98 protein-coding genes, 1 tRNA gene, 1 other RNA gene and 1 pseudogene (2 of these 101 only partly in view) are annotated in these 115343 nt (G+C 51.5%); 46 read left to right on the forward strand and 55 right to left on the reverse strand.

The genetic code is table 11. The annotated features are described in order from the left end of the window. Both yhjD and QUE34_RS21300 read left to right on the forward strand, forming a co-directional pair. Positions 1–784, forward strand: partial view of an inner membrane protein YhjD gene (gene yhjD, locus QUE34_RS21295; RefSeq protein ID WP_000191271.1) — the 3' portion only. Its footprint begins 230 nt before the window's first position; 784 of the gene's 1014 nt are visible here — the last part of the coding sequence; its start codon lies off the left edge, out of view; it ends in the stop codon at positions 782–784. Between the two features lie 407 nt (positions 785–1191). Beyond that, positions 1192–2514: an MFS transporter gene (locus QUE34_RS21300; RefSeq protein WP_001149003.1), complete on the forward strand. Its 1323-nt coding sequence runs from the start codon at positions 1192–1194 to the stop codon at positions 2512–2514. Between the two features lie 117 nt (positions 2515–2631). Here QUE34_RS21300 and QUE34_RS21305 read toward each other — a convergent pair whose 3' ends face one another. Next, complete coding sequence (locus tag QUE34_RS21305) at positions 2632–4692, reverse strand: AsmA family protein (protein WP_032303994.1); 2061 nt, start codon at positions 4690–4692, stop codon at positions 2632–2634. Positions 4693–4762: 70 nt separating this feature from the next. Beyond that, a complete protein-coding gene (gene pdeH / locus QUE34_RS21310; protein WP_032303996.1) occupies positions 4763–5530 on the reverse strand; it encodes a cyclic-guanylate-specific phosphodiesterase in 768 nt (255 codons plus the stop codon). A 231-nt stretch (positions 5531–5761) separates the two neighbouring features. On the opposite strand from pdeH, the gene kdgK reads away from it, so the two are divergent. After that, positions 5762–6691, forward strand: a complete 930-nt coding sequence (kdgK, locus tag QUE34_RS21315) for a 2-dehydro-3-deoxygluconokinase (protein WP_032304004.1) — start codon at positions 5762–5764, stop codon at positions 6689–6691. Between the two features lie 95 nt (positions 6692–6786). Here kdgK and QUE34_RS21320 read toward each other — a convergent pair whose 3' ends face one another. The 9 genes and pseudogenes from QUE34_RS21320 to bcsR all read right to left on the reverse strand — a co-directional run bounded on the left by QUE34_RS21320 (position 6787) and on the right by bcsR (position 22528). After that, on the reverse strand, positions 6787–8283 hold the full coding sequence (locus QUE34_RS21320; protein ID WP_001163147.1) for a M16 family metallopeptidase: 1497 nt from the start codon (positions 8281–8283) through the stop codon (positions 6787–6789). A gap of 219 nt (positions 8284–8502) precedes the next feature. Continuing rightward, positions 8503–9789, reverse strand: a complete 1287-nt coding sequence (dctA, locus tag QUE34_RS21325; RefSeq protein ID WP_000858214.1) for a C4-dicarboxylate transporter DctC — start codon at positions 9787–9789, stop codon at positions 8503–8505. Positions 9790–9971: 182 nt separating this feature from the next. Beyond that, on the reverse strand, positions 9972–11960 hold the full coding sequence (hmsP, locus tag QUE34_RS21330; protein WP_001266333.1) for a biofilm formation regulator HmsP: 1989 nt from the start codon (positions 11958–11960) through the stop codon (positions 9972–9974). Positions 11961–12041: 81 nt separating this feature from the next. Continuing rightward, positions 12042–15515, reverse strand: a complete 3474-nt coding sequence (bcsC, locus tag QUE34_RS21335; RefSeq protein WP_032303997.1) for a cellulose synthase complex outer membrane protein BcsC — start codon at positions 15513–15515, stop codon at positions 12042–12044. After that, positions 15497–16603, reverse strand: a complete 1107-nt coding sequence (gene bcsZ, locus QUE34_RS21340; RefSeq protein ID WP_032303998.1) for a cellulose synthase complex periplasmic endoglucanase BcsZ — start codon at positions 16601–16603, stop codon at positions 15497–15499. The genes bcsC and bcsZ overlap by 19 nt, the downstream gene beginning before the upstream one ends. 6 nt (positions 16604–16609) lie before the next feature. Continuing rightward, positions 16610–18949, reverse strand: coding sequence for a cellulose biosynthesis cyclic di-GMP-binding regulatory protein BcsB (gene bcsB, locus QUE34_RS21345; RefSeq protein WP_001355017.1), 2340 nt, complete (start codon positions 18947–18949; stop codon positions 16610–16612). 10 nt (positions 18950–18959) lie between these two features. Next, on the reverse strand, positions 18960–21578 hold the full coding sequence (gene bcsA, locus QUE34_RS21350; protein WP_286338877.1) for a UDP-forming cellulose synthase catalytic subunit: 2619 nt from the start codon (positions 21576–21578) through the stop codon (positions 18960–18962). After that, positions 21575–22328: pseudogene (gene bcsQ, locus QUE34_RS21355) on the reverse strand (cellulose biosynthesis protein BcsQ). The gene bcsA and the pseudogene bcsQ overlap by 4 nt, the downstream one beginning before the upstream one ends. 11 nt (positions 22329–22339) lie before the next feature. Beyond that, entirely contained in the window at positions 22340–22528 is a 189-nt protein-coding gene (gene bcsR, locus QUE34_RS21360) for a cellulose biosynthesis protein BcsR (RefSeq protein ID WP_001063314.1), read from the reverse strand. A 271-nt stretch (positions 22529–22799) separates the two neighbouring features. On the opposite strand from bcsR, the gene bcsE reads away from it, so the two are divergent. The 3 genes from bcsE to bcsG are packed head-to-tail and all read left to right on the forward strand — an operon-like array spanning position 22800 to position 26235. Then, positions 22800–24371 carry a cellulose biosynthesis c-di-GMP-binding protein BcsE gene (gene bcsE, locus QUE34_RS21365; RefSeq protein ID WP_077757021.1) on the forward strand — a complete coding sequence of 524 codons (1572 nt, stop codon included), beginning with the start codon at positions 22800–22802 and terminating at the stop codon, positions 24369–24371. Next, entirely contained in the window at positions 24368–24559 is a 192-nt protein-coding gene (gene bcsF / locus QUE34_RS21370) for a cellulose biosynthesis protein BcsF (protein ID WP_000988308.1), read from the forward strand. The genes bcsE and bcsF overlap by 4 nt, the downstream gene beginning before the upstream one ends. Beyond that, entirely contained in the window at positions 24556–26235 is a 1680-nt protein-coding gene (bcsG, locus tag QUE34_RS21375; RefSeq protein WP_000191596.1) for a cellulose biosynthesis protein BcsG, read from the forward strand. Before bcsF ends, bcsG begins: the two co-directional genes overlap by 4 nt. 86 nt (positions 26236–26321) lie before the next feature. On the opposite strand, the gene QUE34_RS21380 is transcribed toward bcsG, so the two are convergent. After that, the gene (locus tag QUE34_RS21380; RefSeq protein ID WP_103253593.1) at positions 26322–26429 is read right to left on the reverse strand and encodes a type I toxin-antitoxin system toxin Ldr family protein; all 108 of its coding nucleotides are present in this window, start codon (positions 26427–26429) and stop codon (positions 26322–26324) included. 375 nt (positions 26430–26804) lie between these two features. Further along, entirely contained in the window at positions 26805–26912 is a 108-nt protein-coding gene (locus tag QUE34_RS21385) for a type I toxin-antitoxin system toxin Ldr family protein (RefSeq protein WP_001295224.1), read from the reverse strand. A 475-nt stretch (positions 26913–27387) separates the two neighbouring features. Here QUE34_RS21385 and QUE34_RS21390 point away from each other — a divergent pair, with 475 nt between their 5' ends. Next, on the forward strand, positions 27388–28659 hold the full coding sequence (locus QUE34_RS21390) for an aromatic amino acid transport family protein (protein WP_001353583.1): 1272 nt from the start codon (positions 27388–27390) through the stop codon (positions 28657–28659). 29 nt (positions 28660–28688) lie between these two features. On the opposite strand, the gene dppF is transcribed toward QUE34_RS21390, so the two are convergent. The 10 genes from dppF to QUE34_RS21440 all read right to left on the reverse strand — a co-directional run bounded on the left by dppF (position 28689) and on the right by QUE34_RS21440 (position 39680). Then, complete coding sequence (dppF, locus tag QUE34_RS21395; RefSeq protein ID WP_000107019.1) at positions 28689–29693, reverse strand: dipeptide ABC transporter ATP-binding subunit DppF; 1005 nt, start codon at positions 29691–29693, stop codon at positions 28689–28691. Beyond that, entirely contained in the window at positions 29690–30673 is a 984-nt protein-coding gene (gene dppD, locus QUE34_RS21400; protein ID WP_001196486.1) for a dipeptide ABC transporter ATP-binding protein, read from the reverse strand. The genes dppF and dppD overlap by 4 nt, the downstream gene beginning before the upstream one ends. Before the next feature lie 10 nt (positions 30674–30683). After that, on the reverse strand, positions 30684–31586 hold the full coding sequence (gene dppC, locus QUE34_RS21405) for a dipeptide ABC transporter permease DppC (protein WP_000084677.1): 903 nt from the start codon (positions 31584–31586) through the stop codon (positions 30684–30686). 9 nt (positions 31587–31595) lie between these two features. Continuing rightward, on the reverse strand, positions 31596–32615 hold the full coding sequence (dppB, locus tag QUE34_RS21410; protein ID WP_000938853.1) for a dipeptide ABC transporter permease DppB: 1020 nt from the start codon (positions 32613–32615) through the stop codon (positions 31596–31598). A gap of 307 nt (positions 32616–32922) precedes the next feature. Continuing rightward, positions 32923–34530: a dipeptide ABC transporter substrate-binding protein DppA gene (dppA, locus tag QUE34_RS21415; RefSeq protein ID WP_032304013.1), complete on the reverse strand. Its 1608-nt coding sequence runs from the start codon at positions 34528–34530 to the stop codon at positions 32923–32925. A 663-nt stretch (positions 34531–35193) separates the two neighbouring features. Beyond that, positions 35194–35328: non-coding RNA, RtT sRNA (locus QUE34_RS21420), on the reverse strand. Positions 35329–35361: 33 nt separating this feature from the next. Next, a tRNA-Pro gene (locus QUE34_RS21425) sits at positions 35362–35438 on the reverse strand. A gap of 91 nt (positions 35439–35529) precedes the next feature. Next, positions 35530–37221, reverse strand: a complete 1692-nt coding sequence (gene eptB / locus QUE34_RS21430) for a kdo(2)-lipid A phosphoethanolamine 7''-transferase (protein WP_032304014.1) — start codon at positions 37219–37221, stop codon at positions 35530–35532. A gap of 323 nt (positions 37222–37544) precedes the next feature. Beyond that, positions 37545–38753, reverse strand: a complete 1209-nt coding sequence (locus QUE34_RS21435; RefSeq protein ID WP_032185395.1) for an L-lactate MFS transporter — start codon at positions 38751–38753, stop codon at positions 37545–37547. Positions 38754–38981: 228 nt separating this feature from the next. Beyond that, entirely contained in the window at positions 38982–39680 is a 699-nt protein-coding gene (locus QUE34_RS21440) for an autotransporter outer membrane beta-barrel domain-containing protein (RefSeq protein ID WP_000584470.1), read from the reverse strand. A gap of 157 nt (positions 39681–39837) precedes the next feature. On the opposite strand from QUE34_RS21440, the gene tag reads away from it, so the two are divergent. Together tag and QUE34_RS21450 are read left to right on the forward strand one after the other, a co-directional pair. Next, entirely contained in the window at positions 39838–40401 is a 564-nt protein-coding gene (tag, locus tag QUE34_RS21445) for a DNA-3-methyladenine glycosylase I (RefSeq protein ID WP_000438948.1), read from the forward strand. After that, the gene (locus tag QUE34_RS21450; RefSeq protein ID WP_000617470.1) at positions 40398–40838 is read left to right on the forward strand and encodes an N-acetyltransferase; all 441 of its coding nucleotides are present in this window, start codon (positions 40398–40400) and stop codon (positions 40836–40838) included. The genes tag and QUE34_RS21450 overlap by 4 nt, the downstream gene beginning before the upstream one ends. Here the strand turns inward: QUE34_RS21450 and bisC are convergent. Then, entirely contained in the window at positions 40807–43140 is a 2334-nt protein-coding gene (gene bisC / locus QUE34_RS21455; RefSeq protein ID WP_032304017.1) for a biotin sulfoxide reductase, read from the reverse strand. The genes QUE34_RS21450 and bisC overlap by 32 nt on opposite strands. A gap of 152 nt (positions 43141–43292) precedes the next feature. Here bisC and QUE34_RS21460 point away from each other — a divergent pair, with 152 nt between their 5' ends. Together QUE34_RS21460 and ghrB are read left to right on the forward strand one after the other, a co-directional pair. After that, positions 43293–43952, forward strand: a complete 660-nt coding sequence (locus QUE34_RS21460) for an OmpA family lipoprotein (RefSeq protein WP_000747625.1) — start codon at positions 43293–43295, stop codon at positions 43950–43952. A 103-nt stretch (positions 43953–44055) separates the two neighbouring features. Further along, a complete protein-coding gene (ghrB, locus tag QUE34_RS21465; RefSeq protein WP_032304018.1) occupies positions 44056–45030 on the forward strand; it encodes a glyoxylate/hydroxypyruvate reductase GhrB in 975 nt (324 codons plus the stop codon). Positions 45031–45078: 48 nt separating this feature from the next. On the opposite strand, the gene QUE34_RS21470 is transcribed toward ghrB, so the two are convergent. Further along, on the reverse strand, positions 45079–45789 hold the full coding sequence (locus tag QUE34_RS21470; protein ID WP_000190516.1) for a DUF3053 domain-containing protein: 711 nt from the start codon (positions 45787–45789) through the stop codon (positions 45079–45081). Between the two features lie 433 nt (positions 45790–46222). Here QUE34_RS21470 and QUE34_RS21475 point away from each other — a divergent pair, with 433 nt between their 5' ends. From QUE34_RS21475 to QUE34_RS21485, 3 genes are all read left to right on the forward strand, one after another. Then, entirely contained in the window at positions 46223–46513 is a 291-nt protein-coding gene (locus tag QUE34_RS21475; RefSeq protein ID WP_000455798.1) for an HTH-type transcriptional regulator, read from the forward strand. 280 nt (positions 46514–46793) lie between these two features. After that, positions 46794–47006 carry a transcription antiterminator/RNA stability regulator CspE gene (gene cspE / locus QUE34_RS21480; RefSeq protein WP_000014594.1) on the forward strand — a complete coding sequence of 71 codons (213 nt, stop codon included), beginning with the start codon at positions 46794–46796 and terminating at the stop codon, positions 47004–47006. Positions 47007–47145: 139 nt separating this feature from the next. Next, positions 47146–47217 (forward strand): hypothetical protein, encoded by a 72-nt coding sequence (locus QUE34_RS21485; RefSeq protein ID WP_212734940.1) that lies wholly within the window; start codon positions 47146–47148, stop codon positions 47215–47217. Here the strand turns inward: QUE34_RS21485 and hokA are convergent. From hokA to QUE34_RS21505, 4 genes are all read right to left on the reverse strand, one after another. Next, the gene (gene hokA, locus QUE34_RS21490) at positions 47194–47346 is read right to left on the reverse strand and encodes a type I toxin-antitoxin system toxin HokA (protein WP_001135727.1); all 153 of its coding nucleotides are present in this window, start codon (positions 47344–47346) and stop codon (positions 47194–47196) included. The genes QUE34_RS21485 and hokA overlap by 24 nt on opposite strands. 321 nt (positions 47347–47667) lie before the next feature. Next, positions 47668–49737 (reverse strand): glycine--tRNA ligase subunit beta, encoded by a 2070-nt coding sequence (glyS, locus tag QUE34_RS21495; protein WP_001291786.1) that lies wholly within the window; start codon positions 49735–49737, stop codon positions 47668–47670. Between the two features lie 9 nt (positions 49738–49746). After that, a complete protein-coding gene (glyQ, locus tag QUE34_RS21500; RefSeq protein WP_001168544.1) occupies positions 49747–50658 on the reverse strand; it encodes a glycine--tRNA ligase subunit alpha in 912 nt (303 codons plus the stop codon). Positions 50659–50752: 94 nt separating this feature from the next. After that, positions 50753–51052, reverse strand: coding sequence for a YsaB family lipoprotein (locus QUE34_RS21505; RefSeq protein ID WP_000980156.1), 300 nt, complete (start codon positions 51050–51052; stop codon positions 50753–50755). Positions 51053–51226: 174 nt separating this feature from the next. On the opposite strand from QUE34_RS21505, the gene wecH reads away from it, so the two are divergent. Beyond that, positions 51227–52222 carry an O-acetyltransferase WecH gene (gene wecH, locus QUE34_RS21510; RefSeq protein WP_032185402.1) on the forward strand — a complete coding sequence of 332 codons (996 nt, stop codon included), beginning with the start codon at positions 51227–51229 and terminating at the stop codon, positions 52220–52222. Between the two features lie 41 nt (positions 52223–52263). Here the strand turns inward: wecH and yiaA are convergent, their stop codons facing one another. The 4 genes from yiaA to xylA form a co-directional block, all read right to left on the reverse strand. Beyond that, positions 52264–52701: an inner membrane protein YiaA gene (gene yiaA, locus QUE34_RS21515; RefSeq protein ID WP_001296808.1), complete on the reverse strand. Its 438-nt coding sequence runs from the start codon at positions 52699–52701 to the stop codon at positions 52264–52266. A 45-nt stretch (positions 52702–52746) separates the two neighbouring features. Beyond that, entirely contained in the window at positions 52747–53088 is a 342-nt protein-coding gene (gene yiaB / locus QUE34_RS21520) for an inner membrane protein YiaB (protein WP_010360977.1), read from the reverse strand. 167 nt (positions 53089–53255) lie between these two features. Beyond that, a complete protein-coding gene (xylB, locus tag QUE34_RS21525) occupies positions 53256–54710 on the reverse strand; it encodes a xylulokinase (RefSeq protein ID WP_032304020.1) in 1455 nt (484 codons plus the stop codon). Between the two features lie 71 nt (positions 54711–54781). Beyond that, on the reverse strand, positions 54782–56104 hold the full coding sequence (xylA, locus tag QUE34_RS21530; protein WP_032304021.1) for a xylose isomerase: 1323 nt from the start codon (positions 56102–56104) through the stop codon (positions 54782–54784). Between the two features lie 365 nt (positions 56105–56469). On the opposite strand from xylA, the gene xylF reads away from it, so the two are divergent. The 4 genes from xylF (at position 56470) to xylR (ending at position 61496) form a co-directional block, all read left to right on the forward strand. After that, a complete protein-coding gene (gene xylF / locus QUE34_RS21535; protein ID WP_001296518.1) occupies positions 56470–57462 on the forward strand; it encodes a D-xylose ABC transporter substrate-binding protein in 993 nt (330 codons plus the stop codon). 77 nt (positions 57463–57539) lie between these two features. Then, a complete protein-coding gene (gene xylG, locus QUE34_RS21540) occupies positions 57540–59081 on the forward strand; it encodes a D-xylose ABC transporter ATP-binding protein (RefSeq protein ID WP_001146509.1) in 1542 nt (513 codons plus the stop codon). Further along, positions 59059–60240 (forward strand): xylose ABC transporter permease XylH, encoded by a 1182-nt coding sequence (gene xylH, locus QUE34_RS21545; protein WP_286338878.1) that lies wholly within the window; start codon positions 59059–59061, stop codon positions 60238–60240. The genes xylG and xylH overlap by 23 nt, the downstream gene beginning before the upstream one ends. Before the next feature lie 77 nt (positions 60241–60317). After that, positions 60318–61496 (forward strand): D-xylose utilization transcriptional activator XylR, encoded by a 1179-nt coding sequence (gene xylR / locus QUE34_RS21550; protein WP_000494484.1) that lies wholly within the window; start codon positions 60318–60320, stop codon positions 61494–61496. A 107-nt stretch (positions 61497–61603) separates the two neighbouring features. On the opposite strand, the gene QUE34_RS21555 is transcribed toward xylR, so the two are convergent. After that, positions 61604–62428 carry a protein bax gene (locus QUE34_RS21555; protein WP_021581139.1) on the reverse strand — a complete coding sequence of 275 codons (825 nt, stop codon included), beginning with the start codon at positions 62426–62428 and terminating at the stop codon, positions 61604–61606. 319 nt (positions 62429–62747) lie between these two features. Between QUE34_RS21555 and malS the strand changes: the two genes are divergently transcribed. Further along, positions 62748–64778 (forward strand): alpha-amylase, encoded by a 2031-nt coding sequence (gene malS, locus QUE34_RS21560; RefSeq protein ID WP_105268604.1) that lies wholly within the window; start codon positions 62748–62750, stop codon positions 64776–64778. A 177-nt stretch (positions 64779–64955) separates the two neighbouring features. Next, complete coding sequence (avtA, locus tag QUE34_RS21565; protein ID WP_000144351.1) at positions 64956–66209, forward strand: valine--pyruvate transaminase; 1254 nt, start codon at positions 64956–64958, stop codon at positions 66207–66209. A 151-nt stretch (positions 66210–66360) separates the two neighbouring features. On the opposite strand, the gene QUE34_RS21570 is transcribed toward avtA, so the two are convergent. Then, the gene (locus QUE34_RS21570) at positions 66361–66834 is read right to left on the reverse strand and encodes a 4Fe-4S binding protein (protein ID WP_001353579.1); all 474 of its coding nucleotides are present in this window, start codon (positions 66832–66834) and stop codon (positions 66361–66363) included. Positions 66835–66935: 101 nt separating this feature from the next. Beyond that, positions 66936–67784, reverse strand: a complete 849-nt coding sequence (gene yiaJ / locus QUE34_RS21575) for an IclR family transcriptional regulator YiaJ (protein ID WP_000514241.1) — start codon at positions 67782–67784, stop codon at positions 66936–66938. A 200-nt stretch (positions 67785–67984) separates the two neighbouring features. On the opposite strand from yiaJ, the gene yiaK reads away from it, so the two are divergent. From yiaK to araD, 9 genes are all read left to right on the forward strand, one after another. Then, positions 67985–68983, forward strand: a complete 999-nt coding sequence (gene yiaK, locus QUE34_RS21580) for a 3-dehydro-L-gulonate 2-dehydrogenase (protein ID WP_000869042.1) — start codon at positions 67985–67987, stop codon at positions 68981–68983. A gap of 11 nt (positions 68984–68994) precedes the next feature. Further along, on the forward strand, positions 68995–69462 hold the full coding sequence (locus tag QUE34_RS21585) for a NanQ anomerase/TabA/YiaL family protein (RefSeq protein WP_105268603.1): 468 nt from the start codon (positions 68995–68997) through the stop codon (positions 69460–69462). A gap of 117 nt (positions 69463–69579) precedes the next feature. Continuing rightward, entirely contained in the window at positions 69580–70053 is a 474-nt protein-coding gene (yiaM, locus tag QUE34_RS21590) for a 2,3-diketo-L-gulonate TRAP transporter small permease YiaM (RefSeq protein ID WP_105268602.1), read from the forward strand. Between the two features lie 2 nt (positions 70054–70055). After that, on the forward strand, positions 70056–71333 hold the full coding sequence (gene yiaN, locus QUE34_RS21595) for a 2,3-diketo-L-gulonate TRAP transporter large permease YiaN (protein WP_103253777.1): 1278 nt from the start codon (positions 70056–70058) through the stop codon (positions 71331–71333). A gap of 12 nt (positions 71334–71345) precedes the next feature. Beyond that, positions 71346–72332 carry a 2,3-diketo-L-gulonate TRAP transporter substrate-binding protein YiaO gene (yiaO, locus tag QUE34_RS21600; protein ID WP_103253776.1) on the forward strand — a complete coding sequence of 329 codons (987 nt, stop codon included), beginning with the start codon at positions 71346–71348 and terminating at the stop codon, positions 72330–72332. 3 nt (positions 72333–72335) lie between these two features. Continuing rightward, positions 72336–73832, forward strand: coding sequence for an L-xylulokinase (gene lyxK, locus QUE34_RS21605; protein ID WP_103253775.1), 1497 nt, complete (start codon positions 72336–72338; stop codon positions 73830–73832). Continuing rightward, complete coding sequence (ulaD, locus tag QUE34_RS21610; RefSeq protein ID WP_000089465.1) at positions 73829–74491, forward strand: 3-keto-L-gulonate-6-phosphate decarboxylase UlaD; 663 nt, start codon at positions 73829–73831, stop codon at positions 74489–74491. Before lyxK ends, ulaD begins: the two co-directional genes overlap by 4 nt. Continuing rightward, a complete protein-coding gene (locus tag QUE34_RS21615) occupies positions 74484–75344 on the forward strand; it encodes an L-ribulose-5-phosphate 3-epimerase (RefSeq protein WP_103253774.1) in 861 nt (286 codons plus the stop codon). The genes ulaD and QUE34_RS21615 overlap by 8 nt, the downstream gene beginning before the upstream one ends. Beyond that, positions 75338–76033: an L-ribulose-5-phosphate 4-epimerase gene (gene araD / locus QUE34_RS21620; protein ID WP_103253773.1), complete on the forward strand. Its 696-nt coding sequence runs from the start codon at positions 75338–75340 to the stop codon at positions 76031–76033. The genes QUE34_RS21615 and araD overlap by 7 nt, the downstream gene beginning before the upstream one ends. A gap of 31 nt (positions 76034–76064) precedes the next feature. On the opposite strand, the gene QUE34_RS21625 is transcribed toward araD, so the two are convergent. Continuing rightward, positions 76065–76880, reverse strand: coding sequence for a helix-turn-helix domain-containing protein (locus QUE34_RS21625; RefSeq protein WP_000891822.1), 816 nt, complete (start codon positions 76878–76880; stop codon positions 76065–76067). A gap of 225 nt (positions 76881–77105) precedes the next feature. Between QUE34_RS21625 and QUE34_RS21630 the strand changes: the two genes are divergently transcribed. After that, positions 77106–78506 carry an MFS transporter gene (locus QUE34_RS21630; RefSeq protein WP_103253772.1) on the forward strand — a complete coding sequence of 467 codons (1401 nt, stop codon included), beginning with the start codon at positions 77106–77108 and terminating at the stop codon, positions 78504–78506. A 10-nt stretch (positions 78507–78516) separates the two neighbouring features. Then, positions 78517–80487 (forward strand): glycoside hydrolase family 127 protein, encoded by a 1971-nt coding sequence (locus QUE34_RS21635; protein ID WP_103253771.1) that lies wholly within the window; start codon positions 78517–78519, stop codon positions 80485–80487. Positions 80488–80616: 129 nt separating this feature from the next. Here the strand turns inward: QUE34_RS21635 and QUE34_RS21640 are convergent, their stop codons facing one another. Then, positions 80617–81357, reverse strand: coding sequence for a MipA/OmpV family protein (locus QUE34_RS21640; RefSeq protein WP_000906829.1), 741 nt, complete (start codon positions 81355–81357; stop codon positions 80617–80619). 123 nt (positions 81358–81480) lie between these two features. Here QUE34_RS21640 and QUE34_RS21645 point away from each other — a divergent pair, with 123 nt between their 5' ends. Next, a complete protein-coding gene (locus QUE34_RS21645; RefSeq protein ID WP_105268600.1) occupies positions 81481–82455 on the forward strand; it encodes a LysR family transcriptional regulator in 975 nt (324 codons plus the stop codon). Here the strand turns inward: QUE34_RS21645 and QUE34_RS21650 are convergent. Further along, a complete protein-coding gene (locus tag QUE34_RS21650) occupies positions 82452–83588 on the reverse strand; it encodes an HlyD family secretion protein (protein WP_000364885.1) in 1137 nt (378 codons plus the stop codon). The two genes, QUE34_RS21645 and QUE34_RS21650, sit on opposite strands and share 4 nt — an antisense overlap. A gap of 5 nt (positions 83589–83593) precedes the next feature. Beyond that, entirely contained in the window at positions 83594–83917 is a 324-nt protein-coding gene (locus QUE34_RS21655) for a DUF3302 domain-containing protein (RefSeq protein WP_000478193.1), read from the reverse strand. 182 nt (positions 83918–84099) lie between these two features. On the opposite strand from QUE34_RS21655, the gene QUE34_RS21660 reads away from it, so the two are divergent. After that, complete coding sequence (locus QUE34_RS21660) at positions 84100–84414, forward strand: hypothetical protein (RefSeq protein ID WP_001064341.1); 315 nt, start codon at positions 84100–84102, stop codon at positions 84412–84414. Here the strand turns inward: QUE34_RS21660 and QUE34_RS21665 are convergent. The 9 genes from QUE34_RS21665 to QUE34_RS21705 all read right to left on the reverse strand — a co-directional run bounded on the left by QUE34_RS21665 (position 84411) and on the right by QUE34_RS21705 (position 93891). Further along, positions 84411–84821 carry a type II toxin-antitoxin system HicB family antitoxin gene (locus QUE34_RS21665; RefSeq protein ID WP_000499744.1) on the reverse strand — a complete coding sequence of 137 codons (411 nt, stop codon included), beginning with the start codon at positions 84819–84821 and terminating at the stop codon, positions 84411–84413. The genes QUE34_RS21660 and QUE34_RS21665 overlap by 4 nt on opposite strands. Positions 84822–84837: 16 nt before the next feature. Beyond that, on the reverse strand, positions 84838–85023 hold the full coding sequence (locus QUE34_RS21670) for a type II toxin-antitoxin system HicA family toxin (RefSeq protein ID WP_000833473.1): 186 nt from the start codon (positions 85021–85023) through the stop codon (positions 84838–84840). Positions 85024–85300: 277 nt separating this feature from the next. Further along, entirely contained in the window at positions 85301–86839 is a 1539-nt protein-coding gene (gene aldB, locus QUE34_RS21675) for an aldehyde dehydrogenase AldB (protein WP_000183976.1), read from the reverse strand. Positions 86840–87039: 200 nt separating this feature from the next. Continuing rightward, positions 87040–88191: an L-threonine dehydrogenase gene (gene yiaY / locus QUE34_RS21680; RefSeq protein WP_000741504.1), complete on the reverse strand. Its 1152-nt coding sequence runs from the start codon at positions 88189–88191 to the stop codon at positions 87040–87042. A gap of 189 nt (positions 88192–88380) precedes the next feature. Further along, on the reverse strand, positions 88381–90225 hold the full coding sequence (gene selB / locus QUE34_RS21685; RefSeq protein WP_103253770.1) for a selenocysteine-specific translation elongation factor: 1845 nt from the start codon (positions 90223–90225) through the stop codon (positions 88381–88383). After that, positions 90222–91613 carry an L-seryl-tRNA(Sec) selenium transferase gene (gene selA, locus QUE34_RS21690; protein WP_103253769.1) on the reverse strand — a complete coding sequence of 464 codons (1392 nt, stop codon included), beginning with the start codon at positions 91611–91613 and terminating at the stop codon, positions 90222–90224. Before selA ends, selB begins: the two co-directional genes overlap by 4 nt. 97 nt (positions 91614–91710) lie before the next feature. Further along, the gene (locus QUE34_RS21695; RefSeq protein ID WP_000779792.1) at positions 91711–92319 is read right to left on the reverse strand and encodes a glutathione S-transferase; all 609 of its coding nucleotides are present in this window, start codon (positions 92317–92319) and stop codon (positions 91711–91713) included. A 70-nt stretch (positions 92320–92389) separates the two neighbouring features. Then, complete coding sequence (locus tag QUE34_RS21700; protein WP_000364939.1) at positions 92390–93526, reverse strand: HlyD family secretion protein; 1137 nt, start codon at positions 93524–93526, stop codon at positions 92390–92392. Between the two features lie 2 nt (positions 93527–93528). Next, positions 93529–93891: a DUF3302 domain-containing protein gene (locus QUE34_RS21705; RefSeq protein ID WP_103253768.1), complete on the reverse strand. Its 363-nt coding sequence runs from the start codon at positions 93889–93891 to the stop codon at positions 93529–93531. A gap of 536 nt (positions 93892–94427) precedes the next feature. On the opposite strand from QUE34_RS21705, the gene mtlA reads away from it, so the two are divergent. The 3 genes from mtlA to mtlR all read left to right on the forward strand — a co-directional run bounded on the left by mtlA (position 94428) and on the right by mtlR (position 98575). Continuing rightward, on the forward strand, positions 94428–96341 hold the full coding sequence (gene mtlA, locus QUE34_RS21710; RefSeq protein ID WP_000093252.1) for a PTS mannitol transporter subunit IICBA: 1914 nt from the start codon (positions 94428–94430) through the stop codon (positions 96339–96341). A gap of 498 nt (positions 96342–96839) precedes the next feature. Then, positions 96840–97988 carry a mannitol-1-phosphate 5-dehydrogenase gene (gene mtlD / locus QUE34_RS21715; RefSeq protein WP_000645420.1) on the forward strand — a complete coding sequence of 383 codons (1149 nt, stop codon included), beginning with the start codon at positions 96840–96842 and terminating at the stop codon, positions 97986–97988. Beyond that, entirely contained in the window at positions 97988–98575 is a 588-nt protein-coding gene (gene mtlR, locus QUE34_RS21720) for a mannitol operon repressor MtlR (protein WP_000228261.1), read from the forward strand. Before mtlD ends, mtlR begins: the two co-directional genes overlap by 1 nt. 10 nt (positions 98576–98585) lie before the next feature. On the opposite strand, the gene yibT is transcribed toward mtlR, so the two are convergent. Then, a complete protein-coding gene (gene yibT, locus QUE34_RS21725; protein WP_000517099.1) occupies positions 98586–98795 on the reverse strand; it encodes a protein YibT in 210 nt (69 codons plus the stop codon). 283 nt (positions 98796–99078) lie between these two features. Here yibT and QUE34_RS21730 point away from each other — a divergent pair, with 283 nt between their 5' ends. The 7 genes from QUE34_RS21730 (at position 99079) to trmL (ending at position 109682) form a co-directional block, all read left to right on the forward strand. Further along, entirely contained in the window at positions 99079–99441 is a 363-nt protein-coding gene (locus QUE34_RS21730; protein ID WP_000665680.1) for a YibL family ribosome-associated protein, read from the forward strand. Positions 99442–100013: 572 nt separating this feature from the next. Beyond that, positions 100014–100697 (forward strand): SadB/YajI family lipoprotein, encoded by a 684-nt coding sequence (locus tag QUE34_RS21735; RefSeq protein WP_103253767.1) that lies wholly within the window; start codon positions 100014–100016, stop codon positions 100695–100697. A 43-nt stretch (positions 100698–100740) separates the two neighbouring features. Then, on the forward strand, positions 100741–105126 hold the full coding sequence (locus QUE34_RS21740) for a YadA-like family protein (protein ID WP_286338879.1): 4386 nt from the start codon (positions 100741–100743) through the stop codon (positions 105124–105126). A 416-nt stretch (positions 105127–105542) separates the two neighbouring features. Further along, a complete protein-coding gene (lldP, locus tag QUE34_RS21745) occupies positions 105543–107198 on the forward strand; it encodes an L-lactate permease (RefSeq protein ID WP_001297977.1) in 1656 nt (551 codons plus the stop codon). Next, a complete protein-coding gene (lldR, locus tag QUE34_RS21750) occupies positions 107198–107974 on the forward strand; it encodes a transcriptional regulator LldR (protein WP_001353574.1) in 777 nt (258 codons plus the stop codon). Before lldP ends, lldR begins: the two co-directional genes overlap by 1 nt. Further along, positions 107971–109161: a quinone-dependent L-lactate dehydrogenase gene (gene lldD, locus QUE34_RS21755; RefSeq protein WP_032304041.1), complete on the forward strand. Its 1191-nt coding sequence runs from the start codon at positions 107971–107973 to the stop codon at positions 109159–109161. Before lldR ends, lldD begins: the two co-directional genes overlap by 4 nt. A gap of 47 nt (positions 109162–109208) precedes the next feature. After that, positions 109209–109682, forward strand: a complete 474-nt coding sequence (gene trmL, locus QUE34_RS21760) for a tRNA (uridine(34)/cytosine(34)/5-carboxymethylaminomethyluridine(34)-2'-O)-methyltransferase TrmL (protein ID WP_000932361.1) — start codon at positions 109209–109211, stop codon at positions 109680–109682. Between the two features lie 52 nt (positions 109683–109734). On the opposite strand, the gene cysE is transcribed toward trmL, so the two are convergent. From cysE to QUE34_RS21785, 5 genes are all read right to left on the reverse strand, one after another. Beyond that, complete coding sequence (cysE, locus tag QUE34_RS21765) at positions 109735–110556, reverse strand: serine O-acetyltransferase (protein WP_001277561.1); 822 nt, start codon at positions 110554–110556, stop codon at positions 109735–109737. A gap of 79 nt (positions 110557–110635) precedes the next feature. Beyond that, positions 110636–111655: an NAD(P)H-dependent glycerol-3-phosphate dehydrogenase gene (gpsA, locus tag QUE34_RS21770; RefSeq protein WP_001076194.1), complete on the reverse strand. Its 1020-nt coding sequence runs from the start codon at positions 111653–111655 to the stop codon at positions 110636–110638. Continuing rightward, a complete protein-coding gene (gene secB, locus QUE34_RS21775; RefSeq protein WP_000003377.1) occupies positions 111655–112122 on the reverse strand; it encodes a protein-export chaperone SecB in 468 nt (155 codons plus the stop codon). The genes gpsA and secB overlap by 1 nt, the downstream gene beginning before the upstream one ends. Positions 112123–112184: 62 nt before the next feature. Next, complete coding sequence (gene grxC / locus QUE34_RS21780; RefSeq protein WP_000024392.1) at positions 112185–112436, reverse strand: glutaredoxin 3; 252 nt, start codon at positions 112434–112436, stop codon at positions 112185–112187. 141 nt (positions 112437–112577) lie between these two features. Next, the gene (locus tag QUE34_RS21785) at positions 112578–113009 is read right to left on the reverse strand and encodes a rhodanese-like domain-containing protein (protein ID WP_001156181.1); all 432 of its coding nucleotides are present in this window, start codon (positions 113007–113009) and stop codon (positions 112578–112580) included. Between the two features lie 244 nt (positions 113010–113253). Between QUE34_RS21785 and gpmM the strand changes: the two genes are divergently transcribed. Then, a complete protein-coding gene (gene gpmM, locus QUE34_RS21790) occupies positions 113254–114798 on the forward strand; it encodes a 2,3-bisphosphoglycerate-independent phosphoglycerate mutase (protein WP_001353573.1) in 1545 nt (514 codons plus the stop codon). Positions 114799–114831: 33 nt separating this feature from the next. Continuing rightward, a protein-coding gene (envC, locus tag QUE34_RS21795) for a murein hydrolase activator EnvC (protein ID WP_230146813.1) crosses the window boundary here: on the forward strand, positions 114832–115343 show its start. The gene runs 748 nt beyond the window's last position; only the first 512 of its 1260 coding nucleotides appear in the window; the start codon lies at positions 114832–114834; its stop codon lies beyond the right edge, outside the window.

The raw sequence follows: 115343 nt of genomic DNA on the forward strand, positions 1-115343 counted from the left end.
ATTTTTGTCGATGATTCCGATTTTGATGGTGTCGTTTGCCGCCGCTGGTTTCGTTCTGGCCTCCCATCCGATGCTGCTGCAGGATATCTTCGACAAAATTCTGCAAAATATTAGCGATCCGACGCTGGCAGCTACATTGAAAAACACCATCAATACCGCCGTTCAACAGCGTACGACGGTAGGGCTTGTCGGCCTGGCGGTGGCGCTTTATTCCGGCATCAACTGGATGGGTAACCTGCGTGAAGCGATTCGCGCTCAATCGCGCGATGTCTGGGAACGTTCGCCACAGGATCAGGAAAAATTTTGGGTTAAATATCTGCGTGATTTTATTTCGCTGATAGGTTTGTTGATTGCGCTCATTGTGACGCTTTCGATCACCTCGGTTGCCGGTTCGGCGCAGCAAATGATTATTAGCGCCCTGCACCTGAACAGCATTGAGTGGCTGAAGCCAACGTGGCGGTTGATTGGTCTTGCGATTTCCATCTTCGCCAACTATCTGCTTTTCTTCTGGATCTTTTGGCGATTGCCGCGCCACCGTCCGCGCAAAAAAGCGCTAATTCGCGGAACATTTCTTGCTGCTATAGGTTTTGAAGTGATTAAAATCGTGATGACCTACACACTGCCATCGCTGATGAAATCTCCGTCTGGCGCAGCATTTGGCTCCGTGCTGGGACTGATGGCGTTTTTCTACTTCTTCGCTCGTCTGACGCTGTTTTGCGCGGCGTGGATTGCCACCGCCGAATACAAAGACGACCCGAGAATGCCGGGGAAAACGCAGTCTTAAAATATGCCGGATGCAGCGTAACGCCTTATCCGGCCTACGAATTTATTCGGCCTGGCTCCCCGTAGGCCGGATAAAATGCGCCAGCATCGCATCCGGCTATCATGCGCACATAACCACTTAAACTCTTCCCCAGAGCCTTTTCTGTCATCTCTTAGGAGCAAACAATTTCATTCCAACTCATTACTCCAGCATATAAATCCAGTTGGTAACTTTTATTTAACCTAAAACCAGTTTTATCCACCATTTATGAAATTATGTGAAGCATTTCATAGAAGAAAAATCACCAGCTTAAACATTATTCCCTTTTTGGCTGATTTTCGACCAACTCCGCGATTTGTTACACATTGAAATATCACTTTTGCTGTGCGTAATATGGCTATTCGTTAGCCAAAAAATAAGAAAAGATTATGCAAGCAACAGCCACAACACTCGACCACGAGCAAGAATACACGCCGATCAACTCGCGTAATAAAGTCCTTGTCGCCTCTCTCATTGGCACGGCCATTGAGTTCTTCGACTTTTATATTTACGCCACTGCGGCCGTTATTGTGTTTCCGCATATCTTCTTCCCGCAGGGCGATCCTACGGCAGCAACGCTACAGTCGCTTGCCACCTTCGCCATCGCCTTCGTCGCGCGCCCTATTGGCTCTGCCGTCTTTGGTCATTTTGGCGATCGCGTTGGGCGTAAAGCGACGCTGGTCGCCTCGTTGCTAACGATGGGGATTTCGACCGTGGTGATTGGTCTGCTGCCAGGTTACGCCACGATTGGTATTTTCGCCCCGCTGCTGCTGGCACTGGCTCGATTTGGTCAGGGTCTGGGCTTAGGCGGCGAATGGGGCGGAGCGGCGCTGCTGGCAACCGAGAACGCACCACCGCGCAAACGTGCACTGTATGGCTCCTTCCCGCAACTGGGCGCACCGATTGGCTTCTTCTTTGCCAACGGCACTTTCTTACTGCTTTCCTGGCTACTGACCGACGAGCAGTTTATGAGCTGGGGCTGGCGGGTGCCGTTTATCTTCTCGGCGGTGCTGGTCATTATCGGCCTGTATGTTCGCGTGTCGCTGCATGAGTCACCGGTGTTTGAGAAAGTCGCTAAAGCGAAAAAACAGGTGAAGATCCCGCTGGGTACGCTGCTGACCAAACATGTTCGCGTAACCGTACTGGGTACGTTCATTATGCTGGCAACCTATACGCTGTTTTACATCATGACGGTCTACTCAATGACCTTTAGTACCGCCGCCGCGCCAGTTGGGCTTGGCCTGCCGCGTAACGAAGTATTGTGGATGCTGATGATGGCAGTGATTGGTTTTGGCGTGATGGTGCCAGTCGCCGGATTACTGGCTGATGCCTTTGGTCGCCGTAAAAGCATGGTAATCATCACCACGCTGATCATCCTGTTCGCGCTGTTCGCCTTTAACCCGCTGCTCGGTTCTGGCAACCCGATTCTGGTTTTTGCCTTCCTGCTGCTGGGGTTAAGTCTGATGGGACTGACCTTCGGGCCGATGGGCGCGCTGTTACCAGAGCTGTTCCCGACAGAAGTGCGTTACACCGGAGCATCGTTCTCTTACAACGTAGCGTCGATTCTCGGGGCTTCCGTTGCACCATATATCGCAGCCTGGTTGCAGACTAACTACGGGTTAGGTGCGGTGGGGTTATATCTGGCGGCGATGGCTGGCTTGACCTTAATCGCCCTGCTGCTGACCCATGAGACGCGACATCAATCGTTGTAATAAGAGTGAAAAGCCTGATGCGCTACGCTTATCAGGCCTGAATTTCCATAAAATATATTGAATTCGCAAGGATTTGTAGGCCGGATAAGGCGTTCACGCCGCATCCGGCAGTTTCCATCACTTCTTCATCTGCGACAAAATCGTCCGACACTGATTAGCCTCCCCTTCGGAAGGAGAGATCAGCGCCAGTAACGCCGCCGCCGGTGTTACCAGCGTTGCCAGTGCCGCCGCGACGGCTCCGCGAGCAATCAACGGTCCGGCTTTTACCCCAGCCTGCGGATTTTTAAATGTCCCACGCACATACAGCGGCGAACGCAGTGTGATAATCCGAATCCCTTTACTTTCTGGATCGATAGTTAAATCCAGCTGTTCCGAAGCAAAACTTGCCGTGCCGGTAACATTGATCAACGCATTCTCAGTATCAAAAGCAAAAATCTGCGGACGCGCCACACCGTTGGCAATATCCAGATTCGCTGCCGCGCAGTTCACCCGCACCTCATCGTCACCAAATATCGCACCGACAATGTAGTTACCAACATTCAGGCCGACAATCTCCATCAGGTTGCGGCTCACCAGCCCGTCATTCATCAACAGTTTCAGGTTGCCGTTACTGTTGCCTAAAAGCGCCGCCACCGAGTTACCGCTACCGCGTAGTTCCGCGTCACCGTTCATTTCCCCCAGCGTCTTCTGCATCAGCTCCACATCCGGCATCAGTTCTTTCAGTTTCAGCCGACGAGCCTGAATATCTGCCCGCCCCTGCATCGGTTTTTTATCACCTTCCAGATGAATATTCGCCGCAATGCTGCCGCCTGCCATGCCAAATTTCAGCGGTTGCAGGCGCAGGTCAGCATTTTTGAGGATGATATGAGTAGAAAGATCGCTAATCGGCAAGCTACTACCATGTTCAATGCGCCGACCTTTGAAGCGGACATCGGCATCCATGACGTCCCATTTTTCGGTTTCGAAGCGGTCATAAGGCAGCACTTTGCCCGCAGGCTGAACGCTTTTTTCGCCTTTCTTCTGCTCAGACCGTTTCGACTTTTCTGCACCTTTTCCAGAATCAACGCCAATCAATGGCCCTAAATCTGCCAGCCGCAATTGCCGCGATTCGACATCACCTTCCAGTTTTGGCCGTGGCTTGCCGGTGGTGTAGATCAGAGAACCGTGGATATCACTATCGCCAATGCGCCCATTAAAGCCTCGATAATCAAATACCGACGATTTTTCAGTGTCGATTTTCGCGACCAGCCGACCATCGGTTTCAAACGGCGGGGTATCGGGCAGCAGAACGCCCGTCAGTTCATAGAGATCACCCAGCGAATCGCCAGAAAATTTAAGCCGTAAATCGACACCGCCCATCTTCATTGGGTCATTCACGACGCCATCAAAAGCGACGCGAGTATTCCCGGAGCGGAAATCAGCCTGTACCGGAAACGGTGTACCTTCGCCGCGTAGTGCCAGCATACCGCCGATTTTACCTTTGCCCGTGAGCGGTTCACCGTTATAACGTCCCTGCGCCTTCAGACCAAAAACGTAATCGCCCACCTTTTCTTTGTCCGCTTTACCTTTCGATCCGGTAACTTCACTGAACGGCAGCGGCTTGCCTAACGGATCGACAAAAATTTCCAGATCCGCTTTGCTTACTTTGTCATCAATAGCGATCCGCCCTTGATCGAACAGAATATTATCCAGTCGAAACGACCACGCCGACGGCTTTGCATTCATGTCTTTGTTGTCATCATTGGCGAGATTAAAGGTCCAGTTATTGTTCTTTTCAGAGAGACGAATCAGACGCGCGTCGGGCTTCTCCAGTTTTATCCACGGCAGCCAGACCGTTTTGGTCAGCAACGCCAGCGGGGCCAGTGTTGCCTCTACGCGTGGCAAATGCACCATTGTGACTTCGGGAATATCCGGCGGATTGCCAAGAATGATGTCTTCTGCATGCACATGAGGCCACGGCACCCAGCTGCGCCAGCCGGTTTCTTGTTTTTGCCGCTCCCACACCACGCCCAGATCGCCACGGATAGCGAATGGACGATTCAACTCCGCAGAGACTTTCTGGTTGATGGTCGGTTTGAGTCGATTCCAGTCAAATGTTGCAATCAAAATGATCGCCACGACAATCAACAACAAGAAAGTCCCTGAAATCGCAGCGGTTATTTTGCCTGCCTTGCTCATCATTCGCTTCCTCATATTTCTTCCTGTGCCAGTCCTAAAGATAGTCCAGCCAGGCAGAAAATGAGGCAGCTTATAGCGCCAGAACTGCCGAATTCAGCGTTTCTATCGGTGCCGGGCGTGAAAGAAACCAGCCTTGTGCGGCGAATGCGGGCGAGTTCTGAACATCACGCCACTCTTCCGGCGTTTCTACGCCCTCAACAATCACCCCGCGACAATAGCGATTCATGAGATGTAAAAGCTGAGAAAAGAGTGTGCGTCCTTCCGGTGACTGACGCAGCATCACAAACAGTTCTCGCGCGATTTTGATGTAGTCATAACGCACTTCACTTAGCGCAGAGAAATTTGCCATCCCGGTGCCAAAATCATCCAGCCACAGCGGGCCAAATTCACACATCGAGGCAAAGGTTGAATCTTTCGGCAGACGGATGTGTTCCACCAGTTCGAAACGCAGCCAGGGAAGACGCTCAATCTGGCGCAGGATTTTTGGTTGCTGACGCAGGGCGATGAGCGTAGGACCATCAATATTGACCGATGCCAGCAGGTCGTGCTCTACAAAGAAGTCGGCTTTTTGCGCCAGCAAATCAATCTGCTCTTTCACAACCTCCATCCGATGGCTGACGGTGATTTCAGTAAAATAGCGATCCGGTGGCAGGCGTTGCGAAGGGTTCAAGGGATGCGTGACCACCGTTAATAGCTCCACGGCCATTAACCGTCCGCAGGTTTGATAGATCGGCTGCCAGGTGTAAGCACGCTCACACTGCAACCAAAAACGCCGTTCCTGCAAGCTCTCGATGCTTGCTTCAGGGTTGCTTATTCGCTGGATAACCTGCCTTATCATCAAAGATGTCCTGTGTTTAAAAGTGATGCTGCCCGGACTCGACAAAGATTATCGGCGCGCAAAGGCAGAACTTTACCGCCTGGCCGGGGTAAATTTCCCCACGCCACAACGGAATCTTTCAGGAATACGTTCTGGCTCAAAAAAATAATGGAACACTGTTTTAATATGGTTGACCAGCAAACCACCACAGCGCAAACTAACGCTAATTTTTTACAGATCAGGTTCACGACTATGTCCAAAAAGATTGCCGTGATTGGCGAATGCATGATTGAGCTTTCCGAGAAAGGCGCGGACGTTAAGCGCGGTTTCGGCGGCGATACCCTGAACACTTCCGTCTATATCGCCCGTCAGGTCGATCCTGCGGCATTAACCGTTCATTACGTAACGGCGCTGGGAACGGACAGTTTTAGCCAGCAGATGCTGGACGCCTGGCACGGCGAGAACGTTGATACTTCCCTGACCCAACGGATGGAAAACCGTCTGCCGGGCCTTTACTACATTGAAACCGACAGCACCGGCGAACGTACGTTCTACTACTGGCGTAACGAAGCCGCCGCCAAATTCTGGCTGGAGAGTGAGCAATCCGCGGCGATTTGCGAAGAGCTGGCGAGTTTCGATTATCTCTACCTGAGCGGGATTAGCCTGGCGATCTTAAGCCCGACCAGCCGCGAAAAGCTGCTTTCCCTGCTGCGCGAATGCCGCGCCAACGGCGGAAAAGTAATTTTCGACAATAACTATCGTCCGCGCCTGTGGGCCAGCAAAGAAGAGACACAGCAGGTGTACCAGCAAATGCTGGAATGCACGGATATCGCCTTCCTGACGCTGGACGATGAAGACGCGCTGTGGGGTCAACAGCCGGTGGAAGACGTCATTGCGCGCACCCATAACGCGGGCGTGAAAGAAGTGGTGGTGAAACGCGGGGCGGATTCTTGCCTGGTGTCCATTGCTGGCGAAGGGTTAGTGGATGTTCCGGCGGTGAAACTGCCGAAAGAAAAAGTGATCGATACCACCGCAGCTGGCGACTCTTTCAGTGCCGGTTATCTGGCGGTACGTTTGACGGGCGGCAGTGCGGAAAATGCGGCGAAACGCGGGCACCTGACCGCAAGTACCGTTATTCAGTATCGCGGCGCGATTATCCCGCGTGAGGCGATGCCGGCGTAAAAGCAGCATATGCAAAAGGCTGGATAAAGTGTTACCCCTCTATCCAGCTCATCCATAAATACCTGATGGTTGTGCTAACTCATCACCATCAGGCATTACTGTGCGGGTGGAATATCCGTCACTTCAGGATGTACGTCATCCGTGGCAACAGAGGTTGTGGCAGCAGTAGTAGATGGGGCCATGATTTGATCCCAGGCCGCCTGCAACGCTTTCATGTTAAATTCTGGCTCGCCTTTCGGCTGCAGAAGAATTAACGCCATATCGTTCGACAACTGCTGGCGCAGATCCTGATTTAACATCTCTACCGTCAGACTATTAAGGAAATCCTGCCGCAGTTTCTGATATTGCTCCGGCGCGATATCAACGACCTGATTTTGCAACGAACGCATCCGCTGCCCCATCAAAATATCGGTATCAGCTCGCGCATAGGCGGCAAACAGTTTCTGCAGCTCCAGTTTCTTTTGCGCCACTAACGCATTGAACTCTTCTTCCGGCAGACCTTTATCGCGAACCTTTGCCAGCTCACGCGCTACCAAATTAAGGTTGCTGTTCAGCTTGTCGTTTGGTGACTCGATGTTGATGGCACACTGCGCACGCAGATACAGCACACGGCAGTCAAATCCAAGACCGATGTCTTTGCTGTTACTGGTGCTTAACGCTTGCTGAACGTGCCAGAACAGCGCCTCACGGGCCAGGTCCGCACGCCAGTAGCGCAGCAGTGCGGCTGATTCACGAATTGGCTGCCACGGCGTATCCCACATGATAGATAACCGGTCCTGACGTACCGCATCGGTCATAATACTCACCGCTTCAGGACGCAGCGGAGAAAGCGTCGGCACCGGGGCCGGTGTTTCACGTTTGCCTTTCAGTTCGCCAAACGTTTTGTTGATTTGGTCGACAACCGAGCGCGCATCCACGTTTCCCACCACCAGCAGCGTCATTGCATCCGGGGTGTACCATTTCTGATAGAAATCTTTAATCTTTTCCGCTTCAACGGGTTGTTTCAGCGGATCGGCAGGATCGTGACCTAACAAGGTTGATCCTTTCAGACGATAGCGCCACCAGCCCTCTTTAGTATCGGCAGGCCAGGTTGCCACCATGTCCTGACTTTGCAACGCGTGGTTGATGGTTTCTGGCGTGATAGTCAGTTTGCCAGTGGCATTTGCCAGATAAGAGAGCGCTTCTTTCAGCAAGTCGTTACGGTTATTGGGCAAACTCAGATTAAACAGCGTGGTGTCATAAGAGACAATTACCGGCGGCATCGGGCGTTTAGGGTCGATCCCCTGCTGCCACAATGAACGCGCCTGTGCTGCGTCAAGGCCACCGCTTTGCGTTAACGCAATACGAGGGATGGCGTGGCTGTAACCGCTCTGTTGTGTACTTTCGGCGAGCGAACCGGTATTAACCAGCAGGCGAATTTCAACACGATCGCTGGGACGCTGGGGCGTGGTCAGCACTTGCCACTGTAAACCGTTGGAAAGCGTCCCCTGTTGCCATGCTGGATCAGGCTGGAGCGCATCTGCCTGCACATAGCCAGCAGTGGCCATCATCAGCAAACCGCCCGCTAAAAGTCGAATTTTTGTGCCCTGCATGTGAACCCCTGATCAACTATCCTGGTAATAAAAAACTGCCCGTTGTCGGTCAGTCTAAATGACATTAAAAACACTTCGTGTTAGACCGCAAGAACATGAAAATGTCACGGAAGAAGTGAAATAAACCTGAACTCACCCAGGTGGTAAGTTCAGGCACAGGGGTCAATTATGCGCAAACACCCGCACTCGGGGAAGGGAGTGCGGGCATAAGTGGTGAGATTAAGAGGATAATTCGTGCGTTTTGCCATCCGGCGCACGATTATTCAGCACATCGTCCAGTTTTTTGTGGTCCAGTTCTTTCACCCACTTAGCAACAACAATGGTCGCTACGCCGTTACCGACCAGGTTAGTCAGCGCACGAGCTTCTGACATAAAGCGGTCGATACCAAGAATTAGCGCCAGACCCGCTACCGGCAAATGGCCCACCGCAGAGAGCGTCGCTGCCAGCACGATAAAGCCACTACCCGTTACCCCTGCCGCCCCTTTAGAAGAAAGCAGCAACACGATTAACAGCGTGATTTGGTGGACGATATCCATCTGACTGTTAGTGGCCTGGGCGATAAACACCGCCGCCATTGTCAGGTATATCGATGTGCCATCAAGGTTAAACGAGTAGCCTGTCGGGATGACCAGCCCCACCACCGATTTGCGGCAGCCGAGTTTCTCCATCTTGTCGAGCATACGCGGCAGCGCCGACTCGGAAGATGAAGTCCCCAGTACAATCAGCAATTCTTCACGGATGTAGCGAATAAATTTGAAGATACTGAAACCGGTCGCTTTGGCGATTGAACCCAATACCAGCACCACAAACAGGATACAGGTGATATAGAAGCAGATAATCAGCTGCCCCAGTTGCACCAGTGTGCCGACGCCGTATTTACCGATGGTAAACGCCATTGCCCCGAACGCACCAATAGGTGCCAGACGCATGATCATATTGATGATGCCGAAGATGACCTGCGAGAAACTTTCGATCACGTTAAAAATCAGTTGGCCTTTGCTGCCCAGACGGTGGAGCGCAAAACCAAACAGTACGGCAAACAGCAGCACCTGCAGAATGTTACCGCTGGCAAAGGCGCCAATGACGCTCGCCGGGATGACATCCATAATGAAGGCGACAATGCCCTGGTCTTTCGCCTGATCGGCGTAAACCGCTACCGCTTTCGCATCAAGCGTTGCCGGATCGACGTTCATTCCGGCACCAGGCTGCACGACGTTAACGATGATAAGACCAATAATCAGCGCGATGGTACTGACAATTTCAAAGTAAAGCAGTGCGACTGCGCCGGTACGACCGACCGCCTTCATGCTTTCCATGCCCGCAATGCCCGTTACGACGGTACAAAAGATGACAGGAGCGATGATCATCTTAATGAGCTTAACGAACCCGTCGCCAAGCGGTTTCATTTGCTCGCCTATTTCAGGGTAGAAATGGCCAAGGAGAATACCAATGGCTATCGCTGTCAGGACCTGAAAGTAAAGGCTTTTAAACAGAGAGGTTTTCATAGGGTGTCCTTTAGTAAAACCACAGGTCTTGTAAGGTTATGGGGTACCTGCGGCCTTAAAATAACACCCAGACAACATCACAGAAATGTACCTGGATCATAATTGAAACAAAAAGGTTAAAAAGTTTGAGCTGGCTCGCACAAACCAGCACTTTTTAAAGTTTTGTAATCAGTTTGGGGTAGCTACTTTTCTTCCAGGTAACTCTCTTCGAAGATTTCAATAGGGAGTGGGCGAGCAAAAAGGAAGCCCTGGGCAATACCAACGCCCGCTTTTGCCAGCCAGTCGCGTTGTGCTTCAGTCTCCACGCCTTCGGCAATCATTTGTAAGTTCAGGCTTTGCGCCAACATGATAATTGCAGCAATCATGCTGCTATCTTCCGGCAAGCCTTCAACAAACATTTTGTCGATTTTTAACACGTCGATTGGCAACGATTTCATATGCTGCAGCTGACGCAGCCCTGCGTAGCCCATGCCGAAATCATCCAGCGCCACCCGAACGCCGGCATTACGCAACGGACGGAGGATTGCCACCGCTGCATGAGGGTCGTCAATACGTCGGCTTTCTGTCACTTCCAGAATCAGCGTTCCCGGCTGAATGCGATAGCGGGTTAACAGCTCCAGCATATCCGCCACCATATTCGGGTGCATCAGTTGCAGCGCTGAGAGGTTTACCGACAAGGGCAACATAATGCCGCGCTCTTGCCAGGCAGCCAGCAGTCGACAGGACTCTTCCAGCACCCAGTGACCGACGGTAACCATCAGCCCACAGCACTCAATGCGATCGATTAAGCCATCCGGCAGATCCCAACTGCCATCCGGTTGCTGGATACGCAGTAACACTTCCGCACTGACCAGTTTACCGCTGGTCATCTCGACCTGTGGCTGTAACCAAATCGCAAACTGATGATTTTCCAGTGCATTAAGGATATCGCTCTCTTCCGTCAACCGCTGTTGGGCGGCTTCCATCTGCTGCGGATCAAAGAACTGAATCTGATTCTTACCTTTATGGCGAGCGGTAAATGCCGCAGAAATAGCGCGACTGTAAAGCTGTTCGGCGGTGAGATCGCCGTAGAACATCGCCACGCCAATGCTACAGTGCGGACGGAGTTGAATACGTTCAATCGGCAGGCGCTCGCTCATGATAGTGAGCACTTGCTGACCTAAAGTAATAGCATGCCACGGCTCCTGTACACCGTTGGCAATGACAGCAAAGTCATAACCACTAATCTGCGCGAGGATCATACGTGGCGACAGTACCGATTTGAGTTTTTCCACCAGCGTCAGCAGCAGAATTTCTCGTTGCGCCTCTTTCAGCACGCCCGCAGTATCACGCAGGGTTTCACAGGTGATAATCATCAGCGCGGTGGTTTGTTTACGCGCGACAACCTGCTCCAGCATCTCCATCAGCAAGGCTTTGTTCGGCAAATCCGACACCGGGAAGCGCATCGCATTTTCGTTCTGTTCTTCATAATGGCGCTGCAGCAATTGCTGGTTGAGGTTGTAACTGCGCACCAGCATACCGATTTCATCGTCCTGATGCAGACGTGGTAATGCCAGTTGGTGACCAACAAGCTCCTGGGCTGGGATGGCGTTAAGTTCACGAGCAATATTGCGTAACGGATGCAAAATCAGGCGGTTAATGCACCAGCTAATCGCCACCGTCAATATTAACGACAAAAGTAAGTAAATGGTCACTAACGTCGAGAGGGTGCTCATCACGAACTTATACATGCGGAAGGAATCCGCCTGTAGCACCAGATAGGCAATTGGCTGCGGGTTTGCCGGACGTTCCAGCGAGTAAACGCCCAGCGAGATTTGCACCGGTAGCTCAAACATGCGAGTAACCATTACCGGCACCGGACGCTCTGGAATAAAACTTTTACGCAGCGCCTGGAACTGGTTAGGCAGCACCACATCGGCACGGCTGACCACGCCTGCCGGTTTAATGCTGGCAAGAATAGCTTCCGCTTCGGGAATATCGCCTTTCAAAATGGCAGAAGATAAGGGTTCGCGGACAGAGCGAGCAATGCTTTCCAGTTGCGTAGCCGTGTTATAGCGATTCTGCTGGACCAGATGGAACAGCAAAACGGTGCAAAAAATAAAAACGAACACCAGGACAACGGCTGCCACCATTGCCATCTGCTTGATTGTTAACGAGCGACTTACGCGCAAATTGTCTCCCCCCGGAAATCCCAGATTGCCGCCCGAGTATACCCGATCGCAGCGGCATTAAGAGAGGCGCTATCTGAAAACTTACCAGTCGGCGTAAGGTATCAGCGGCTGCGGCGGTAAATCCATGTCACCCTGCCATCCGGCGGCGGAATAACGTACGTAGAGCAGGAAATGGCTGGGCGCGTAATCCTTCGCTTGCTGGATATCAATTGCCGTACCGACAAACCAGTTGGATGTGACGCGACGCTCAAGTAATGCCCGCGCCGTATAGCCAAAGCCCTGACTGCTGCCGCCATCGTTGGATTGCCGCGCAGCTTCTTCCTGCCAGTCAGTCGGGATCAGATTCATCAGCGGATACCGCGGCATGGTTTTGGTGCGCGAATGCGACCACGAACCAGACGCCCCCAGCTCCCACGACCAGTTTTCTGTCCGTTCACGCCACATCACCGGAATGGCAAACGACAGGTATTCCTGCGGGCTGTAGTAACCGCCCTGACCGAGTGAGTACCCACTCAGGTCTTTGTCGTAATGCCAGATCATGTTGTTCAGGCCGATTGTCACGCGGCGATTGTTCTGGTTGATGACCTTATAGTAATAGCCCGTCATCCAGCGCACGCGCCAGTTATCTTCAACATTTTTACCGGTTAACTGGTCGCCGCTAAGCGATGCCCAGACGCCGTTTGCTTCACCTTTATCGTAGCTCAGGCTTAGCCCCACGCCGTCGGCACGCACGCCACCCCATTTTTTCCCGGTATTGCTCGGGGAGTCTTTTTGCCCGCCAAAGGCCAGCAAAGAACTGGAAATGGGCCGACGATGGGCGTTAACGGTGTAACCCAGCGGCCCCATATCATCACTGTAACTGATGCCGCCGACCACATCCACCACGTTGAAGCCCATCGGCGTGGTGCCGATATCCCAGCTCCAGACGTCATTTCGCCAGCCGACCGCCACGCTGGCACCGGAATCCGACTGGCTGCGGTTGCCGCTACAGTCCTGTAATGTACAGGTGCCCCAGTTGTCATCCCATTTGCCATCGGCATTCGTGGAGAAACTGCCGACGTTCATATTGACGAAATCACTGCGAAAGAACATCCGCCCGTCAGAATACGGCGCATCCACCTGCAACATGGTAGTGTGCGCTTTCAGATCGGAGTAACCACCGGTGCCGCTCGACCCCCAGTAATCGTGCTCGAGGGTGACGTTAAGATCCTGCTGGCGGTAGAGATCTGCCGCATCGCTGCGCACGCCGCGTTTCAGCCAGTCATCTTTCTCGTCGTTACGAGTCAGCCGGGTAAAGGTGTCGTTATCCTGCGGACGCGTCGTGGTCACACCGGATGCAACCATCGCGTCTTTGTAGGTTTCCAGCGCCTGCGTTGGATCGCCCGCCTGTGCTTCAAACTTCGCACCGTCGCGCAGTACCATCGCGCTTTCCATCGACGGTGGCTGAGATTTTGCCTGCGGGATCAGCTTGTTAAACGTCTTCTGCGCCGCTGCGGTATCGCCAAGCTGCGCCTGCGCCAGCGCCACGCGCCGCTGTGTGTTCAGAGAGGCGTTATCGGTAGCAGGCAGTTTCGCCAGCTGGCTACGTGCCGCCGCTTTGTCACCGGCAGCAATATCCACTTCCGTCAGACCAAGAATGGCATCGGCGTTAGTTGGCTCCCGCGTCAGGACATTCTGATATGCAGTGCGGGCGGCGGTGTAATCACGTCGTTGTTGCGCCCAGTCAGCCAGCGTCAGATCAATACGCGAGGAAGGCGGTTGCTGGCGCAGCATCGCTTCCGCTTCTGCCTCTTTGCCGTTTTCTCGCAGGCGATTAGCGGTTTCCAGCACCTGATCGCTTTGCAGGCGATTAACCAACTCCTGAATATTGCTGTTCCACTGCGTGCGCGGCAGGCTGTTGATATGCGCCAGTGCCGCTCTGTCCTGGTCGTGACCTGAGAGGTACAGCCCGTAAGCGTAAACCTGCTCCGGGTCGTTCGGCTTCTGCTGCGCGAGATTGCGCATTAACGTATCGGCCTGGCTGCGTTGTCCGGCCTGCCAGAGATCCTGCGAAAGTCGGTAAGTAATCCATACACTGCCGGGGTCCAGTGCCAGTCGTTGCCGCTGAAGTGCTGCTGCCTGCGCCCATTTGCCCTGGTTTTCCAGTGCCTCTGCCTGCTGTGCCAGACGATCGTTTTGCAGGCTACGTTCGATATCATCAATGCTGCGCCGCTGGCTGGCAGAGAGCGAGGCGATAAACGCTTCTGCTTTTTCTGGCGATTGCTGGCGGTAAATATTCGCCAGCCCGCGCACGGCGTTAGTGTTGCCGCTGTCCATACGCAAGGTCTGCTGATAATAACGTTCGGCGGCGGAATAATCTTTTCGCGCCATCGCCACATCGCCCAGCCCCAACACCGCATAGCTGTCGGTGTTATCGACACTGCGCGCCTGCTGGAACAGGCGTTCTGCCCGGTCAGGATTATTGGCTTTCAGCGCGGCATCACCCTGCTGGATCGCCAGCCAGTAGCGGTTTACTTTCAGCAGACTGTTCCATTTGTCGTTGTTGCTGCTGTGCGGGTCCAGTGCGAGGGCTTTTTCCAGATTCGCCACCGCATTGGCGCGATCGCCTTTCTGAGAATACGCCTGGCCCAGCGCCCCCAGAGCCTCACTGTCTTTCGGGTTCGCCCGCACTGCCTGTTGTAGTTCGGGAATGGCTTTACCCGCCATGCCAGAGTCCACTGCCGCTAAACCTTGCGCACGAGCGCGGAAAGCAGGGTCGGCCAGCTGTTTTTGCTGTTCTGCCAGTTGCGATTGCGCAGCAGCTACGCTATCGCCATCGCTAAAGATCGAGAGATATTTTTTCAGCGCCTGCACACTGGCATCGCTGACGGGCATGTCTTTAATCTGCCCGTACCAGATTTTAGAGGCCCCTTCGCGTCCGGCGTTCGATTTCGCCATCTGTTCCAGGACGGCAAAGCCTTCGTCACGCCGATCGCTACTAAACAGCAATAGCGCCAGATTGTTTTGCAGGCCCGTATTGCCCGGCGTATCCGCATTAATGCGTTTTAGCTGATTAATCGCTTCGCCACGGCGAGCCGGAATTTTCGCCACCGTACTCCAGTACTCGACGGCAATGTCACCTTCCGGCGGCGCACCGTTGAACAGCTTGTTGTAACTCGCCACAGCTTCTTCTGCATGACCGGTAGTCGCCTGCAATCTTGCCTGTTGCAGTGCCTGACGACCATCCGGCGTAGAAAGTAACATTGTGGTCCGCGACGATTTATACGCATTTGAACTCGGCGCTAACTGCGACAGCCGATCGAGCTGTTTTTGCGCGCCATCAATATCGCCCTGACGTAACAGAGAACGGAAACGGGCGGCAACGACGTCCGGGTTATTCGGATCAATAAGTTCCAGCCGATACAACGACTGTTGCACCAGATCTTCACGATGGGTCGCTTCGCCTAACCGAACTTGCTCCAGCAACTGTTGCTGAGCGGTTGGTGCTGCCTCGACCATCGGCATGACGGCCAGACCGAGGGAAAGCGTGAATATGTTTAGTGTGAATTTGCGCATTCCTGGCCCCAGTCAGGTAATAACTCACCTTTTGTCGAGAAGCGGAAACGGTGTTGATCCCAGCCTTGTCCAAACAGGGTCAGCACATAGTTGTAATAGGCATCGCTGCCGGGAAAGTTATCGGCCACGCGCTGGCGCTGAACGGCCTGTGCATCGCGGTTTTGTAAAAAGGGCAACATGGCGGCAGAAAAACCGACCGGTCCTTTACCCTGCGCTTTCCCCGTAGCCACATCGACTTTTTCCGGCGGATAGCCGTTTTTCTCGGTGAATGTCGCCATCGGTTTAAACCGGTTGAGCATCCGCGCTTTTTGCGGATCGCTGTCAGGCATCATGCCTACCCACATGTAAACACGGATAGCGTCGTAGCTGCTGATCAATGTTTTTTCGGCTTTTAGCTGCCAGCCTTTGTCTTTCTCATAGCGCACCCAGTCTGGCGAAAAGCCTTTCGGGGCGGTTTCCAGCAATAAACGTTGATTGGTTTCGCGCAGCGTAGTCCACGGCGCGCCAAAGCGGGTGAAATACTGCGCCAGCGTCGGCGGCAGGTAGCTGGGGTTAAAACGCCAGCTGTTATCCTCAGCAAATCCCACTTTGCCCGGCAACAACATGGAACCCAGCCCAGGCACCGTCACCACTTCCTCCCGCGCAATACGTTTTAACAACGCGCTGCCGATGTCGGTATAACGCTGCTCTTTCCACAAACGCCCCGCCTCCAGCAACGACCAGGCCATCCAGACATCACCATCAGAGGCCGAATTGCTGTCCAGCACTTCCCACTTACTGTTCTCTTTCTTGCCCCACAGCCAGGCGGGCAAATGTTCTTTTAAAGAACCCTGAGCGAGATTGTTCTGCGTCCAGTCGAGAATATTATCGAAAGCTGCACGGTCGTTAGCCGCCAGGGCAAAGAACATGCCGTAACTTTGCCCTTCGGAGGTGGTGATTTTGCGCGCGTCGCTGGGGTCGATGACGCGCCCTTCCTGACTGATGTAATCCTTTTTGAACTGCTCCCAGGCAGGCCAGTTGCAGGCTGCCTGAACACTAAAGGCAGCCAGCAGCAGTATCGTCACGAGTCCACTACGCAACACATTCATCTTCAATTACTCGTTATCCGGGTTAAGACGACGACGGCTGATAATACGCAGCAAACGCCACAGTACCCAGGCCAGCAGCACGACGCTGATTGCCGCCAGCACCGCCAGCAGAATCGGATGGTTTGCCAGCGCATACCATAAGCGTTCGAACCACGGCAGATGGCCAACGTAATAGACGTCGCCAACACGCAGGCTATTGATACCGGACTCGCGGATCACCGCGACCGAGCCGAACATGGTGGCGCGTTTGCCGCTATCGTTCACCGCATCGTTAAGCATTTCATAACCGCGTGGGCTATCTGCCAGCAGCGCAATCACGCTACGCTGGTCGTTATACGGCGACTGGAAGCCAATCACCGCTGCCATCGCACCGGAAGAGGTCAGCGTTGATTGAGTTTCTGCCGCGCGATCGCTCTCGTCCGGCACAATGCCGGGGAACGGGGTCTGGCGCATCGGCGTTTTCACCCAGCTTTCGGTCGCCTGCACCAACAGGTCGATCTGCTTGTCGTCTTTCAGTTTGTCCGGGATACCACCGATGATCATGATGTCGGCATCTTTGCCCTGAATGGTGCTGCCATCATCGGTCACCGTCAGGTTAATCGCCGGGAAGCCCGTCTGCGCACCGATAAAGCCAACGGTATTCAGCAAGGTTTCCATCTGTGCTTCGTTAGGCGCTTTCGGCATCACGGTGATGGTTTGTGACAGATCCGCCATCCGGCTGAACGGGAAGCCCGCGTTAGCAAAGGCGCGTAGATCCGGCATCGGGATGAAGTGGTAATACTTCGAGAAGTCGATGGTGGAGTCGTCACCAATCACCACATGATTCTGCACCGGCTGGAAGGTAATGCAGTTATCCACCGAACCGCCCGGCATCGGGTTCATATACTCAAAGTCGAAGCGCAGCTGGTTGGTCGCGCCCAGTTTCAGCGCCGGAATAGAGACATCCGTTTTGCCATCCAGCAGACCTTGTAATACCGGAATACGCAGCAGCAGGCGGTTCGCCTCCTGTTTACTGCTCAGGTTGAAGGATTGCAGGAACTGGTTATTCAGGCTGATATCCATCCGCGAACTGTCTTTCACCGGCGGCATGGTGTAGCGATAGTTGATATCCATATCAATGCCGGTACTGCGCATCAGGTAGAGATCCGGCGGCAGGTTTAGCGAAACGTTAATCGCTGCTGGCTCAAGACCGCTGGATTGTAACTGTTCTTCATAGGTTTTCAGTTCACCAAAGGTGACCGGACGATCGGTACGCACCCAGTTCGGCGCATCGTACGGCTTACGCGGTAGCAGCGGTTTCACTTCATTCACTACCACGCTTTCACCACGGAACAGAATGTTACCCTGAGCGATACCTTTCGCTGCCTGCAACAGGTCTTTGTCGTCACGACCAAAGACCACCAGCAGTTTGACGTAAGGATTCTGTGGATGGTTGATCATCTCAATCACCGGGGCTTTTACCGCCGGATGATCGCGCAGGAAGTCCGGGCGTTTGTCATTAGTGGCAAAAACGATGGCATTGCGATCCGGCAGTTGGTTATAGAGCACCGGGAAGTTCTGCCCACGCCAGCCAGAACGCGAACCAAACCACGAGGCGACAATGGCAGATGCTTGTTGCAGCCCAACATCCGGCGCACCCGCAAAGACCATCGGCAAGGTGTTGGTGCGGTTATCACGCGGGTCAAAGAATGGTACCGGGAAGTGTGACAGATCATTCTTCACATTCAGGGTCTGATAGGTCAGATCCAGTCCACTGCTCCGCCCAACATCCAGCCAAAGCGTGGTGCTGGCCGGGTTTTCGCACACGTCCTGATAATGACCGACAAACTCCAGCCGCACACGGTTGAAGTCGGTAATAAACAGTGGGTTAATTGGCATTTGTGCCAGCGTTTTTTTACCCAACTGTTCTTTGGTCACTGGCAGCACGCCCATCAGTTCATCATTGAGATAAACCTTTAACTGCGACTGGACAGGCAGTAACGATGGCGATGGCGTGTATTCGAGGTTGAGCATCGCCTTCGTCACCACTTCATCGCTGCGCATACCAAACTCAATGCTGCCGTTCGGGTTAATGCCACGTAGCACCATGCTGCCCGGCGGTGGCGCAATTTGCGCAAAGGTCAGCTTCACATCACGCGAAGGACCGTTCTGCGCCACGATGGGGGCATCAGCGCCCTGCACGCCCGGCATCACTTGCCCCACCTGCGGATTTTGTTCCGTCTGGGCGGCTACAGCTGGCTCAGCATTGATCAGTGGTTGCGTTGCTGGCGTCGCCTGCGTCATGAAAGAGGGGAACGCACTCATCCCCATAGCCACTGCACAAATCCAGAATAGTTTTCTTTTCATCGCGTTATCATCATTGTTGAGCCAAAGCCTGATCCGATGGTTGTGCCGTTTCGCTCCACGCCGGGCGGCGCGGAATAAACGATACAACCCAGGAAACCAGAGAAGTCAGCACACGGAAAATGCCCTTCACCGAAGAAGGCGCAAACTCCGCCAGATGGCGGTAGCCACGGAAGCCGAGCTTCAGAATATCCAGCAGACTTTCCAGCGGCTTATCTTCCGGGTAACTGTCCTGCCAGAGCGCCCATGTATCCGCACGGGCAAACGTACACTGCACAAAATCGATATGTTGCTGGGTGGTGAGCGGCATTAATTTCAGCCCAACTTCATTACCCATCACGCGCGCCACCTGGGCCGGGAAGACGTATTCTTGCTGACCGCGTTTAAGCAACAGATTCACTTTCTGCCCTTCCAGAATCTGTGCCTGACCGTTGATCTTGATCCCCAAACCACCGTCGGAGAAATCCTGAACGGTACACGAGAAGAGGTGACCATCTTCGCGGGCAATTGCCGCGGGCATCGTCATCTCCACGCGGTGCGATCGGCGAACCTGTTTGCTTTCTACCGATACCGCTACCGCACCACCGAGAATAATCAGGTTGTAGAACACCCACACCATACTGACGATGACAGTGAGCATCTCGGTTGGCGGGCCGTAGAAGTAACGCCAGATACCGACCGCAATACCGACCAGGTTGAGCAATACCAGGAAAATGTAGGGCCGTGAGATCACCCAGTCGACGTACTCTTCTTCCACCAGTCCACCTTTGGCGGTGACGTTAAATTTGCCTTTATGTGGGTTAATCAGCGCTACCAACGTCGGTGGCGCGATATACCACGCCAGTACCGTTTCGTAGATTTCACTCCAGAAGGAGTGGCGATATTTGCCCTGAATCTTCGAGTTGGTCAGGCTGGCGTGAATCATATGCGGCAGCACAAACAGAGCGATCATCAACGCTGGCGCGTAGATGATGTAGGCATGAAGTAGCAGGAAAGCCAGCGGCGCAGTCAGGAAGATCAGCCGTGGAATGCCCGACAAGAAATGGAACATGGCGTTGACGTAGCAGAGCCGTTGCGCGAACTTCAGTCCTTTTCCGGTGAGCGGGTTATCAAGACGGAAGATTTGCACCATCCCACGTGCCCAGCGAATACGTTGGCCGATATGCGCCGACAGACTTTCGGTCGCCAGCCCCGCCGCCTGCGGAATACGCATATATGCAGAGGTGTAGCCACGACGGTGCAAACGCAGAGAAGTATGCGCATCTTCGGTTACCGTTTCGACAGCAATGCCGCCAATCTCATCCAGCGGCTTACGGCGAATCACCGCACATGAACCGCAGAAGAAGGTGGCGTCCCACATATCGTTGCCATCCTGCACCAGACCATAAAACAGCGTGCCTTCGTTCGGCGTTTTACGAAAACGCCCCAGGTTACGTTCAAACGGGTCCGGTGAGAAGAAGTGATGCGGCGTCTGCATCATCGCCAGTTGTTTTTCTTTCAGGAACCAGCCCATGGTCATTTGCAGGAATGAGCGCGTCGGCACGTGGTCGCAGTCGAAAATCGACACGAACTCGCCTTTGGCATATTTCAGCGCATTGTTGATGTTGCCTGCTTTCGCATGTTCATGAGTGGTACGGGCGATATATTTCACCCCCACGTTTTGTGCAAACTGGCGAAACTCTTCCCTGCCGCCGTCATCGAGGATCCAGATGTTCAGCTTGTCTTTCGGCCAGTCGATACCCAGCGAGGCGTAAATCGTATTTTTCACCACGTTGAGATCTTCATTGTAAGTCGGGACAAAGATATCCACCGACGGCCACAGCGACATATCTTTCGGCAATGGCACCGGCTGACGATTCAGCGGCCATACCACCTGGAAGTAGCCGAGCACCAGCACAATCCACGCGTACGTTTCAGCGAACAGCAGTATAAGCCCGCACACCAGACTGACCGGATCGTCCCAGTTCAGCGTAGAGGTGTAGCGCCACCAGATATAACGGCAAGAAACGGTCAGCGACAGCACAATCAACATTAGCGCCGAGAAGCGCCCCGGCATCCGCCGTACGATCAGCGCTACACCCCACAGCAGCATCAGGAAGATAAACTGCGCCAGCGGGTTAAACGGCTGGGTAACGCAGATTAACGCCAGAATCAGCGAGAAGGTGACGATGATACCGAGGATCAACCGCCGCGCCCCGGCGCTCAAATGGCCGAGTTCTTTTTTCTCATCGAGATGCTGTGTTTTATGGCTAACGCGCTCAGGCAGCTCGTTCATCCATTGATGGTAACGTCCACGAATATTCTGCAGACCTGAAAATGTCCGCCTGCGCGGTTTCGGCGTTTCTTTGCGCGATGTACCGATCAGTAACCAGCAGGTTTGAATGAGATAACGGACCGGGTCCAGCGGACGCGGACGCGAGGCGTTGATATGCGGATACAGGTTTTTATGTTCTGCGCGAATACGCTGCCAGCGCGGGTGCTCCAGCGGAATAAAAATCCAGGCCAGGATCAACCAAAAACAGCCGAGCGTCGCGCTGAAAGCCGACGCGCCGTGACGACGATAATCGCGATAACGCCCGATAAGCCGCGCGTTGACCGGCGGGATAAGCAACCACCGGGTCAGGATACTCATGATGCACTCCCGACTGGCGTTTTCAGCCCGGAATAGTTCAACAGGCACCAGTTAGCCAGCGTCAGTATCTCTTCAGCCGCCAGCGCATCACTGCGGTATTCACCGACTGGTTGCTTAGCCGCCAGGCATTGAGCCATCGCTTCATCACGATGAATGAGCATTGGCAGTAATCGGCGCTGGCTTTGCAACCAAAGCTGGTAAATATCGTCCTGAACCTGACTGCCGATACGGAAGTCATTGAATCAAAATATGCGCGCCATCCGGCAGCGCCTGCTGATGCAGCCGGATATGGCAGTTGGCATCCACATTGACGATTGCCAGCGAGTGATCGCACAAACTCAGCAGCTGGTGGGTTATCTGCGAGGCATCACGCGGTAAGTCGATTAAAATCCACTGGTAACGCCCGCTGGCTTTTAGTTGCTGTAAGCCGGAGCAAATATCGCTCAGCCGGGTTTGCCAGTGCTGTGGATTTTCTTGTTCTTCAATGGATAACTGACCAAAAGGCAGCAAATCGAGTTGCGAGGTATAGCGCAACCCGGCGTCACGCCAGTCCTGACCGTCCAGCATGGCTCTGGCCCAGCCCTGACGGTGGGTAAAATCAACGTTAAATGACAGGCGCAACAAGTTGTCCGGGCAGGCATCGACCACCAGGACATCTTCTCCCAACATTTGTAATGACCAGGCTAATGCGGCAGTGATGGTTGTTGTTCCCACGCCTCCCCGCACCCCCTGCAATCCCAGTACGGCCATTCACCAATCCCCTACTTTTGTTGCGCAAACTCTGCCAGCAACGGCCAGCGTTTTAATGCCGCGGCCAACTGTTCGCGTTGGGAAATATCGGCATAATCAATATCAGGCAGTGAAAATGCCTGCTTTAACGCCAAAATATCATTCTGGAAGATATAGCCTATCGCGGGATCAGGCAGAGTATCTGGTTCATTGTTATTCATTTGCTTGATCCCTATGAAATAACCGTACCGTTCATGAGACAATTCTAACCGTGAGCATTTCGCCGGTTTATTGTTTACGGCGAGACGGGAATTTGCTCACTTTTTGACTTTCCGTTACGCAACAAAAAAAGTTAAAAACGAAAAGACTAAAATCACACGTCTTGTGACCTGCTAAATTGATTCACATGCTAAATCTGATAAGTTTTAATTTCAATGGTAGGTTTATTTCTTAGCTTTCGCTAGTAAACTGATAATCAGACAAAATGGTGACATGAGGGACATTGTGGACCCTGTATTCTCTATCGGTATCTCATCATTATGGGATGAGCTGCGACATATGCCAGCAGGCGGCGTCTGGTGGTTTAACGTCGATCGCCATGAAGATGCTATCAGTCTGGCGAATCAAACAATTGCATCCCAGGCTGAAACCGCACACGTCGCGGTCATTAGCATGGACAGCGATCCGGCGAAAATCTTTCAATTAGATGATTCTCAAGGGCCGGAAAAAATAAAATTATTTTCAATGCTAAATCATGAAAAAGGTCTATACTATTTGGCCCGTGATTTGCAGTGTTCTATTGATCCCAATAATTACCTTTTTATTCTTGTTTGCGCAAATAACGCATGGCAAAACATTCCTGCCGAGCGGCTTCGCTCATGGTTGGATAAAATGAATAAATGGAGCAGGTTAAACCATTGTTCGCTTTTGGTAATTAATCCCGGAAATAATAACGATAAACAATTTTCATTGTTGCTTGAGGAATACCGTTCACTTTTTGGTCTTGCCAGTTTGCGTTTTCAGGGCGACCAACATTTGCTGGATATTGCCTTCTGGTGCAACGAAAAAGGGGTCAGCGCCCGTCAGCAGCTTAGCGTTCAGCAACAAAAAGGTATCTGGACATTAGTTCAAAGCGAAGAGGCGGAGATCCAACCACGCAGCGACGAAAAACGCATTCTGAGTAATGTTGCTGTACTGGAAGGTGCGCCGCCGCTATCGGAACACTGGCAACTGTTCAACAATAACGAAGTTCTGTTCAATGAAGCCCGTACCGCTCAGGCGGCGACGGTGGTCTTTTCTTTACAGCAAAATGCGCAAATCGAGCCACTGGCCCGCAGCATTCATACTCTGCGTCGCCAGCGCGGTAGTGCGATGAAAATCCTCGTACGGGAAAATACCGCAAGCCTGCGCGCCACCGATGAACGTTTGTTATTGGCCTGCGGTGCAAATATGGTTATCCCGTGGAATGCGCCACTCTCCCGCTGTCTGACGATGATAGAAAGCGTGCAAGGGCAGAAGTTTAGTCGCTATGTGCCGGAAGATATCACTACCTTGCTGTCAATGACCCAGCCGCTCAAACTACGTGGTTTCCAGAAGTGGGATGTGTTCTGTAATGCCGTTAACAACATGATGAATAACCCTCTCTTGCCTGCACATGGTAAAGGCGTTCTGGTTGCCCTACGTCCGGTACCGGGTATCCGCGTTGAGCAAGCCCTGACGCTGTGTCGCCCTAACCGTACCGGCGATATCATGACCATTGGCGGTAATCGGCTGGTGCTGTTTCTCTCATTCTGTCGGATTAACGATCTGGATACCGCGTTGAATCATATTTTCCCATTGCCGACTGGCGACATTTTCTCAAACCGTATGGTCTGGTTTGAAGATGATCAAATCAGTGCCGAGCTGGTGCAGATGCGCCTGCTTGCCCCAGAACAATGGGGCATGCCGCTGCCTTTAACGCAAAGTTCTAAACCGGTCATCAATGCCGAGCACGATGGTCGCCACTGGCGAAGAATACCAGAACCAATGCGACTGTTAGATGATGCTGTGGAGCGCTCATCATGATGACCATCAGCGATATCATTGAAATTATTGTCGTTTGCGCACTGATATTTTTCCCGCTGGGCTATCTGGCGCGGCACTCTTTGCGACGCATTCGCGACACCTTACGTTTGTTCTTTGCTAAACCTCGTTATGTTAAACCGGCCGGGACGTTACGCCGCACGGAAAAAGCCAGGGCAACCAAAAAATGACTCAATTTACGCAAAATACCGCCATGCCTTCTTCCCTCTGGCAATACTGGCGCGGCCTTTCCGGCTGGAACTTCTATTTTCTGGTTAAGTTCGGCCTGTTGTGGGCGGGATATCTTAACTTCCATCCGCTCCTCAATCTGGTGTTTGCCGCGTTTCTGCTGATGCCCATTCCGCGCTACAGCCTGCATCGCTTACGCCACTGGATTGCCCTGCCGATCGGCTTTGCTTTGTTCTGGCATGACACCTGGTTGCCTGGCCCGGAAAGCATAATGAGCCAGGGTTCGCAGGTGGCGGGGTTCAGTACCGATTATTTAATCGACCTTGTCACACGCTTTATTAACTGGCAGATGATTGGGGCCATTTTTGTTTTATTAGTGGCCTGGTTATTCCTGTCACAATGGATTCGCATTACCGTTTTTGTGGTTGCCATTCTGCTATGGCTGAACGTACTTACCCTGGCGGGACCAAGTTTCTCCTTGTGGCCTGCCGGTCAACCGACGACCACTGTAACAACGACGGGTGGTAACGCAGCGGCAACCGTTGCGGCGACGGGTGGCGCACCGGTAGTGGGTGATATGCCCGCACAAACTGCACCGCCCACAACGGCGAACCTTAACGCCTGGCTGAATAATTTCTATAACGCGGAGGCGAAACGTAAATCGACCTTCCCGTCTTCGCTGCCCGCTGATGCTCAGCCATTTGAACTACTGGTGATTAATATCTGTTCGCTTTCCTGGTCGGATATTGAAGCCGCCGGGTTGATGTCGCATCCGCTGTGGTCGCATTTCGATATTGAGTTCAAGAACTTTAACTCCGCCACCTCCTACAGTGGCCCGGCGGCGATCCGTTTACTGCGCGCCAGCTGCGGGCAGACTTCGCACACTAATCTGTATCAACCGGCAAATAACGACTGCTATCTGTTTGATAACCTGTCGAAACTGGGCTTTACCCAGCACCTGATGATGGGACATAACGGCCAGTTCGGCGGTTTTTTGAAAGAAGTTCGCGAAAATGGCGGCATGCAGACCGAATTGATGGATCAAACAAATCTGCCGGTTATTTTGCTGGGCTTTGATGGTTCGCCGGTTTATGACGATACCGCCGTGCTTAACCGCTGGCTGGACGTTACCGAAAAAGATAAAAACAGCCGTAGTGCCACGTTCTATAACACGCTTCCACTGCATGACGGCAACCATTATCCGGGCGTCAGCAAAACAGCGGATTACAAAGCGCGAGCGCAGAAATTCTTTGATGAGCTGGACGCCTTCTTTACTGAACTGGAGAAATCGGGTCGTAAAGTGATGGTGGTAGTGGTGCCGGAACACGGTGGCGCGCTGAAGGGCGACAGAATGCAGGTATCTGGCCTACGTGATATCCCTAGCCCGTCTATCACAGACGTCCCCGTTGGGGTGAAATTCTTCGGCATGAAGGCACCACATCAGGGGGCACCGATTGTCATCGACCAACCGAGCAGCTTCCTGGCTATCTCCGATCTGGTGGTTCGCGTTCTTGATGGTAAGATTTTCACCGAAGACAATGTTGACTGGAAAAAACTCACCAGTGGGTTGCCACAAACAGCACCGGTCTCCGAGAACTCAAATGCAGTAGTTATTCAATACCAGGATAAACCGTACGTTCGCCTGAACGGCGGCGACTGGGTGCCTTACCCGCAATAAGAACGAAAAAGGCCGCAGAGTTTCACCCCTGCGGCCTGATCCGGGCGCAAATTGCCATTACGGCAGCCTGACGCCCGCATGACACGTTACTTCCGCTTATTCAGCGAGTTCACGATCAGACTGGCAAGAATGCCAGCAATGACCGGAGCCGCTAAATCATGCCAGAAGGACATGCCCAGTTCTGCGAGCGTCATATAGCCGCCTCTGTTGTAGTGACAACGTTTCGCGGCTATTCTTGAGTTGTTTGGGTTCAAGATTAGCCCCCGTGATGTTGTCAGGTGCATACCTGCAACGTGCGGGGGTTTTCTCTCTCCAGCAACCAATGCCACCAGGGATTAAGCCCCCGCAACATTGCGCCTCACCGGAACCCTTCCGGCTTGCCGCTGATTCTACGACTGTTTTTCTGTTCCGGAATCCGTCACTTCTTCACTCTGTGCTGCGCATTCCGCAGAATATTATCCGCTTGCAACCGTTGCATTTTTCTTACGAAAAAGGCCGCAGAGTTTTATCCCTGCGGCCTGGTCCGGGCGCAAATTGCCATTACGGCAGCCTGACGCCCGTCTGACACGTTACTTCCGCTTATTCAGCCAGTTCACGATCATGCTGGCAAGAATGCCAGCGATGACCGGAGCCGCTAAATCATGCCAGAAGGCCATGCCCAGTTCTGCGAGCGTCATATAGCCGCCTGTGTTGTAATGACAACGTTTCGCGGCTATTCTTGAGTGGTCTAGGTTCAAGATTAGCCCCCGTGATGTTGTCAGGTGAATATCTGCAACGTGCGGGGGTTTTCTCTCTCCAGCAACCAATGCCACCAGGGATTAAGCCCCCGCAACATTGCGCCTCACCGGAACCTTTCCGGCTTGCCGCTGATTTTACGATTGCTTTTTACCGTCAGCACCCGGCAACCTTCCTCATTGCGTGATACCTTCCAGCTTAATTTCTTTATTTGCAATAGTTGCAGTTCATATCCGGGCTGACTCCAGACTGGTAGTGAAATGCGCAATTTTGTAGAATTGCGCCTCCTCGCGACCTCCCCAGTGAATCTATTGCCTCATTTTTTACATACTGCGTATTCGACTTCTCCACCTGTTGCGCAAGAGAAACTGGGTTTATTCATTTTTGCGAGGCCGACTTCTTTCTGGACAGGACTTTATGCAGCACAACACACTACCGAAACACGATCAGAAAATGCCGTTTACACGCTACGACTTCGGCTGGGTTTTATTATGCATAGGCATGGCGATTGGTGCCGGAACCGTGCTGATGCCAGTACAAATTGGCTTGAAGGGAATTTGGGTATTTATTACCGCAGCGATCATTGCTTATCCTGCCACCTGGGTAGTGCAGGACATTTATTTAAAAACCCTTTCTGAAAGCGATTCCTGTAATGACTACACCGATATTATCAGTCATTACCTGGGGAAGAACTGGGGAATTTTCCTCGGGGTTATCTACTTTTTGATGATTATCCACGGGATTTTTATCTACTCTCTCTCCGTGGTTTTCGACAGCGCCTCGTACCTGAAAACCTTCGGTTTAACCGATGCCGATCTTTCACAATCTCTACTTTATAAAGTCGCCATTTTCGCCGTACTGGTGGCAATTGCGTCTGGTGGTGAACGATTACTGTTTAAGATTTCCGGGCCAATGGTGGTGGTCAAAGTAGGGATTATCGTCGTGTTCGGTTTTGCGATGATCCCGCACTGGAATTTCGCCAATATAACCGCCTTCCCGCAAGCCTCCGTCTTTTTCCGCGATGTCCTGCTTACCATTCCCTTTTGCTTCTTTTCTGCGGTATTTATTCAGGTACTTAACCCAATGAATATTGCCTATCGTAAACGGGAAGCGGATAAAGTACTGGCAACCCGGCTCGCGCTGCGTACCCACCGAATTAGTTATGTCACGCTCATCGCGGTGATCCTGTTTTTTGCCTTTTCGTTTACCTTCTCAATTAGCCACGAAGAAGCCGTTTCTGCCTTTGAACAAAATATCTCGGCACTGGCACTGGCCGCGCAGGTGATCCCTGGGCATATCATTCATATCACCTCTACGGTGCTGAATATCTTTGCCGTACTGACCGCATTCTTTGGCATTTATCTCGGTTTCCACGAGGCCATTAAAGGCATTATTCTCAATCTGTTAAGCCGAATTATTGATACCAAGAAAATTAACTCACGCATGCTGACTCTGGCGATCTGCGCTTTTATCGTCATTACGTTGACGATTTGGGTTTCGTTTCGTGTATCGGTGCTGGTGTTCTTTCAGTTGGGAAGCCCGTTATATGGCATTGTGTCGTGCCTCATTCCATTTTTCCTGATCTATAAAGTCTCACAACTGGAAAAACTTCGCGGGTTTAAAGCCTGGATGATTCTGCTGTACGGCATTTTGTTATGCTTGTCGCCACTGTTGAAGCTGATTGAGTAAACCGGAGCGCATGGCCCCGGTTTTGTGAGTTACCGCTGCGGATTTTCATCCTGATCAACAGCAAAACAAGCTACCAGTTGACCGCCGTAGTCTTTTAGCTGCGGCTGTAACTGAGTGCAGGGGCCGAAGCGCCGACGACAGCGGGCGTTGAAGGCGCAACCCGGCGGTGGATTCAGCGGGCTTGGCAGTTCACCGGTGAGCTTAATGCGCTCGCGACGATCGTCCGGATTCAGACGCGGTGTTGCTGAAAGCAGCGCCTGGGTGTACGGATGACGCGGATTATTGAAGATTTGGTCTTTCGTACCTTTCTCCACGCAGCGGCCCAGGTACATCACCATCACTTCATCAGCAATGTGTTCCACCACCGACAGGTCGTGCGAGATAAAGACATAAGACAGCCCCAGTTCCTGCTGCAAATCCATCATCAGATTCAGCACCTGCGCACGTACCGAGACGTCCAGCGCGGAAACCGGTTCATCGGCAATCACCACATCCGGGTCGAGCATCAGACCACGGGCAATGGCGATACGCTGACGCTGACCGCCGGAGAACATGTGCGGATAGCGATCGTAATGCTCGGTTTTCAGGCCGACTTTCGCCATCATCGACAACGCTTTTTCCCGACGCTGTTCTTTGCTTAAACTGGTGTTGATCAGCAGCGGCTCTTCAAGAATTTGCCCAACTTTTTTACGCGGATTCAGCGAGCCATAGGGATTCTGGAAGACGATCTGGATTTTCTGCCGACGCAACTTCTGCGCCTGCGGATCGTGCTTGAGCAGATCCTGCCCCTGGTAATACAGTTCGCCGCCGGTAGGTGTTTCGATCATCGTCAGCAGCCGACCGAGGGTCGATTTACCGCAGCCAGATTCACCCACTACCGCCAGCGTTTTGCCACGTTCAAGGTTGAACGAAACTCCGTCCAGCGCTTTAACCAGACGTTCCGGCGCGAACATGCCTTTCTTCACCGGATAATGTTTTTTCAGGTCGATAGCCTGCAACAGCGGTTGTTGCAGGGTGGCCTCTTGCGTACTCATAGTGTGGGCCTCCCGGCATCATCAAGTGGGTAGTGGCATTTGGACTGACGCCCGTCAGCGAGCATATTCAACGCCGGTTCTTCAGCGCGGCATCTGTCAGTGGCATAGGGACAACGCGGGTTAAGCAGGCAGCCATTCGGACGGTCGTATTTGCCAGGAACGACGCCAGGCAATGACGCCAGACGTTCTTTGTCCTGGGCAAATTCCGGCAGCGCGCGCAGCAATGCCTGAGTATACGGATGACGCGGTGCATGGAAGATGGCGTGGGCATCGCCCGTTTCCACCACCTGGCCTGCATACATGACGATGATTTTATGCGCCGCTTCCGCCACCAGCGCCAGGTCATGGGTAATCAACACCAGCGCCATGTTCTCTTTCTGCTGCAGCTCCAGCAGCAGTTCGATGATTTGTGCCTGAATGGTCACGTCCAGCGCGGTGGTCGGCTCATCAGCAATCAGCAGTTTTGGCCGACAGGCAATCGCCATGGCGATCATCACACGCTGGCTCATGCCGCCAGAAAGCTGATGCGGGTAAACATCCAGACGCGATGCCGGATCGGGAATACCGACCTGATTCAGCAGATCAATCGCCCGCTGACGGCGAGTGCTCTTATTACCGCCCTGATGTACCTTAATTGCTTCCATAATCTGGAAACCTACGGTGTAACACGGGTTGAGGCTGGTCATCGGGTCCTGGAAGATCATCGCCACTTCGGCGCCCACCAGGTTGCGGCGCTCTTTTTCTGAGATACGCTGCAAATCCTGGCCGTTAAACTCCAGCTTTTCTGCCATCACGCGGCCCGGATAATCAATCAGCCCCATAATCGCCAGTGAACTGACCGACTTACCGGAGCCAGACTCACCCACAATTCCGACCACTTCGCCTTGTTTCACGCTGTAGCTGATGCGGTCTACGGCGCGGAACGGTGCGCTTTCGTCGCCGAAATGCACCGATAATTTATCTACATTTAATAACGCCATCTCGAACCTCTTACTGCTTCAGTTTGGGATCGAGCGCGTCACGCAGACCGTCACCCATCAGGTTAAATGCCAGCACCGTCAGCAGGATCGCCAGACCGGGGAAGGTTACGACCCACCAGGCGCTTTGCGCGAACTGCAATACGTCGGAGAGCATGGTGCCCCACTCCGGTGTTGGCGGCTGCGCCCCCATACCGAGGAAACCAAGAGCAGCCATATCGAGAATGGCGTTAGAGAAACCGAGCGACGCCTGAACAATCAGCGGCGCAAGGCAGTTCGGGAAGATGTTAATAAACATCTGGCGCATCGCCCCGGCCCCCGCCACGCGAGACGCGGTGACGTAATCTCGATTCACCTCCACCAGCACGGCGGCGCGGGTTAAGCGCACATAGTGCGGCAGCGCAACAAAGGTCAGTGCCAGCGCGGCGTTACCAATCGACGGGCCGAAGATAGCCACCAACACAAGCGCCAGCAGCAGACTTGGCAGCGCCAGCATGATATCGACCACGCGCATGATGATGTTATCAACCAGACCGCCAAAGTAACCGGCGATCAGGCCGAGAATAACGCCCATAATCAGCGACAACACCACCACCAGACAACCAACCAGCAGCGACAAGCGCGCGCCGTACATCAGCCGCGACAGCACATCACGGCCTACGTCATCGGTGCCAAGCAAGTGCGCCATGCTGCCGCCTTCCTGCCAGGCTGGCGGGGCGAGCAGTGCATCGCGGAACTGTTCCGCCGGGTTATACGGCGCAATCCAGTTGGCAAAGATCGCGATAAACAACACGATGACGACGTAAACCAGCCCGACGACCGCGCCTTTGTTGCGTTTAAAATAGTGCCAGAACTCCTGTAACGGGGTCATCGGCACCGGTGCGCTAATCACTTTATTTTCAGTAACCTGTGACATGATGCCCCCTTACTTCTTATGACGAATACGCGGGTTCACCACGCCGTACAGCAGATCGACCAGCAGGTTGACGAGGATAATCATCGTCGCCACCAGTAATACACCTCCCTGCACTACCGGATAATCGCGGCGTTGCAGCGCGTCAATCAACCAGCGCCCCAGACCTGGCCACGAGAAGATGGTTTCGGTCAGAATCGCGCCTGCCAGCAATGTTCCCACCTGCAGGCCGATAACGGTCACCACCGGCAGCATGGCATTACGCAGCGCATGGACGATAATCACCCTAAGGCGGGTCAGCCCTTTGGCACGCGCGGTGCGGATGTAATCCTCGCCCAGCACTTCCAGCATCGAGGAGCGCGTCATACGTACAATGACCGCCAGCGGGATAGTACCCAGCACAATGGCGGGCAGGATCATATGGGCGACGGCATCGATAAAGTTACCGTCTTCACCCCAGATGGCGGTGTCGATCAGCATAAAACCGGTTAACGGATTGGAATCATCGAGGAATACCATGTCGCTCACGCGACCGGAGACAGGCGTCAGGTTCCAGTGCACCGAAACCAGCATGATCAGCATCATGCCCCACCAGAAGATCGGCATCGAGTAGCCGGTCAGCGCCAGGCCAACGGCTGTATGATCGAAAATAGAACCGCGTTTAACCGCAGCCAGCACACCAACCGGAATGCCGACCGCGGTCGCAAAAATCATTGCGCAGACGCCAAGTTCCAGCGTGGCCTGGAAGCGCGGCACGAACTCTTCCCATACCGGAATTCGGCTTTTCATCGAAATGCCTAAATCACCGTGCATTACGCCCCAAATGTAATGGAGATACTGCTGCCACATCGGTTTATCCAAGCCGAGTTCTGCCAGCAATTGCGCGTGACGCTCTGGGGAGATCCCACGTTCACCCGCCATGATCATCACCGGATCGCCAGGGATCATGTGGACAAAGGCAAATGTGAGAAGGGTAATACCGATAAACGTGGGGATGACGAGCCCCAAACGTCGGAGAATAAACTGCAACATAACCCGGATTCTCTGTAGTGACCCGCAGCCTGGAACTGCGAGTCTGTATTGCTCACAAATCAATTCCCGCCCTTATAGGACAGGGAATTAAGTATTGCTGCCGGATGGCGCTGCACTTAAAGGCACAGCACCACCGGGTATGCAGATTGTTGACAAAGTACGCTTTGGTCATGCCGGATGCGGCGTGAACGCCTTATCCGGCCTACAAAATCGTGCAAACTCAATACATTGCAGAACTCTCGTAGGCCTGATAAGCGGAGCGCATCCGGCAGTTTTGCGTTTGCCATCAACCTTGTATGGCTTTTAATTATTCGATAGAGACGTTTTCGAAGTGATGTTTGCCTAATGGATCAACCACATAGCCTTTAACTTCTTTGCGTACCGGTTCAAACACGGTGGAGTGAGCGATGATCAGTGCCGGAGCCTGATCGTGCATCACGACCTGTGCTTGTTTGTACAGTTCAACACGCTTGTTGTGGTCGTCGGTAGCACGCGCCGGTTGAATCAGATCTTCAAACGGTTTGTAGCACCATTTTGAGTAGTTGGAGCCTTGTTCAGAGGCAGCGCAGCTGAACAGGGTAGCGAAGAAGTTATCCGGATCCCCGTTATCGCCAGTCCAGCCCATCATTACCGTCTGGTGCTCGCCATCTTTCGCACGCTTGAGGTACTCACCCCATTCATACGTAACGATTTTGGCCTGTACGCCCACTTTCGCCCAGTCAGCCTGGATCATCTCCGCCATGCGGCGAGCGTTCGGGTTATACGGACGCTGTACCGGCATCGCCCACAGGTCGATGGAGAAGCCTTTTTCCAGGCCCGCTTCTTTCAGCAAGGCTTTCGCTTTTTCAGGATCGTAGGTGTAGTCCTGAACGTCGTCGTTATAGCCCCACATGGTTGGTGGGATCAGGTTTTTCGCTGCTACGCCCGCGCCCTGATAAACTGCTTTGATGATGGCGTCTTTGTTCACCGCGTAGGTCAGAGCCTGGCGAACTTTCACGTCATCCAGTGGTTTTTTCTGCACGTTATACGAGAGATAGCCGACGTTCAGCCCCGGCATTTCCATCAGGTTGATGGATTTATCCTGCTTCATGCGGGCGATATCTGCCGGGTTCGGGTACGGCATCACCTGGCATTCATTTTTCTGCAATTTAGCGTAACGCACGGAAGCGTCAGGGGTAATAGAGAAGACCAGCGTATCGATCTGTGGTTTGGTGCCCCAGTAGCCATCAAACGCTTTGTAGCGGATACGGGAATCTTTTTGATACTGCTGTAACTGGAACGGGCCGGTGCCGATTGGGTTGAGGTCCAGTTTTTCCGGCGTACCGGCTTTCATCATCGCGTCAGCATATTCTTTTGACAGAATAGAGGCGAAGTCCATTGCAAGGTCAGCAAGGAACGGCGCTTCCGGGCGAGTCAGCACAAACTGAACGGTGTTGTCGTCCACCTTTTTCACTTCGCTGATCAGCTCCGGCAAGCCCATACCTTCGAAGTATTCGTAGCTGCCGCCAGAAACTTTATGGTACGGGTTTTGTGCGTTTTTCTGACGATCGAACGAGAACACCACGTCATCGGCATTCAGTTCGCGCGTCGGTTTGAATTCTTTGTTGTTATGCCACTTCACACCTTTACGCAGATGGAAGGTATAGGTTTTACCGTCTTCGCTGACTTCCCACTTTTCAGCGAGGCCCGGAATCACTTCAGTGGTGCCGATTTTAAATTCAACCAGGCGGTTATAAAGCGGTACGGAAGAGGCGTCATAGGTGGTGCCGGAGGTAAACAGCTGCGGGTTAAACCCTTCCGGAGAGCCTTCTGAGCAATAAACCAGAGTTTTAGCCTGAACACTTGCTGCGACGGTCATAGCCACCAGGCTGAGACCAAGCTTCAGCATCCCTGACTTTTTCAAGGAAATACGCATTATTCTGCTCCAATTGTGATGTTTGTTGTTTTAACCCTTTGCAGTGGGTTGTCGCTGCCTGACCTTTTTTGTTTTTTACCCGGTCGGGTCAACGTTATGAGGTGGGGATGCCGTACTAATTAACATCAGTGTAACAGTGCGGATCCTCCATAAAATGCCCCTCGTGACCTACAATCTGTCAACAGAATGTGAAAACGTCAATACAGCCAACCGGGATTTACACCAACGGTGAGAATCCACAAACAAAGATTAAAAAAACTTCAAACAGCTATTTGCAGCAGAGAAATTTGTGCTACGCCAACATAACCAGAACAATCAGCTTAATATTTAGCAACATTTGGTGATTAAGTTTTATGCATTTAATGAAAAAAATCTGAGGAAAAGATGGATATCTGAGCGATTAATACCATGAACGCTAAAACGCACAGCGGAAAATGCCAGCGCCAGCCATAAGTAACGCAAAAAAAGATTTAAGCAAATATAAAAAAAGACAATGGATTCTGTCACAAATCCGTTAATGGATAGTGAGATGTGGGGCGCAAATTTGGCAGGGAAATATGTGGTGTGTCGGTCAGATAAGGCGTTCACGCCGCATCCGACAATAAGTGCGGTGCCGTTGCCTGATGCGGCGCTGACGCGTCTTATCAGGCCTACGTTCAGATTTGGTCGGTGCCAGAGGATTACTCGCCACTGCGTGGCTCGCCCTGCGGGCCGTTGCTGACGCAACGTTCTCTCGCTTTGCTCGAGTCGAACCTCTCTGCCCCCGGAGGTTCTTATCCTCTTCAGGTCGCAGAAAGCAAAAAACCAGCCCGTAGGCTGGTTTTTCTAAATTGGTCGGTGATAGAGGATTCGAACCTCCGACCCCTTCGTCCCGAACGAAGTGCGCTACCAGGCTGCGCCAATCACCGAATGCGGGGCGCATCTTACTGCGCAGATACGCCCTCGTCAATCCCTTAATAGCAAAATGCCTTTTGATCGGCGAGAAAGTCAGCAGGCTTCTTAGTTAGCCGCTGCCTCTTTTGCCTGCGGGATGTGGCACCAGTTGTTGTTTTCGTTAATTCCACCATCCGGTGAAGTATAGCCAAGACAACCCATGATGGTGTCGTACAGCTCTACGTGACGGCGTGGCACTTTCATGTCGGCTTCTTTTTTCAGCTGCGCAAATGCCTGCGCATTGACCGGATTTTCCAGATATTTATCTGACATCCAGACCATCATCGGCACACGGAACTGCTCCGGCGGTGCCAGTTCACGCGGCGTGCCGTGCAGGTGCTCGCGTTCATTAATTGACTCACCGTGGTCAGCTGCGTAGAACACAATCGCTTTCTTATCGCGAACCTGATCAATCACGCTGGAGATAAAGTGATCCACATAGGTCACCGAGTTGTCATAGGAGTTGATCATCTGCGCTTTGGTACAGCCGCTATCAACACCAATACATTCCGGCTTCCACTGCGCAAAGCTGCGCGGGTAACGCTGGGTGTAGTTAAAGTGCGAACCTTTGGTATGCAAAATGATCAGATGCTTGCCATCCGGGTTGCGCCCCAGCGATTGCCGCATTTCGTCTACCAGCAACATATCATCTACCGGCTTGCCACGGTTACGTGGCTCCGCACCAATCTGCTCACGATAAGCAATGTTGTCTGCCATCGTGTTGCTGTAGAACCACATTTCGCTTTGCATAGCGTAGAGATCAGAACTGAATCCTAACTGCTTCAATACCGCGAAAATGTTCTGTTCTTTTAATGTGCGCTGCGGATTATCTTCTGCTCCACCCTGACGCACAAACATGCAACGCAGAGAAAGTTTGGTCGCCGTGTCACAAGAATAGCCACGAAACGCCGCCAGATTTTTCTCCTGAGCCAGTTTCGGTGTGGTATTGCGTTCATAGCCGAAAATGCCCATATGATCCCAGCGCGTGGTTTCACCAATAATGAAAACGACATATGTATCATCAACGTTTTGTGGAGCCTGGTACGTAAACTTCTTCGCAGGGTTAAGGAGAGAATTGTTATCGGAAGATTCATCGACCCGCGCCCAGGCATAAAGACCTAACGCCGAAAGCCAGTTTGATGGCAGATAAGAGTTCGCGACAACGCCACCATAACTCGGCAAATCAACACCTGTCGCCCTCTCCACTTTCTTCTGCTGGATATCCAGCAAACGAATCGGTGCCCAAACCATAATACCTGCCAGTACGACGACCGCCAGGCTGCGAATACGCTGCCCTGGGGTTCGCAGTTGTCGGAGCAAGGTGTAGTGACAGCGGTTATTCCAGATAAGGATAAGAGGCAATGCGCTAACGGCGATTAACCAGAGAATAAAGTTCAGACCAACAACTTCTTTTGACAGGTCGATATCGGTGGTCATGACGGAAGCGATGATGCCATAACCAATGACCACATTAAGGAAGGTCATGTAATAGCTGGCACCTGCGGAAAAGAGCACCACCAGCGATGCCAGAATTCGCCAGCTGCGGCGGCCAAATAGCGAAAGAAGACGTAGTAAAAAGAAGGTCACCAGTACGGTGGCGGCCAGTTCAACAACAGCAGAAATGCCTTTCCAGACGGTAAAATCGTGCGCATAGCTGCCGAAGCGGCGGTAAAAAACCGCGCCATTCATAAAAAGGCCAATATAGATTGCAAGCAAAAAGCTCAGCTTCTGCTGTGTAATCGATTTGATGTATCTCATGCAAACAAACCCTGGACAAACAGGTGATAACACCCTGCTTTGTGGCTTTTCAGGCTCGGCAGGGGAAAAGTGCGGAGGTAGTCAGATAAGTAAAATCTACACGCGCGAATAAGTAGACCACAGCAAAGGGAAAAAGTGTGGGGAAAGAGTGTGCATGAAGCACAAATTTACAAAAATGCAAGTTTGAAAAGAGACTTTAGCGTTACAAAAAGCAGTAAAAAGGGCCAGTTCACTGGCCCAAATTTTACGCGTCATTGTTTATACATTGCGTTGAAGCGTTTGATTCACACTAAGGCTAAAGCCCAGTAGCTCGCGGCAGGTCATTAAAGGGAGCCATGCGCCTCACGCAACATTTTCTGCTCTGGCTGGCGAATCGTCGTAGAAAGCGCCAGTGACAGAATCAGCAGGGCGAAAATCACGTAGAAAGTCACATAGAATCCGCCAAACAGTGAAGCGATAATCGAACCACAAATGCTGCCGATACCGAAACCGAGGTAAATCACACCGTAGTTTTTTGCCAGATTATTTAGGCCGAAGAACTCACTGACCAGTGACGGGAACACCGTGATAGTGCCGCCGAAGTTAAATGCCACGCAGGCAATCGCTGCAAAGAACGTCACTGCATTCAATGGGGCAAACAGCAGGGCCGCCATGCCCACCAGCGAAATGACCTGACCAATGGTGATAACACGGATACGGGCGATTTTGTCAGACAGAATGCCCAGCACCAGACGACCAGAAAGGTTGGCGATGGAAATAACCGTCACAGCATTGGCTGCGGAAATTGCATCAAGATGCGCCAGACTTTGAGCGATATCTTTCGCCACGCCAATCACATACAGGCCACTCATGCAGGCAGTCAGGAACATAACTGCTAACATCCAGTACTGCGGTTTACGCATCGACTCTGCCAGCGTGTAATCCTTCTCCACCACACCATTGCTGGTTTTCACTTCCTGTTTCGGCGCATCTTTCATTAACGTTGCGCCAAAGATAATCATCACCAGTACAATCGCGCCCCAAATAACAAAGGTTTTTTCCAGACCGACCGTTTCCAACAGTTGCGTATCGATAAATTTGAAACCCAGACTACCAAGTCCATAAGAACCAATAGCGAAAGCAGAGATGAGTCCCTTACGCTCCGGGAACCACTTCACGCAGTTTGAGAGCGTCAGCAGGTAGCCCGCACCATCTGCCAGACCAACCAACACACCGGCGCTTAACCACAGCATCATCAGGTTGTTGGAATGTGCTGTCAGGAAGAAACCTAATCCCAGCAAAATGCCGGAAGCCATAGTGACGCGTTTAACACCAAAACGTTCTTGCAATTTGCCCGCAACAGAAGACGAAATTGCCAGCCCCAGACTTAACAAGCCGAAAGAGAAAGCAACCTGGCTTACCGGAGCCCCCAGCTTGGCAGAAAGCGCGCCGTTAAACAGACTCCAGGTATAAACCGACCCCAGGGCAAACTGGGTAATGATAGTACCGATGAGTGTCAGCCAGCGAGTACGCTGATAATTTGAAGGTGTCATGGCAGTATTCCTGCAGTAATAAAAAGGAAAAATCTCTGCTGACAACCATAACGAAGTGCACTTTATGCCTGGGGAAAAACGGCATGAAATGCCATCAGAACGGAATGAAATGCCTTAGTTCAGGAATGAATGACGTGACAATTATTCACCAAATTTATTATTTGGTAAGTTAGCACCCACTATCGCCACAACTGTTGTTATTCAATGGTTTTAATTGTGACTGTTACGTTAAAATCTGGCACTAACCCCCATCGTATACAGATAGTCATTATTGTTCGTGGTATTTTCTGCCTGAGATAACGCAGCGTAGGCGGCAATATTTTGATTGAGCAACATATCAGCACCTACCGTGACATCCAGCCAGTTGCCGTTCTGGTTTGTCGCCGTCATCCGGCTTAAGCCTGATTGCGCCTTCCAGATATTCTCGCCAAATTGCTGGTTATAGCTGATTTGCGCCCAGGGTCGGAGATCGCCAAGCCGGGAGTCAACACGCCAGCCTAAGGTACTCACGCTGGCATGCCATAACGGATCAGTCAGTGTAGTAGTACTGTCGCCAAACTCGTTATACATCGAGGTGGTTGTACCATCGTAATGTAATGCCGCGACCGGGCCGGTTGTAACCTGTTCATATAAAGGAAAATTCCAGCCCATACTCATACTGCTGGTCACATCCACAGGGGTTTCTTCCGCCAGATTGACTTCCAGTCCCAGCGCCCTTTGGCTACTTTGAATACGTTGCGACAGAATATCGTTGTAATCAGGTTGATGATCGCTATCCCAGGTGTAGCGCTCTGTGGAATGTCCGGGTTGCGTATCAACGATATATTCTTGTTGCCAGGCGTAAGCTGTGTTGAGAAAAAAGGCACTGATTACCACGCTCGCCAGCAGGCTTAACTGCCAGCGACCACCGCTTTTTTTTATGATCATTAACACGACTCCAGAGAAGAGCCGAATTCGGCAATATTATTGTCATTGTATGAAGGATATCGGGCATAGTAGCCCTGTATTAAATATTGACTTTTTCACCGATGCGTCAAGAAAAGCGGCTGAAATTTTTACGATCGGGTACATAGCGAGGGAAAGTATGGAACGTTGCGGCTGGGTGAGTCAGGACCCGCTTTATATTGCCTACCATGATAATGAGTGGGGCGTGCCTGAAACTGACAGTAAAAAACTGTTCGAAATGATCTGCCTTGAAGGGCAACAAGCAGGGTTATCGTGGATCACCGTCCTCAAAAAACGCGAAAACTATCGCGCCTGCTTTCATCAGTTCGATCCGGTGAAGGTGGCTGCAATGCAGGAAGAGGACGTCGAAAGACTGGTACAGGACGCCGGGATTATCCGCCATCGCGGGAAAATTCAGGCAATTATTGGTAATGCGCGAGCGTACCTGCAAATGGAACAGAACGGCGAACCGTTTGCCGACTTTGTTTGGTCGTTTGTCAATCATCAACCACAGGTGACACAAGCCACAACGTTGAGCGAAATCCCTACATCTACGCCCGCCTCCGACGCTCTATCTAAAGCCCTGAAAAAGCGTGGTTTTAAGTTTGTTGGTACCACAATCTGTTACTCCTTTATGCAGGCATGTGGGCTGGTGAATGATCATGTGGTTGGCTGCTGTTGCTATCCGGGAAATAAACCATGATTCGGGAAGCGCAACGTTCAGAACTCCCCGCGATCCTCGAATTGTGGCTGGAAAGTACAACCTGGGGGCATCCCTTTATAAAAGCGAATTACTGGCGTGATTGCATTCCGCTGGTGCGGGATGCCTATCTTGCCAACGCGCAAAACTGGGTCTGGGAAGAAGACGGTAAGCTTCTCGGTTTTGTCAGCATTATGGAAGGCCGATTTCTGGCTGCAATGTTTGTCGCACCGAAGGCCGTCAGACGCGGTATTGGTAAGGCGCTAATGCAGTATGTGCAGCAGCGCCATCCCCATCTGATGCTGGAGGTTTATCAAAAAAATCAACCGGCGATAGATTTTTACCATGCGCAGGGTTTTCACATTGTCGACTGCGCATGGCAGGATGAAACCCAACTACCCACCTGGATTATGAGCTGGCCGGTGGTTCAAACGCTGTAAGTGTCAGTTCCGGACCGTTGTATTTTTCCAGCCATGCCAGCGCCGTATTACCCGCACAGCCATTCCCCAGCCGCGAGCTGGGGAGATCTTTGGTCAGAACGTTCACCGCGCCGTTTTTACAAATACCGTCAGCGGTTAAATCCAGATCCGGCCATGCCCCTTCATGAATGCAAATCACGCCAGGTTTAATTCCCTCGCTAATGACCGCTCCGGCAAGAATTTGCCCGCGTGCGTTCCACAACCGAACAATATCGCCATCTTGTATGCCGCGCGCCTGGGCATCGTCAGGATGAATGGTGACAGGCTCACGATTTGCCACCGCGTACAATTCGCGCAGAGAACTGTAATTCAGCTGGCTGTGCAGACGATGTGCCGGATGAGCAGAAAGTACCTGCAACTGTTCCGGTTCGGCATTGCCCTGCCATTCGTCCGGCTCCAGCCACATTGGATGCCCAGGGCAATCCGGATAAGCGTAATCGGCAATACGCTGCGAGAAGATTTCAATCTTGCCGCTGGCGGTTTTTAATGGATGCGCCTGCGGATCGCGGCGAAAATCGGCGAAGCGAATAAACCGCTCGCTGTCCGGGTTTTCCGGCATCTCAATTAACTGGTTGGCTTCCCAGAACTCAGCAAATGGCGGCAATTCAACCTGCTGGCTTGCCCCGCGCTGCCGTGCAACGTTATAAAACGTTTCCAGCCATTGCAGCTCACTTTTTCCTTCCGTAAACCGCGCATAGCCGCCCTTCTCCCAACGTTCACTCAACTCGGCAAAGACATCAAAATCATTACGCGCTTCATAACGTGGAGGCACCACTTGCTTCATCGGCACCAGATGCTGATTACTGTAATCGCCGGTCATGGTGAGGTCATTACGCTCAAACGAGGTGGTTGCAGGGAGGACGATATCGGCGTGTTTCGCCGCTGCCGTCCAGAAGCATTCGGAGATCACCACCAGCTCCGGTTTTTGCCAGGCACGAATCAGGCGATTGGTATCCTGATGATGAGTAAAGTTGGCGCCGCCCGCCCACCAGATAAAACGAATATCCGGGAAGTGACGGTTCATGCCATTGTGTTGGTATGCACCGCCAGGGTTTTCCAGAGCTTCAACAATACGGGCTACGGGGATTTTATCTACCGCATCGGTGCCACCTGGCAAGCTGCCCTGCATAGATGAAAGCACCGCAGCGCGGCGCGTAGGGTTACCACCATTGGCAAAATGGTAAGAAAGACCAAAGCCCCCGCCAGGCGTGCCGATTTGCCCTAACATTGCTGCCAGGGTGACGATCATCCAGTGTTTTTGCTCACCAAACTGCTGGCGCTGCATTCCCCAGCCAGCCATCAGCATGGTGGTATTTTGATGAAAAATAGCCGCCAGTTCGCGGATTTTTTCTGCGTTAATCCCACAAATTTCTGCCGCCCATTCGGCATTTTTCGCTATTCCGTCACTCTCGCCCAGCAAATAAGAGGCGAAGACGTCATAACCTGTGGTGCAACGCGCCAGAAACGCTTCGTCGTGCCAGCCATTTTCCACCAGCGTATGGGCGATCCCCAGCATCAGCGCAACATCGGTGCCCATGTGCGGTGCCACCCACTCCATTTTATCGCCAAAGAAATCGACGGTTTCCGATCGCATTGGATCAATGCAGATCAGCTTTTTCCCGCTGTCACGCAGTGCGGAAAAGTAAGAAAGCCCCTGCTCATCGGATGCATTCCACGCAATTTTCAGCGTATTGAGAGGGTTAGCGCTCCACAACACCACGACATCGCTATGTTCCAGCACCAGCGGCCAACTGGTTTGCTGTTGATAAACTTCGCTGCCCCCCACGACATACGGCATGATCGCCTGTGCTGCACCGGTCGAATAATCCCCCAGATGCCCGGTATAACCGCCTGCCAGCGCCATATAGCGTTGTAATAATGTCGAGGCCTTATGCAGCACGCCGTTTGAACGCCAGCCGTAGGAACCAGCAAAAATCGATGCCGGACCATAAGCCTCACGAATGCGTTTATGTTGATGATGGATGAGATCCAGCGCCTCATCCCAACTCACGCGAACAAATTCATCCTGCCCACGAATGCCTTGCGGGTTTTCCGGTGACGCGAGAAAGCCCTTGCGCACCATTGGAAATCGTACCCGTGTTTTGCTGTGAACCTGGTCGCGAACCGCACTCTGCAAGGAGTTTTTCATTTCTGTGACTAACGCGCCACGCGAGCTAAACACGGTTTCGCCGTCGGTTTCAACCAGCATGGGCCCCCAGTGAGCGGCAGTAAGAACAGAATAACGTGAGGATGAGTTGGCCAAACCGAAGGCTCCTGAAAGATTAGATGTATTGAGCAGTTAAATATTACTTACAAATTTCCGAGTATTCCCAGGAATAATCTTCATGTTCACGCGGCATAATCTCCCGCCACGGAACCCGTGGCAAAGAATAAAAAGGTTATTAAGGATTAACAATGAAGAAACGTGTTTATCTTATTGCCGCCGTAGTGAGTGGCGCTCTGGCGGTATCTGGCTGCACAACTAACCCTTACACTGGCGAACGCGAAGCAGGTAAATCTGCTATCGGCGCAGGTCTGGGCTCTCTCGTTGGCGCGGGTATTGGTGCGCTCTCTTCTTCGAAGAAAGATCGCGGTAAAGGCGCGCTGATTGGCGCAGCAGCGGGTGCAGCTCTGGGCGGCGGCGTTGGTTATTACATGGATGTGCAGGAAGCGAAGCTACGTGACAAAATGCGCGGCACTGGTGTTAGCGTAACCCGCAGCGGGGATAACATTATCCTCAATATGCCGAACAATGTAACCTTCGACAGCAGCAGCGCGACCCTGAAACCGGCAGGCGCTAACACCCTAACCGGCGTGGCAATGGTGCTGAAAGAGTATCCGAAAACGGCGGTTAACGTGATTGGTTATACCGACAGCACGGGTGGTCACGACCTGAACATGCGTCTCTCCCAGCAGCGTGCGGATTCCGTTGCCAGCGCGTTGATCACCCAGGGCGTGGACGCCAGCCGCATCCGTACTCAGGGCCTTGGCCCGGCTAACCCAATCGCCAGCAACAGCACCGCAGAAGGTAAGGCGCAAAACCGCCGTGTAGAAATTACCTTAAGCCCGCTGTAATCCCTTTCATGCCAGGTGATGCAAAAATCACCTGGCATTCTTCAGTTTTCCTTCATCATATTTCAGGCTAAGGTGATCGCCTTATCAGTGAATGGAGAGAAGAATGAAGCCGTCCGTTATCCTCTACAAAGCCTTACCTGATGATTTACTGCAACGCCTGCAAGAGCATTTCACCGTTCATCAGGTGGCAAACCTCAGCCCACAAACCGTCGAACAAAATGCAGCAATTTTTGCCGACGCCGAAGGCTTGCTGGGTTCAAATGAAAACGTTGACGCCGCATTACTGGAAAAAATGCCAAAACTGCGGGCCACTTCAACGATCTCCGTAGGCTATGACAATTTTGATGTCGATGCCCTTAATGCTCGAAAAATCCTGCTGATGCACACGCCAACCGTATTAACGGAAACCGTCGCCGATACGCTGATGGCGCTGGTGTTGTCTACCGCTCGTCGGGTTGTGGAGGTAGCAGAACGGGTAAAAGCAGGCGAATGGACCGCGAGCATAGGCCCGGACTGGTACGGCACTGACGTTCACCATAAAACACTGGGCATTGTCGGGATGGGACGGATCGGCATGGCGCTGGCACAACGTGCGCACTTTGGCTTCAATATGCCCATCCTCTATAACGCGCGCCGCCACCATAAAGAAGCAGAAGAACGCTTCAACGCCCGCTACTGCGATTTGGATACACTGTTACAAGAGTCAGATTTCGTTTGCCTGATCCTGCCGTTAACTGATGAAACGCATCATCTGTTTGGCGCAGAACAATTCGCCAAAATGAAATCCTCCGCCATTTTCATTAATGCCGGACGTGGTCCAGTGGTTGACGAAAATGCACTGATTGCAGCATTGCAGAAAGGGGAAATTCACGCTGCCGGGCTGGATGTATTCGAACAAGAGCCACTGGCCGTAGATTCTCCGTTGCTCTCAATGGCCAACGTCGTCGCCGTACCGCATATTGGTTCTGCCACCCATGAGACGCGTTATGGCATGGCCGCCTGCGCCGTGGATAATTTGATTAATGCGTTACAGGGAAAAGTTGAGAAGAACTGTGTGAATCCGCACGTCGCGGACTAACCGCGACTGCGGGAAGTAAAGCCCGATAATCGCTCGGGCTTTTACTCTTTATTGGGTTGCAGTGACTGCTGTAGTCCAGGCCTGATTAAACGCCTGATGCTGTGCCGGTAATGGCGCAATCAGTTTGTTATATTCACTTGCCTGCTGCGAAGTCGGGAACTGGATGCCATTTGCTACAAAACTCACCTGAGTACCTTGCTGAGCAATGTAGTCTCCAACCATCACCAGTTGTTGCGTGAAAGTTTGTGCCGCCGGAATCAACGGTTGCAAAGCATCAGCTGGCGTCGTTACCACTTTGGTGAATGCCTGATCAAAGACCGGTTTCAGGTCATCGCTCTGTTTTAGCGCAGAGTGCGCAGCATCGGCCTGCAACTTCGCATTTTGCAGCTGTTGCGCCAGCACACCCAGAGAACCGTTCATTTCACGCAATGGGCCGCTTTGCGTAACGTAATCCTGCGGTACGCGAATTGCGTTAACGCTGTCTACAACCGGGCGCAGACCGGAATCCATCGCCTGATTCACCTGCTGAGAATAACCATACAGAATCGCGTAATCAGAGACAAAAGGACCAAACTGTTTTTTCTGATCGGCAGTCAGGGTTGGTAGACGTTCACCGCTACGCATCACTGTATTCTGCAGGAAGTCGATAAACGCTTTACGCTGATCGCCTTCTTTATCAAAACACCCACTCAGGCTAACTACCATTAATAACGCCGCAAGAGGCGCAAACCAGCGAGAGCAGGACTTTCCTGTCGCCATTTTCTTACTCCTTTCACCCAAAAAAAGCGCACAACGACACACGCGTGTCTGACGTGACAAGGATAGTCCAGGACAGGCTTGCAGGATACCCTTTCTACGTAATCTTCCTGGTAAAATCATGGAGAAAACGAAACAAGGTTAATTTGTTGTTTCATTGTTAAAAAATGATAGTGCCGTTGCTTTTTTTGTAGCCAGAGATTTACGCCTTCTCAGAACGTTAGATTTTCGAAATCTTTACAAACCGGGAGTGGTAAGAGATATATCGGCATTTATCAGATCGTTAGGTGGCTATAAGTCACGCTAAATGACTGGCTGAATCGAATCATAGCCAGAGCATGCCCTGACTACACCCCGCTGTGTCTGTTTTTCCCGACTATTCTTAATGAGCTTCGATGCAATTCACGATCCCGCAGTGTGATTTGAGGAGTTTTCAATGGAATATAAAGATCCCATGCATGAGCTGTTGAGCAGCCTGGAACAGATTGTTTTTAAAGATGAAACGCAGAAAATTACCCTGACGCACAGAACAACGTCCTGTACCGAAATTGAGCAGTTACGAAAAGGGACAGGGTTAAAAATCGATGATTTCGCCCGGGTTTTGGGCGTATCAGTCGCCATGGTAAAGGAATGGGAATCCAGACGCGTGAAGCCTTCAAGTGCCGAACTAAAATTGATGCGTTTGATTCAAGCCAACCCGGCATTAAGTAAGCAGTTGATGGAATAGACTTTTATCCACTTTATTGCTGTTTACGGTCCTGATGACAGGACCGTTTTCCAACCGATTAATCATAAATATGAAAAATAATTGTTGCATCACCCGCCAATGCGTGGCTTAATGCACATCAACGGTTTGACGTACAGACCATTAAAGCAGTGTAGTAAGGCAAGTCCCTTCAAGAGTTATCGTTGATACCCCTCGTAGTGCACATTCCTTTAACGCTTCAAAATCTGTAAAGCACGCCATATCGCCGAAAGGCACACTTAATTATTAAAGGTAATACACTATGTCCGGTAAAATGACTGGTATCGTAAAATGGTTCAACGCTGACAAAGGCTTCGGCTTCATCACTCCTGACGATGGCTCTAAAGACGTGTTCGTACACTTCTCTGCTATCCAGAACGATGGTTACAAATCTCTGGACGAAGGTCAGAAAGTGTCCTTCACCATCGAAAGCGGCGCTAAAGGCCCGGCAGCTGGTAACGTAACCAGCCTGTAATCTCTGCTTAAAAGCACAGAATCTAAGATCCCTGCCATTTGGCGGGGATTTTTTTATTTGTTTTTCAGGAAATAAATAATCGATCGCGTAATAAAATCTATTATTATTTTTGTGAAAAATAAATTTGGGTGCAATGAGAATGCGCAACGCCGTAAGAAAGGCGGGAATAACTTCCCGCCGAAGACTCTTACTCTTTCAAATTGCAGGCTAAAAATGCCGCCAGCTCATAACTCCCCTGTTTAATATGCAATTCACACAGTGAATCTCTTATCATCCAGGTGAAAAATAAAAGCGTGCAACAAATCACTATTAAAGAAAGTAATCTATATTTCTGCGGCATTCCCAGCCTCCTGTGTTGATTTCCAACGAGTAAGAGGCTAACCTTATGGTGTTCAGGCATAGGGTAGCCTCACTTTGATTTATAGTCAGGTGGGGCTTTTCTCTGTCTGCCTTTCGGTGAATACCTGAGACAAACAGTCTCAAGCACCCGCAGCTATTCTAGTTTAATAAGTTCGTTTCTTCTCCTTGATATAATCCTAAAAAAATCTCATAAAATTAATATATGAGACAATCTTTATTCAGCAGAAGATTATTAAAGGTTGCTCTATTATTTAGCGATAAAAAAGCCTGCCAGATGGCAGGCTTTTTAATAACGACGTTATTACTGCAACAGCGAAATATCCGCAACTCGCAGGAATAATTCGCGCAGTTTCTCCAGCATGGTAAGACGGTTGATTCGCAATTCTTTGTCATCAACCATGACCATCACTTTATCGAAGAAGGCATCAACCGGTTCACGCAGCTCAGCCAGTTCGACCAGCGCATCCTGGTAACGACCTTCAGCAAAGTACGGCTCTAGCTTGTCACGCAGCACCACAACCTGCATCGCCAGTTTAATTTCTTCCGGCTCTTTCAGAGTAGAGGCATTCACGCGGTCGCTCAGCACTTCGTCAGATTTCGCCAGAATGTTAGATACACGCTTGTTCGCCGCCGCCAGTGCTGCAGCTGCATCCAGGGTACGGAAGTGCGATACCGCTTTCATTCGGGCATCGAAATCAGCCGGACGAGTCGGACGACGCGCCAGTACCGCCTGGATGGTGTCAACGGTGTAACCTTCGTCCTGATACCAGGCGCGGAAGCGACCGAGCATAAAGTCGATAACATCATCAACCACGTTGGCATTAGTCAGCTTATCGCCATACAGACGCACTGCTTCTTCGGTCAGGGTTTGCAGGTCAAGATTGAGGTTCTTCTCAACGATAATACGCAGCACGCCAAGTGCGGCACGACGCAGCGCAAACGGATCTTTGTCGCCTTTCGGATGCTGGCCGATACCGAAGATACCCGCCAGAGTATCCATCTTGTCAGCAATCGCCAGCGCACAAGCCACTGGGTTAGACGGCAGGTCATCACCGGCAAAGCGCGGCTGATACTGCTCGTTCAGCGCCACGGCAACATCTTCCGCTTCGCCATCGTGACGCGCGTAGTGCATCCCCATAACGCCCTGAGTGTCGGTGAACTCGAAGACCATGTTAGTCATCAGGTCACACTTAGACAGCAGGCCCGCACGGGTGGCATGATTCACGTCAGCGCCAATCTGTTCAGCAATCCAGCCAGCCAGCGCCTGAATGCGGTCAGTTTTGTCGCGCAGCGTACCCAGTTGTTGCTGGAACAGCACGGTTTGCAGGCGCGGCAGATTATCTTCCAGACGTTTTTTACGGTCGGTATTGAAGAAGAACTCGGCATCCGCCAGACGTGGACGAACGACTTTCTCGTTACCAGAGATAATTTGCTGCGGATCTTTCGATTCGATATTGGCAACGAAGATAAAGTTCGGCAGCAGTTTGCCGTCGTTCGCATACACCGGGAAGTATTTCTGGTCACCTTTCATGGTGTAAACCAGCGCTTCAGACGGCACCGCGAGGAATTTCTCTTCGAATTTTGCGGTAAGCACAACCGGCCATTCCACCAGCGAAGCGACTTCTTCCAACAGGCTTTCGCTTAAGTCAGCGTTACCGCCAATCTTACGCGCCGCTTCTTCGGCATCGGCTTTAATCTTCGCCTTACGTTCTTCGTAATCGGCGATGACTTTCCCGCGCTCACGCAAAATTTCCGGATACTGATCAGCATTGTCGATAGTGAATTCCGGCTCGCCCATAAAGCGGTGGCCGCGAATCACGCGATCGGACTGAATGCCCAGAATGGTAGCCGGAATAACTTTGTCGCCCAGCAGCAGGGTCACGGTGTGCACCGGACGCACGAAGTGCACGTCGCTTGCACCCCAACGCATCAGTTTCGGGATCGGCAGTTTCGCCAGCGAAGTCGCAACCATATTCGGCAACAGTGCTTCAGTGCTTTCGCCCTTCACGTGGGCGCGATACAGCAGCCATTCGCCTTTATCGGTAGTCAGACGCTCAGCCTGGTCAACGGTAATACCGCAACCACGCGCCCAGCCTTCTGCCGCTTTGCTCGGTTTGCCTTCAGCGTCGAACGCCTGGGCAATCGCCGGGCCGCGTTTTTCGATTTCACGATCCGGTTGCGCTTCCGCCAGGTTAGCTACTTTCAGCGCCAGACGACGCGGAGCAGCAAACCATTGAACGGTGCCATGTGCGAGGCCAGCGTTATCCAGCTCCGCAGTAAAGTTCGCAGCAAAGGACTCAGCCAGGCTGCGCAGTGCTTTTGGTGGCAGCTCTTCAGTGCCGATTTCCACCAGAAAAGTTTTCTCAGACATAGCCGCCTCTTACTTATCTTTGTTGCACATCGGGAAGCCGAGGGCTTCACGGGAAGCGTAGTATGCTTCTGCCACTGCTTTGGTCAGGGTGCGAATGCGCAGAATATAGCGCTGACGCTCAGTGACGGAGATGGCTTTACGCGCATCCAGCAGGTTGAAGCTGTGGGCGGCTTTCAGAATACGCTCGTAGGCTGGCAACGGCAGCGGATTTTCCAGCGCCAGCAGCTGCTGCGCTTCTTTCTCGTATTGCTCGAAGCAGGTGAACAGGAAGTCCACATCCGCGTATTCGAAGTTGTAAGTGGACTGCTCCACTTCGTTCTGATGGAACACGTCGCCGTAGGTGGTTTTACCCAGCGGACCGTCGCTCCAGACCAGGTCGTAAACGCTGTCTACGCCCTGAATGTACATGGCCAGACGTTCCAGACCGTAGGTGATCTCGCCGGTAACCGGTTTACACTCCAGACCACCAACCTGCTGGAAGTAAGTGAACTGCGTCACTTCCATGCCGTTCAGCCACACTTCCCAGCCCAGTCCCCAGGCACCCAAAGTCGGGTTTTCCCAGTTATCTTCCACGAAACGGATATCGTGGATAGTCGGATCCATGCCCAGCTCTTTCAGAGAACCAAGGTACAGCTCCTGAATATTGTCCGGCGATGGCTTAATGACCACCTGGAACTGATAGTAGTGCTGTAAACGGTTGGGGTTCTCGCCGTAGCGACCATCGGTCGGGCGACGAGAAGGCTGAACATAAGCAGCCGCCATCGGTTCTGGCCCCAGCGCGCGCAGACAGGTCATTGGGTGAGAGGTTCCCGCGCCGACTTCCATGTCCAATGGTTGAACAATGGTGCAGCCCTGGCGAGCCCAGTAATCCTGTAAGGTCAGGATCAAGCCCTGGAAGGTCCTGGTATCAAACTTTTGCATATTATTTCGTGCTGGATACGTGTGGATTTAAAGGAAGGGATCAGTATACCCGCTGGATGGAAGATATACAGTACGAAACGGGAAAAAGCAGGGCTTAACGCATGGAAAGATGCAAAAAATGGCCATCCGCGTCAAAAGAACAGACAAACTGCTCTTTCCGGAAGGTATAACCGCGCATTTCGTAGCTTCCCTGGAACTGTTCGAAGGCGGTGACGTCGATTTTTTGCTCACCGGTGTTATAACGTTTTGCCGCCTGATCCTTGCATAACGCTTCCATATTCAACGAACGCAGAGGATCAACCTTTACCCGTTGTGCTTTCTGCACGGGTGGCGGTGTCGAGCATCCCACTAACACTACAAGCGCCATTGCCAGAAAGAAAGAGTTCATCATCATTAAATTACCGTCTGGTTTGCAGGTGAGTCTTATTATTTATATCGGTATAGTGGCTGATATCTTACGAATTTCCTCAAGCCTCTATAAGCTGTAGTGATAAAACTCAGATTATTCCAGTGCGCCAACCGAATGATTTATCGGTCAGACTTTTTTTAACCAGATACAGAGACACAGATGCAGCCCAAAATTTACTGGATTGATAACCTGCGAGGGATAGCGTGTTTAATGGTGGTGATGATTCACACCACTACCTGGTATGTGACCAATGCTCATAGTGTTAGCCCCGTCACCTGGGATATCGCCAATGTTCTGAATTCTGCCTCTCGTGTCAGCGTTCCGCTATTTTTCATGATTTCCGGCTATCTCTTTTTTGGCGAACGCAGCGCCCAGCCGCGCCATTTCTTACGTATCGGCTTATGTCTGCTTTTTTATAGCGCAATCGCACTGCTCTACATTGCGCTGTTTACCTCCATCAATGTGGAGTTAGCGCTGAAAAACCTGCTGCAAAAGCCAGTGTTTTACCACTTATGGTTTTTCTTCGCGATTGCGGTGATTTATCTGGTTTCACCGCTGATTCAGGTGAAGAACGTCGGCGGAAAAATGTTGCTGGTACTAATGGTGGTGATTGGTATTATCGCTAACCCAAACACAGTGCCGCAGAAAATTGACGGTTTTGAATGGCTGCCAATTAACTTATATATCAATGGCGATACTTTTTACTACATCCTGTATGGCATGTTGGGCCGCGCTATAGGGATGATGGACACACAGCATAAAGCACTGTCGTGGGTGTGCGCCGCACTGTTTGCGACGGGGGTTTTTATTATCTCTCGCGGGACATTATATGAATTGCAGTGGCGCGGAAATTTTGCCGATACCTGGTATCTTTACTGTGGGCCGATGGTTTTTATCTGCGCAATCACGCTATTGACTCTGGTTAAAAACACGCTGGATACGCGTACCATTCGCGGACTTGGCTTAATCTCCCGCCATTCGTTGGGTATATACGGATTCCACGCCTTGATTATCCATGCACTGCGTACCCGGGGGATTGAGCTTAAAAACTGGCCAATACTCGATATTATTTGGATCTTTTGCGCGACGTTGGCAGCGAGTTTGTTACTTTCTGTGCTGGTACAACGAATCGACAGAAACAGACTAGTGAGTTAAATAAAAGCCCGGTCACCTTGGACTGACCGGGCTTACGTGAATTATTCGCTGTATTCTTCCTGGGTAACCTGTGTTTCTTTTGGTGGGTTTATTCCGGCATCACGAATATTCTTCTGCACCGCTACTGCACCAAACAAGCTTAAGAAGAAAGCCAGCCCATAAAAACCTTTTTCGCTGAGTAATAACGTCGCATTCCACAGACCTACCATCAATAACGCAACAGAGATAATAAAGACAGTCAGGCAGGTCATATAATAAATGGAGGTGGTCGGTATGCCTTCATACTTGTCCCGAACGGTCTTTTGATAAGATGCCGCAGAAAACAGTCCTAGCACCAGCACGGCAAAATAATATCCTTTTTCATTTAACTGCATCTCTGCATTCCATAGCCCTAATAGATAGGTAACGATACCACCAACAAGAGCTATCCATGACACAATACTAAATGCCGGAGAATAGGTTGATATTTTGTTGTCCATCACAGTATTCCTTTCATTCCTGAATGTGTAAGAGCTTTATGTTGCTCATGCCGAGCGAAACAAACGCATTTGACCAAACAAGCAAACAAAAAAGGCGATGGGATAAATCACCATTTCATAAGCATTGATAGGTGCATTTAAAACACCGATAAACAAGAGACCGATTGTGATTAACGCTACCAACTGGCAGACATGGATAAAAAAATCATCCAGTTGCCCGAGTTTTTCAGCACGAAGATATGCATAGTTGCCAAAAGTTGCCGTCATTAACACGCCAAGAAAATAGCCTTTTCCACTTAACAATGGGCATGAGATCCATAGCCCAAGCAGATAAACCAGCGCCCCGACAACAAATAATAGTTTTGCCACAGTCTTTGAGGTTTTCATAACGATCTCCATATCTACCAGCGATACATTACGAGTAACCAACGAAAGACAAAACTGAAAAATGCCATTAACAAATGATTTCAGAATAAATTCATACTAAATATTAATTAATTACTGATATATATAGATGTGAATTATCCCCCACCCGGTCAGGCAGGGGATAACGTTTACGCCATTAATGGCAGAAGTTGCTGATAGAGGCGACGGAACGTTTCACGTCGTGGCTGATAAGTGGCATAACGCTGCGCATCTGGTAAATGCGACTGTTCTAACGGCAGTTGTGGCAACAACTCAATGAGCGATTTCTCTGGATTCGCCGCAATCTGCGCCAGCCTTGCTGCGCCCAGTGCTGGCCCCACATCCCCCCCCGTGCGGTAATCGAGTTGCTGACCGCTGATATCCGCCAGCATCTGACGCCAGTACTCACTACGCGCCCCGCCACCAATCAACGTAACACTTTGCGGTTTAATGCCGCAGGCATGCACGACATCCATGCCATCTGCCAGCGCATAACCCACGCCTTCCAGCACTGCTCGCGCCAGTTCATTGGGGCCATGTTGATGAGTCAAACCAAAGAAAACCCCCTTCGCCTGGGGATTATTGTGTGGTGTACGCTCGCCGGAAAGATAAGGCAGAAACCAGACAGGCTCGGCACTTTCATCAGCCTGTTGAGCAGCCGCGATTAAAGCTGGGACATTGTTCAGGCCCGTTAATTTCGCGGCCCAATCCAGACACGACGCTGCACTCAGCATCACAGACATTAAATGCCAACGCTGCGGTAGCGCATGGCAAAAGCTGTGTACGGCGCTTTCTGGCTTGCTTAAGAACCCTTCGCTGACAGCAAAATAGACCCCCGACGTCCCCAGCGATAACATTGCCTGATTAGCATCAACCATTCCTACACCAACCGCACCAGCTGCATTATCACCACCGCCTGCGACAACTGGCACTGCCGCCATACCCCATGCTTTCGCAACTTCAGGTAGCAAAGCACCAGTAATTTCGCTGCCTTCGTATAATGCGGGCATCTGGTCACGAGATAAGTGGCAAGCCTGCAGCATGACGTCACTCCAGTCACGCTTTGCGACATCCAGCCACATGGTGCCAGCTGCGTCAGACATATCGCTGGCAAACTCCCCCGTCATACGCAGACGCAAGTAATCTTTCGGTAATAATACTTTGTCGATTTGACGGAATATCTCCGGCTCATGCCGCTGAACCCATAGCAATTTAGGCGCAGTAAATCCGGGCATCATCAGGTTACCGGTAATCACCCGTGATTGCGGAACTCGCGCTTCCAGCAAAGTGCACTCTTGCGCACAGCGCCCGTCGTTCCACAAAATGGCAGGGCGTAATACCCGTTGCTGGGCATCCAGTAAGGTTGCACCGTGCATCTGGCCGGCAATACCCAATGCTTTAACGTCCTGCAGAGAATGCTGATCGCCCAGAGCTTTCATTGCGCGATCAGTTGCCTGCCACCACTGTTCCGGGTCTTGTTCCGACCAGAGTGGATGCGGGCGCGAAACGGTCAGCTTTTCCGTTTGCGAAGCAACCACCTCACCCTGCTCGTTGAGCAAAATAACTTTTACGCCCGAGGTGCCAAGATCTATCCCGATATACATATCGATCGTTCCTTAAAAAAATGCCCGGTATCGCTACCGATAACCGGGCCAACGGACTGCACAGTTAGCCGTTATTTGTCGAACAGATAATGGTTTACCAGATTTTCCAGTTGCTCCTGGCGACCACTCTGATGCACCGGAGACAAATCATGTTCCAGAGCATATTTGGCTAAATCTGCCAGTGACATTTGGCCTTTCAGGATTTGCTGGCCTAATTCGCTATTCCAGCCGGAATAACGCTGCGCGATGCGTTTATCCAGCTCGCCATCTTCAATCATGCGTGCTGCAATTTTCAGCGCCAACGCCATCGTATCCATCGCGCCGATATGACCGTAAAACAGATCATATTTATCAGTACTTTGACGACGGACTTTGGCATCGAAGTTCAGACCGCCGGTGGTGAAACCGCCTGCTTTGAGAATTTCATACATCACCAGCGCATTCTCTTCCACACTGTTCGGGAACTGGTCGGTGTCCCAGCCCAGTTGTGCATCGCCACGGTTGGCGTCGACAGAACCGAACAGGCCAAGCGCAATGGCGGTGGCTATTTCATGATGGAAAGAGTGACCTGCCAGCGTCGCGTGGTTAGCTTCAATGTTCAGTTTAATCTCTTTTTCCAGACCAAACTGTTTCAGGAAGCCATACACCGTCGCGGCATCGTAATCATATTGATGTTTAGTCGGTTCTTGCGGTTTCGGTTCGATAAGCAACGTACCCTGGAAACCGATTTTATGTTTATGCTCAACCACCATTTGCATAAAGCGGCCCAGTTGTTCACGCTCCTGACGCAAGTCGGTATTTAACAGCGTTTCGTAACCTTCACGACCGCCCCACAGGACATAGTTTTCACCGCCCAATTTATGGGTTGCTTCCATCGCCGTAACAACTTGAGTTGCCGCCCAACTAAAGACTTCTGGATCTGGGTTCGTCGCCGCACCCGCACCGTAGCGAGGGTTTGTAAAGCAGTTAGCGGTTCCCCACAGCAGCTTCACGCCGCTCTCTTCTTGCTTGCCTGCCAGGACATCAACCATTTGCGCAAAATTATTGATGTACTCTTTTAACGACGCGCCCTCAGGGGAAACATCCACATCGTGGAAGCAATAAAATGGCACATGTAACTTGTGGAAAAACTCAAATGCGACATCTGCTTTACGCTTCGCCAACGCCAGTGCCTCACCAGGCTGCTGCCACGGACGATTAAACGCCCCCACACCAAACATGTCCGCCCCGTTCCAGCAGAAGGTGTGCCAGTAGCAGGCGGCAAAACGCAAGTGCTCTTCCATACGCTTGCCCAACACCAGTTCGTCGGGATTATAGTGATGGAATGCTAACGGGTTAGAGGATTTTGAGCCTTCATAACGAACGCGATCGAGCTGGTCAAAATAGGCTTGCATATTGAACTCCATAATCAGGTAATGCCGCGGGTGATGGATGATGTCGTAATATTGGGCACTCCCTTTCAGTTGCTCAATTATGTTATTTCACACTGCTATTGAGATAATTCACAAGTGTGCGCTCGCTCGCAAAATAAAATGGAATGATGAAACTGGGTAATTCCTCGAAGAGAAAAATGCAATAAGTACAATTGCGCAACAAAAGTAAGATCTCTGTCATAAATCAAGAAATAAACCAAAAATCGTAATCGAAAGATAAAAATCTGTAATTGTTTTCCCCTGTTTAGTTGCTAAAAATTGGTTACGTTTATCGCGGTGATTGTTACTTATTAAAGCTGTCCTCTAACTACAGAAGGCCCTACACCATGAAAATAAAGAACATTCTACTCACCCTTTGCACCTCACTTCTGCTTACCAACGTTGCGGCGCACGCCAAAGAAGTCAAAATAGGTATGGCGATTGATGATCTCCGTCTTGAACGCTGGCAAAAAGATCGAGATATCTTTGTGAAAAAGGCAGAATCTCTCGGCGCGAAAGTATTTGTACAGTCTGCAAATGGCAATGAAGAAACACAAATGTCGCAGATTGAAAACATGATTAACCGGGGTGTCGATGTTCTTGTCATTATTCCGTATAACGGTCAGGTATTAAGTAACGTTGTAAAAGAAGCCAAACAAGAAGGTATTAAAGTATTAGCTTACGACCGTATGATTAACGATGCGGATATCGATTTTTATATTTCTTTCGATAACGAAAAAGTCGGTGAACTGCAGGCAAAAGCCCTGGTCGATATTGTTCCGCAAGGTAATTACTTCCTGATGGGCGGCTCGCCGGTAGATAACAACGCCAAGCTGTTCCGCGCCGGACAAATGAAAGTGTTAAAACCTTACGTTGATTCCGGAAAAATTAAAGTCGTTGGTGACCAATGGGTTGATGGCTGGTTACCGGAAAACGCATTGAAAATTATGGAAAACGCGCTAACCGCCAATAATAACAAAATTGATGCTGTAGTTGCCTCAAACGATGCCACCGCAGGTGGGGCAATTCAGGCATTAAGTGCGCAAGGTTTATCAGGGAAAGTAGCAATATCCGGCCAGGATGCGGATCTCGCAGGTATTAAACGTATTGCTGCCGGTACGCAAACTATGACGGTGTATAAACCTATTACATTGTTGGCAAATACTGCCGCAGAAATTGCCGTTGAGTTGGGCAATGGTCAGGAACCAAAAGCAGATACCACACTGAATAATGGTCTGAAAGATGTTCCCTCCCGCCTGCTGACACCGATCGATGTGAATAAAAACAACATCAAAGATACGGTAGTTAAAGACGGATTCCACAAAGAGAGCGAGCTGTAAGCGTTACGCCCCGGCGAGGAGCGGGGGCGTGATTTCTCTCCATGCCGCGTGAATTAATTGGCTTAGGTGGAGTCGTTATGCCTTATCTACTTGAAATGAAGAACATTACCAAAACCTTCGGCAGTGTGAAGGCGATTGATAACGTCAGCTTGCGGTTGAATGCTGGCGAAATCGTCTCACTCTGTGGGGAAAATGGGTCTGGTAAATCAACGCTGATGAAAGTGCTGTGTGGTATTTATCCCCATGGCTCCTACGAAGGCGAAATTATTTTTGCGGGAGAAGAGATTCAGGCGAGTCACATCCGCGATACCGAACGCAAAGGTATCGCCATCATTCACCAGGAATTGGCGCTGGTGAAAGAATTGACCGTACTGGAAAATATTTTCCTGGGTAACGAAATAACCCACAATGGTATTATGGACTATGATCTGATGACGCTACGCTGTCAGAAGCTGCTCGCACAGGTCAGTTTATCCATTTCACCAGATACCCGCGTTGGCGATTTAGGGCTAGGGCAACAACAACTGGTTGAAATTGCTAAGGCACTTAATAAACAGGTGCGCTTGTTAATTCTCGATGAACCGACAGCCTCATTAACTGAGCAGGAAACGTCGGTTTTACTGGATATTATTCGCGATCTACAACAGCACGGTATCGCCTGTATTTATATTTCGCACAAACTCAACGAAGTCAAAGCGATTTCCGATACGATTTGCGTTATTCGCGACGGTCAGCACATTGGTACGCGTGATGCTGCCGGAATGAGTGAAGACGATATTATCACCATGATGGTCGGGCGAGAGTTAACCGCGCTTTACCCTAATGAACCACATACCACCGGAGATGAAATATTACGTATTGAACATCTGACGGCATGGCATCCGGTTAATCGTCATATTAAACGAGTTAATGATGTCTCGTTTTCCCTGAAACGTGGCGAAATACTGGGTATTGCCGGACTCGTTGGTGCCGGACGTACCGAGACCATTCAGTGCCTGTTTGGCGTGTGGCCCGGACAATGGGAAGGAAAAATTTATATTGATGGCAAACAGGTAGATATTCGTAACTGTCAGCAAGCCATCGCCCAGGGGATTGCGATGGTACCCGAAGACAGAAAGCGCGACGGCATCGTTCCGGTAATGGCGGTTGGTAAAAATATTACCCTCGCCGCACTCAATAAATTTACCGGCGGTATTAGCCAGCTTGATGACGCGGCAGAGCAAAAATGTATTCTGGAATCAATCCAGCAACTCAAAGTTAAAACGTCGTCCCCCGACCTTGCTATTGGACGTTTGAGCGGCGGCAATCAGCAAAAAGCGATCCTCGCTCGCTGTCTGTTACTCAACCCGCGCATTCTCATTCTTGATGAACCTACCAGGGGTATCGATATTGGCGCGAAATACGAGATCTACAAATTAATTAACCAACTCGTCCAGCAGGGTATTGCCGTTATTGTCATCTCTTCCGAATTACCTGAAGTGCTCGGCCTTAGCGATCGTGTACTGGTGATGCATGAAGGGAAACTAAAAGCCAACCTGATAAATCATAACCTGACTCAGGAGCAGGTGATGGAAGCCGCATTGAGGAGCGAACATCATGTCGAAAAGCAATCCGTCTGAAGTGAAATTGGCCGTACCGACATCCGGTGGCTTTTCCGGGCTGAAGTCACTGAATTTGCAGGTCTTCGTGATGATTGCAGCTATCATCGCAATCATGCTGTTCTTTACCTGGACCACCGATGGTGCCTACTTAAGCGCCCGTAACGTCTCCAACCTGTTACGCCAGACCGCGATTACCGGCATCCTCGTGGTAGGAATGGTGTTCGTCATAATTTCTGCTGAAATCGACCTTTCCGTCGGCTCAATGATGGGGCTATTAGGTGGCGTCGCGGCGATTTGTGACGTCTGGCTAGGCTGGCCTTTGCCACTTACCATCATTGTGACGTTGGTTCTGGGACTGCTTCTCGGTGCCTGGAACGGATGGTGGGTCGCGTACCGCAAAGTCCCTTCATTTATTGTCACCCTCGCGGGCATGTTGGCATTTCGCGGCATACTCATTGGCATCACCAACGGCACGACGGTTTCCCCCACCAGCGCCGCGATGTCACAAATCGGGCAAAGCTATCTACCCGCCAGCACCGGCTTCATCATTGGCGCGCTTGGCTTAATGGCTTTTGTTGGCTGGCAATGGCGCGGAAGAATGCGCCGTCAGGCTTTGGGTTTGCAGTCTCCGGCCTCTACCACAGTTGTCGGTCGCCAGGCATTAACGGCGATTATCGTCTTAGGCGCAATCTGGCTGTTGAACGATTACCGTGGCGTTCCCACTCCTGTTCTGCTGCTGACGTTGCTGTTACTCGGCGGAATGTTTATGGCAACGCGGACGGCATTTGGAAGACGCATTTATGCCATCGGCGGCAATCTGGAAGCAGCACGGCTCTCCGGGATTAACGTTGAACGCACCAAACTTGCCGTGTTCGCTATTAACGGATTAATGGTAGCCATCGCCGGATTAATCCTCAGTTCTCGACTTGGCGCTGGTTCACCTTCTGCGGGAAATATCGCCGAACTGGACGCAATTGCCGCATGTGTGATTGGCGGCACCAGTCTGGCAGGCGGCGTCGGGAGCGTGGCCGGAGCGGTAATGGGGGCATTCATCATGGCTTCACTGGATAACGGCATGAGTATGATGGATGTACCGACCTTCTGGCAGTATATCGTTAAAGGTGCGATTCTGTTGCTGGCAGTATGGATGGACTCCGCAACCAAACGCCGTTCTTGATTTTGATAAAAATTTTCTCAAAGCCGGTAACGTATTACCGGTTTTGAGTTTTTGCATGATTCAGCAGGAAAAGAACCATGTTTACTAAACGTCACCGCATCACATTACTATTCAATGCTAATAAAGCCTATGACCGTCAGGTAGTAGAAGGCGTAGGGGAATATTTACAGGCGTCACAATCGGAATGGGATATTTTCATTGAAGAAGATTTCCGCGCCCGCATTGATAAAATCAAGGACTGGTTAGGAGATGGCGTCATTGCCGACTTCGACGACAAACAAATCGAGCAAGCGCTAGCTGATGTCGACGTCCCCATTGTTGGGGTTGGTGGCTCGTATCACCTTGCCGAAAGTTACCCACCCGTTCATTACATTGCCACCGATAACTATGCGCTGGTTGAAAGCGCATTTTTGCATTTAAAAGAGAAAGGCGTTAACCGCTTTGCTTTTTATGGTCTTCCGGAATCAAGCGGCAAACGTTGGGCCACTGAACGCGAATATGCATTTCGTCAGCTTGTCGCCGAAGAAAAGTATCGCGGAGTGGTTTATCAGGGGTTAGAAACCGCGCCAGAGAACTGGCAACACGCGCAAAATCGGCTGGCAGACTGGCTACAAACGCTGCCACCGCAAACCGGGATTATTGCCGTTACTGACGCCCGGGCGCGGCATATTCTGCAAGTATGTGAACATCTACATATTCCCGTACCGGAAAAATTATGCGTGATTGGCATCGATAACGAAGAACTGACCCGCTATCTGTCGCGTGTCGCCCTTTCTTCGGTCGCTCAGGGCGCACGGCAAATGGGCTATCAGGCGGCAAAACTGTTGCATCGATTATTAGATAAAGAAGAAATGCCGCTACAGCGGATTTTGGTCCCACCAGTTCGCGTCATTGAACGGCGCTCAACAGATTACCGCTCGCTGACCGATCCCGCCGTTATTCAGGCCATGCATTACATTCGTAATCACGCCTGTAAAGGGATTAAAGTGGATCAGGTACTCGATGCGGTCGGGATCTCGCGCTCCAATCTTGAGAAGCGTTTTAAAGAAGAGGTGGGTGAAACCATCCATGCCATGATTCATGCCGAGAAGTTGGAGAAAGCGCGCAGTCTGCTGATTTCAACCACCTTGTCGATCAATGAGATATCGCAAATGTGCGGTTATCCATCGCTGCAATATTTCTACTCTGTTTTTAAAAAAGCATATGACACGACGCCAAAAGAGTATCGCGATGTAAATAGCGAGGTCATGTTGTAGCGATGATGAGAATTGTCGGCGTCGCATCAGGTAACTCAGCACAACCACCTGATGCGAGCAAAAGCCTTATCCGACTGACAAGTCGGATAAGGCTCGAGGAAATGCAATTACATATGCGCCGCGATTAACCGTTGGTTATCCTGGTACATTGCGAACAGGTAGTTGTTATAACTCTTCCCTTTGGTCGAGTAGCCCTTCAGCTTGTGAATCATCGCTGTGGCAGTCACTTCCTGATCCGCTTTACGCAGTTGTGCACGCGATTTACGGAACGAAGAGTAAGCAGGGTGAGTATTCAGGTTAGTGACATAGGCGCTCACCGATTCTTTGACAGAACTAAACTGTGAGTACCCCTTCACTTTACCCGGCGCATTAGTACAACGTCCTTTCATGCATTTCATGCCGAACAGATTGTTGTTGTTGCGCGCCAGCTTCGACGTTCCCCAACCGCTTTCTGCTGCAGCCATCGTCGCTACCATACTGGTAGGGATAATGTCTACGCGTTCAAGCAAGGTATTCCACGGGATTTTTCGCGTATTACCAGACCACTTCACCTTGTAGCGTTTGGCGATGTCTTTCAGACGCGCACGCTCAGCAGGTGACCATTGGCCCTGATACTGTTTTGAAATGAGCCAGTTACGTTCCGCAGTAATGGCCGCATTTTGGCTGGTAATGTAAGGCATTACGGTCCGGAGAAACGCTTTTTTCCTTGGTGTTCCGGAAGGGTATTTTCGCAAATCAGGAAGTGAACTACTCTTTGCACTATTGCGAGAATACTCTTGTTTACTGCTTACCTGTTTATTACTAGCTTTAATTAAGTGGGACTTTTGACTCGCTGTTGTTGTGTGCGTCTTCGCTAACACCTCACTCGAAAACACCAGAGTGAGTAACATAAGAATCATCGCCCCATATCGTCGTATGGGAGTCAAAATCATCAGGTCTCCTGGTCGGATTTAATCATTCCAACACCTTATATTTTTCACAAATTTGAGAGTTGAATCTCAAATCATATCAAAAATAGCTGTCAAGAGCACCCCAAGGAATAGTCCAAATCTGAAACTATGTCACGAGTTAACGATTCAGATTGGCGCTAAATCGCAGAAAATGTGGGGTTTATCGCAAAATTCAGCCGTTTTTTGCGCGCGATCGCTCACCCTTGCTTCTCATCCTGTGGACTTACCGCTCAGGGATGAGTTTTGTCTGGCTTATCGCTGGCAAACTGTCTGAAATCGCAGCAATAAGGACTCATCCGCCATGAAACTCGCCGCCTGTTTTCTGACACTCCTTCCTGGCTTCGCCGTTGCCGCCAGCTGGACTTCTCCGGGGTTCCCTGCCTTTAGCGAACAGGGAACGGGAACATTTGTCAGCCACGCGCAGTTGCCCAAAGGTACGCGTCCACTAACGCTAAATTTTGACCAACAGTGCTGGCAGCCTGCGGATGCGATAAAACTCAATCAGATGCTTTCCCTGCAACCTTGTAGCAACACGCCACCTCAATGGCGATTGTTCAGGGACGGCGAATATACGCTGCAACTAGACACCCGCTCCGGTACACCAACATTGATGATTTCCATCCAGAACGCCGTCGAACCGGTAGCAAGCCTGGTCCGTGAATGCCCGAAATGGGATGGATTACCGCTCACACTGGATGTCAGCGCCACTTTTCCGGAGGGAGCCGCAGTCCGGGATTATTACAGCCAGCAAATTGCGATAGTGAAGAACGGTCAAATAACGTTACAACCCGCTGCCACCAGCAACGGTTTACTCCTGCTGGAACGGGCAGAAACTGACACATCCGCCCCTTTCGACTGGCATAACGCTACGGTTTACTTTGTGCTGACAGATCGTTTCGAAAACGGCGATCCCAGTAATGACCAGAGTTACGGACGTCATAAAGACGATATGGCAGAAATTGGCACTTTTCACGGCGGCGATTTACGCGGCCTGACCAACAAACTGGATTACCTCCAGCAGCTGGGCGTCAATGCTTTATGGATAAGTGCCCCATTTGAGCAAATTCACGGCTGGGTCGGCGGCGGTACAAAAGGCGATTTCCCGCATTATGCCTACCACGGTTATTACACACAGGACTGGACGAATCTTGATGCCAATATGGGCAGCGAAGCCGATCTACGGACGCTGGTTGATAGCGCGCATCAGCGCGGTATTCGTATTCTCTTTGATGTCGTGATGAACCACACCGGCTATGCCACACTGGCGGATATGCAGGAGTATCAGTTTGGCGCGTTATATCTTTCTGGTGACGAAGTGAAAAAAACGTTAGGTGACCGTTGGAGCGACTGGAAGCCCGCCGCCGGGCAAACCTGGCATAGCTTTAACGATTACATTAATTTCAGCGACAAAACAGGCTGGGATAAATGGTGGGGAAAAAACTGGATCAGAACGGATATCGGCGACTACGACAATCCTGGATTTGACGATCTCACCATGTCGCTGGCCTTTTTACCGGATATCAAAACCGAATCAACGACCGCTTCTGGCCTGCCAGTGTTCTATAACAACAAAACGGATACCCACGCTAAAGCCATTGACGGCTTTACCCCTCGAGATTACTTAACCCATTGGTTAAGCCAGTGGGTCCGTGACTACGGAATTGATGGTTTTCGGGTCGATACCGCCAAGCATGTTGAGTTGCCCGCCTGGCAGCAACTGAAAACCGAAGCCAGCGCCGCGCTTGTCGAATGGAAAAAAGCGAATCCCGACAAAGCATTAGATGACAAACCTTTCTGGATGATCGGTGAAGCCTGGGGCCACGGCGTGATGCAAAGTGACTACTATCACCACGGCTTCGATGCGATGATCAATTTCGATTATCAGGAGCAGGCGGCGAAAGCGGTCGATTGTCTGGCGCAGATGGATACGACCTGGCAGCAAATGGCAGAGAAATTGCAGGATTTCAACGTGTTGAGCTACCTCTCGTCGCATGATACCCGCCTGTTCCGTGAAGGGGGCGACAAAGCAGCAGAGTTATTGTTATTAGCGCCAGGCGCAGTACAAATCTTTTATGGTGATGAATCCTCGCGTCCGTTCGGCCCCACCGGTTCGGATCCACTGCAAGGCACGCGTTCGGATATGAACTGGCAGGATGTTAGCGGTAAATCTGCCGCCAGCGTCGCGCACTGGCAGAAAATCAGCCAGTTCCGCGCCCGCCATCCCGCAATTGGCGCGGGCAAACAAACGACACTTTCGCTGAAGCAGGGCTACGGCTTTGTTCGTGAGCATGACGACGATAAAGTGCTGGTCGTCTGGGCGGGGCAACAGTAACGTTTCCGGCTTCCCGTTCGTCAGTACCTCGGGAAGCCGCCAACCAGGATAAAATGTCAGCCCTAATCAGCGTTGCAGGATAAAGCACCGCTCCCACTTCAACAGAGCGATTTGCACCCCAGCAAATGTAGCGTTATTGTTACCTTCCTTGCTACAGAGTTCGACAGATATCCCGCTATGACATTCTCCCTTTTTGGTGACAAATTTACCCGCCACTCCGGCATTACGCTGCTGATGGAAGATCTGAACGACGGTTTACGCACGCCTGGCGCGATTATGCTCGGCGGCGGTAATCCAGCGCAGATCCCGGAAATGCAGGACTACTTCCAGACGCTACTGACCGACATGCTGGAAAGTGGCAAAGCGACTGATGCACTGTGCAATTACGACGGTCCACAGGGGAAAACGGAGCTACTCACACTGCTTGCCGGAATGCTACGCGAGAAGTTGGGTTGGGATATCGAACCACAGAATATTGCACTAACAAACGGCAGCCAGAGCGCGTTTTTCTACTTATTTAATCTGTTCGCCGGACGCCGTGCCGATGGTCGGATCAAAAAAGTGCTGTTTCCGCTGGCACCGGAATACATTGGCTACGCTGACGCCGGACTGGAAGAAGATCTGTTTGTCTCTGCGCGTCCGAATATTGAACTGCTGCCGGAAGGCCAGTTTAAATACCACGTCGATTTTGAGCATCTGCATATTGGCGAAGAAACCGGGATGATTTGCGTCTCCCGGCCGACGAATCCAACAGGCAATGTGATTACTGACGAAGAGTTGCTGAAGCTTGACGCGCTGGCGAATCAACACGGCATTCCGCTGGTGATTGATAACGCTTATGGCGTCCCGTTCCCGGGTATCATCTTCAGCGAAGCGCGCCCGCTGTGGAATCCGAATATCGTACTGTGCATGAGTCTTTCCAAGCTGGGTCTACCAGGCTCCCGCTGCGGCATTATCATCGCCAATGAAAAAATCATCACCGCCATCACCAATATGAACGGCATTATCAGCCTGGCACCTGGCGGTATTGGTCCAGCGATGATGTGTGAAATGATTAAGCGTAACGATCTGCTGCGCCTGTCTGAAACAGTCATCAAACCGTTTTACTACCAACGTGTTCAGGAAACTATCGCTATCATTCGCCGCTATTTACCGGAAGATCGCTGCCTGATTCATAAACCGGAAGGAGCCATTTTCCTCTGGCTATGGTTTAAGGATTTGCCAATTACGACCGAGCAGCTCTACCAGCGCCTGAAAGCACGGGGCGTGCTGATGGTGCCGGGGCACAACTTCTTCCCAGGGCTGGATAAACCGTGGCCACATACACATCAATGTATGCGTATGAACTACGTGCCGGAGCCGGATAAAATTGAAGCGGGGGTGAAGATTCTGGCGGAAGAGATTGAACGCGCCTGGGCTGAAAGTCATTAAAAATTGCCTGATGCGCTACGCTTATCAGGCCTACATCATTTCTGCAATATATTGAATTTGGAATAATTTGTAGGCCGGATAAGGCGTTTAAGCCGCATCCGGCATAAACAAAGCGCACTATTCCTGCGTTAAAAAACGCCGGAAAAACGTTTCAAACAGACTGCTGCCGTAGCCGATGCCGCTGCACTTTCTCGACATCCATGCATTGCAACGCTTGTGTTGGGCAAGCTTCAACACAAGCCGGTCCCGTCGCCCGATGCCAGCACAGATCGCACTTAATCGCCCTCGCCTTTGTGCGTGAAGAAACGACCTCCATCGCACCAAACGGGCAAGCCAGCATACAGCTTTTACAGCCAATACAACGTGATTGTTCAACGAAAATATGCCCATGTTCGCGACTTATCGCGTCAACAGGGCACACATTTGCGCACGGTGCATCTTCACACTGATGACAGGCTACTGCCGTGGTGTAAGTATGATCTTTAATGACACGAATACGCGAAATAAACTCACCGGGTGACAACGCAGCGCAATCCTGATTCTCCTGATGCGACACTGCGCAAGCCACTTCACAGGTACGGCAACCGATACATTTCGTCGCATCCGCAATAATAAACCGGTTCATGATCACTCCTTTGCACTAAAACAGCAGAGTGCCAGAGAGCGCGTCTCTACTGCTTTGATCCAACGAAGGAAATGTTAAAGTTTTGGCACTTGTCCAGAGCGTTATGTGATCGCGCCCTGGTCGTCCCTGACAGTAAATCCCAGTTCATTAGAAATAGCCTGCGCGGTTTCACGCAGTGGTTTCAGGAGATTTTTCTCCCCCACCTGTTTCAGACGTGATGTCGAAAGAGAAATCGACACGGCGTACGGCACCCGCCCATGAATATCAAACACCGGAACAGCAATACAGGAGACGCCGAGTTCGTTTTCTTCTCTGTCCATCGCCGCTCCGCTTTCACGAATGTGCGCCAGTTCGTCGAACATCGCGGGCAGCTCGGTAATGGTATTGCGGGTTAACGGCTGGATCTCATGCTGATGGCTTTCCCAGTATGACTTCACGTAGTCCGGGTGACCAAACGCCATGTAGATCTTGCCCATTGCGGAACAGTAGAGCGGCATATGCTGGCCTATATAAGCTCGGGTTCGCAGCATCCCGGTCGTGGGTTCCAGCTTATAAATCAAAATAGCGTGATCGTCTTCGCGGCTGGAGAAGTTAATGGTTTCACCAGTGGCGATGTTCAGTGCCTCAAGATGCGGAGCGGCGATATGAATGATATTCAGCGAAGACAGCGCCTTCTGCCCGACGGCAATAAATTTGGTAGTCAGGCGGTAACTCCCTGCGGCGGGCGCGGTGGTCACATAGCCGCAGGATTGTAATCCCTGCAATAAGCGATGGACGGTACTCTTATTTAAACCAGCCAGCTCCGAAAGATGCGCCAACGGACAACCGTTTGGATAGTTGCTCAAAATCTCAATCAGCATCAACCCGCGAAACAGACTCTGGCTTCCGGCTGGACGCTCTTTTTCCTGCGCCATCTCGTTCTCTTTTTTTCCCATCACTTCTTTCCCCATTTTGTCGCGTCCTGATGGTAGCGCAAAGTGTGTCGTAGTTCACGATCTCGACAGATAATTTATAACCACTTGATTTTTAAGTTTTTTGAAATTCATCAATCAGATTGCTTTGTTAAAAAGCGATCGATATATTTGAAATCAGATTTCGCATATTGAAATTTTAAGCCAAAAAAGCGATCAAAAAAACAAGGAAGCCAGGGATGAAAGTGACATTTGAGCAGTTAAAAGCAGCCTTTAATCGAGTCTTAATTTCACGCGGCGTTGACAGCGAAACGGCTGATGCCTGTGCCGAAATGTTCGCCCGCACCACCGAATCCGGCGTTTATTCTCACGGCGTCAACCGTTTCCCTCGTTTCATTCAACAACTGGAAAACGGCGATATCATTCCTGATGCCCAACCCAAACGTATAACCAGCCTCGGCGCAATTGAACAGTGGGACGCCCAGCGTTCGATCGGTAACCTGACAGCGAAAAAGATGATGGATCGCGCCATCGAACTGGCTGCCGATCACGGTATTGGTCTGGTGGCTCTACGTAATGCCAACCACTGGATGCGCGGCGGCAGCTACGGCTGGCAGGCGGCGGAAAAAGGCTATATTGGCATTTGCTGGACCAACTCCATCGCCGTAATGCCGCCGTGGGGCGCAAAAGAGTGTCGCATCGGCACCAACCCGCTGATCGTCGCCATTCCTTCTACCCCAATCACCATGGTCGATATGTCGATGTCGATGTTCTCTTATGGCATGTTAGAAGTTAACCGCCTGGCGGGCCGTCAGCTCCCGGTCGATGGTGGCTTTGATGATGAGGGCAATTTGACCAAAGAACCTGGCGTTATCGAGAAAAATCGTCGAATTTTGCCGATGGGCTATTGGAAAGGTTCCGGTATGTCGATCGTATTGGATATGATCGCTACTCTTCTTTCTGACGGCGCGTCAGTTGCTGAAGTCACCCAGGATAACAGCGACGAATACGGTGTTTCGCAAATCTTTATCGCCATCGAAGTGGATAAATTGATCGACGGCCCCACCCGCGATGCCAAGCTGCAACGCATCATGGATTACGTTACTACCGCTGAACGCGCTGACGAAAACCAGGCCATCCGCTTACCCGGCCACGAATTTACCACCCTGCTGGCAGAAAACCGCCGTAACGGTATTACCGTTGATGACAGCGTATGGGCAAAAATCCAGGCGTTATAAGGAGATAAGCCATGATTTTTGGACATATCGCGCAGCCTAACCCGTGCCGTTTTCCCGCCGCCATTGAAAAGGCGCTCGATTTTCTGCGCGCCACTGATTTCAACGCCCTGGAGCCGGGCGTTGTCGAAATCGACGGCAAAAATATTTACGCACAAATTATCGACTTAACGACGCGTGCAGTAGAGGAAAACCGTCCGGAAGTGCATCGTCGGTATATCGATATTCAGTTTCTGGCGTGGGGTGAAGAGAAAATCGGCATTGCTATTGATACAGGAAATAATAAAATCAGCGAATCACTATTAGAGCTGCGCGATATTATTTTTTATCACGATAATGAACATGAATCATTTATAGAAATGATACCGGGTAGCTACGCTATTTTCTTTCCTCAGGATGTTCATCGACCAGGCTGTATTCTGCAAACAGCCTCTGAGATACGAAAAGTTGTGGTTAAAGTCGCATTAACGGCGCTAAATTAATCGAATAATCGTCTACGCCAGAACGCCTGGGTAATGTTATTGCTCTAACTATATTAATAATTCAGGTTGCTGCACATGCAACTTGAATTATGACAAACATAGCCTCAAGGAATAGCTATGAAAAAAATACTTGAAGCAATACTGGCGATTAATCTCGCCGTACTTTCCTGTATTGTGTTTATAAACATTATTTTAAGATATGGTTTTCAGACAAGTATTTTATCTGTAGATGAATTGTCGCATTATTTATTTGTCTGGTTAACCTTTATTGGCGCGATTGTGGCTTTTATGGATAACGCCCACGTTCAGGTTACCTTTCTGGTGGAGAAACTCTCCCCCGCGTGGCAGCGACGAGTCGCTCTGGTTACCCACTCCTTAATATTATTTATTTGTGGCGCACTGGCCTGGGGCGCAACGCTAAAAACAATTCAGGACTGGAGCGATTATTCACCGATCCTCGGCTTGCCCATCGGCCTGATGTATGCCGCTTGTCTACCCACCAGCCTCGTTATCGCATTCTTTGAGCTGCGCCTTTTATATCAACTCATCACGCGTAGCAATTCTCTAACGCCGCCACCGCAAGGAGCTTAATCATGGCTGTGCTGATTTTTCTGGGCTGCCTGTTGGGTGGCATTGCTATCGGTTTGCCTATTGCCTGGTCGCTACTGTTGTGCGGGGCGGCGCTTATGTTCTGGCTGGATATGTTTGATGTCCAGATCATGGCGCAAACGCTGGTAAACGGTGCTGACAGCTTCTCCCTGCTGGCGATTCCGTTCTTTGTACTGGCGGGTGAAATCATGAATGCGGGCGGCTTATCAAAACGCATTGTTGACCTGCCGATGAAACTGGTGGGGCATAAACCAGGCGGGTTGGGCTACGTCGGCGTGCTGGCGGCTATGATTATGGCGAGCCTTTCCGGTTCTGCTGTTGCGGATACCGCCGCCGTTGCCGCGCTACTGGTGCCGATGATGCGCAGCGCTAACTACCCGGTCAACCGTGCTGCGGGGCTGATTGCCTCTGGCGGGATTATCGCGCCAATTATTCCCCCTTCCATTCCGTTTATTATCTTCGGTGTTTCCAGCGGATTATCCATCAGTAAGTTGTTTATGGCGGGCATTGCCCCAGGCATTATGATGGGCGCAACGCTGATGCTCACATGGTGGTGGCAGGCCAGTCGTCTTAATTTACCCCGTCAGCAAAAAGCAACGAAACGAGAAATCTGGCACTCTTTTGTTTCCGGTATCTGGGCGCTATTTCTTCCGGTCATTATTATTGGCGGCTTTCGCTCCGGTCTGTTTACCCCTACCGAAGCCGGGGCCGTTGCTGCTTTCTATGCGTTGTTTGTCGCCACAGTTATTTACCGTGAAATGACCTTCGCCACACTTTGGCATGTACTTATTGGCGCAGCGAAAACGACCTCAGTGGTGATGTTTCTGGTGGCCTCGGCACAAGTTTCTGCCTGGCTGATTACCATTGCTGAATTGCCGATGATGGTTTCTGATTTACTGCAACCGTTGGTCGATTCACCGCGTCTGCTGTTTATCGTCATTATGGTGGCTATCCTGATTGTCGGCATGGTCATGGATTTAACGCCGACGGTGTTAATTCTTACCCCGGTATTAATGCCTTTAGTTAAAGAGGCAGGAATCGATCCGATTTATTTCGGTGTCATGTTTATCATCAACTGCTCAATCGGCTTAATTACACCGCCTATCGGTAATGTGCTTAACGTTATTTCAGGGGTGGCTAAACTCAAATTCGATGATGCAGTCAGAGGCGTTTTCCCTTACGTCCTGGTTTTATATTCCTTATTAGCCTTATTTGTTTTTATTCCCGATCTCATCATCCTCCCGTTGAAATGGATTAATTAAAAGGAAAATATTATGAAATTACGTTCTGTAACCTACGCATTATTCATTGCTGGCCTGGCTGCATTCAGTACATCTTCACTGGCGACACAATCATTACGTTTCGGTTATGAAACATCGCAAACCGACTCTCAACATATTGCGGCGAAAAAATTTAATGATTTATTGCAGGAGAGAACCAAAGGCGAGCTGAAATTAAAACTGTTCCCGGACAGTACTCTCGGTAACGCACAAGCGATGATCAGTGGCGTGCGTGGCGGCACTATTGATATGGAGATGTCTGGCTCGAATAACTTTGCCGGATTATCACCTGTGATGAACCTGCTTGATGTTCCTTTCCTGTTCCGCGATACCGCCCACGCGCATAAAACACTCGACGGCAAAGTCGGCGATGAACTTAAGGCCTCCCTTGAAGGTAAGGGACTGAAAGTACTGGCCTACTGGGAAAACGGCTGGCGCGATGTCACCAACTCACGCCAACCGGTTAAAACGCCTGGCGACCTGAAAGGGCTGAAAATCCGCACCAACAACAGCCCGATGAATATCGCCGCATTTAAAGTATTTGGCGCTAACCCTATCCCGATGCCGTTTGCCGAAGTCTATACCGGACTGGAAACACGCACTATCGACGCTCAGGAACATCCCATCAACGTCGTCTGGTCGGCAAAATTTTATGAAGTGCAGAAGTACCTATCTCTGACTCACCATGCCTATTCCCCGCTTCTGGTAGTGATCAACAAAGCGAAATTTGATGGCTTAAGCCCGGAGTTCCAGCAAGCGCTAATTTCATCTGCGCAAGAAGCGGGTAATTACCAGCGCAAATTGGTCGCCGAAAATCAGCAAAAAATCATCGACGGCATGAAAGACGCTGGCGTGGAAGTCATCACCGATCTCGACCGCAAAGCCTTTAGCGACGCACTGGGTACTCAGGTCCGCGACATGTTTGTTAAAGATGTTCCGCAGGGCGCTGAGCTGCTGAAAGCCGTGGATGAGGTGCAATAAACCATGACGCAATACTGGCTGGGGTTAGATTGTGGCGGTAGCTGGCTGAAAGCCGGGCTGTATGACCGCGAAGGACGGGAGGCAGGCGTGCAGCGCCTGCCGCTGTGCGCATTAAGCCCGCAGCCAGGCTGGGCAGAGCGCGATATGGCAGAACTGTGGCAATGCTGCATGGCTGTCATTCGCGCCCTGCTTACTCATTCTGGTGTTAGCGGGGAACAAATTGTCGGTATCGGTATCTCCGCACAGGGAAAGGGCTTGTTTTTGCTGGATAAAAACGACAAGCCGCTCGGGAATGCTATTTTGTCCTCGGACCGCCGGGCGATGGAAATCGTTCGTCGCTGGCAGGAAGATGGCATCCCGGAAAAACTCTACCCGCTGACCCGACAAACCTTGTGGACCGGGCATCCGGTGTCGCTGTTACGCTGGCTGAAAGAGCACGAACCAGAACGCTACGCGCAAATTGGCTGCGTGATGATGACGCACGACTACCTGCGCTGGTGTTTAACCGGTGTCAAAGGCTGCGAAGAGAGCAATATTTCCGAATCCAATCTCTACAACATGAGTCGCGGGGAATATGACCCGTGCCTCACCGACTGGCTGGGGATCAGTGAAATCAATCACGCCCTGCCGCCTGTTGTTGGATCTGCCGAAATCTGCGGGGAAATCACCGCTCAGACAGCCGCACTGACCGGTCTGAAAGCGGGTACGCCCGTTGTCGGCGGCCTGTTTGATGTGGTTTCTACCGCACTCTGCGCCGGAATCGAAGACGAATTTACCCTCAATGCGGTGATGGGGACCTGGGCGGTGACCAGCGGCATAACCAGCGGTTTAGGTGGCGGTGAAGCGCATCCGTATGTCTATGGCCGCTACGTTAACGACGGTGAATTTATCGTTCACGAAGCCAGCCCTACCTCTTCCGGCAATCTCGAATGGTTTACCGCGCAGTGGGGAGAAATCTCGTTTGCAGAGATCAACCAGGCTGTTGCCAGCTTACCGAAAGCCGGTGGCGATCTCTTTTTCCTGCCGTTCCTGTACGGCAGCAACGCCGGACTCGAGATGACCAGCGGTTTCTACGGGATGCAGGCCATTCACACCCGCGCACACCTGTTGCAGGCCATTTATGAAGGCGTGGTGTTCAGCCATATGACCCACCTCAACCGGATGCGCGAACGTTTTACTGATGTGCACACCCTGCGCGTCACTGGCGGCCCGGCGCACTCCGATGTCTGGATGCAAATGCTGGCGGACGTTAGCGGACTGCGTATCGAACTGCCGCAGGTGCAAGAAACGGGCTGTTTTGGCGCGGCGCTTGCCGCCCGCGTCGGCACCGGAGTTTATCGCGATTTCAGCGAAGCCCAGCGCGATCAACAGCACCCGGTGCGTACCCTGTTACCGGATATGACCGCCCATCAGCTTTACCAACAAAAATACCAACGCTATCAGCACCTCATTGCCGCACTACAGGGCTTTCATGCCCGCGTTAAGGAGAACACATTATGAGCAGACCACTTCTGCAACTGGCCCTCGACCACTCATCACTTGAAGCCGCACAGCGCGACGTTGCGCTGTTAAAAGACAGCGTCGATATCGTCGAAGCAGGCACTATTCTCTGTTTAAACGAAGGGCTTGGCGCGGTGAAAGCCTTGCGCGAACAGTGCCCGGACAAAATCATCGTTGCTGACTGGAAGGTCGCCGATGCTGGTGAAACGCTCGCGCAACAGGCGTTTGGCGCAGGCGCTAACTGGATGACCATCATCTGCGCCGCACCGCTCGCGACGGTGGAAAAAGGCCACGCTATGGCGCAACGCTGCGGTGGTGAAATCCAGATAGAGCTTTTTGGTAACTGGACGCTGGACGACGCCCGCGACTGGCATCGTATTGGCGTGCGGCAGGCGATTTATCATCGTGGTCGTGACGCGCAGGCCAGCGGGCAACAGTGGGGCGAAGCCGATCTGGCACGCATGAAGGCGCTTTCCGATATCGGCCTTGAGCTTTCCATTACCGGCGGGATTACGCCTGCTGACCTGCCGCTGTTTAAAGATATCCGCGTGAAGGCATTTATTGCCGGACGAGCACTGGCAGGCGCAGCAAATCCGGCACAGGTAGCTGCCGACTTCCATGCGCAAATCGACGCTATCTGGGGAGGCGCGCGTGCGTAATCATCCGTTAGGGATTTATGAAAAAGCGCTGGCGAAAGATCTCTCCTGGCCGGAGCGGCTGGTGCTGGCAAAAAGCTGCGGTTTTGATTTTGTCGAAATGTCGGTGGATGAAACCGACGAGCGTCTGTCGCGCCTTGACTGGAGCGCCGCACAAAGGACTTCGCTGGTTGCCGCGATGATCGAAACGGGTGTTGGGATCCCGTCGATGTGCCTGTCCGCACATCGTCGTTTTCCCTTTGGTAGCCGTGACGACGCGGCACGCCAGCGAGCACGGGAGATCATGAGTAAAGCAATTCGTCTGGCGCGCGATCTCGGTATTCGCACCATTCAACTGGCGGGCTACGACGTCTATTACGAAGCCCATGACGAAGGCACGCAGCAACGTTTTGCCGAAGGGCTGGCGTGGGCGGTTGAACAGGCAGCCGCCGCGCAGGTGATGCTGGCGGTGGAGATTATGGATACCGCGTTTATGAACTCCATCAGCAAATGGAAAAAATGGGACGAGATACTCGCTTCGCCGTGGTTCACTGTTTACCCGGACGTCGGCAACCTTAGCGCGTGGGGCAATGATGTTCCCGCCGAACTGAAACTGGGCATTGACCGTATCGCCGCCATCCACCTGAAAGATACCCAGCCAGTGACCGATCATAGCCCCGGACAGTTCCGCGACGTGCCGTTTGGCGAAGGCTGCGTCGATTTCGTTGGTATCTTCAAAACGCTGCATGAACTGAACTATCGCGGATCATTTCTGATTGAGATGTGGACCGAAAAAGCCAAAGAGCCGGTGCTGGAGATTATTCAGGCGCGGCGCTGGATTGAAGCGCGTATGCAGGAGGCCGGATTTATATGTTAGAACAACTGAAAGCCGACGTACTGGCGGCAAATCTGGCGCTTCCCGCTCACCATCTGGTGACGTTTACCTGGGGCAATGTCAGTGCGGTAGACGAGACGCGGCAATGGATGGTAATCAAACCTTCCGGCGTCGAGTACGACGTGATGACCGCCGACGATATGGTGGTGGTTGAGATAGCCAGCGGCAAGGTGGTGGAAGGTAGCAAAAAGCCCTCGTCCGATACGCCAACGCATCTGGCGCTTTATCGTCGCTATGCAGAAATTGGCGGTATTGTGCATACCCACTCGCGCCACGCCACCATCTGGTCACAGGCCGGGCTGGATCTCCCCGCCTGGGGCACCACGCACGCCGATTATTTCTATGGTGCCATCCCCTGCACGCGACAGATGACCGTAGAGGAGATCAACGGCGAGTATGAATACCAGACCGGCGAAGTGATCATTAAAACCTTCGAAGAGCGTGGGTTGAACCCGGCACAAATCCCGGCGGTACTGGTGCATTCTCACGGCCCGTTCGCCTGGGGAAAAAACGCCGCCGATGCCGTGCATAATGCCGTAGTGCTGGAAGAGTGCGCCTATATGGGCCTGTTCTCGCGCCAGCTTGCACCACAGCTCCCTGCCATGCAAAACGAACTGCTGGATAAGCACTACCTGCGTAAGCATGGGGCCAATGCCTATTACGGGCAGTAATCTCTCACGCCGGGGCTTCATTGCCCCGACACTACGAATTGATATGTTCCTTGCTGTAACGTCGCTTCCACGCAGCTGGCGTTAATCCGGTGTGTTTGCGAAAAATCTGTCGGAAATAGCCAACGTCATTAAACCCGCACAACGCCGCCACTTCCGTGAGCGAGCGCGCGTCGCTAATTAACAGCTTTTCGGCTTCGCGCACCCGCTGGCGGTGGATTGCTTCTGTAAGCGTCAGATGAAACACCCGCCGATAGACGCGCCCAAGATAATCGGCATTGCAGTACAGCTCGCGGGCTAAAAGCGCCGTGGAAAGCGGGCGATGATATTGCGTGCGGATCAGTTTCTGCGCTTTCCAGGCAAGCGTGGTACCTGCGGCATCGGCCTGTTCATCAAGACGCGCGTCACGGGTGAGTTGCTGCAAAATCAGCAGCACAATAAACTCCAGCGCCGGAGTGCGTTGATGCTTTTCCTGTTCGCTTAAGAACTGGCGAAACAGGGCCACCAGCGCCTGCGGATCGGCAACCTTCGTTTGTTGCGGCACGCTAAGATGAGTGAGCCAGCGCGGGTCGCTATCCGGCGCTTTAACCTCAAAATGCAGCCAGTAAAATTTGAGATCGGCGGGAAAATCCTCTACCCCAACATGCTGTCGGTTCGGCCAGAGTAATAAACTCTCTCCCGCATCGACCAGAAATATCCGCTCTTCTTCCTGAATCGCTAATCGACCTTTTTCGACAAAGATAATTTCCCATGACTCCAGCCGCCTTGCCGGATGCCTCCCTACGCCACGGGAAATAAATAATCCACCATTTTGCACTTTAATCGGTAACGTCATGGATAATTCGAGCATTGATATGTAATTTCCCGCTTATTCATTAATGATTAAACACATTACCTTTTGATTATTAATAAAAAACATTAATTTCACCTGATCCAATTCACACTTTTAAATTCAGGTCGGAATCGTCACCTTTTTTTACTCTTTTCTCGCCTTGTTGATATTCCCGTTCACGGCAGAATTAATCATGTCATTTCAATAAAACTAAAAATTGCTCCCTATTCACGAGGAATATCTATGACCTCTACACCGATTACTACCGCTGATATCGCTAAAGGTAAAATTGACGATGCGTTATCTGTACGGGAAAAAATAGGCTACGGCCTGGGTGACGCAGGCGGCACCGTAATAACTTGCCTGATCATGAACTTTCTCACCTTTTTCTACACCGACGTTTTTGGCTTAACTCCGGCGCTGGTCGGCACGATGTTTATTGCACTGCGCGTGTTTGATGCCATCTCCGACCCGGTGATGGGCGTCATTGCCGACCGGACGCAAAGTCGCTGGGGGCGCTTTCGTCCGTGGCAGTTGTGGATTGCCATTCCCATCGGCATTATCGGCATCCTGACGTTCACCGTGCCAGATGCCAGCATGGGAGTAAAAATCGCCTGGGCGTTCGGCACTTACCTGCTCCTTTCAGTCGGTTATACCGCCATCAACGTGCCGTACTGCGCGCTGATCAACACCATGACCACCCGCCACAATGAAGTGATCTCCTGCCAGTCCTGGCGATTCGTTCTCTGCGGCGTGGCAGGATTTCTGGTTTCGGTTGGCTTGCCGTGGATGGTAGATCTCTTCGGTCAGGGTAATGCCGCGCGCGGCTATCAACTGGGCGTCGGCGTGCTGTGCGCCATCGCTGTGGTGATGTTCCTGTGCTGTTTCTTCTGGGTTCGTGAACGGGTGCCACTCTCCACAATGGGGAAATTTACCCTGCGCGAACATCTTGCCGGGCTGCGAAACAACGACCAACTGCTGCTGATGCTGGTCATGTCTTTCCTGCTGATTAACGTCTTTAATATTCGCGGCGGTGGGTATATGTACTTCATTACCTACGTCTTACAAGGCAGTACGGGCTACACGTCGCTGTTCTTCACTATGGTCACCTTCGCCTCCATTATCGGCTCGGTGATTGTCAGCCCGTTAACGCGACGTTTCGATACCGTCAAAATTTACTACTACACCAACCTGCTCCTCGCCGCGCTGGCGGTGTTGATGTGGTTCCTGCCTTCTGGCCCGGCTTATCAAACGCTGTGGCTGGCGGTGATCCTTGGTAATGGCGTGATTCTTGGCTTCACATTGCCATTGCACTTCTCATTGATGGCCTTTGCCGATGACTACGGCGAGTGGAAAACCCGCGTACGTTCTTCCGGCATGAACTTCGCCTTCAATCTGTTTTTCATCAAGCTGGCCTGGGCCTCCAGCGCCGGGATCATCAGCCTGCTGTTTATTTTTGTCGCCTACCAGCCAGGCGTGGAAAACCAGACCGCCAGTTCGCTTGGCGGGATCGCGGCGATGGAAACATTGCTGCCTGCGCTGTTCCACCTGCTGCTGGCGATGGCGATCCGCTTTTGCAAACTCAATAACCCTATGATGTCACGCATTGCTAGCGACCTGCGTCAGCGTCATGTACAGCCTTAAGGAGCACAAGATGAACATTTCGGAAGTCGATCTGCATAAACTGACGGTCAGCGATCCGTTCCTCGGTCAGTACCAACAACTGGTCCGCGACGTGGTGATTCCTTATCAGTGGGATGCCTTGAACGATCGTATCCCAGAAGCGGAACCCAGCCATGCGATTGAAAACTTTCGCATTGCCGCAGGACTGCAAGACGGTGAATTTTACGGGATGGTGTTTCAGGACAGCGACGTCGCCAAATGGCTGGAAGCGGTAGCCTGGTCGCTGTGCCAGAAGCCGGATGCCGAACTGGAAAAAACTGCTGACGAGGTAATCGAACTGGTCGCTTCCGCCCAGTGCGAAGATGGCTATCTCAATACTTACTTTACGGTAAAAGCGCCCAAAGAACGCTGGAGCAATCTGGCGGAGTGTCATGAACTTTACTGCGCCGGTCATCTGATTGAAGCCGGAGTCGCCTTCTTCCAGGCCACGGGCAAGCGGCGCTTGCTGGAAGTGGTTTGCCGTCTGGCCGATCATATCGACAGCGTATTTGGTCCAGGTGAAAGTAAGTTACACGGTTATCCTGGTCACCCGGAAATTGAACTGGCACTAATGCGCCTGTATGAAGTGACCGAAGAGCCGCGCTACCTGGCGCTGACGAACTATTTTGTCGAACAGCGTGGTGCGCAACCGCACTATTACGACCAGGAATATGAAAAGCGCGGGCAGACCTCGCACTGGCACACCTACGGCCCGGCGTGGATGGTGAAAGACAAAGCCTACAGCCAGGCACATTTGCCCATCGCACAGCAGCAAACCGCCATTGGTCACGCGGTACGTTTTGTCTACCTGATGACCGGCGTCGCGCATCTCGCGCGTTTAAGTCACGATGAAAGCAAGCGTCAGGACTGCCTGCGGCTGTGGAACAATATGGCCCAGCGTCAGTTATATATTACCGGCGGCATTGGCTCACAAAGCAGCGGCGAAGCGTTCAGCAGCGATTACGATCTGCCGAATGACACGGTATACGCCGAAAGCTGTGCTTCCATCGGCCTGATGATGTTCGCCCGGCGAATGCTGGAAATGGAAGGCGACAGTCAATATGCCGATGTGATGGAGCGCGCACTGTACAACACCGTGCTCGGCGGCATGGCGCTGGATGGCAAACATTTCTTCTATGTGAATCCGCTGGAAGTACATCCAAAATCGCTGAAATTCAACCATATCTACGATCACGTTAAGCCGATCCGCCAGCGTTGGTTTGGTTGCGCTTGTTGTCCGCCAAATATCGCCCGCGTGCTAACCTCGATTGGTCATTATCTCTACACGCCGCGTGAAGATGCGTTGTATATCAACATCTACGCAGGAAACAGCATGGAAGTGCCGGTAGAAAATGGCACGCTGCGTCTGCGGGTTAGCGGAAACTATCCGTGGCAGGAACAGGTGACAATTGCGGTTGAATCGCCCCAGCCGGTGCGTCATACGCTGGCTTTACGTCTGCCGGACTGGTGCACACAGCCGCAGATTACATTGAATGGGGAAGAGGTCGAGCAGGATATTCGTAAAGGGTATTTGCACATTACCCGCGAATGGCAGGAGGGCGACACGCTGAATCTGACGTTGCCAATGCCGGTACGTCGCGTTTACGGTAACCCGCTGGTGCGTCACGTCGCCGGAAAAGTGGCGATTCAGCGCGGCCCGCTGGTGTATTGCCTGGAACAGGCCGACAACGGCGAGTCACTGCATAATCTGTGGCTGCCCACCGATGCGCCATTTACGACATTTGAAGGTAAGGGATTGTTCAGCCATAAGATCTTAATCCAGGCACCGGGTTACCGGTATGAACAGAGCTATCCAGAGCAGCAACCGCTGTGGCATTACGACAGCGCGCCAGCCAAACGCCAGCCGCAAACTCTGACATTTATCCCGTGGTTTAGCTGGGCTAACCGGGGTGAAGGCGAAATGCGGATCTGGGTGAATGAGGAAAAGCATTGCCATCCGTAGGTTGGATAAGGCGCTCGCGCCGCATCCAACGTAGGGTGCACATTGCCTGATGCGACGCTTAACGCGTCTTATCAAGCCTGAAGGTCAGTGCGAGAGCGTAGGCCAGCCGCACCGACATCCACCGGTAAATTAAAAACGCCAGCTCACGCCGGTGACAAAGGTAAAACTCTCATTACGATCAATCATCGGGCTGTCGGTAATCTCTTCCGGCAGCTCGCTGTATCCGGCACTCGCCATCAATACGATGTGCTCTCCTATCGGGTATTTTGCCGTCAGGCTGACATAGGGCACCCAAGCATCCTGCGCGGAATAACTTGCCAGACCGCTACGACGGGACTCACTCTCTGAAATGCCATAGTAATAGTCACTGAAATTCTCGTCATAATAGAGAACGCCCAGTGCAGGTGTCAGCGACAGGCGACCTATCTGCATTTTGTGAAATACCGATAGCTCCCCCACCCAGCCGTTGCTGTTATCCAGAACGTCCGCAGCCGCAGAGGCTTTCACGGTTCCCCAACGCTCGTGGTGATACCAGGCAACCCCCGCCATAGCCGTACTATCACGCTTATCAAGCTGTTGCATGGCATGATCGTCATTATCTGCAGGGTCAAATTCCAGCGGCATCCAGGATGCGGTCAGGCTAAGTTCATTTTTTTCACTTTGCGACAGAATAAAACCTAACGTGGTCTGACGAACATAAAAAGAATCACCTTCATAACTAATCAGCGGAATTGCCTTTGTATTTTCATTATAACCACGATAAGGCGATTCATTATAAGCTGCACCAGCACCAATGGATAATTCAGAAGCAGTAGCGCTTGCCATAAAAGGCAACGTAAATAACGCTACAATATTGCGGTTAATTAACATGTCCGGTATTCCATTTTAAAATAAGATAAAAAAGAGTCGGCATAATAATGCTTACAATTTCTCCGGTGCAAGATTCATATTTATATAGTAATATATAAAATTATATATAATTGGGCTGTTGCGATGACAAAATTACAACTTAAGTACCGGGAGTTAAAAATTATCTCGGTAATCGCTGCCAGTGAAAATATCAGCCATGCCGCGACTGTACTTGGATTCGCACAGGCCAACGTCAGCAAATATCTTGCTGATTTTGAATCAAAAGTAGGTTTAAAAGTCTTTGACCGAACCACCCGGCAGCTGATGCTCACACCTTTTGGTACCGCGCTGTTACCGTACATCAACGACATGCTGGACAGAAACGAGCAACTTAATAATTTTATTGCAGATTATAAGCATGAGAAACGTGGTCGGGTCACCATCTACGCCCCAACCGGCATAATTACCTATTTATCCAAACATGTTATCGATAAAATTAAAGATATCGGTGATATCACCTTATCGCTAAAAACCTGCAATCTTGAGCGTAATGCCTTTTATGAAGGTGTCGAATTTCCCGATGATTGTGATGTTTTAATCAGCTATGCTCCACCAAAAGATGAATCGCTGGTTGCCAGTTTTATTACGCAATATGCCGTAACCGCTTATGCCAGTCAGCGCTATCTTGAGAAACATCCCATTAGCCGTCCTGACGAACTCGAACATCACTCCTGTATTTTGATCGACTCGATGATGATCGACGACGCGAATATCTGGCGCTTCAACGTCGCCGGGAGTAAAGAGGTGCGGGATTATCGCGTGAAGGGAAATTACGTTTGCGACAACACGCAATCGGTGCTGGAGCTGGCACGAAATCACCTGGGGATTGTGTTTGCGCCAGACAAAAGTGTGCAGAGCGACCTGCAAGACGGCACGCTGGTGCCCTGCTTTCAGCAACCGTATGAATGGTGGCTGGATCTGGTGGCTATCTTCCGTAAACGGGAATACCAGCCCTGGCGGGTCCAGTATGTGCTGGATGAAATGCTGCGTGAAATTCGCCACCAGCTTGCTCAGTCGCAGCAACTGCGGCCTGAACAAGCGGCGGAAAGCGAAGATTAATGATCGAGATAAAGGTAATGCACCCAACTGGTCATGCGTAACAGCACTTTGCGCATCACCGAGACATGGCTGAAATGATCAGAGTAAACCGCCACCTGGGCGTAAATACCGTCTGGTAAAGCGCTCAACTCAGTGTGCTCATCCAGTTCAATGGTCGCGATAACGCCATCTGAACCCGGTGCTGTGTTTAACGTCTGTAAGGTGCCGGTCGACTGATAAGCTCCGCCGGGAACAGCTGGGCTAATGGCTGCCAGCTTACCGCTGAATACCTTACCTGGCAGAGCATTAAACACCACTTCCGCATCATCGCCGGGAGCCAGTCGCAGCAAGGAGTTCTGACGGAACTGCGCCACAATTTGTCGTTTCTGATCGGGTATAAACACCATCACAGGACGTAGCGGCAGCGATGCGGCATAGGTACCCGGACGAATCAGCACTTGGGTCACATAACCATCGCTCGGCGCACGCACTATCGTCTGCTCAAGGTTATATTTTGCTTCCGCGAGCTGCGCTTTCAGGCTGGCGATTTGAGAATGTTCACCCAACACCAGGCTATCCAGCTGGCTCTGGATCTGTTTTTGTTCCGCCGCCGATGACTTTACGGAGGCTTCCTGCGCCAGATAATTTTGCCGCGCCACATCAATATCGCGTTCTGAAAACGGGTTTACTTTCGCCTGGCTGCCGCGTGCGTAACGCTGGTACTCTTTAGCGAATTTATCCCGCGTGGCCTTTGCCTGCTGAGTATTCGCCGCCATCTCATCTAACTCTGCGCCCAACGCCCGCTGTTTATGTTCTGCGGTAACGATATCCGCCATCAGCCGATCCACCCGCGCCTGATAACGCGTCGGGTCCAGTCGAAATAGCACCTCACCTTTTTTAATCAGCGTATTTTTCTTGTCCGTCACTTCGATCACCACGCCTGTCACCTGCGGGACAACAGGAATAGAAATAACCGCTTTTTGCGCTTTAAAGGTATACGGATGGTTATAGTTCATTAACAGAATTAGACCGCTGACAATAAATATGCCACCCAGGGCCGCGGTGGGAATGGTCCATTTATTTACAGGAATTTTGAAGATCTTAAACATTGCCCATGCGAAAGCCACATAGGTCAAAATAATCAGTAAATCCATAAGTATTACTCGGCAGAAGAGGATTTGATGTCGGCGAGCTGTTTCTCCAGCCCGGCAATACGCTGTTGTAGTTGCACAACGGAGGAGTCATGGTTTTGCATTCCCCATCCCCGCTCCGGGCGGTAAAGCGTGGCCCAAATCCACAAAAATGGCCAGATAACATGCAGCGTAAAAAGACTCACCCAACCAGCAACATGAATGGCGTCGGCATGAGGATGATTACGTTTTTTAGCAATCAGGTAGGGAATATCATGTAAAATAATAATCCCATAGAATATCACCAGAAATACAAAAATAAGCACTCCCAGTGCAAAATAGTCCAGGAACATATTTCCCTCAGAGAATATAAAAAAGAACAATTAACGCATATTATGAAATGCCATGATGCAGTGCAATTTCCTTATTTATATAACGACATATTGTTTTTTATATACTTTCTGAAGTGTGCTACCTGGCTTTTCAACAGGTCGAGGTTTATCATATTGAAATAATGGAACTATTGACCAAACTAATGAATAACCCCAGTAAAACATCCACAGTACAGATAAAGCGTATTAAACCTTCAATTATCTACCGTTTATTGCTGATTGGCCTCGGAACACCAATGGTGATTTACGGTCTGGTTTGCGGCGTTTTAGGCATGTTTGGCTACGATCAGGTGAGATGGAACGACACCGTGATCCACGGCCTGCTGGCCCTGCCTGCGGGATTGCTTGCAGGCCTGTCAGTCAGTGTGTTCCTCACCGTGGTGATTGGCACCATCGCTTGTTTTGGTCTGTGGCTGTACAGCCTGGTCCGCCCGCTCACCATCGAAACGCGAGATTAAACGCCCGGCAATACACGCCGGGCAGCTTCCGCCAGAAACGCACTTCTGTTGGCGTAGTCTGGGTTATTGCGCACGTAGGTATCAATCTTGTTCAGTAATCTTTTCGGCATCGTAATATTGATACGTTCAGCCCGACCTTCGAACTGATTCATATTGATATCCACCAGCAACCATTGCCCGCCAATAAAGTCCTGCGCACGCTGGACCAGATGTGTTTCCACAGAGCCTGGAAGCGGCAACTCTTCATTCATCTCGCATAAGGTTTCGAAGTGCGCGACCAGTGCACTTCGCGCATCCTGGAAAGCGTTGTCCAGCGTATCACCAGCAAAATAACAGCCTGGAACATCAGGGAAAAAACCGCTGGCGCTGCCGTCAGGATCACTGTGGATATAGGCGGGATAAAACATATTGCCTCCTGAAATTTTAAAATGTTAAACCAGCCTGACGCCCAATTTGCGCCAGCGTACCGGGCTTAATATCTTTTTTAGGGTGCGGAACCGTCACCAGACCCGGATGGACAGGGTGGCGGAACTGATGATGACTACCACGGGTTCGAATATGTTCCCAGCCATGCTGCTTCAGGATGGCGATCACGTCTGCACTTTTCACATCCCTGCCCTTCCATGATTATACACACGATACACACACACTTAGCAATAACAATCACGATAGCGCGATTTATATGGGCCGTCAGGGAGATAAAGTTGACTCAGGAATGCCGTTCGGAAGAAGAATAACGGTGTGCAGTAACTTGTTGAAAAGATGCGAGGAGACTCGTAATTAAGTTCAATCAATATTCAGTCATTCAAGACGTAGACATTTGAATTGGTAAAACGCGAAAGCGTCGCATCAGGCAATGAATACCCGATGCGACCAGCTTCTTACATCAGAACAGCCCCAACGGTTTATCTGAGTAGCTCACCAGCAGGCACTTGGTTTGCTGGTAATGCTCAAGCATCATCTTATGGGTTTCGCGCCCGATACCCGACTGCTTATAGCCACCAAACGCCGCATGTGCCGGGTAAGCGTGATAACAGTTGGTCCACACTCGCCCGGCCTGAATGCCGCGCCCCATCTTATAGGCCAGATTACCGTTGCGGCTCCAGACACCAGCCCCCAGACCATATTGCGTGTCGTTCGCCAGCTCCAGCGCCTCATCCATCGTTTTGAAGGTGGTTACCGCCAGCACCGGACCAAAAATTTCTTCCTGGAACACGCGCATATTGTTCTGACCAAACAGAATCGTCGGTTCGAGGTAGTAGCCGTCTTTCAGTTCGCCTTCCAGCAGCTTGCGCCGCCCACCGGTGAGCACGTCTGCGCCCTCTTTTTTACCGATATCAATGTAGTTAAGGATGGTTTCCAATTGCCCGTGAGAAACCTGCGCGCCCATTTGCGTCACGCTGTCGAGCGGGTTACCGCTACGAATGCTTTCGACACGGCGGATGGCGCGTTCCATAAAGCGTTCGTAGATAGACTCCTGCACTAAAGCACGGCTTGGACAGGTGCAAACTTCGCCCTGGTTAAAGGCAAACAGTGCAAAGCCTTCCAGCGCTTTATCGAAAAAGGCATCTTCTTCATCCATCACATCAGCAAAGAAGATATTTGGCGATTTGCCGCCCAGCTCCAGCGTCACCGGAATAATGTTTTGCGTAGCGTATTGCATAATTTGTTGGCCCACTTCCGTTGAGCCGGTAAACGCCACTTTAGCGATGCGTTTCGAGGTCGCCAGATATTCGCCAATTTCCCCACCAGCACCGTTAACCACGTTCACCACGCCCGGCGGCAGTAAATCACCAACGATTTCCATTAGCAGCAGTACAGAAAGCGGGGTAAGACGTGCGGGTTTCAGCACCACACAGTTGCCCGCCGCCAGCGCGGGAGCCATTTTCCAGCTCGCCATCAACAGCGGGAAGTTCCACGGGATAATCTGCCCCACCACGCCTAACGGTTCGTGGAAGTGATAAGCCACGGTTTCGCTATCCACTTCGCTAATACCGCCTTCCTGCGCCCGAATACACGAGGCGAAATAGCGGAAGTGGTCAATCGCCAGCGGTACATCAGCAGCACTGGTTTCGCGAATGGGTTTGCCGTTATCCCAGGTTTCAGCCGTCGCTAAAAGTTCGAGGTTCTGCTCCATTCGATCGGCAATCTTAAACAGAATCGCCGCGCGATCCTGCACCGAAGTATGCGCCCATTTATCTTTCACTTTATGCGCAGCATCCAGCGCCAGATCGATGTCTCGTTTGCCCGAAGACGCCACTTCGCACAGTAGCTGCCCGGTCACCGGCGTCAGGTTCTGGTAATACTCGCCGTCGGCAGGGGCTACCCATTCGCCGCCAATAAAGTTGTCGTAGCGGGCTTTTAACTTGAGGGGGAAACCATACTCGCCGGGCTTAATCTGTGCTGAAGGGGGATTATTGGTCATGATCGTCTCCTTGCGGTGTGAGGTATAACAAGGGTAGACGTGACTGGCGAAATCTTCGCCAGCTGGTGATAGCTTTACGACGGCTATCACGAATTTACGGGCAAGGATTACAGAGATAACTAAAACTCTCTCAAAAATCGCAAATTTTGAGAGAGTTGAAAAAATGGCTGACAATTAGCCAGCCATTGTGGGAATGATGATTACATCGCCGCGCGATAAATCGCCACAATTTCTTCGTGAGTTGCCTGAATCGGGTTAGTAAAGCCGCAGGCATCTTTCAGGGCATTGGTCGCAAGTACCGCGAAATCTTCTTCTTTCACGTTCAGGTCACGCAAGCCTGCCGGGATATTCACTTTCTTCGCCAGTTCACGGATGGCATTGATGCAGGCTTCTGCACCTTCCGCGTCGTTTTTACCTGTCACGTTAACACCCATCGCGGCAGCGCAGTCACGCAAACGTGCAGCAGCGACTTTACTGTTGAATACCTGAACGTGCGGCAGCAGAACGGCGTTACATACACCGTGCGGCAGATTGTAGAAACCACCTAACTGGTGCGCCATCGCATGAACATAACCCAGAGACGCATTGTTGAACGCCATACCCGCGAGGAACTGAGCGTAAGCCATTGCTTCGCGCGCTTTCTCATTGCTGCCATCTTCAACGGCTAAGGGCAGGTTTTCGGCAATCATAGTCACCGCTTTCAGTGCGCAAGCGTCGGTGATCGGCGTGGCGGCAATAGACACATACGCTTCGATAGCGTGCGTTAAGGCATCCATACCCGTTGCAGCGGTCAGTGACTTCGGCATACCGATCATCAGCGAGGAGTCATTGACAGAAAGCAGCGGAGTGACGTGCTTATCCACAATCGCCATTTTGATGTGACGTGCTTCATCGGTGATGATGCAAAAACGGGTCATTTCTGATGCCGTACCCGCCGTGGTGTTGATGGCGATCATCGGCAACTGCGGTTTTGCAGAGCGGTCAACGCCTTCATAATCGCGGATGTCACCGCCGTTGGCTGCAACCAGCGCAATACCTTTTGCGCAGTCGTGTGGAGAACCACCGCCTAAGGAAATCACGCTATCGCAATTATTTTCTTTAAGTAATTTCAAACCTGCAGCGACGTTTTCCGTGGTGGGGTTAGGTTGGGTGCCATCATAAATAACGCTAAAAATATTGCGTTCTTCCAGTGCTTTTTGCACATCACCCGCCATACCCAATTTCGTTAACATATTGTCGGTGACAATTAAGGTACGGGTAAATCCATAATCTGCCATCATATTCATTGCATCATTCAATGAATCAGCGCCGATAACATTCACGGAAGGAATAAAAAAGGTTGAAGCTGCCATAATACACTCCTGAAAGAGTAAAAAAGGGCCGGCAGCTTACTGAGGATTTTCATTTGAAAATATGATCAACATTACCGTTTATTAAAATATTTTTAATAAAAAGCACGTTACATTCATCAAATAACGTGCTTCCTTAACATTAATAAGAACTTTGTATTAATTCATATTTATTATGAATTAATCATTCCCTTATTTTTCCGGAAATAATAATGCGTCGCGCAATAAATGATCATTTCCACGACGCCGCGTAAAGCCAATGCGGTCAAAATATTCCAGGATTTGAATTGCCAGCTTTCGGCCTACGCCTAAGCGATCGCGGAAATCCGCCGCGCAGGTTGAACCACATTCCTGATCGAGATCGCGGATCATATTGGCAAACTCGACAATCCGATCGTTACGGTAATAACGATCTTTAACGATCGCGGTAATTATCCCCTGCTGCGCCGCCTGGCGTAGCGTCAAACGCATTGCCTGCTCGTCGGTTCCCGTCTCTTTTGCCAGGTCACGCACCCACCACGGCTCGTCACCAAACAGCGGCTCCGCTTTTTGCCAGATGGCCTGCTGCTCTTCGCTGAAGCCCGCTTTATGATCCGGCAGATGCAGCCAACCGTGATGACTGAGGATGTCGCCGCTTTCGCGCATCTTTTCAATCAGCAACAGCACCAGCGCTTCATCTTCCATTGGCAACGCCATGCGCCGCAGACGCTCGCGCCCAGGACCTGGTTCATCGCGATGCTGCTCATGATAAGTCGCCAGGGTATCGAGAATTTTACGCTGCCAACGAGCGGCAACCGGTGCATTCAGCAAGCTGTAACCGGCCTGAATATAGCCCGGTTGCTGCAGCAGTTCACGCATCCCTTCGCCGTTGAGCTGGCGCGCCCAAGCGAAATCAGCAAGGTTAACCGCTCCGCGTTCCAGATGAATAGCTAACGCATCGGCATCGCTCTGCGCCTGTGCAAGAGACTCCAGCCATTGCAGATATTCCGGCTTACGTTTACCGCGACGCGGCGGGTTAAGCATCACCACGCGCGCCCCCGCCAGCGTGTTGCGGGCCGAGATATCGCGTAGCACTAAGCGATCGTTATCTGCCAGCCACAGCGGCGTGTCGAACACCAACTCGGCAAGGTTATCTTCCAGCAGCGAAACGCGTCCCGTAACGTGGCTGGCGGCGTGGTGAATATGCAGCGGCTGCCACTGGGTCAACGGTGTATGAGTTTGAAGCTCGACTATCACCCGCGTAAACGGCTCCGGCGGCGCATCGGCAAGCAACCAGTCCCCACGGTTAATCTGTTCTTTTTCCGCATCACCCGCGATGTTAAGCGCAATACGCTGCCCGGCATGAGCTGCATTTGTTGGCTGATTTTGCGCATGCAGCGCACGCACGCGCATCGGTTTATTTACACCAGTCAGCCAGAGTGAATCGCCTACCTTCACTTCCCCACTTAACGCCGTACCGGTGACGACCAGCCCGGCACCTTTTACGGTAAAAGCACGGTCGATAGCGAGGCGGAAGCTATGTTGGCTGGCGTGTTCACGTTCTGGTAACTGAAGCAGATGCTCGCGCAGGGCATCAATTCCCCGGCCTTCGGTTGCTGCGGTGATAAACAGTTTTGCCTCAGCAAAACCGTATTCCCGCAGCACCTCCTTTACCTGGCGTTCAACCTCATCAACACGCGCTTCGTCCACGCGATCGGCTTTGGTCAGCGCCACTGTCAGCATCGGGTTACCGGTCAGCTGCAAAATCGCCAGATGCTCACGAGTCTGTGCCATCACGCCGTCATCGCACGCCACCACCAACAGCGCGTGATCGATACCCCCGACGCCCGCCAGCATGTTGGAAAGAAACTTTTCATGACCGGGAACGTCGATAAAACCCGGAACACGACCATCCGGCTGCGGCCAGTAGGCATAGCCGAGATCGATGGTCATGCCGCGCTTTTTTTCTTCCGGCAGACGGTCGGCATTTACGCCAGTAATCGCCTGCAATAAGGTTGTTTTGCCGTGGTCAACGTGTCCGGCAGTCGCAATAATCATTTCAACAACATCTCCAAAAACCGTTGCTCATCTTCAAGGCAGCGTAAATCCAGCCACAATCGTCCGTCATAAATACGACCAATCACCGGCACTGGTAATTCACGCCAGCGGGCGGCTAATGACTCAAGGTGGCTACCGCGTCCATCATGGGGTGTAAACGTTAATGCCGCGCTCGGCAGGCGATCAACCGGCAGCGAACCACTGCCAATCTGCGAAAGACATGGCATAACCTGTACCGCAAACTCCGCGCCGTAATGTGCGGCAAGGGGGGCCTGTAAACGTTGTGCCTGGATTTGAATGACCTCTGCGCTGCGGGTAAGCAGACGCAGAGTCGGTAATTTTTCACTCAAAGCTTCAGGGTGTAAATAAAGACGCAACGTGGCTTCCAGCGCCGCGAGGGTCATTTTATCCGCGCGTAATGCACGCTTCAGCGGATGGCTTTGCAGGCGGGCAATCATCTCTTTTTTACCAACAATAATTCCTGCCTGCGGTCCGCCTAACAGCTTGTCGCCGGAGAAGCTCACCAGACTGACGCCCGCCGCAATCAACTCCTGCGGCATTGGCTCTTTCGGCAAACCGTACTGGCTAAGATCGACCAGCGAGCCGCTGCCTAAGTCAGTCACTACGGGAACATCCAGCTCTTTGCCGAGCGCCACCAGTTCAGCTTCATCTATCGCTTTGGTGAACCCCTGAATGCTGTAGTTACTGGTATGTACTTTCATCAACAGAGCGGTATTTTCATTCACCGCCTGACGATAATCATTAGTGTGCGTGCGGTTGGTGGTCCCCACTTCGTGTAGTGTGCAGCCTGCCTGGCGCATAACATCGGGAATACGAAACGCACCGCCAATCTCCACCAGTTCGCCGCGAGAAACCACCACCTCTTTCCCGCTGGCAATGGCCGCCAACATCAACAAGACCGCCGCCGCATTGTTATTAACGATACAGGCATCTTCCGCCCCCGTAATACGGCACAGCAGCTGCGCCAGCGCCCGATCGCGATGTCCGCGTCCGGCGTCATCCAGATCGTATTCGAGGGTTACTGGCGAACGCATAGCCTGCGCAACAGCCTCCACCGCGGCTTCCGCCTGTAAAGCTCGCCCAAGGTTGGTATGCAGCACGGTTCCCGTCAGGTTGATCACCGGACGCAGCGCGCTTTGCGCCTCTTTCGTCAACCGGGCATCAACTTCTTGCGCCCAGTTTTCACACCACGCGGGTAGCGTCTGGTTGTCACGAATCACTTCTCGCGCTTCGTCAAGCATCTGACGCAGCAATTCCACCACGCGGGTGTGACCATAAGTATCACGCAAAGAAAGGAAGGAGCTATCGCGCAATAAGCGATCAATAGCCGGAAGTTGACTATAGAGGGAACGCGTTTCGGTTGTCATAGGAAACCTGGTTGATCAAGGCCCTCTCACACGGAGAAGGGCGTTTAACATAACCACGGATTGTAACGTGAGATGGGTCAGGAGGACATATCGCGCATCAAGCCTTTGGCGGTTCGGTGCGAGCAAAACTTTCGCGGCTAAACAGGTTTTCGACCAGTTTGACTAAGTGTGGGCGGTCGACACACCAGCCTGGCGCAACGCGGCGGAAATTGAGATATCCGACGGCACAGGCAATGGCGATAGTCGCCAGATTGACCGTATCGGTTTTGAGCGTGCCATCGACCAGATATCCTTCCAGCACATCCAGACTGCGGTTGATTTTCTCCCGCTGGCGTAACAATTCATCTTCAGACTGCTGCGCCGCCGGACGTGCCTGTTCACGCACCGATACCAGCCCGGCATCCATAATGCCATCCGCCAGCGCCTCAATTTTGCGCACTCGCAACGACTCCAGCGGATCGCGCGGCAACATCGCCGGAGCGACATTCATTAATTCAATATATTCAGCGATGATCGGCGAATCAAACCAACATTCGCCCTCTTCAGTCACCAGCACCGGCACTTTCCCTAACGGGTTAAATTGCGCCACGCCGTTGTCCGCGTTATAGGGCAGTTCATTAATAAATTCGAAAGTTATGCCCTTTTCTAACAACAGAATAGAAAGTTTGCGTACAAACGGGCTGGTGTAGCTACCGACGAGTTTCATGCCGAGTCCTTTGTGCGAGGAAAAATATCAGTATGGCTCAGGCTCGCGCAAAACACAGGTGATACAAGTCTCAATGATCCAAATAAAGATAATGCATCCAACTGGTCATTCTTAGCAGCACCTTCCGCATCACCGAAACATGGCTGAAATGGTCGGAGTAAACTGCCACCTGGGCGTAGATGCCGTCGGGTAAAGCATCGATATCATCGTTAGGGTCCAGTTCAATGGTTCCCAGCACACCGTCCGTGCCGGGCACGACCGTTAATGATTGCAATACCCCTTGCGCCTGATACGAACCGCCTGGCACGACAGGTAAAATACTAGTCAGTTTGCCGTGGAACACCTGCCCAGGTAGCGCGTTAAACACCACTTCCGCATCATCGCCGGGTTTCAGACGTAACAGCGAGTTTTGCCGAAATTGGGCGACAATTTGCCGTTTTTGCTCAGGGATGAAAACCATTACCGGACGCAACGGCAAGGCAGCTGCGTATGTACCTGGGCGGATCAGCACCTGAGTGACGTAGCCATTGCTCGGCGCGCGAATGACGGTCTGCTCAAGGTTATATTTCGCTTCGGTAAGCTGCGCCCTTAAGCTGACAATCTGCGACTGCTCACCGTTAACCATACTGTCGAGCTGGCTCTGGATTTGCGCCTGTTCCGCCACCGAGCCTTTCACCAGCGCATCCTGCGCGAGAAAATTCTGCCGCGCATCGTCGATATCACGTTCTGAGAACGGATTTACCGCCGCTTGGCTGCCTTTCAGGTAACGTTGATAATTTTTAAACAAGCGGTCACGCTCCGCTGAAACCTGGGTGGTATTGGCTTGCGCTTCAGTGAGCTGCGCGCGCAGTGTCTTTATATTATGCGTCGCCGTCATCAGGTCAGCCTGAAGTCTGTCGACTCGCGCCTGATAACGTACCGGGTCGAGCTTAAAAAGCACCTCGCCCTTCTGAATGAGCTGATTATTCTTGTCAGTGACTTCAGTCACGATCCCCGTCACCTGTGGCGTGATGGGAATAGCAATCACCGCTTTCTGTGCGGTAAAAGTGTAAGGGTGGTTGTAGTTCATCAACAAAATCAAACCACTCACCAGAAACACGCCTCCCAGCGCCGCCGTCGCCAGCGTCCACTGATTTACCGGAATGCGGAAGATTTTAAAGACCGCCCACGCCAGCGCCACGTAAGTTAAAACAATCAATAGATCCATATTTAGATCTCCGGGAACGTGGAATAGTCAGTCTTTTTCTCGGCGGCGAGTTGATGCTCCAGCCGGGAAATTCGGTCAGAAAGTGCGGCGATTTCCGGGTCAGTCGCTTTCTCCTGCGACGCAACATGTGACTGCATACCCCAGCCACGCTCCGGTTGATAGAGCGTCGCCCAGATCCACAGGAACGGCCAGATAACATGCAGAGTAAACAGGCTCACCCAGCCCGCCGTATGAATAGCGTCGGCATGGGGGTGATTGCGCTTTTTGGCAATCAGATAAGGGATGTCATGTATCGCGATGATTACATAAAAAATCACCAGAAAGACGAAGATCAGCACTCCCAACGCGAAATAGTTTAGAAACATATCTGCCTCGGATTCACGTTTATCGGTGTTGTTTTTTGGCTGGCAGCCAGAAGGGAGTCAGGCTGATATTTTGACAATAATTCGGGTTCGCGATTCTCGCCATAACACCAAAGAATAATTTTTAGAGGTGATGAGTTGCTTAGTTACATAACGATTTTATGACGAAGGCATAACATGCTGCAGATCACATCAGGTGAACGCCGTAAGAAAATATCTTGTGATTCAGATCACAAAGATTCAACAAACCAACAAAACAAAAATGTGACATTACTCACATTTAAATGCCATTTTTAGCGAAAATCGCCGTCTTGTTGCTTTTTTACACAAGTATTTTGTGATGCACATCACGTCAATTACCTCTCTACCCCCTATATTTATGTGACCGATATCACACAAAAAGCCGTCGACTGGACAGTTAACCGATTCAGTGCCAGATTTCGCACTATCAACAAGGTCCGGCTACCTCTGCCGCCACATTAACAAAAAACCTCGGGCTTCCAGCCTGCGCGACAGCAAACATAAGAAGGGGTGTTTTTATGTCATCCGATATTAAGATCAAAGTGCAAAGCTTTGGTCGTTTCCTCAGCAACATGGTGATGCCAAATATCGGCGCGTTTATCGCGTGGGGTATCATCACCGCGCTATTTATTCCAACAGGGTGGTTACCGAACGAAACGCTGGCGAAGCTGGTCGGGCCGATGATCACTTATCTCCTGCCACTGCTGATCGGTTATACCGGTGGTAAGCTGGTAGGCGGCGAACGTGGCGGCGTAGTCGGTGCCATCACTACAATGGGCGTTATCGTCGGCGCAGATATGCCGATGTTCCTCGGTTCTATGATTGCAGGTCCGCTGGGCGGCTGGTGCATTAAGCACTTCGACCGCTGGGTAGACGGTAAGATCAAATCCGGTTTTGAGATGCTGGTGAATAACTTCTCCGCAGGCATCATCGGGATGATCCTCGCTATTCTGGCGTTCCTCGGCATTGGCCCGATTGTTGAAGCCCTGTCCAAAATGCTGGCTGCGGGCGTTAACTTCATGGTTGTCCATGACATGCTGCCGCTGGCGTCTATCTTTGTTGAACCGGCGAAAATCCTGTTCCTCAACAACGCCATTAACCACGGTATCTTCTCGCCGCTGGGTATTCAGCAGTCCCATGAACTGGGTAAATCCATCTTCTTCCTGATTGAAGCTAACCCAGGTCCGGGTATGGGTGTTCTGCTGGCGTACATGTTCTTTGGTCGTGGTAGCGCTAAACAGTCTGCGGGCGGTGCGGCAATCATTCACTTCCTGGGGGGTATCCACGAAATCTACTTCCCGTATGTGCTGATGAATCCGCGTCTGATCCTGGCCGTTATCCTCGGTGGTATGACTGGCGTATTCACGCTGACTATCCTGGGCGGTGGTCTGGTTTCTCCGGCATCTCCGGGCTCTATCCTTGCGGTACTGGCGATGACACCAAAAGGTGCTTACTTCGCTAACATAGCGGGTGTGTGTGCGGCGATGGCAGTCTCCTTCGTTGTCTCTGCCATTCTGCTGAAAACCAGCAAAGTGAAAGAAGAAGATGACATTGAAGCAGCAACGCGTCGTATGCAGGACATGAAAGCTGAATCTAAAGGCGCATCTCCGCTGTCTGCTGGCGATGTGACTAACGACCTGAGCCACGTCCGTAAAATCATCGTTGCCTGTGATGCCGGTATGGGTTCCAGTGCGATGGGCGCAGGTGTGCTGCGTAAGAAAATTCAGGATGCAGGTCTGTCGCAGATTTCTGTTACTAACAGCGCGATCAACAACCTGCCGCCAGATGTGGACCTGGTCATCACTCACCGTGACCTGACCGAACGCGCTATGCGCCAGGTTCCGCAGGCACAGCATATTTCGCTGACCAACTTCCTCGACAGCGGCCTGTACACCAGCCTGACCGAACGTCTGGTTGCTGCCCAGCGCCATACTGAAAACGAAGTAAAAGTGAAAGACAGTCTGAAAGACAGCTTTGACGATTCCAGTGCTAACCTGTTCAAGCTAGGCGCGGAGAACATCTTCCTCGGTCGCAAAGCGGCCACCAAAGAAGAAGCGATTCGTTTTGCTGGCGAGCAGCTGGTGAAAGGCGGTTACGTTGAGCCGGAATACGTTCAGGCGATGCTGGATCGTGAAAAACTGACCCCGACTTATCTGGGTGAGTCCATCGCGGTACCGCACGGTACGGTTGAAGCGAAAGATCGCGTACTGAAAACGGGCGTGGTGTTCTGCCAGTACCCGGAAGGCGTGCGCTTCGGTGAAGAAGAAGATGACATTGCCCGTCTGGTGATTGGTATTGCTGCCCGTAACAACGAGCACATTCAGGTTATCACCAGCCTGACCAACGCACTGGATGATGAGTCCGTCATCGAGCGTCTGGCGCACACCACCAGCGTGGATGAAGTGCTGGAACTGCTGGCAGGTCGTAAGTAATCCAATCCCACCTCTCCACATGGAGAAGGTGGGGCTTATTGCCTGATGCGCTACGCTTATCAGGCCTACAAAACAAAGCGCAGTTTGTTGAATTTGCACGTTCTTGTAGGCCGGATAAGGCGTTTACGCCGCATCCGGCGCGGCCCCTCTCCACATGGAGAAGATGGGCTAATTGCCTGATGCGCTACGCTTATCAGGCCTACAAAAACAAAGCACAATTTGTTGAATTTGCACGTTCTTGTAGGCCGGATAAGGCATTTACGCCGCATCCGGCGCGGCCCCTCTCCACATGGAGAAGATGGGCTAATTGCCTGATGCGCTACGCTTATCAGGCCTACAAAAACAAAGCACAATTTGTTGAATTTGCACGTTCTTGTAGGCCGGATAAGGCGTTTACGCCGCATCCGGCGCGGCCCCTCTCCTCACGGAGAGGGTTTGGGTGAGGGAAAAGCCTCACCCCAGCCCTCTCGGGTAAAAACATTGATGAAGGTTAATACTATGAAAGCATTACATTTTGGCGCAGGTAATATCGGTCGTGGCTTTATCGGTAAACTGCTGGCAGACGCAGGTATCCAACTGACGTTTGCCGATGTCAATCAGGTGGTACTTGATGCCCTGAATGCCCGTCATAGCTATCAGGTTCATGTAGTCGGTGAAACCGAGCAGGTAGATACCGTTTCTGGCGTCAATGCTGTCAGCAGCATTGGTGATGATGTCGTTGATCTGATTGCTCAGGTTGATTTAGTCACTACCGCCGTGGGCCCGGTTGTGCTGGAACGTATTGCTCCGGCAATCGCCAAAGGGCTGGTGAAACGTAAAGAACAAGGTAATGAATCCCCGCTGAACATTATCGCCTGTGAAAACATGGTACGCGGCACCACGCAGCTGAAAGGCCATGTGATGAACGCCCTGCCGGAAGACGCCAAAGCGTGGGTCGAAGAACATGTTGGCTTTGTGGACTCTGCCGTTGACCGCATCGTACCGCCTTCCGCTTCGGCAACGAACGATCCGCTGGAAGTGACAGTCGAAACCTTCAGCGAATGGATTGTCGATAAAACCCAATTCAAAGGTGCACTGCCGAACATCCCAGGCATGGAGTTAACCGACAACCTGATGGCATTTGTTGAGCGTAAACTCTTCACCCTGAATACAGGTCATGCTATAACCGCGTACCTCGGAAAACTGGCAGGTCATCAGACCATTCGTGACGCAATTCTCGACGAGAAAATCCGCGCGGTAGTAAAAGGGGCGATGGAAGAAAGTGGCGCTGTACTGATCAAGCGTTACGGTTTTGACGCGGACAAACATGCGGCGTACATCCAGAAAATCCTTGGTCGTTTTGAGAACCCGTATCTGAAAGACGATGTAGAGCGCGTAGGCCGTCAGCCGCTGCGTAAACTGAGTGCTGGCGACCGTCTGATCAAGCCACTGCTCGGAACGCTGGAATATGGTCTGCCACATAAAAACCTGATTGAAGGTATTGCCGCTGCAATGCACTTCCGCAGTGAAGATGATCCGCAGGCTCAGGAACTGGCAGCACTGATTGCCGACAAAGGCCCGCAAGCCGCACTGGCGCAGATTTCCGGCCTTGATGCTAACAGCGAGGTTGTATCCGAGGCGGTAACCGCTTATAAAGCAATGCAATAATGGTGGACCAGGCGCAGGACTCCCTGCGCCCGAATAACAGATTGTCAGATATGCAGGCAACAATGGAACAAACCCAGGCCTTTGAAAACCGTGTGCTTGAGCGTCTGAATGCTGGCAAAACCGTGCGAAGCTTTCTGATTACCGCCGTCGAGCTTTTGACCGAGGCGGTAAATCTTCTGGTGCTTCAGGTATTCCGCAAAGACGATTACGCGGTGAAGTATGCTGTAGAACCGTTACTCGACGGCGATGGCCCGCTGGGCGATCTTTCTGTGCGTTTAAAACTCATTTACGGGTTGGGTGTCATTAACCGCCATGAATACGAAGATGCGGAACTGCTGATGGCATTGCGTGAAGAACTAAATCACGACGGCAATGAGTACGCCTTTACCGACGACGAAATTCTTGGCCCCTTTGGTGAGCTGCACTGTGTGGCGGCGTTACCACCGCCGCCACAGTTTGAACCCGCAGACTCCAGTTTGTATGCAATGCAAATTCAGCGTTACCAACAGGCTGTGCGATCAACAATGGTCCTTTCACTGACAGAGCTGATTTCCAAAATCAGCTTAAAAAAAGCCTTTCAAAAGTAAGTACTTTCGCTTACTTCTCCTCTACCTGTTTCGGCCGATAAAGCCGACGATAATACTCCAGACGTTGTAGATATAACGGCACGCTTTCATCAGGTATTCCGGACGGAATCGCATTGCGGGGAGGAAGTTTTTTCAGATACTCCCGGAACGCCTGGCTCGATGCCATGAAATCTACAGCTTTATCGATAAGAAGCGGAACGTTTTCACCTAATTTGCCCATGATGATATCTCCGTATTACCCCGCGTCGGGAATGCGCGGCCGCCAATTTTAGTTTAGATCCCGGTATAAATGACATTAAGGAAAACGTGCTCAATCCTCAATAATGATCCTCTTCTGTTGTCTATCTTTTTTCTTTAAATTTCCTAATTAATCAATAGATTGGGTAATTTTCAAACACATTAATGGTTACAATCTGGAACTATTACAATGCCATCTGTTGTGAACAAAGCACCTGGTCGCGCATACTAGAGGCTATAAATTTATCTCTATCAGAAGTCATCACATGAAAGAAGTCGAAAAAAACGAAATCAAACGTCTCAGCGATCGCCTGGACGCTATCCGCCATCAGCAGGCTGACCTGTCACTGGTTGAAGCCGCAGATAAATATGCCGAACTGGAAAAAGAAAAAGCCACGCTGGAAGCCGAAATTGCTCGCCTGCGTGAAGTTCACAGCCAGAAACTCAGTAAAGAAGCGCAAAAACTGATGAAAATGCCCTTCCAGCGCGCGATTACTAAAAAAGAGCAGGCTGATATGGGCAAGCTGAAGAAAAGTGTTCGCGGACTGGTAGTTGTGCATCCGATGACCGCGCTGGGCCGCGAAATGGGCCTGCAAGAGATGACCGGATTCTCTAAGACCGCATTTTAAGTACCTGTCTCACCGCTGTAATCACAGCCTCTCACGATTTACTCGCTCCTGCTGGCACATGCAGGAGCCTGATACCAGATATCGGATATCTTTAACATTCTTATCACTATTGCTTCCATCTCACCGGCTCTTTGAAGCGCATATTACAGGCTAAATTCTGAAATTGTGGTATGGAATAAAAAAGTGATATATAAGCGATAACAATGAATTAATGCACATTAATGCCTGTAACAGCCATTAATTATTTATATTTATCGCTCAGAATCACACACTTCCCAAGAAAACATCACCATGCTGAATATTAATATTTCTCCTGGTCGGTGTTTTCATCCGGTGAAACATTTGACATTGATTGACATCGATCATTAAAATCCGCGCGATTAATATTATTGGCTACAATCTGAAATTGTCTGACATTTAATGTCATATTCGCACTACCAATTAATACAACAATTAATAGAAAAAGTCTCTTATAAATTTATATAACGTATATTTCCACTCGAATCATTCATAAAAAGGATGATTACGCCGTAACAGTTAACGTATCGGGATCATGAAAAGGAATTCACCCTATGAGCATCAAAAAAGCACTATTAAGCATGTTGATAACATTGCCACTCTGGGTATTGACTGGGTGTGACTATATTGAGAAAGCGAATCTGATCGACGATCTTGCCAAACAGCAAGAATTGCAAAAAAGTAAAATAGAGATTCTTGAAAAACAACAAGAACAATATAAAAGAAAGATAGAATTTATTGAAAATCAACAAATTAATATTGCAAACACCACTAAAGTGCTGGCGGGTGTAGTAAAGGCGGTCAAAGACAAACAGGACGAATTTGTCTTCACCGAATTTAACCCTGCACAAACAAAATACTTCATTTTAAACAATGGCTCGGTTGGTTTGGCAGGCCGGGTGCTGTCTATTGATGCAGTTGAAAATGGTAGCGTTATTCGTATTTCGCTGGTCAACCTATTAAGCGTTCCCGTATCAAATATTGGCTTTCAAGCCACATGGGGCAGTGAAAGACCCACCGATACCAAAGCGCTGTCGAAGTGGCAACAATTACTTTTCAACACCACCATGAACTCCACCCTGCAATTAATGCCTGGTCAATGGCAAGACATTAACCTGACATTAAAAGGCGTTTCACCTAATAACCTGAAGTATCTGAAATTGTCCATCAATATGGCCAATCTCCAGTTCGACACTGTTCAACCTGCTGAAACTCAGCAGCGGAAAAACAAAAAATAAATGCAGCTTCTGCGCTTATATCAAGGAATAGAGAACATCAATAATGAACAAAATTTTTAAAGTTATCTGGAATCCAGCGACGGGCAGCTATAGCGTTGCCAGCGAAACGGCGAAGAGTCGTGGAAAAAAGAGCGGGCGTAGTAAGCTGTTAATTTCCGCGCTGGTTGCGGGTGGGCTACTCTCACCCGTTGGGGCCAATGCTTCGGTTTCACTTGACGGTGGTAAAAGCGCAGAGGCAACGCCACTCAGTAATGACTGGATTGCCATTGGTAAAGGTGCTGTCGCATCATCAGAGCCAAAGGGTTCAGGAACAGAGAATACAGGAAGTGTTGCGGTAGGAATAGGTTCGACCGCCGGGGTGGGCAGTACGGCAATTGGCTTCTCAAGTAACTCATCAGGAGAAAGATCGGTTGGCTTAGGGCAATCAACGGTATCAACGGGCAGCCGAGCTATCGCCATCGGCAGTGCAGCTAAAGCGACCAGCGATTATACACTTGCACTGGGGAATTCTGCTCAAGCTAAAGGTGAAGGTGCCATGGCGTTGGGCAAAGATACGGTAGCAAGTGCTGCTAATGCTCTTGCATTAGGACGATTGGCAAATGCATCAGGAACGGACTCCATCGCGATGGGCACTAACACCGAAGCCGCTGAAAATGCTACCGCCATTGGCAATAATGCGAAGGCAAAAGGGACTAATAGCATGGCGCTGGGCTCCGGGAGCCTTGCCGATAAAACCAATACTATCGTATTGGGCAATGGCAGCCAGGCTTTGGCAGATAGCGCAATTGCCATAGGTCAGGGCAACAAAGCTAATGGTACAGATGCTATCGTTCTGGGTAATGGTAGCCAATCGAGTGGCTTAAACTCTATTGCTTTAGGTAAAACCAGTGTTGTCACGGGCGATAATAGTCTTGCGCTTGGTAGTAATACCAGCGCCAACGGTATTAACGCCGTCGCGTTGGGGGCAGGTTCGATTGCGGATCTGGACGATAGCGTTTCTGTCGGTAATGACTCATTAAAACGCAAGATCGTGAATGTGAAAAATGGCACCATCAAAGCTGACAGCAATGACGCCATTAATGGCTCGCAGCTTTATGCCATCAGCGACTCGGTAGCAAAACGACTGGGTGGAGGCGCATCGGTAAACGTTGACGACGGTACAGTTAAAGCCCCCGCCTACAACTTAAAAAATGGTAACAAAAATAACGTTGGCGATGCGCTCACTGTACTTGATGAAAACACTCTGCAATGGGACCAAACCAATGGCAAATACAGCGCTGCCCATGGCAACAACGCCACTAGCAAAATCACCAATGTCACCGCTGGCGACCTCTCTGACACCAGCACCGACGCCGTCAACGGTTCTCAGCTGAAAGCGACCAAGGACGATGTAGCGGCAAACACCACCAACATCACTAACCTGACGAGCGAAGTGGCTGGCAACACCACTAATATCACTAACCTGACTGATACGGTGGCTAACCTCGGTGAAGACGCCCTGAAATGGGACGATGCCGCAGGCGCATTCACCGCTGCACGCGGCACCAACGCCACCAACAAAATCACTAACGTCACCGCTGGCGAGCTCTCTGACACCAGCACCGACGCCGTTAATGGTTCTCAGCTGAAAGCGACCAAGGACGATGTGGCGACCAACACCACCAATATCACTAACCTGACTGATACGGTGACTAACCTCGGTGAAGACGCCCTGAAATGGGACGACGCCGCAGGCGCATTCACCGCTGCACACGGCACTAACGCCGCCAACAAAATCAGCAACGTACAAGCTGGCATAGTCTCCTCTGACAGCACTGACGCCATTAATGGCTCACAACTTTACGGTTTGGCTGATTCATTCACGTCCTATCTGGGTGGTGGGGCTGATATTAGCGATACAGGTATATTAACCGGGCCAACCTATAGTATTGGCGGCACTGACTACACTAGCGTCGGGGATGCTCTGGCTGCGATTAACACTTCATTTAGTGATTCTCTCGGTGATGCTCTGCTCTGGGATACAACCGCAGGCAAATTCAGCGCCAAACACGGCATTAATAATGATCCCAGTGTAATCACTGATGTTGCAAACGGTGCAGTCTCATCCACCAGTAGCGACGCTATTAATGGTTCTCAACTTTATGGCGTTAGTGACTACATTGCCGATGCTCTGGGCGGGAACGCTGTGGTGAATGCGGACGGCAGTATCACCACACCGACTTATGCCATCGCTGGCGGCAGTTACAGCAACGTTGGTGACGCACTGGAAGCGATCGATACCACACTGGATGACGCCCTGCTCTGGGATGCAACAGCCAATGACGGTGCTGGTGCATTCAGCGCCGGTCGTGGGGTAGATAACACTGCCAGTAAGATTACTAACGTCGCAAATGGTGCAATCTCTGCCACCAGCAGCGACGCGATTAACGGCTCACAACTCTATACCACTAATAAATATATCGCAGATGCTCTGGGCGGTGATGCAGAAGTTAACGCTGACGGTACTATCACTGCGCCGACTTACACCATTGCGAATGCCGAGTACAACAATGTCGGTGACGCTCTGGATGCGCTTGATGAGAACGCGCTGCTGTGGGATGCGACCGCCAATAACGGCGAAGGGGCTTACAACGCCAGTCATGACGGCAAGGCCAGCATTATCACAAACGTTGCTGATGGTAACATTGGTGAAGGTAGCACCGATGCAGTGAACGGTTCTCAGCTGTTTAACACCAATATGCTGATCCAGCAGAACAGCGAAGTCATCAATCAGCTTGCCGGTAACACCAGTGAAACCTACATCGAAGAAAATGGCGCGGGTATTAACTATGTGCGTACCAACGACAACGGCTTAGCATTCAACGATGCCAGCGCTTCAGGTATTGGTGCTACCGCTGTGGGTTATAACGCTGTTGCCTCTCGTGCCAGCAGTGTAGCCATCGGTCAGGACAGTTACAGCAACGTTGATACAGGTATCGCTCTGGGTAGCAGTTCCGTTTCCAGCCGTTTAATAGTTAAAGGTTCTCGTGACACCAGCGTATCGGAAGAAGGTGTTGTGATTGGTTATGACACAACTGACGGTGAACTGCTTGGCGCATTGTCGATCGGTGACGATGGTAAATATCGTCAAATCATCAATGTTGCCGATGGTTCTGAAGCCCATGACGCCGTTACGGTTCGCCAGTTGCAGAATGCCATTGGTGCAGTAGCCACCACGCCAACCAAATACTATCACGCCAATTCAACGGCTGAAGACTCACTGGCAATCGGTGAAGACTCGCTGGCAATGGGCGCAAAAACCATCGTTAATGGTAATGCAGGTATTGGTATCGGCCTGAACACTTTAGTTCTGGCAGATGCGATTAACGGTATTGCTATCGGTAGCAACGCGCGTGCAAACCATGCAAACAGCATTGCAATGGGTAATGGTTCTCAAACTACCCGTGGCGCACAAACTGGCTACACCGCCTACAACATGGATGCACCGCAGAACTCTGTGGGTGAATTCTCCGTAGGTAGCGAAGACGGTCAACGTCAGATCACCAACGTCGCGGCTGGTTCGGCTGATACCGATGCGGTCAACGTGGGTCAATTGAAAGTAACGGATGCGCAGGTTTCCCAGAATACCCAGAGCATTACTAACCTGAACAATCAGGTGACGAATCTGGATACTCGCGTGACCAATATCGAGAACGGTATTGGCGATATCGTAACCACAGGTAGCACCAAGTACTTCAAGACCAACACCGATGGCGTAGATGCTAACGCCCAGGGTAAAGACAGTGTGGCGATTGGTTCTGGATCCATTGCTGCCGCTGACAACAGCGTCGCTCTGGGTACAGGCTCCGTGGCCAACGAAGAAAACACAATCTCTGTGGGTTCTTCTACCAACCAGCGCCGTATCACCAACGTTGCTGCCGGTGTTAATGCCACCGATGCGGTTAACGTTTCGCAACTGAAGTCTTCCGAAGCAGGTGGCGTTCGCTACGACACCAAAGCTGATGGCTCTATCGACTACAGCAACATCACTCTCGGTGGCGGCAATGGCGGTACGACTCGCATCAGCAACGTTTCTGCGGGCGTGAACAACAACGACGCAGTGAACTATGCACAGTTGAAGCAAAGTGTGCAGGAAACGAAGCAATACACCGATCAGCGCATGGTTGAGATGGATAACAAACTGTCCAAAACCGAAAGCAAGTTGAGCGGTGGTATCGCTTCCGCAATGGCAATGACCGGTCTGCCGCAGGCTTACACGCCGGGAGCCAGCATGGCCTCTATTGGTGGTGGTACTTACAACGGCGAATCGGCTGTTGCTTTAGGTGTGTCGATGGTGAGCGCCAATGGTCGTTGGGTCTACAAATTACAAGGTAGTACCAATAGCCAGGGTGAATACTCCGCCGCACTCGGTGCCGGTATTCAGTGGTAATGATCCATTAAAGAATGGGTAAACGCCAAATTGCGTGATGCGCTGCGCTTATCAGACCTACGGGATGATTCAGCACATTCCTGTAGGACGGATAAGGCGTTCACGCCGCATCCGGCAAAATAAGGCGCACCAGATCAACAATCTGAGGGCAATTCCCTGATGGGAATTGCCCTTTTCTTTACAGACATCTCCCTCACTCCAAATTGGCCCTACCAATTCTTCGCTTATCTGACCTCTGGTTCACAGTTCCCCAATTAAAACTCACATCAATGTTGCCAATGCATAACATTTAGTTAACTATTCATTGTCATTATCCCTACACAACACAATTGGCAGTGCCACTTTTACACAACGTGTGACACGGAGATGAGCAACAGACTCATCACGCGGCGTGTGTGGACTGCAGGAGACCTGCAATGAATCTCTGGCAACAAAACTATGATCCCGCCGGGAATATCTGGCTTTCCAGCCTGATAGCATCGCTTCCCATTCTGTTTTTCTTCTTTGCGCTGATTAAGCTCAAACTGAAAGGATACGTCGCCGCCTCGTGGACGGTGGCAATCGCCCTTGCCGTGGCTTTGCTGTTCTATAAAATGCCGGTCGCTAACGCGCTGGCCTCGGTGGTTTATGGCTTCTTCTACGGTTTGTGGCCCATCGCGTGGATCATTATTGCAGCGGTGTTCGTCTATAAGATCTCGGTGAAAACCGGGCAGTTTGACATCATCCGCTCGTCTATTCTTTCGATAACCCCTGACCAGCGCCTGCAAATGCTGATCGTCGGTTTCTGTTTCGGCGCGTTCCTCGAAGGGGCCGCAGGATTTGGCGCACCGGTAGCAATTACCGCCGCATTGCTGGTCGGCCTGGGCTTTAAACCGCTGTACGCCGCCGGGCTGTGCCTGATTGTTAACACCGCGCCAGTAGCATTCGGTGCGATGGGTATTCCGATTCTGGTCGCCGGGCAGGTAACAGGCATCGACAGCTTTGAGATTGGCCAGATGGTGGGGCGTCAGCTACCGTTTATGACCATTATCGTGCTGTTCTGGATTATGGCGATTATGGACGGCTGGCGCGGTATCAAAGAAACCTGGCCTGCGGTCGTGGTTGCGGGCGGCTCGTTTGCCATCGCTCAATACCTCAGCTCTAACTTCATTGGGCCGGAACTGCCAGACATTATCTCTTCGCTGGTATCACTGCTCTGCCTGACGCTGTTCCTCAAACGCTGGCAGCCGGTGCGCGTATTCCGTTTTGGTGATTTGGGGGCGTCACAGGTTGATATGACGCTGGCCCACACCGGTTACACCGCGGGTCAGGTATTACGTGCCTGGACACCGTTCCTGTTCCTGACCGCTACCGTAACACTGTGGAGTATCCCGCCGTTTAAAGCCCTGTTCGCATCGGGTGGCGCGCTGTATGAGTGGGTGATCAATATTCCGGTGCCGTACCTCGATAAACTGGTTGCCCGTATGCCGCCAGTGGTCAGCGAAGCGACAGCTTACGCCGCCGTGTTTAAGTTCGACTGGTTCTCTGCTACCGGTACCGCCATTCTTTTTGCTGCCCTGCTCTCAATTGTCTGGCTGAAGATGAAACCATCTGACGCTATCAGCACCTTCGGCAGCACGCTGAAAGAACTGGCTCTGCCTATCTACTCCATCGGTATGGTGCTGGCATTCGCCTTTATTTCGAACTATTCCGGACTGTCATCAACACTGGCGCTGGCACTGGCGCATACCGGTCATGCATTCACCTTCTTCTCGCCGTTCCTCGGCTGGCTTGGGGTATTCCTGACCGGGTCGGATACGTCATCTAATGCTTTGTTTGCCGCTTTGCAGGCTACCGCCGCACAACAAATTGGCGTTTCTGACCTGTTGCTGGTTGCTGCCAACACCACCGGTGGTGTCACCGGCAAAATGATCTCTCCGCAATCTATCGCTATCGCCTGTGCGGCGGTAGGACTGGTGGGCAAAGAGTCTGATTTGTTCCGCTTTACTGTCAAACACAGCCTGATCTTCACCTGTATGGTGGGCGTGATCACCACGCTTCAGGCCTATGTCTTAACGTGGATGATTCCTTAATGATTGTTTTACCCAGACGCCTGTCAGACGAGGTTGCCGATCGTGTGCGGGCGCTGATCGATGAAAAAAACCTGGAGGCGGGCATGAAATTGCCCGCTGAACGTCAACTGGCAATGCAACTCGGTGTGTCGCGAAATTCACTGCGCGAGGCGCTGGCGAAACTGGTGAGCGAAGGTGTGCTGCTCAGTCGACGCGGCGGCGGGACGTTTATTCGCTGGCGTCATGACACATGGTCGGAGCAAAACATCGTCCAGCCGTTGAAAACGCTGATGGCCGATGATCCGGATTACAGTTTCGATATTCTGGAAGCCCGCTACGCCATAGAAGCCAGCACCGCGTGGCATGCAGCAATGCGCGCCACGCCTGGCGAAAAAGAGAAAATTCAGCTTTGCTTTGAAGCAACACTCAGCGAAGACCCGGATCTCGCCTCACAAGCGGACGTTCGTTTTCATCTGGCGATTGCCGAAGCCTCACATAACATTGTGTTGCTGCAAACCATGCGTGGTTTCTTCGATGTCTTGCAATCCTCAGTGAAGCATAGCCGTCAGCGGATGTATCTGGTGCCCCCGGTTTTTTCACAACTGACCGAACAACATCAGGCTGTCATTGACGCCATTTTTGCCGGTGATGCTGACGGGGCGCGTAAAGCAATGATGGCGCACCTTAGCTTTGTTCACACCACCATGAAACGATTCGATGAAGATCAAGCTCGCCATGCACGCATTACCCGCCTGCCTGGTGACCATAATGAGAATTCGAGGGAGAAAAACGCATGATTATTTCCGCAGCCAGCGATTATCGCGCCGCAGCACAACGCATTCTGCCGCCATTCCTGTTCCACTATATGGATGGGGGGGCATATTCTGAATACACCCTGCGCCGCAACGTGGAAGATTTGTCAGAGGTGGCGCTGCGCCAGCGAATTCTGAAAAACATGTCCGACTTAAGCCTGGAAACGACGCTGTTTAATGAGAAATTGTCGATGCCGGTGGCGCTAGGTCCGGTAGGTTTGTGTGGCATGTATGCGCGACGCGGCGAAGTTCAGGCCGCAAAAGCGGCGGATGCACATGGCATTCCGTTTACTCTCTCGACCGTTTCTGTTTGCCCAATTGAAGAAGTCGCCCCCGCCATCAAGCGTCCGATGTGGTTCCAGTTATATGTGCTGCGCGATCGCGGCTTTATGCGTAACGCGCTGGAGCGTGCAAAAGCGGCAGGCTGTTCAACTCTGGTCTTCACTGTGGATATGCCAACGCCTGGTGCGCGTTACCGTGATGCGCACTCTGGAATGAGCGGCCCGAACGCGGCAATGCGCCGCTACTTGCAGGCGGTAACGCATCCGCAATGGGCGTGGGATGTGGGCCTGAATGGTCGTCCGCATGATCTCGGTAATATCTCGACTTATCTCGGCAAACCGACCGGACTGGAAGATTACATCGGCTGGCTGGGGAATAACTTCGATCCTTCTATCTCATGGAAAGACCTTGAGTGGATCCGCGATTTCTGGGATGGCCCGATGGTGATCAAAGGGATCCTCGACCCAGAAGATGCGCGTGATGCGGTACGTTTTGGCGCAGATGGCATTGTGGTTTCTAACCACGGTGGCCGCCAGCTGGACGGTGTACTCTCTTCTGCCCGTGCGTTGCCTGCTATTGCAGATGCGGTGAAAGGTGATATCGCCATTCTGGCAGATAGCGGCATTCGTAACGGGCTTGATGTCGTGCGTATGATTGCACTCGGTGCCGATACTGTACTGCTGGGTCGTGCTTTCCTGTATGCGCTGGCAACGGCGGGCCAGGCGGGCGTGGCAAATCTGCTGAATCTGATCGAAAAAGAGATGAAAGTGGCAATGACACTGACTGGCGCAAAATCGATCAGTGAAATTACGCAAGATTCGCTGGTGCAGGGGCTGGGTAAAGAGTTGCCTGCGGCGCTGGCTCCGATGGCGAAAGGGAATGCGGCTTAAGAGTTAGATGAATATCTGCTATCCTGCCCCCGCACTAAGGGGGCAGTATGCTAAACATCGTACTTTACGAACCAGAAATTCCGCCAAATACTGGCAACATCATCCGTCTTTGCGCCAACACCGGCTTTCGCCTGCATATCATCGAACCGATGGGATTTGCCTGGGACGACAAGCGCCTGCGCCGCGCAGGACTGGACTACCACGAATTTACCGCCGTTACGCGTCATCATAACTATGCTGCGTTCCTGGAAGCAGAAAATCCCCAGCGTCTGTTTGCCCTCACCACGAAAGGCACACCCGCACACAGCGCCGTAAGTTATCAGGATGGCGACTATCTGATGTTTGGCCCGGAAACACGCGGCCTGCCCGCGAGCATTCTCGATGCCCTGCCCGCTGAACAAAAAATTCGCATTCCAATGGTGCCGGACAGCCGCAGCATGAACCTGTCCAATGCGGTGTCGGTCGTGGTGTATGAAGCCTGGCGGCAGCTGGGGTATCCGGGAGCGGTGTTGAGAGATTAGTTACTGTATGCCGGATAGATGATTACATCGCATCTGGCACAATCACAGGACGTCAGATCCCATCCCCATATTCAAACGTATGGTTAATGCCGTTGAAATGCTGATCCATATCCATTGATGGCTTATCGCTGTCTGGTTTACCGACAATGCGTGCCGGAACGCCAGCGGCGGTGGTATGTGGCGGTACCGGTTGCAGCACCACGGAACCTGCGCCAATCTTCGCACCGCGCCCAACTTCAATATTGCCGAGAATTTTCGCGCCTGCGCCAATCATCACGCCTTCACGAATTTTCGGGTGACGGTCTCCACCAGATTTACCCGTACCGCCAAGGGTAACGGATTGCAGAATCGACACATCGTTTTCAATCACCGCAGTTTCACCCACCACAATGCCCGTCGCGTGGTCGAGCATGATACCGCGACCAATTTTTGCCGCCGGATGAATATCCACCTGGAACGTCACAGAAACCTGGTTTTGCAGAAAAATAGCCAGTGCGCGACGGCCCTGATTCCACAGCCAGTGACCGATGCGATAGGCCTGCAAGGCATGAAAACCTTTCAGATATAACAATGGGGTTGAGTATTTATCGACTGCCGGGTCGCGGGTACGCACTGCCTGAATATCACAGGCCGCAGAAGCAATCATTTCCGGGTCGGCGGCGTAGGCTTCTTCCACCACTTCGCGGATAGCAATGGCAGGCATAATTGGCGATGACAGCTTGTTCGCCAGCATGTAGCTCAGTGCACTGCCCAGGTTTTCGTGCTTGAGTAGCGTCGCGTGGTAAAAACTGGCCAGCATTGGCTCACAGTCCGCCAGCGTTCTGGCTTCAGCTTTAATATTGTTCCAGACAATTTCCAGTTCTTCACACGACATTGCTTACTCCACACGATGAGATAATGACCGGCCCGTTCTGCGCGGGCCGGGTCATAGCGGTAACAAAAGTTCCCTGGTTTTAGTGGCTACTGCGCTCGTCCTTGCGTGCACGACCTAATAACGTCAATGCTGCCTCGCGCGCGTTTTTTCCGCAATATAATACTTGATAAATTTCCTCGGTTATTGGCATTTCAACGCCGAAGCGATGCGCCAGTTCGCGGACTTCTTTCGTATTGCGGTAGCCTTCAACCACCTGACCAATCTTCTCCTGCGCGCTTTGTACATCCATGCCCTGACCGAGCATCATGCCAAAACGGCGGTTACGCGACTGGTTGTCGGTACAGGTAAGTACCAGATCACCCAGCCCCGCCATGCCCATAAAGGTGGCAGGATCGGCCCCCAGCGCCGCGCCAAGACGCGACATCTCAGCCAGCCCACGAGTGATCAGCGCCGTACGCGCATTCGCACCAAAACCGATACCATCGGACATCCCCGCGCCAATGGCAATGACGTTTTTCACCGCGCCGCCAAGTTGCACGCCAATGAAATCCGGGTTGCTGTAAACGCGGAAACTTTTACCACAGTGCAGCAACTGCTGAAGATCATCAGCAAAGGTTTGGTCGGTAGAGGCCAACGAAATAGCCGTCGGTAAACCTGCCGCCAGTTCTTTCGCAAACGTTGGGCCAGAGATAACCGCCAGCGGAATTTGATCGCCTAACGCCTCACGCGCCACGTCCTGTAACAAACGTCCGGTTTCCGCTTCCAGCCCTTTGGTCGCCCACACCAGCCGCGCATCAGGGCGCATCAGCGGTTTAATCTGGCGCAGCACTTCACCAAAGACATGGCTTGGCACGACGACAAGAATATTACGGCTGGCTGCCAGTGCGGTAGCGAGATCGCTTTCAAGATGGAGCGTATCGGGAAAAGGCACATCGGGGAGAAACGCGGCGTTACAGCGGTCGCGTTCAAGCGTCGCGATATGTTCAGGGTCATGGCCCCAGAGGACAACCTCGTGGCCATTTCTTGCCAGGGTAATGGCAAGAGCGGTGCCGTACGAGCCGGCACCGATCACAGTCATTGAAGCATTACGTTGGTTCATCAGGCATCCTGATGTTCTTCAGTACCTTCGCCAGCCTGCTGCTGCAAATAGTTCATGAACAGCGCATCGAAGTTAACCGGCGCAAGGTTCAGTTGCGGGAATGTACCGCGGGATACCATGCTGGTGATGCACTCACGAGCATACGGGAACAGAATGTTCGGGCAGTATGCGCCCAGGCAATGTGCCATCTGGGTGCCTTCGATACCCGCGATGGAGAAAATACCGCCCTGCTGCACTTCGCACAGGAACGCAGTTTCTTCACCCAGGGATGCCGTTACGGTAACACGCAGTACCACTTCGTAAACGTCATCTGCCAGTTGAGAAGATGCCGTATCAAGATCAAGTTTAACTTCTGGCTGCCAATCTTTCTGGAAAACGTGCGGCGCGTTTGGCGCTTCGAAAGAAATATCCTTGGTATAAATACGCTGGATCTGGAAAGTCATTTCAGTGTTGTTTTGTTCTGACATGTGTAGAAAACCCTTAAGTGTTGTCCTTCAATACTGCGCAATGTAATGCCAACGTTCACACGTTATTTCAGCAGGGGATCCAGTCCACCACGTGCATCCAATGCATACAAGTCATCACAGCCGCCAATGTGCTGTGCGTCAATAAAAATCTGGGGAACCGTGGTGCGACCGCTGCGTTTGATCATCTCTTCACGCTTAGCGGCGTTGCCATCGATCGGCAACTCCTGAAAACTCACACCCTTGCTGCTCAGCAGTGCTTTCGCACGATGGCAATACGGGCAGGTTTCTTTGGTATAGATTTCAACATTGGCCATAAATTAGCTCCTGTTTTTTTACCCTGAAATTTCATGTTGCAGGGCGGCAGCAAAATGGAGTGTCCCCAGAAGCTTATAACAATAAGTCTCAGGGGGCCTAATTGCAGCTAACGGCCTGCATCATGAAAGACGACAGGTAAATTATTTGCCGCGCACCAGAGGCAAGTTCTCGCCAGCCCAGCCAGCGACGCCCTCTTTCAGCACGAATACTTGCGCAAAACCTGCTTTCGTCAGCGCGTTTGCAGGCTCCTGGCACTGCATGCCAGAACCGTCTACCACGATAACCGGCTTGTCTTTGTGCTTCTCAAGCTCACCAACATTATTGGCTTTGATTTCGCTCGGCAACAGATTGATAGAACCTGCGATATGGCCTTTACGGAAGTCATCACGCTGACGTAAATCCACAACCACAGCGTCTTCTTTGTTGATCAGACGTGTAGCTTCACCACGAGTAATCACCTTCACTTTCGAGGTCAGGCTCTTAAACGTAGTCACAAGAACCGCCACCAGTAACGCGATCCAGGCGATACTCAGTATGGGATGACGGCCAACAAATTGCATAATTTCTTGCATGGGGGGTAACAACTCCCGACGTAGTGATTAAAAAAACCAGGAAAGGAGTATACCTGCGCGGTGCGGCAAATACAGCCAGCGCGTTAACTGGAATGCAATTTTGCGGGGTGCTACGAAAAAAAAGCGTAAATCTGGCATCGGCTTGCCGCGAGCGGTCGTATATTTTGATCTTCAGAGGCTATTTTATCGATTCAGCTGTAGTAAAATTACGCAAATTTTGACTCTTGAGTATGAGGTTGTCGCAATGTCGGTTTCTAAAAAACCTATGGTACTGGTGATTCTGGATGGCTATGGCTATCGCGAAGAACAGCAGGATAACGCCATTTTTAGTGCTAAAACCCCGGTAATGGATGCACTGTGGGCCAATCGTCCGCATACCCTGATCGACGCTTCCGGTCTGGAAGTCGGTCTGCCTGACCGTCAAATGGGTAACTCCGAAGTAGGCCACGTTAACCTGGGTGCCGGCCGCATCGTGTATCAGGACCTGACTCGTCTGGACGTTGAAATCAAAGATCGCGCTTTCTTCGCTAATCCGGTGCTGACTGGTGCGGTAGATAAAGCGAAAAACGCAGGCAAAGCAGTACACATTATGGGTCTGCTGTCCGCAGGTGGTGTACACAGCCACGAAGATCACATCATGGCGATGGTAGAACTGGCAGCGGAACGCGGCGCAGAAAAAATCTACCTGCACGCATTCCTTGACGGTCGCGACACCCCGCCGCGCAGTGCTGAATCCTCGCTGAAAAAATTCGAAGAGAAATTTGCCGCGCTGGGCAAAGGCCGCGTAGCGTCCATCATTGGTCGTTACTACGCAATGGACCGCGACAATCGTTGGGATCGCGTTGAAAAAGCGTATGACCTGCTGACGCTGGCGCAGGGCGAATTCCAGGCCGACACCGCTGTTGCCGGTTTGCAGGCTGCTTATGCTCGCGACGAAAACGACGAATTCGTGAAAGCGACCGTTATCCGTGCTGAAGGCCAGCCAGACGCGGCAATGGAAGACGGCGATGCGCTGATTTTCATGAACTTCCGTGCTGACCGCGCGCGTGAAATCACTCGTGCTTTCGTGAACGCTGATTTCGACGGCTTCGCGCGTAAGAAAGTGGTTAACATCGATTTCGTGATGCTGACCGAATACGCCGCTGATATCAAAACTGCGGTTGCTTACCCGCCAGCTTCTCTGGTTAACACCTTCGGCGAGTGGATGGCGAAAAACGACAAAACTCAACTGCGTATTTCCGAAACCGAAAAATATGCTCACGTCACTTTCTTCTTTAACGGTGGTGTAGAAGAGTCGTTCAAAGGCGAAGACCGCATTCTGATCAACTCGCCGAAAGTGGCAACTTACGACCTGCAGCCAGAAATGAGCTCCGCAGAGCTGACCGAAAAACTGGTTGCGGCCATCAAGAGCGGCAAATACGACACTATCATCTGTAACTATCCTAACGGCGACATGGTAGGTCACACCGGGGTGATGGAAGCAGCGGTTAAAGCCGTTGAAGCGCTGGATCACTGCGTGGATGAAGTTGCGAAAGCGGTTGAGTCTGTAGGTGGACAACTGCTGATCACCGCTGACCACGGTAACGCTGAACAGATGCGCGATCCGGCAACGGGTCAGGCGCACACAGCGCACACCAACCTGCCTGTTCCGCTGATTTACGTTGGCGATAAGAACGTGAAAGCGGTTGAAGGCGGCAAACTTTCTGACATCGCGCCGACCATGTTGTCGCTGATGGGTATGGAAATCCCGCAAGAGATGACTGGTAAGCCGCTGTTCATCGTGGAATAATCCCTCCCCATGAGGGGAAAGGCGATTAATACCATGACACGGGCCGTGAAACCGCGCAGGTTTGCAATCAGGCCCATCATCTACGCCAGCGTTCTTAGCGCTGGCGTATTGTTGTGCGCCTTTTCCGCCCACGCGGATGATCGCGACCAACTCAAATCTATTCAGGCCGATATCGCCGCGAAAGAGCGCGCGGTACGCCAAAAGCAACAACAACGCGCAAGCCTGCTCGCACAATTGAAAAAGCAGGAAGAAGCGATCTCTGAAGCCACTCGCAAGCTGCGCGAAACGCAAAACACACTCAATCAACTGAATAAACAGATTGATGAGATGAACGCATCGATTGCAAAGCTGGAGCAACAAAAAGCCGCTCAGGAACGCAGCCTCGCCGCACAACTGGATGCCGCATTCCGTCAGGGCGAGCATACCGGTATTCAGCTGATTCTTAGCGGTGAAGAAAGCCAGCGTGGTCAGCGTTTACAGGCTTATTTCGGTTATCTCAACCAGGCGCGACAAGAAACCATTGCTCAGTTGAAACAAACGCGTGA

It is taken from the genome of Escherichia sp. KS167_9B, assembly GCF_030295215.1.
Lineage (GTDB): Bacteria > Pseudomonadota > Gammaproteobacteria > Enterobacterales > Enterobacteriaceae > Escherichia > Escherichia coli_F.

Bases quoted from the DNA above. Each gene is read 5' to 3' on its own strand.
- QUE34_RS21300 (WP_001149003.1), top strand. From the start codon at position 1,192: ATGCAAGCAACAGCCACAACACTCGACCACGAGCAAGAATACACGCCG.
- QUE34_RS21305 (WP_032303994.1), bottom strand. From the start codon at position 4,692: ATGAGCAAGGCAGGCAAAATAACCGCTGCGATTTCAGGGACTTTCTTG.
- pdeH (WP_032303996.1), bottom strand. From the start codon at position 5,530: ATGATAAGGCAGGTTATCCAGCGAATAAGCAACCCTGAAGCAAGCATC.
- kdgK (WP_032304004.1), top strand. From the start codon at position 5,762: ATGTCCAAAAAGATTGCCGTGATTGGCGAATGCATGATTGAGCTTTCC.
- QUE34_RS21320 (WP_001163147.1), bottom strand. From the start codon at position 8,283: ATGCAGGGCACAAAAATTCGACTTTTAGCGGGCGGTTTGCTGATGATG.
- dctA (WP_000858214.1), bottom strand. From the start codon at position 9,789: ATGAAAACCTCTCTGTTTAAAAGCCTTTACTTTCAGGTCCTGACAGCG.
- bcsC (WP_032303997.1), bottom strand. From the start codon at position 15,515: ATGCGCAAATTCACACTAAACATATTCACGCTTTCCCTCGGTCTGGCC.
- bcsZ (WP_032303998.1), bottom strand. From the start codon at position 16,603: ATGAATGTGTTGCGTAGTGGACTCGTGACGATACTGCTGCTGGCTGCC.
- bcsB (WP_001355017.1), bottom strand. From the start codon at position 18,949: ATGAAAAGAAAACTATTCTGGATTTGTGCAGTGGCTATGGGGATGAGT.
- bcsA (WP_286338877.1), bottom strand. From the start codon at position 21,578: ATGAGTATCCTGACCCGGTGGTTGCTTATCCCGCCGGTCAACGCGCGG.
- bcsR (WP_001063314.1), bottom strand. From the start codon at position 22,528: ATGAATAACAATGAACCAGATACTCTGCCTGATCCCGCGATAGGCTAT.
- bcsE (WP_077757021.1), top strand. From the start codon at position 22,800: ATGAGGGACATTGTGGACCCTGTATTCTCTATCGGTATCTCATCATTA.
- bcsF (WP_000988308.1), top strand. From the start codon at position 24,368: ATGATGACCATCAGCGATATCATTGAAATTATTGTCGTTTGCGCACTG.
- bcsG (WP_000191596.1), top strand. From the start codon at position 24,556: ATGACTCAATTTACGCAAAATACCGCCATGCCTTCTTCCCTCTGGCAA.
- QUE34_RS21380 (WP_103253593.1), bottom strand. From the start codon at position 26,429: ATGACGCTCGCAGAACTGGGCATGTCCTTCTGGCATGATTTAGCGGCT.
- QUE34_RS21385 (WP_001295224.1), bottom strand. From the start codon at position 26,912: ATGACGCTCGCAGAACTGGGCATGGCCTTCTGGCATGATTTAGCGGCT.
- QUE34_RS21390 (WP_001353583.1), top strand. From the start codon at position 27,388: ATGCAGCACAACACACTACCGAAACACGATCAGAAAATGCCGTTTACA.
- dppF (WP_000107019.1), bottom strand. From the start codon at position 29,693: ATGAGTACGCAAGAGGCCACCCTGCAACAACCGCTGTTGCAGGCTATC.
- dppD (WP_001196486.1), bottom strand. From the start codon at position 30,673: ATGGCGTTATTAAATGTAGATAAATTATCGGTGCATTTCGGCGACGAA.
- dppC (WP_000084677.1), bottom strand. From the start codon at position 31,586: ATGTCACAGGTTACTGAAAATAAAGTGATTAGCGCACCGGTGCCGATG.
- dppB (WP_000938853.1), bottom strand. From the start codon at position 32,615: ATGTTGCAGTTTATTCTCCGACGTTTGGGGCTCGTCATCCCCACGTTT.
- dppA (WP_032304013.1), bottom strand. From the start codon at position 34,530: ATGCGTATTTCCTTGAAAAAGTCAGGGATGCTGAAGCTTGGTCTCAGC.
- eptB (WP_032304014.1), bottom strand. From the start codon at position 37,221: ATGAGATACATCAAATCGATTACACAGCAGAAGCTGAGCTTTTTGCTT.
- QUE34_RS21435 (WP_032185395.1), bottom strand. From the start codon at position 38,753: ATGACACCTTCAAATTATCAGCGTACTCGCTGGCTGACACTCATCGGT.
- QUE34_RS21440 (WP_000584470.1), bottom strand. From the start codon at position 39,680: ATGATCATAAAAAAAAGCGGTGGTCGCTGGCAGTTAAGCCTGCTGGCG.
- tag (WP_000438948.1), top strand. From the start codon at position 39,838: ATGGAACGTTGCGGCTGGGTGAGTCAGGACCCGCTTTATATTGCCTAC.
- QUE34_RS21450 (WP_000617470.1), top strand. From the start codon at position 40,398: ATGATTCGGGAAGCGCAACGTTCAGAACTCCCCGCGATCCTCGAATTG.
- QUE34_RS21460 (WP_000747625.1), top strand. From the start codon at position 43,293: ATGAAGAAACGTGTTTATCTTATTGCCGCCGTAGTGAGTGGCGCTCTG.
- ghrB (WP_032304018.1), top strand. From the start codon at position 44,056: ATGAAGCCGTCCGTTATCCTCTACAAAGCCTTACCTGATGATTTACTG.
- QUE34_RS21470 (WP_000190516.1), bottom strand. From the start codon at position 45,789: ATGGCGACAGGAAAGTCCTGCTCTCGCTGGTTTGCGCCTCTTGCGGCG.
- QUE34_RS21475 (WP_000455798.1), top strand. From the start codon at position 46,223: ATGGAATATAAAGATCCCATGCATGAGCTGTTGAGCAGCCTGGAACAG.
- cspE (WP_000014594.1), top strand. From the start codon at position 46,794: ATGTCCGGTAAAATGACTGGTATCGTAAAATGGTTCAACGCTGACAAA.
- hokA (WP_001135727.1), bottom strand. From the start codon at position 47,346: ATGCCGCAGAAATATAGATTACTTTCTTTAATAGTGATTTGTTGCACG.
- glyS (WP_001291786.1), bottom strand. From the start codon at position 49,737: ATGTCTGAGAAAACTTTTCTGGTGGAAATCGGCACTGAAGAGCTGCCA.
- glyQ (WP_001168544.1), bottom strand. From the start codon at position 50,658: ATGCAAAAGTTTGATACCAGGACCTTCCAGGGCTTGATCCTGACCTTA.
- QUE34_RS21505 (WP_000980156.1), bottom strand. From the start codon at position 51,052: ATGATGATGAACTCTTTCTTTCTGGCAATGGCGCTTGTAGTGTTAGTG.
- wecH (WP_032185402.1), top strand. From the start codon at position 51,227: ATGCAGCCCAAAATTTACTGGATTGATAACCTGCGAGGGATAGCGTGT.
- yiaA (WP_001296808.1), bottom strand. From the start codon at position 52,701: ATGGACAACAAAATATCAACCTATTCTCCGGCATTTAGTATTGTGTCA.
- yiaB (WP_010360977.1), bottom strand. From the start codon at position 53,088: ATGAAAACCTCAAAGACTGTGGCAAAACTATTATTTGTTGTCGGGGCG.
- xylB (WP_032304020.1), bottom strand. From the start codon at position 54,710: ATGTATATCGGGATAGATCTTGGCACCTCGGGCGTAAAAGTTATTTTG.
- xylA (WP_032304021.1), bottom strand. From the start codon at position 56,104: ATGCAAGCCTATTTTGACCAGCTCGATCGCGTTCGTTATGAAGGCTCA.
- xylF (WP_001296518.1), top strand. From the start codon at position 56,470: ATGAAAATAAAGAACATTCTACTCACCCTTTGCACCTCACTTCTGCTT.
- xylG (WP_001146509.1), top strand. From the start codon at position 57,540: ATGCCTTATCTACTTGAAATGAAGAACATTACCAAAACCTTCGGCAGT.
- xylH (WP_286338878.1), top strand. From the start codon at position 59,059: ATGTCGAAAAGCAATCCGTCTGAAGTGAAATTGGCCGTACCGACATCC.
- xylR (WP_000494484.1), top strand. From the start codon at position 60,318: ATGTTTACTAAACGTCACCGCATCACATTACTATTCAATGCTAATAAA.
- QUE34_RS21555 (WP_021581139.1), bottom strand. From the start codon at position 62,428: ATGATTTTGACTCCCATACGACGATATGGGGCGATGATTCTTATGTTA.
- malS (WP_105268604.1), top strand. From the start codon at position 62,748: ATGAAACTCGCCGCCTGTTTTCTGACACTCCTTCCTGGCTTCGCCGTT.
- avtA (WP_000144351.1), top strand. From the start codon at position 64,956: ATGACATTCTCCCTTTTTGGTGACAAATTTACCCGCCACTCCGGCATT.
- QUE34_RS21570 (WP_001353579.1), bottom strand. From the start codon at position 66,834: ATGAACCGGTTTATTATTGCGGATGCGACGAAATGTATCGGTTGCCGT.
- yiaJ (WP_000514241.1), bottom strand. From the start codon at position 67,784: ATGGGGAAAGAAGTGATGGGAAAAAAAGAGAACGAGATGGCGCAGGAA.
- yiaK (WP_000869042.1), top strand. From the start codon at position 67,985: ATGAAAGTGACATTTGAGCAGTTAAAAGCAGCCTTTAATCGAGTCTTA.
- QUE34_RS21585 (WP_105268603.1), top strand. From the start codon at position 68,995: ATGATTTTTGGACATATCGCGCAGCCTAACCCGTGCCGTTTTCCCGCC.
- yiaM (WP_105268602.1), top strand. From the start codon at position 69,580: ATGAAAAAAATACTTGAAGCAATACTGGCGATTAATCTCGCCGTACTT.
- yiaN (WP_103253777.1), top strand. From the start codon at position 70,056: ATGGCTGTGCTGATTTTTCTGGGCTGCCTGTTGGGTGGCATTGCTATC.
- yiaO (WP_103253776.1), top strand. From the start codon at position 71,346: ATGAAATTACGTTCTGTAACCTACGCATTATTCATTGCTGGCCTGGCT.
- lyxK (WP_103253775.1), top strand. From the start codon at position 72,336: ATGACGCAATACTGGCTGGGGTTAGATTGTGGCGGTAGCTGGCTGAAA.
- ulaD (WP_000089465.1), top strand. From the start codon at position 73,829: ATGAGCAGACCACTTCTGCAACTGGCCCTCGACCACTCATCACTTGAA.
- araD (WP_103253773.1), top strand. From the start codon at position 75,338: ATGTTAGAACAACTGAAAGCCGACGTACTGGCGGCAAATCTGGCGCTT.
- QUE34_RS21625 (WP_000891822.1), bottom strand. From the start codon at position 76,880: ATGCTCGAATTATCCATGACGTTACCGATTAAAGTGCAAAATGGTGGA.
- QUE34_RS21630 (WP_103253772.1), top strand. From the start codon at position 77,106: ATGACCTCTACACCGATTACTACCGCTGATATCGCTAAAGGTAAAATT.
- QUE34_RS21635 (WP_103253771.1), top strand. From the start codon at position 78,517: ATGAACATTTCGGAAGTCGATCTGCATAAACTGACGGTCAGCGATCCG.
- QUE34_RS21640 (WP_000906829.1), bottom strand. From the start codon at position 81,357: ATGTTAATTAACCGCAATATTGTAGCGTTATTTACGTTGCCTTTTATG.
- QUE34_RS21645 (WP_105268600.1), top strand. From the start codon at position 81,481: ATGACAAAATTACAACTTAAGTACCGGGAGTTAAAAATTATCTCGGTA.
- QUE34_RS21650 (WP_000364885.1), bottom strand. From the start codon at position 83,588: ATGGATTTACTGATTATTTTGACCTATGTGGCTTTCGCATGGGCAATG.
- QUE34_RS21655 (WP_000478193.1), bottom strand. From the start codon at position 83,917: ATGTTCCTGGACTATTTTGCACTGGGAGTGCTTATTTTTGTATTTCTG.
- QUE34_RS21660 (WP_001064341.1), top strand. From the start codon at position 84,100: ATGAATAACCCCAGTAAAACATCCACAGTACAGATAAAGCGTATTAAA.
- QUE34_RS21665 (WP_000499744.1), bottom strand. From the start codon at position 84,821: ATGTTTTATCCCGCCTATATCCACAGTGATCCTGACGGCAGCGCCAGC.
- aldB (WP_000183976.1), bottom strand. From the start codon at position 86,839: ATGACCAATAATCCCCCTTCAGCACAGATTAAGCCCGGCGAGTATGGT.
- yiaY (WP_000741504.1), bottom strand. From the start codon at position 88,191: ATGGCAGCTTCAACCTTTTTTATTCCTTCCGTGAATGTTATCGGCGCT.
- selB (WP_103253770.1), bottom strand. From the start codon at position 90,225: ATGATTATTGCGACTGCCGGACACGTTGACCACGGCAAAACAACCTTA.
- selA (WP_103253769.1), bottom strand. From the start codon at position 91,613: ATGACAACCGAAACGCGTTCCCTCTATAGTCAACTTCCGGCTATTGAT.
- QUE34_RS21695 (WP_000779792.1), bottom strand. From the start codon at position 92,319: ATGAAACTCGTCGGTAGCTACACCAGCCCGTTTGTACGCAAACTTTCT.
- QUE34_RS21700 (WP_000364939.1), bottom strand. From the start codon at position 93,526: ATGGATCTATTGATTGTTTTAACTTACGTGGCGCTGGCGTGGGCGGTC.
- QUE34_RS21705 (WP_103253768.1), bottom strand. From the start codon at position 93,891: ATGTTTCTAAACTATTTCGCGTTGGGAGTGCTGATCTTCGTCTTTCTG.
- mtlA (WP_000093252.1), top strand. From the start codon at position 94,428: ATGTCATCCGATATTAAGATCAAAGTGCAAAGCTTTGGTCGTTTCCTC.
- mtlD (WP_000645420.1), top strand. From the start codon at position 96,840: ATGAAAGCATTACATTTTGGCGCAGGTAATATCGGTCGTGGCTTTATC.
- mtlR (WP_000228261.1), top strand. From the start codon at position 97,988: ATGGTGGACCAGGCGCAGGACTCCCTGCGCCCGAATAACAGATTGTCA.
- yibT (WP_000517099.1), bottom strand. From the start codon at position 98,795: ATGGGCAAATTAGGTGAAAACGTTCCGCTTCTTATCGATAAAGCTGTA.
- QUE34_RS21730 (WP_000665680.1), top strand. From the start codon at position 99,079: ATGAAAGAAGTCGAAAAAAACGAAATCAAACGTCTCAGCGATCGCCTG.
- QUE34_RS21735 (WP_103253767.1), top strand. From the start codon at position 100,014: ATGAGCATCAAAAAAGCACTATTAAGCATGTTGATAACATTGCCACTC.
- QUE34_RS21740 (WP_286338879.1), top strand. From the start codon at position 100,741: ATGAACAAAATTTTTAAAGTTATCTGGAATCCAGCGACGGGCAGCTAT.
- lldP (WP_001297977.1), top strand. From the start codon at position 105,543: ATGAATCTCTGGCAACAAAACTATGATCCCGCCGGGAATATCTGGCTT.
- lldR (WP_001353574.1), top strand. From the start codon at position 107,198: ATGATTGTTTTACCCAGACGCCTGTCAGACGAGGTTGCCGATCGTGTG.
- lldD (WP_032304041.1), top strand. From the start codon at position 107,971: ATGATTATTTCCGCAGCCAGCGATTATCGCGCCGCAGCACAACGCATT.
- trmL (WP_000932361.1), top strand. From the start codon at position 109,209: ATGCTAAACATCGTACTTTACGAACCAGAAATTCCGCCAAATACTGGC.
- cysE (WP_001277561.1), bottom strand. From the start codon at position 110,556: ATGTCGTGTGAAGAACTGGAAATTGTCTGGAACAATATTAAAGCTGAA.
- gpsA (WP_001076194.1), bottom strand. From the start codon at position 111,655: ATGAACCAACGTAATGCTTCAATGACTGTGATCGGTGCCGGCTCGTAC.
- secB (WP_000003377.1), bottom strand. From the start codon at position 112,122: ATGTCAGAACAAAACAACACTGAAATGACTTTCCAGATCCAGCGTATT.
- grxC (WP_000024392.1), bottom strand. From the start codon at position 112,436: ATGGCCAATGTTGAAATCTATACCAAAGAAACCTGCCCGTATTGCCAT.
- QUE34_RS21785 (WP_001156181.1), bottom strand. From the start codon at position 113,009: ATGCAAGAAATTATGCAATTTGTTGGCCGTCATCCCATACTGAGTATC.
- gpmM (WP_001353573.1), top strand. From the start codon at position 113,254: ATGTCGGTTTCTAAAAAACCTATGGTACTGGTGATTCTGGATGGCTAT.